General features: G+C 37.0%; 108 protein-coding genes, 1 tRNA gene and 3 pseudogenes (1 of these 112 cut by a window edge). 57 read left to right on the top strand and 55 right to left on the bottom strand.

All coding sequences use genetic code 11. The features are described from left to right. Positions 1-24: 24 nt before the first annotated feature. The 21 genes and pseudogenes from AB8M93_RS03920 to AB8M93_RS04020 form a co-directional block, all read right to left on the bottom strand. Positions 25-816 carry a cation efflux transmembrane domain-containing protein gene (locus AB8M93_RS03920; RefSeq protein ID WP_449405355.1) on the bottom strand — a complete coding sequence of 264 codons (792 nt, stop codon included), beginning with the start codon at positions 814-816 and terminating at the stop codon, positions 25-27. Positions 817-826: 10 nt separating this feature from the next. Then, positions 827-2,176: a Na+/H+ antiporter NhaA gene (gene nhaA / locus AB8M93_RS03925; RefSeq protein WP_249601870.1), complete on the bottom strand. Its 1,350-nt coding sequence runs from the start codon at positions 2,174-2,176 to the stop codon at positions 827-829. Between the two features lie 97 nt (positions 2,177-2,273). After that, on the bottom strand, positions 2,274-3,677 hold the full coding sequence (gene lpdA / locus AB8M93_RS03930) for a dihydrolipoyl dehydrogenase (protein ID WP_220114938.1): 1,404 nt from the start codon (positions 3,675-3,677) through the stop codon (positions 2,274-2,276). Between the two features lie 90 nt (positions 3,678-3,767). Then, entirely contained in the window at positions 3,768-4,196 is a 429-nt protein-coding gene (locus AB8M93_RS03935) for a Fur family transcriptional regulator (RefSeq protein ID WP_373056291.1), read from the bottom strand. 176 nt (positions 4,197-4,372) lie between these two features. Further along, positions 4,373-4,936: a DUF305 domain-containing protein gene (locus AB8M93_RS03940; protein WP_220114936.1), complete on the bottom strand. Its 564-nt coding sequence runs from the start codon at positions 4,934-4,936 to the stop codon at positions 4,373-4,375. A 217-nt stretch (positions 4,937-5,153) separates the two neighbouring features. Further along, on the bottom strand, positions 5,154-7,700 hold the full coding sequence (locus AB8M93_RS03945) for a heavy metal translocating P-type ATPase (RefSeq protein WP_220114935.1): 2,547 nt from the start codon (positions 7,698-7,700) through the stop codon (positions 5,154-5,156). Between the two features lie 12 nt (positions 7,701-7,712). Then, positions 7,713-7,796: pseudogene (locus AB8M93_RS03950) on the bottom strand (SpoIIAA family protein); the annotation flags it as partial. Between the two features lie 39 nt (positions 7,797-7,835). Beyond that, positions 7,836-7,967, bottom strand: a complete 132-nt coding sequence (locus AB8M93_RS03955; RefSeq protein WP_258539130.1) for a hypothetical protein — start codon at positions 7,965-7,967, stop codon at positions 7,836-7,838. 24 nt (positions 7,968-7,991) lie between these two features. Beyond that, entirely contained in the window at positions 7,992-8,666 is a 675-nt protein-coding gene (locus AB8M93_RS03960; RefSeq protein WP_373056292.1) for an AlbA family DNA-binding domain-containing protein, read from the bottom strand. Positions 8,667-8,811: 145 nt separating this feature from the next. Continuing rightward, on the bottom strand, positions 8,812-9,003 hold the full coding sequence (locus AB8M93_RS03965) for an SHOCT domain-containing protein (protein ID WP_041250021.1): 192 nt from the start codon (positions 9,001-9,003) through the stop codon (positions 8,812-8,814). A gap of 57 nt (positions 9,004-9,060) precedes the next feature. Continuing rightward, positions 9,061-9,282, bottom strand: a complete 222-nt coding sequence (locus AB8M93_RS03970; protein ID WP_013073459.1) for a SpoIIAA family protein — start codon at positions 9,280-9,282, stop codon at positions 9,061-9,063. A 210-nt stretch (positions 9,283-9,492) separates the two neighbouring features. Continuing rightward, positions 9,493-10,035, bottom strand: a complete 543-nt coding sequence (locus tag AB8M93_RS03975; protein ID WP_013073460.1) for a hypothetical protein — start codon at positions 10,033-10,035, stop codon at positions 9,493-9,495. Then, entirely contained in the window at positions 10,035-10,286 is a 252-nt protein-coding gene (locus tag AB8M93_RS03980) for an SHOCT domain-containing protein (RefSeq protein WP_013073461.1), read from the bottom strand. Before AB8M93_RS03980 ends, AB8M93_RS03975 begins: the two co-directional genes overlap by 1 nt. A 30-nt stretch (positions 10,287-10,316) precedes the next feature. Then, positions 10,317-10,676 (bottom strand): SpoIIAA family protein, encoded by a 360-nt coding sequence (locus tag AB8M93_RS03985; protein ID WP_128766681.1) that lies wholly within the window; start codon positions 10,674-10,676, stop codon positions 10,317-10,319. A gap of 26 nt (positions 10,677-10,702) precedes the next feature. After that, a complete protein-coding gene (locus tag AB8M93_RS03990) occupies positions 10,703-11,125 on the bottom strand; it encodes a Fur family transcriptional regulator (RefSeq protein ID WP_128766680.1) in 423 nt (140 codons plus the stop codon). A gap of 15 nt (positions 11,126-11,140) precedes the next feature. Beyond that, positions 11,141-11,479 carry a P-II family nitrogen regulator gene (locus tag AB8M93_RS03995; RefSeq protein WP_009778856.1) on the bottom strand — a complete coding sequence of 113 codons (339 nt, stop codon included), beginning with the start codon at positions 11,477-11,479 and terminating at the stop codon, positions 11,141-11,143. Between the two features lie 96 nt (positions 11,480-11,575). Continuing rightward, positions 11,576-12,826: an efflux RND transporter periplasmic adaptor subunit gene (locus tag AB8M93_RS04000; protein WP_190324899.1), complete on the bottom strand. Its 1,251-nt coding sequence runs from the start codon at positions 12,824-12,826 to the stop codon at positions 11,576-11,578. 22 nt (positions 12,827-12,848) lie between these two features. Continuing rightward, entirely contained in the window at positions 12,849-17,282 is a 4,434-nt protein-coding gene (locus tag AB8M93_RS04005; protein WP_220114934.1) for a CusA/CzcA family heavy metal efflux RND transporter, read from the bottom strand. A 137-nt stretch (positions 17,283-17,419) separates the two neighbouring features. Continuing rightward, positions 17,420-17,740, bottom strand: a complete 321-nt coding sequence (locus AB8M93_RS04010) for a DUF6660 family protein (RefSeq protein ID WP_220114942.1) — start codon at positions 17,738-17,740, stop codon at positions 17,420-17,422. Positions 17,741-17,918: 178 nt separating this feature from the next. Further along, positions 17,919-18,077 (bottom strand): YkvA family protein, encoded by a 159-nt coding sequence (locus tag AB8M93_RS04015; RefSeq protein ID WP_220114933.1) that lies wholly within the window; start codon positions 18,075-18,077, stop codon positions 17,919-17,921. A 1,223-nt stretch (positions 18,078-19,300) separates the two neighbouring features. Next, positions 19,301-21,631: an ABC transporter permease gene (locus tag AB8M93_RS04020; protein WP_373056293.1), complete on the bottom strand. Its 2,331-nt coding sequence runs from the start codon at positions 21,629-21,631 to the stop codon at positions 19,301-19,303. A 507-nt stretch (positions 21,632-22,138) separates the two neighbouring features. Between AB8M93_RS04020 and AB8M93_RS04025 the strand changes: the two genes are divergently transcribed. Continuing rightward, complete coding sequence (locus AB8M93_RS04025) at positions 22,139-24,541, top strand: ABC transporter permease (protein ID WP_373056294.1); 2,403 nt, start codon at positions 22,139-22,141, stop codon at positions 24,539-24,541. Positions 24,542-24,837: 296 nt separating this feature from the next. On the opposite strand, the gene AB8M93_RS04030 is transcribed toward AB8M93_RS04025, so the two are convergent. Continuing rightward, positions 24,838-25,644: a response regulator transcription factor gene (locus AB8M93_RS04030; RefSeq protein ID WP_373056295.1), complete on the bottom strand. Its 807-nt coding sequence runs from the start codon at positions 25,642-25,644 to the stop codon at positions 24,838-24,840. Positions 25,645-26,041: 397 nt separating this feature from the next. On the opposite strand from AB8M93_RS04030, the gene AB8M93_RS04035 reads away from it, so the two are divergent. Further along, positions 26,042-26,347 carry a DUF6787 family protein gene (locus AB8M93_RS04035; protein ID WP_373056296.1) on the top strand — a complete coding sequence of 102 codons (306 nt, stop codon included), beginning with the start codon at positions 26,042-26,044 and terminating at the stop codon, positions 26,345-26,347. Positions 26,348-26,387: 40 nt separating this feature from the next. Here the strand turns inward: AB8M93_RS04035 and AB8M93_RS04040 are convergent, their stop codons facing one another. Continuing rightward, the gene (locus AB8M93_RS04040; protein ID WP_373056297.1) at positions 26,388-26,519 is read right to left on the bottom strand and encodes a hypothetical protein; all 132 of its coding nucleotides are present in this window, start codon (positions 26,517-26,519) and stop codon (positions 26,388-26,390) included. Positions 26,520-26,724: 205 nt separating this feature from the next. On the opposite strand from AB8M93_RS04040, the pseudogene AB8M93_RS04045 reads away from it, so the two are divergent. After that, positions 26,725-28,957 (top strand): annotated as a pseudogene (locus tag AB8M93_RS04045) (TonB-dependent receptor). A 70-nt stretch (positions 28,958-29,027) separates the two neighbouring features. On the opposite strand, the gene AB8M93_RS04050 reads toward AB8M93_RS04045, so the two are convergent. Both AB8M93_RS04050 and msrA read right to left on the bottom strand, forming a co-directional pair. Continuing rightward, positions 29,028-29,333, bottom strand: coding sequence for a hypothetical protein (locus AB8M93_RS04050; protein WP_373056298.1), 306 nt, complete (start codon positions 29,331-29,333; stop codon positions 29,028-29,030). Between the two features lie 108 nt (positions 29,334-29,441). Then, the gene (msrA, locus tag AB8M93_RS04055) at positions 29,442-29,993 is read right to left on the bottom strand and encodes a peptide-methionine (S)-S-oxide reductase MsrA (RefSeq protein WP_373056299.1); all 552 of its coding nucleotides are present in this window, start codon (positions 29,991-29,993) and stop codon (positions 29,442-29,444) included. Positions 29,994-30,216: 223 nt separating this feature from the next. On the opposite strand from msrA, the gene AB8M93_RS04060 reads away from it, so the two are divergent. The 7 genes from AB8M93_RS04060 (at position 30,217) to AB8M93_RS04090 (ending at position 37,349) form a co-directional block, all read left to right on the top strand. Beyond that, positions 30,217-30,876, top strand: a complete 660-nt coding sequence (locus tag AB8M93_RS04060; protein ID WP_373056300.1) for an ABC transporter ATP-binding protein — start codon at positions 30,217-30,219, stop codon at positions 30,874-30,876. 20 nt (positions 30,877-30,896) lie between these two features. Continuing rightward, positions 30,897-31,658: a TIGR02757 family protein gene (locus AB8M93_RS04065; RefSeq protein ID WP_373056301.1), complete on the top strand. Its 762-nt coding sequence runs from the start codon at positions 30,897-30,899 to the stop codon at positions 31,656-31,658. A 273-nt stretch (positions 31,659-31,931) separates the two neighbouring features. Further along, positions 31,932-33,134 carry a sensor histidine kinase gene (locus AB8M93_RS04070; protein WP_373056302.1) on the top strand — a complete coding sequence of 401 codons (1,203 nt, stop codon included), beginning with the start codon at positions 31,932-31,934 and terminating at the stop codon, positions 33,132-33,134. Between the two features lie 47 nt (positions 33,135-33,181). Then, complete coding sequence (locus AB8M93_RS04075; RefSeq protein WP_373056303.1) at positions 33,182-35,107, top strand: BatA domain-containing protein; 1,926 nt, start codon at positions 33,182-33,184, stop codon at positions 35,105-35,107. Beyond that, positions 35,104-36,354: a dihydroorotase gene (locus tag AB8M93_RS04080; RefSeq protein WP_373056304.1), complete on the top strand. Its 1,251-nt coding sequence runs from the start codon at positions 35,104-35,106 to the stop codon at positions 36,352-36,354. The genes AB8M93_RS04075 and AB8M93_RS04080 overlap by 4 nt, the downstream gene beginning before the upstream one ends. 20 nt (positions 36,355-36,374) lie before the next feature. Then, positions 36,375-36,689, top strand: a complete 315-nt coding sequence (locus tag AB8M93_RS04085; RefSeq protein WP_373056305.1) for a magnetosome magnetite crystal formation protein family — start codon at positions 36,375-36,377, stop codon at positions 36,687-36,689. Then, on the top strand, positions 36,690-37,349 hold the full coding sequence (locus tag AB8M93_RS04090) for an alpha/beta hydrolase (RefSeq protein ID WP_373056306.1): 660 nt from the start codon (positions 36,690-36,692) through the stop codon (positions 37,347-37,349). Here the strand turns inward: AB8M93_RS04090 and AB8M93_RS04095 are convergent. Both AB8M93_RS04095 and AB8M93_RS04100 read right to left on the bottom strand, forming a co-directional pair. Next, positions 37,346-37,846: a hypothetical protein gene (locus AB8M93_RS04095; protein ID WP_373056307.1), complete on the bottom strand. Its 501-nt coding sequence runs from the start codon at positions 37,844-37,846 to the stop codon at positions 37,346-37,348. The two genes, AB8M93_RS04090 and AB8M93_RS04095, sit on opposite strands and share 4 nt — an antisense overlap. Position 37,847: 1 nt before the next feature. Then, the gene (locus AB8M93_RS04100) at positions 37,848-38,609 is read right to left on the bottom strand and encodes an MBL fold metallo-hydrolase (protein WP_373056308.1); all 762 of its coding nucleotides are present in this window, start codon (positions 38,607-38,609) and stop codon (positions 37,848-37,850) included. 102 nt (positions 38,610-38,711) lie between these two features. On the opposite strand from AB8M93_RS04100, the gene AB8M93_RS04105 reads away from it, so the two are divergent. Then, positions 38,712-40,187 carry a TonB-dependent receptor gene (locus AB8M93_RS04105; RefSeq protein ID WP_373056309.1) on the top strand — a complete coding sequence of 492 codons (1,476 nt, stop codon included), beginning with the start codon at positions 38,712-38,714 and terminating at the stop codon, positions 40,185-40,187. 107 nt (positions 40,188-40,294) lie between these two features. Here AB8M93_RS04105 and murA read toward each other — a convergent pair whose 3' ends face one another. The 3 genes from murA to AB8M93_RS04120 form a co-directional block, all read right to left on the bottom strand. After that, positions 40,295-41,611: a UDP-N-acetylglucosamine 1-carboxyvinyltransferase gene (gene murA, locus AB8M93_RS04110; RefSeq protein ID WP_373056310.1), complete on the bottom strand. Its 1,317-nt coding sequence runs from the start codon at positions 41,609-41,611 to the stop codon at positions 40,295-40,297. A gap of 16 nt (positions 41,612-41,627) precedes the next feature. After that, complete coding sequence (locus tag AB8M93_RS04115; RefSeq protein WP_373056311.1) at positions 41,628-42,260, bottom strand: DUF4290 domain-containing protein; 633 nt, start codon at positions 42,258-42,260, stop codon at positions 41,628-41,630. Between the two features lie 110 nt (positions 42,261-42,370). After that, positions 42,371-42,664, bottom strand: a complete 294-nt coding sequence (locus AB8M93_RS04120) for a DUF493 family protein (protein WP_373056312.1) — start codon at positions 42,662-42,664, stop codon at positions 42,371-42,373. Positions 42,665-42,745: 81 nt separating this feature from the next. On the opposite strand from AB8M93_RS04120, the gene AB8M93_RS04125 reads away from it, so the two are divergent. From AB8M93_RS04125 to AB8M93_RS04145, 5 genes are all read left to right on the top strand, one after another. Then, positions 42,746-43,285, top strand: coding sequence for an AAA family ATPase (locus AB8M93_RS04125; protein ID WP_373056313.1), 540 nt, complete (start codon positions 42,746-42,748; stop codon positions 43,283-43,285). Positions 43,286-43,288: 3 nt separating this feature from the next. Beyond that, positions 43,289-45,202: a RecQ family ATP-dependent DNA helicase gene (locus AB8M93_RS04130; RefSeq protein WP_373056314.1), complete on the top strand. Its 1,914-nt coding sequence runs from the start codon at positions 43,289-43,291 to the stop codon at positions 45,200-45,202. After that, the gene (gene fmt, locus AB8M93_RS04135) at positions 45,189-46,136 is read left to right on the top strand and encodes a methionyl-tRNA formyltransferase (RefSeq protein ID WP_373056315.1); all 948 of its coding nucleotides are present in this window, start codon (positions 45,189-45,191) and stop codon (positions 46,134-46,136) included. Before AB8M93_RS04130 ends, fmt begins: the two co-directional genes overlap by 14 nt. A gap of 186 nt (positions 46,137-46,322) precedes the next feature. Beyond that, the gene (locus AB8M93_RS04140) at positions 46,323-46,595 is read left to right on the top strand and encodes an HU family DNA-binding protein (protein ID WP_311503165.1); all 273 of its coding nucleotides are present in this window, start codon (positions 46,323-46,325) and stop codon (positions 46,593-46,595) included. Between the two features lie 121 nt (positions 46,596-46,716). Then, positions 46,717-47,277, top strand: coding sequence for a YqgE/AlgH family protein (locus AB8M93_RS04145; RefSeq protein ID WP_373056316.1), 561 nt, complete (start codon positions 46,717-46,719; stop codon positions 47,275-47,277). Here the strand turns inward: AB8M93_RS04145 and AB8M93_RS04150 are convergent. Then, positions 47,274-48,119: an aminotransferase class IV gene (locus AB8M93_RS04150; RefSeq protein ID WP_373056317.1), complete on the bottom strand. Its 846-nt coding sequence runs from the start codon at positions 48,117-48,119 to the stop codon at positions 47,274-47,276. The two genes, AB8M93_RS04145 and AB8M93_RS04150, sit on opposite strands and share 4 nt — an antisense overlap. Before the next feature lie 50 nt (positions 48,120-48,169). Then, a complete protein-coding gene (locus AB8M93_RS04155) occupies positions 48,170-48,556 on the bottom strand; it encodes an START-like domain-containing protein (RefSeq protein WP_373056318.1) in 387 nt (128 codons plus the stop codon). A gap of 181 nt (positions 48,557-48,737) precedes the next feature. Here AB8M93_RS04155 and AB8M93_RS04160 point away from each other — a divergent pair. The 11 genes from AB8M93_RS04160 (at position 48,738) to AB8M93_RS04210 (ending at position 54,763) form a co-directional block, all read left to right on the top strand. Continuing rightward, positions 48,738-48,811 (top strand) — tRNA-Met (locus AB8M93_RS04160). Positions 48,812-49,107: 296 nt separating this feature from the next. Then, a complete protein-coding gene (locus AB8M93_RS04165) occupies positions 49,108-49,479 on the top strand; it encodes an ArsR/SmtB family transcription factor (RefSeq protein WP_373056319.1) in 372 nt (123 codons plus the stop codon). After that, positions 49,480-50,100, top strand: a complete 621-nt coding sequence (gene merTP, locus AB8M93_RS04170) for a mercuric transport protein MerTP (RefSeq protein ID WP_373056320.1) — start codon at positions 49,480-49,482, stop codon at positions 50,098-50,100. Position 50,101: 1 nt separating this feature from the next. Further along, the gene (locus tag AB8M93_RS04175; RefSeq protein WP_373056321.1) at positions 50,102-51,448 is read left to right on the top strand and encodes a dihydrolipoyl dehydrogenase family protein; all 1,347 of its coding nucleotides are present in this window, start codon (positions 50,102-50,104) and stop codon (positions 51,446-51,448) included. A gap of 19 nt (positions 51,449-51,467) precedes the next feature. Continuing rightward, positions 51,468-51,674 (top strand): GDCCVxC domain-containing (seleno)protein, encoded by a 207-nt coding sequence (locus tag AB8M93_RS04180; protein WP_373056322.1) that lies wholly within the window; start codon positions 51,468-51,470, stop codon positions 51,672-51,674. Positions 51,675-51,745: 71 nt separating this feature from the next. Further along, the gene (locus tag AB8M93_RS04185; protein ID WP_373056323.1) at positions 51,746-52,114 is read left to right on the top strand and encodes a metal-sensitive transcriptional regulator; all 369 of its coding nucleotides are present in this window, start codon (positions 51,746-51,748) and stop codon (positions 52,112-52,114) included. Positions 52,115-52,251: 137 nt separating this feature from the next. Further along, entirely contained in the window at positions 52,252-52,521 is a 270-nt protein-coding gene (locus AB8M93_RS04190; protein WP_373056324.1) for a thioredoxin family protein, read from the top strand. 7 nt (positions 52,522-52,528) lie between these two features. Next, positions 52,529-52,927 (top strand): four-helix bundle copper-binding protein, encoded by a 399-nt coding sequence (locus AB8M93_RS04195; protein ID WP_373056325.1) that lies wholly within the window; start codon positions 52,529-52,531, stop codon positions 52,925-52,927. Between the two features lie 77 nt (positions 52,928-53,004). Beyond that, positions 53,005-53,403 (top strand): hypothetical protein, encoded by a 399-nt coding sequence (locus AB8M93_RS04200; protein WP_373056326.1) that lies wholly within the window; start codon positions 53,005-53,007, stop codon positions 53,401-53,403. A gap of 11 nt (positions 53,404-53,414) precedes the next feature. After that, positions 53,415-54,254 (top strand): hypothetical protein, encoded by an 840-nt coding sequence (locus tag AB8M93_RS04205; RefSeq protein ID WP_373056327.1) that lies wholly within the window; start codon positions 53,415-53,417, stop codon positions 54,252-54,254. 23 nt (positions 54,255-54,277) lie between these two features. Next, positions 54,278-54,763, top strand: coding sequence for a heavy-metal-associated domain-containing protein (locus AB8M93_RS04210; RefSeq protein ID WP_373056328.1), 486 nt, complete (start codon positions 54,278-54,280; stop codon positions 54,761-54,763). 77 nt (positions 54,764-54,840) lie between these two features. On the opposite strand, the gene AB8M93_RS04215 is transcribed toward AB8M93_RS04210, so the two are convergent. The 8 genes from AB8M93_RS04215 to AB8M93_RS04250 form a co-directional block, all read right to left on the bottom strand. Next, entirely contained in the window at positions 54,841-57,918 is a 3,078-nt protein-coding gene (locus AB8M93_RS04215; RefSeq protein ID WP_373056329.1) for an efflux RND transporter permease subunit, read from the bottom strand. Positions 57,919-57,936: 18 nt separating this feature from the next. Beyond that, the gene (locus AB8M93_RS04220) at positions 57,937-59,439 is read right to left on the bottom strand and encodes an efflux RND transporter periplasmic adaptor subunit (RefSeq protein ID WP_373056330.1); all 1,503 of its coding nucleotides are present in this window, start codon (positions 59,437-59,439) and stop codon (positions 57,937-57,939) included. Between the two features lie 15 nt (positions 59,440-59,454). Further along, positions 59,455-59,733, bottom strand: a complete 279-nt coding sequence (locus tag AB8M93_RS04225) for a hypothetical protein (protein WP_373056331.1) — start codon at positions 59,731-59,733, stop codon at positions 59,455-59,457. Between the two features lie 16 nt (positions 59,734-59,749). Beyond that, on the bottom strand, positions 59,750-60,934 hold the full coding sequence (locus AB8M93_RS04230) for a TolC family protein (protein ID WP_373056332.1): 1,185 nt from the start codon (positions 60,932-60,934) through the stop codon (positions 59,750-59,752). A 73-nt stretch (positions 60,935-61,007) separates the two neighbouring features. Further along, complete coding sequence (locus AB8M93_RS04235; RefSeq protein ID WP_373056333.1) at positions 61,008-61,445, bottom strand: DUF6769 family protein; 438 nt, start codon at positions 61,443-61,445, stop codon at positions 61,008-61,010. Between the two features lie 108 nt (positions 61,446-61,553). Then, the gene (locus AB8M93_RS04240) at positions 61,554-61,976 is read right to left on the bottom strand and encodes a DsrE family protein (protein WP_373056334.1); all 423 of its coding nucleotides are present in this window, start codon (positions 61,974-61,976) and stop codon (positions 61,554-61,556) included. Continuing rightward, complete coding sequence (locus AB8M93_RS04245; protein WP_373056335.1) at positions 61,973-62,380, bottom strand: DoxX family protein; 408 nt, start codon at positions 62,378-62,380, stop codon at positions 61,973-61,975. The genes AB8M93_RS04240 and AB8M93_RS04245 overlap by 4 nt, the downstream gene beginning before the upstream one ends. Positions 62,381-62,442: 62 nt before the next feature. Next, positions 62,443-62,805: a hypothetical protein gene (locus AB8M93_RS04250; RefSeq protein ID WP_373056336.1), complete on the bottom strand. Its 363-nt coding sequence runs from the start codon at positions 62,803-62,805 to the stop codon at positions 62,443-62,445. A 145-nt stretch (positions 62,806-62,950) separates the two neighbouring features. Between AB8M93_RS04250 and AB8M93_RS04255 the strand changes: the two genes are divergently transcribed. Then, entirely contained in the window at positions 62,951-63,334 is a 384-nt protein-coding gene (locus AB8M93_RS04255) for a DUF302 domain-containing protein (RefSeq protein WP_373056337.1), read from the top strand. A 411-nt stretch (positions 63,335-63,745) separates the two neighbouring features. Here AB8M93_RS04255 and AB8M93_RS04260 read toward each other — a convergent pair whose 3' ends face one another. From AB8M93_RS04260 to AB8M93_RS04280, 5 genes are all read right to left on the bottom strand, one after another. Next, positions 63,746-64,741: a potassium channel family protein gene (locus tag AB8M93_RS04260; protein ID WP_373056338.1), complete on the bottom strand. Its 996-nt coding sequence runs from the start codon at positions 64,739-64,741 to the stop codon at positions 63,746-63,748. 433 nt (positions 64,742-65,174) lie between these two features. Then, complete coding sequence (locus AB8M93_RS04265; protein ID WP_241551308.1) at positions 65,175-65,873, bottom strand: DUF2231 domain-containing protein; 699 nt, start codon at positions 65,871-65,873, stop codon at positions 65,175-65,177. 147 nt (positions 65,874-66,020) lie between these two features. Then, the gene (locus AB8M93_RS04270) at positions 66,021-68,411 is read right to left on the bottom strand and encodes a multicopper oxidase domain-containing protein (protein WP_373056339.1); all 2,391 of its coding nucleotides are present in this window, start codon (positions 68,409-68,411) and stop codon (positions 66,021-66,023) included. Positions 68,412-68,456: 45 nt separating this feature from the next. Beyond that, a complete protein-coding gene (locus tag AB8M93_RS04275) occupies positions 68,457-68,948 on the bottom strand; it encodes a DUF305 domain-containing protein (protein WP_241551310.1) in 492 nt (163 codons plus the stop codon). 30 nt (positions 68,949-68,978) lie between these two features. After that, on the bottom strand, positions 68,979-69,524 hold the full coding sequence (locus AB8M93_RS04280) for a DUF3347 domain-containing protein (RefSeq protein WP_373056340.1): 546 nt from the start codon (positions 69,522-69,524) through the stop codon (positions 68,979-68,981). A 383-nt stretch (positions 69,525-69,907) separates the two neighbouring features. On the opposite strand from AB8M93_RS04280, the pseudogene AB8M93_RS18755 reads away from it, so the two are divergent. Together AB8M93_RS18755 and AB8M93_RS04285 are read left to right on the top strand one after the other, a co-directional pair. Continuing rightward, positions 69,908-70,078 (top strand): annotated as a pseudogene (locus AB8M93_RS18755) (IS110 family transposase); the annotation flags it as partial. 246 nt (positions 70,079-70,324) lie between these two features. After that, positions 70,325-70,681, top strand: a complete 357-nt coding sequence (locus tag AB8M93_RS04285; protein ID WP_241551312.1) for a hypothetical protein — start codon at positions 70,325-70,327, stop codon at positions 70,679-70,681. A gap of 239 nt (positions 70,682-70,920) precedes the next feature. On the opposite strand, the gene AB8M93_RS04290 is transcribed toward AB8M93_RS04285, so the two are convergent. The 3 genes from AB8M93_RS04290 to AB8M93_RS04300 form a co-directional block, all read right to left on the bottom strand. Beyond that, positions 70,921-72,324 carry an alpha/beta hydrolase family protein gene (locus tag AB8M93_RS04290; protein ID WP_373056341.1) on the bottom strand — a complete coding sequence of 468 codons (1,404 nt, stop codon included), beginning with the start codon at positions 72,322-72,324 and terminating at the stop codon, positions 70,921-70,923. 78 nt (positions 72,325-72,402) lie between these two features. Continuing rightward, positions 72,403-72,996, bottom strand: a complete 594-nt coding sequence (locus AB8M93_RS04295) for a hypothetical protein (RefSeq protein WP_373056342.1) — start codon at positions 72,994-72,996, stop codon at positions 72,403-72,405. 6 nt (positions 72,997-73,002) lie between these two features. Beyond that, positions 73,003-73,491, bottom strand: coding sequence for an RNA polymerase sigma factor (locus AB8M93_RS04300; RefSeq protein WP_373056343.1), 489 nt, complete (start codon positions 73,489-73,491; stop codon positions 73,003-73,005). 315 nt (positions 73,492-73,806) lie between these two features. Here AB8M93_RS04300 and AB8M93_RS04305 point away from each other — a divergent pair, with 315 nt between their 5' ends. Next, a complete protein-coding gene (locus AB8M93_RS04305; RefSeq protein ID WP_373056344.1) occupies positions 73,807-74,877 on the top strand; it encodes a DNA methyltransferase in 1,071 nt (356 codons plus the stop codon). On the opposite strand, the gene AB8M93_RS04310 is transcribed toward AB8M93_RS04305, so the two are convergent. Both AB8M93_RS04310 and AB8M93_RS04315 read right to left on the bottom strand, forming a co-directional pair. After that, on the bottom strand, positions 74,863-75,759 hold the full coding sequence (locus tag AB8M93_RS04310; RefSeq protein ID WP_373056345.1) for a hypothetical protein: 897 nt from the start codon (positions 75,757-75,759) through the stop codon (positions 74,863-74,865). The two genes, AB8M93_RS04305 and AB8M93_RS04310, sit on opposite strands and share 15 nt — an antisense overlap. Positions 75,760-75,870: 111 nt before the next feature. Next, complete coding sequence (locus AB8M93_RS04315; RefSeq protein ID WP_373056346.1) at positions 75,871-76,131, bottom strand: helix-turn-helix domain-containing protein; 261 nt, start codon at positions 76,129-76,131, stop codon at positions 75,871-75,873. A 724-nt stretch (positions 76,132-76,855) separates the two neighbouring features. Between AB8M93_RS04315 and AB8M93_RS04320 the strand changes: the two genes are divergently transcribed. The 3 genes from AB8M93_RS04320 to AB8M93_RS04330 are packed head-to-tail and all read left to right on the top strand — an operon-like array spanning position 76,856 to position 84,078. Further along, positions 76,856-79,843, top strand: coding sequence for a SusC/RagA family TonB-linked outer membrane protein (locus AB8M93_RS04320; protein ID WP_373056347.1), 2,988 nt, complete (start codon positions 76,856-76,858; stop codon positions 79,841-79,843). 10 nt (positions 79,844-79,853) lie between these two features. Then, complete coding sequence (locus AB8M93_RS04325; protein ID WP_373056348.1) at positions 79,854-81,260, top strand: RagB/SusD family nutrient uptake outer membrane protein; 1,407 nt, start codon at positions 79,854-79,856, stop codon at positions 81,258-81,260. Further along, positions 81,247-84,078: a M16 family metallopeptidase gene (locus tag AB8M93_RS04330; RefSeq protein ID WP_241551321.1), complete on the top strand. Its 2,832-nt coding sequence runs from the start codon at positions 81,247-81,249 to the stop codon at positions 84,076-84,078. The genes AB8M93_RS04325 and AB8M93_RS04330 overlap by 14 nt, the downstream gene beginning before the upstream one ends. 66 nt (positions 84,079-84,144) lie before the next feature. Here AB8M93_RS04330 and AB8M93_RS04335 read toward each other — a convergent pair whose 3' ends face one another. The 3 genes from AB8M93_RS04335 to AB8M93_RS04345 all read right to left on the bottom strand — a co-directional run bounded on the left by AB8M93_RS04335 (position 84,145) and on the right by AB8M93_RS04345 (position 85,948). Continuing rightward, the gene (locus AB8M93_RS04335; RefSeq protein ID WP_241551322.1) at positions 84,145-84,432 is read right to left on the bottom strand and encodes a DUF6520 family protein; all 288 of its coding nucleotides are present in this window, start codon (positions 84,430-84,432) and stop codon (positions 84,145-84,147) included. Positions 84,433-84,570: 138 nt separating this feature from the next. Then, on the bottom strand, positions 84,571-85,491 hold the full coding sequence (locus AB8M93_RS04340; RefSeq protein ID WP_373056349.1) for a helix-turn-helix domain-containing protein: 921 nt from the start codon (positions 85,489-85,491) through the stop codon (positions 84,571-84,573). A gap of 19 nt (positions 85,492-85,510) precedes the next feature. Next, positions 85,511-85,948 carry a DUF7793 family protein gene (locus tag AB8M93_RS04345; RefSeq protein WP_373056350.1) on the bottom strand — a complete coding sequence of 146 codons (438 nt, stop codon included), beginning with the start codon at positions 85,946-85,948 and terminating at the stop codon, positions 85,511-85,513. A 159-nt stretch (positions 85,949-86,107) separates the two neighbouring features. Between AB8M93_RS04345 and AB8M93_RS04350 the strand changes: the two genes are divergently transcribed. The 10 genes from AB8M93_RS04350 (at position 86,108) to AB8M93_RS04395 (ending at position 97,599) form a co-directional block, all read left to right on the top strand. Then, positions 86,108-88,516: an aminotransferase class I/II-fold pyridoxal phosphate-dependent enzyme gene (locus tag AB8M93_RS04350; RefSeq protein ID WP_373056351.1), complete on the top strand. Its 2,409-nt coding sequence runs from the start codon at positions 86,108-86,110 to the stop codon at positions 88,514-88,516. 79 nt (positions 88,517-88,595) lie between these two features. Continuing rightward, positions 88,596-89,450: an RteC domain-containing protein gene (locus tag AB8M93_RS04355; protein ID WP_311534257.1), complete on the top strand. Its 855-nt coding sequence runs from the start codon at positions 88,596-88,598 to the stop codon at positions 89,448-89,450. A gap of 281 nt (positions 89,451-89,731) precedes the next feature. Continuing rightward, complete coding sequence (locus AB8M93_RS04360) at positions 89,732-90,016, top strand: helix-turn-helix domain-containing protein (RefSeq protein WP_373056352.1); 285 nt, start codon at positions 89,732-89,734, stop codon at positions 90,014-90,016. A 3-nt stretch (positions 90,017-90,019) separates the two neighbouring features. Beyond that, positions 90,020-90,772 (top strand): hypothetical protein, encoded by a 753-nt coding sequence (locus AB8M93_RS04365; RefSeq protein ID WP_241551328.1) that lies wholly within the window; start codon positions 90,020-90,022, stop codon positions 90,770-90,772. Next, positions 90,756-91,412 carry a P-loop NTPase family protein gene (locus AB8M93_RS04370; protein ID WP_373056353.1) on the top strand — a complete coding sequence of 219 codons (657 nt, stop codon included), beginning with the start codon at positions 90,756-90,758 and terminating at the stop codon, positions 91,410-91,412. The genes AB8M93_RS04365 and AB8M93_RS04370 overlap by 17 nt, the downstream gene beginning before the upstream one ends. Positions 91,413-91,570: 158 nt before the next feature. After that, on the top strand, positions 91,571-93,685 hold the full coding sequence (locus tag AB8M93_RS04375; protein ID WP_373056354.1) for an ATP-dependent nuclease: 2,115 nt from the start codon (positions 91,571-91,573) through the stop codon (positions 93,683-93,685). Next, a complete protein-coding gene (locus AB8M93_RS04380; protein ID WP_373056355.1) occupies positions 93,682-95,457 on the top strand; it encodes a UvrD-helicase domain-containing protein in 1,776 nt (591 codons plus the stop codon). The genes AB8M93_RS04375 and AB8M93_RS04380 overlap by 4 nt, the downstream gene beginning before the upstream one ends. A gap of 37 nt (positions 95,458-95,494) precedes the next feature. After that, complete coding sequence (locus AB8M93_RS04385) at positions 95,495-95,980, top strand: hypothetical protein (protein WP_373056356.1); 486 nt, start codon at positions 95,495-95,497, stop codon at positions 95,978-95,980. Positions 95,981-96,055: 75 nt separating this feature from the next. Further along, positions 96,056-97,204 (top strand): hypothetical protein, encoded by a 1,149-nt coding sequence (locus tag AB8M93_RS04390; protein ID WP_373056357.1) that lies wholly within the window; start codon positions 96,056-96,058, stop codon positions 97,202-97,204. Further along, positions 97,204-97,599 (top strand): hypothetical protein, encoded by a 396-nt coding sequence (locus AB8M93_RS04395; RefSeq protein WP_373056358.1) that lies wholly within the window; start codon positions 97,204-97,206, stop codon positions 97,597-97,599. Before AB8M93_RS04390 ends, AB8M93_RS04395 begins: the two co-directional genes overlap by 1 nt. A 54-nt stretch (positions 97,600-97,653) precedes the next feature. Here the strand turns inward: AB8M93_RS04395 and AB8M93_RS04400 are convergent, their stop codons facing one another. Next, a complete protein-coding gene (locus tag AB8M93_RS04400; RefSeq protein WP_373056359.1) occupies positions 97,654-98,301 on the bottom strand; it encodes an N-acetylmuramoyl-L-alanine amidase family protein in 648 nt (215 codons plus the stop codon). A 189-nt stretch (positions 98,302-98,490) separates the two neighbouring features. Between AB8M93_RS04400 and AB8M93_RS04405 the strand changes: the two genes are divergently transcribed. From AB8M93_RS04405 to AB8M93_RS04465, 13 genes are all read left to right on the top strand, one after another. After that, positions 98,491-98,778: a hypothetical protein gene (locus AB8M93_RS04405; protein ID WP_373056360.1), complete on the top strand. Its 288-nt coding sequence runs from the start codon at positions 98,491-98,493 to the stop codon at positions 98,776-98,778. A gap of 30 nt (positions 98,779-98,808) precedes the next feature. Further along, positions 98,809-99,093 (top strand): hypothetical protein, encoded by a 285-nt coding sequence (locus AB8M93_RS04410; protein ID WP_373056361.1) that lies wholly within the window; start codon positions 98,809-98,811, stop codon positions 99,091-99,093. After that, complete coding sequence (locus AB8M93_RS04415) at positions 99,080-101,482, top strand: TraG family conjugative transposon ATPase (protein WP_373056362.1); 2,403 nt, start codon at positions 99,080-99,082, stop codon at positions 101,480-101,482. The genes AB8M93_RS04410 and AB8M93_RS04415 overlap by 14 nt, the downstream gene beginning before the upstream one ends. A gap of 4 nt (positions 101,483-101,486) precedes the next feature. Then, a complete protein-coding gene (locus tag AB8M93_RS04420) occupies positions 101,487-102,068 on the top strand; it encodes a conjugal transfer protein (RefSeq protein WP_373056363.1) in 582 nt (193 codons plus the stop codon). Between the two features lie 9 nt (positions 102,069-102,077). Next, positions 102,078-102,914, top strand: coding sequence for a hypothetical protein (locus AB8M93_RS04425; RefSeq protein WP_373056364.1), 837 nt, complete (start codon positions 102,078-102,080; stop codon positions 102,912-102,914). A gap of 21 nt (positions 102,915-102,935) precedes the next feature. Continuing rightward, positions 102,936-103,550 carry a conjugal transfer protein TraK gene (locus AB8M93_RS04430; RefSeq protein WP_373056365.1) on the top strand — a complete coding sequence of 205 codons (615 nt, stop codon included), beginning with the start codon at positions 102,936-102,938 and terminating at the stop codon, positions 103,548-103,550. Continuing rightward, positions 103,540-104,469, top strand: coding sequence for a conjugative transposon protein TraM (gene traM, locus AB8M93_RS04435; RefSeq protein WP_373056366.1), 930 nt, complete (start codon positions 103,540-103,542; stop codon positions 104,467-104,469). The genes AB8M93_RS04430 and traM overlap by 11 nt, the downstream gene beginning before the upstream one ends. A gap of 11 nt (positions 104,470-104,480) precedes the next feature. Continuing rightward, the gene (locus tag AB8M93_RS04440) at positions 104,481-105,341 is read left to right on the top strand and encodes a DUF4138 domain-containing protein (RefSeq protein WP_373056367.1); all 861 of its coding nucleotides are present in this window, start codon (positions 104,481-104,483) and stop codon (positions 105,339-105,341) included. Between the two features lie 7 nt (positions 105,342-105,348). Then, positions 105,349-105,714 carry a nuclear transport factor 2 family protein gene (locus AB8M93_RS04445; RefSeq protein ID WP_373056368.1) on the top strand — a complete coding sequence of 122 codons (366 nt, stop codon included), beginning with the start codon at positions 105,349-105,351 and terminating at the stop codon, positions 105,712-105,714. Between the two features lie 124 nt (positions 105,715-105,838). Then, positions 105,839-107,902 carry a lipocalin family protein gene (locus AB8M93_RS04450; RefSeq protein ID WP_373056369.1) on the top strand — a complete coding sequence of 688 codons (2,064 nt, stop codon included), beginning with the start codon at positions 105,839-105,841 and terminating at the stop codon, positions 107,900-107,902. A gap of 340 nt (positions 107,903-108,242) precedes the next feature. Continuing rightward, the gene (locus tag AB8M93_RS04455; RefSeq protein ID WP_373056370.1) at positions 108,243-108,956 is read left to right on the top strand and encodes a hypothetical protein; all 714 of its coding nucleotides are present in this window, start codon (positions 108,243-108,245) and stop codon (positions 108,954-108,956) included. 244 nt (positions 108,957-109,200) lie between these two features. Further along, positions 109,201-112,728 carry a hypothetical protein gene (locus AB8M93_RS04460; RefSeq protein WP_373056371.1) on the top strand — a complete coding sequence of 1,176 codons (3,528 nt, stop codon included), beginning with the start codon at positions 109,201-109,203 and terminating at the stop codon, positions 112,726-112,728. Beyond that, a complete protein-coding gene (locus tag AB8M93_RS04465) occupies positions 112,709-114,739 on the top strand; it encodes a hypothetical protein (protein WP_373056372.1) in 2,031 nt (676 codons plus the stop codon). The genes AB8M93_RS04460 and AB8M93_RS04465 overlap by 20 nt, the downstream gene beginning before the upstream one ends. A 68-nt stretch (positions 114,740-114,807) precedes the next feature. Here the strand turns inward: AB8M93_RS04465 and AB8M93_RS04470 are convergent, their stop codons facing one another. Then, on the bottom strand, positions 114,808-115,343 hold the 3' portion of the coding sequence (locus tag AB8M93_RS04470) for a type IV secretory system conjugative DNA transfer family protein (RefSeq protein ID WP_373056373.1). The gene runs 1,051 nt beyond the window's last position; the window shows 536 of its 1,587 coding nt (coding positions 1,052-1,587); its start codon lies beyond the right edge, outside the window — the gene reads right to left on this strand; it ends in the stop codon at positions 114,808-114,810.

Genomic DNA, 115,343 nt, shown 5'->3' on the forward strand with positions numbered 1-115,343 from the left:
CGTCTTGTGCAACATATATTTGCATTATTTAGATAATTTTAAAATTCTTATGGCACCCCGCATTACAAACGTGAAAACGATGCCGCCAATTACCAAATCGGGCCATTTGCTATCCAGAAAATAGACCAGCACCCCGGCCAGTATCACCCCGCCGTTTACGATGATATCATTCGACGTAAAAATAGCACTGGCCTGCATATGCGCCTCCTTACTTTTGGCCTTATTTATCAACCAAAGCGAAATAAGGTTACCCAGAAGGGCGAAAATGGAAACAATGATCATCAATTGGAAAATTGGTGTTTCACTACTGGTAAAAAACCTTCTTAATACCTCTGCAAAACCAAGTGTTGCCAAGGCCATCTGAAAATATCCGCTGAATTTTGCCACCTTCTTTTTTCTGGAAATGGCACCACCTACTGCAAATAAACTTAGCGCATATACTATCGAATCTGCCAGCATATCCAACGAATCTGCAATAAGGCCCATAGAAGAAGAGATCCACCCCGTGGTCATTTCGATAATGAAAAAGCCGAAATTTATCCCAAAGACCCACCAAAGGATTGTTTTCTGTTTGGATTGGTCTTCTATTACGGGAGGATCGGCTTCTTCGGTCCCTTGGAAGGAATCCCCAAGGTTTAAACCGGCTATTGATATTTGTATATCTTCGATTCCATTCACATGATATACTTCCAATTTCCTGTTGGGAATATCAAAATCCAAATATTTCACTTGTGTATAAGCCTCCAACTTCATCCGGATCATCTGTTCTTCTGAAGGACAGTCCATTTGACTTACTATAAAAGTACTTTTGTTCATTTCTCCCATATCACTTAACTATATTTTTCTTTCCTTTATTGGAAGTTAATAAGAGAATTACCGCACCGCCAATAGCTGCAAGTAATGAAGCTATCAAAATGCTTATTTTCGAAATTTTAATCAATTCCTGATCATTAAATGCGAGATTGGTAATAAAAAGGGACATGGTAAAGCCAATTCCCGCAATCATACCAATTCCAATTATATGTTTCCAGTTTAGTGTAATATGTAATTCGGAAACTCCAAGTTTTTGCCCAATCAATGTAAAAATACCAATCCCTGTTACTTTGCCAATTGCTAATCCCAAAAGGATCCCCAGCCCTAAAGAACCGGAAACAACCTCAATTAAATTTACATCGAGCTTTACTCCCGCATTCGCGACTGCAAAAATTGGAATGATAAAGAAAGCATTGAAATCAACAAGGGAATTTTCCAGTTTGAGCAAAGGAGGCCTTGAATTCTCAGTATCTGTTTTAATGGCTTTTAAAATTATTTGTTGTTTTTTATCCTGAAGAGGATTTAATTTTTCCAGCTCTGTTTTCTCAAGATTAGTAACGTTTGTGGCAGTCCTTTCTTTTAATATTTTACTGTCTAATTTGGGCACTATTGGAATGGTAATGGCAAAAAGTACTCCCGCAATAGTTGGATGGATCCCCGAATTAAGGAAGCAATACCATAAGATGATCCCAATAATAATATACCAAATCAAATTTTTGATCCCAGTCCAATTCATTAATAATAATAACCCAAATGCCCCCATGCCCGATCCAAGGTATATCCAGCTCAACTCGTTGCTATAAAACAATGCTATCACCAATATGGCACCTATATCGTCAGCAATAGCGAGGGCTATTAAAAATGTTTTTAACTGCCTGGGGACATTTTTTCCCAGTAGGCCAATAATCCCTAGTGAATATGCGATATCGGTAGCCATAGGGATGCCCCAACCCTTTATATTTTCAGTGCCTAAATTTAGGCTAATAAAAATGAGGGCCGGAACTGCCATACCACCTAAAGCTGCCAACAAGGGGGCTGAGGCTTTTTTAATTGAAGATAATTCCCCCACCATAACCTCCCTCTTCAATTCAAGGCCGGCAACCAAAAAGAAAATTGCCATTAGGCCATCATTGATCCATTCTTCAATTGTTAGCCCAAAACTAAGATGCTCGGAAAATTCAAAAAGCAATTCATCGCCAAGAAAATGATGATAGGCACCTGCCCACTGTGAATTAGCTAAAAGAAGGGCAACTATAGTAGCAATTATTAAAAAAATCCCCCCAGCTGTTTCCCTGTCGAGGAACTTTGTTGCCGTTTCCCTGATATACCCAATAGTGGATTGATTTCGAACTGATTGCCCCATTTTATCTTATCTGTTTTTTGAGTTAATTACTTAAACCTTAATATTTCAAAAAGCTTAGTAGCGTCTTAATTTTTAAGAACTTACTGTTAGGTCAACTTTAAATATGCAACGCCCTGTCTTCGGTAGCTGCCAGACAGGCCTCCTTAAAGGTCTCGGAAAATGTGGGGTGACCGTGTGACATTCTTGCAATATCCTCGGCAGCTGCCCTAAATTCCATCGCTACCACCGCTTCGGTATAACTGTCTGCTATGCGTGGGCCTATCATATGAACCCCCAATATCTCATCGGTCTGTTTATCTGCGATTACCTTGATAAAACCGTCAGTGTCCATACTTATCTTTGCCCGTGCGTTTGCCTTAAAAGGGAAAGAGCCTGTTTTTATACTTTTATTGGCCTTTTTCAGTTCTTCTTCCGTCAAGCCTACACCGGCGACCTCAGGCTGGGTGTACACGATATTTGGGATAAGCGAATAATTGATATGGGGCTTTTGGCCAACAATCCGTTCGGCTACAAAAACGCCTTCTTCACTGGCTTTATGGGCAAGCATTGCCCCCCGGATTACATCCCCAATGGCATACACACCCTTGACGTTGGTTTCAAGGTTTTTATCTACCGTTATCTGTCCTTTCTCATTGGTTTCCACTCCTATATTTTCAAGCCCTAAACTGGCGGTATATGGCTTTCGGCCAATGGCCATAAGACAGTAATCGCTTTCTAAGCTCATTTCTTCTTTATCGGAAAGGTTTTCCGCTTTCAATTCTACTTTGCCATCAGTTGCCGTTGCATTGGTTACCTTATGTTCCAAATAAAAATCAATTCCCTGTTTTCTTAGGGAACGGTGCAATTGATGTCCCAGTGCGCCGTCCATAGTGGCGATAAGGCTATCAAAATATTCTACTATAGAAACCTTTGAACCCAGGCGGGCGAATACGGAACCAATTTCAACACCGATAACACCACCGCCAACGACCATTAAATGCTTGGGGATTTCCTGTAGGGCAAGGGCTTCGGTAGAAGAGATGATACGCTTTTTGTCTATTTTAATATTGGGCAATGAAGCGGGTTTGGACCCTGTGGCAATGATGATTTTATCGGTTGCTATGGTTTCCGTTTTATCTTCTCCCTTAATTTCAATCGTGTTTTTGTCCTTGATGGTGCCATGACCTTCATAAACGGTAACCTTGTTCTTTTTCATCAGATAATCAACGCCATTGATGATTTCCTGTACCACATCCTGAACCCTTTGGCTCATTTTCAGGATATCGACATTGGCCTCTTTAACATCAATCCCAAATTTTTCGAATTGATGCTTGAGTTTGTAATAATGCTCAGAGGCTTCCAACCAGGCTTTTGACGGGATACAGCCCACGTTTAGACAGGTGCCGCCCAGGGTGCTGTATCTTTCTACAATGGCTATTTTTAATCCTAATTGGGCGCAACGGATCGCACTTACATACCCGCCCGGGCCAGATCCTATTATAGTTACATCAAATTTTTCCATATTCATATTTTTTTTAAGTTAGTTACGGTGGAAAAAACCTTAAGCTTGACCATTGGGGGCTGGGATTCAGGCTTAAGGCGCTCCCACCTATTATTTTTTACTACAATTTTTACATATCCCTTTTAATACCAGGTTCACATCGTTCACCTCATACTGGTCTGGCAAACTCTCTTCCGATATTTTATTTGGTAAACAGATTGTTTTCTTACAATCGGTACAATGAAAGTGCATATGTAAATCTGTACTGTGTTTACCTTTGGCGTTTTCATCGGAAATCGCATATTTTGCAAAAGCAGTTCCATCGTCAATTTGGTGCACCATGCTTTTTTTCTCAAAGAGCTTTATCGCCCTGTAGAAAGTGGTCTTATTGGCTGTTTTGATATTTTTATTGATGAAGACTTTTTGCATTTCATTTAAACTTACTGCATAAGTTTTCCTTTTGAGGTATTTGTAAATTTTCAACCTCATTTCAGTGGGACGTATCCCTTTGAACAATAATGTTCTTTCCGTCTTTGTCATTGCAATTTTATCTTAAGTATACGAACCGTCTTCCAACATTGTGAGTATAACGGTTGCTTAGGACACGCATTATGGAACTGTCCTATACTTAGTGGACAGACACTATATAACGGTTAGTTACTCCATAAAATATTAAATACAATCGATTATAAATTTTCAAGCCTAGGGGGATCTTGTTATTCAGTCAGGTTTCGTGTTTCTTCTTCTATCTTACCTTCAAATTTGGGCAAGGGTCTGTTTGTCCTTTCCTTTTCTGTCTCTACTACACCATTTTCTCTGATATCGTTGATCAGCCATTGCATTTCCATAATTTCCTTACGTTGCGCCTCAATAATTTCATCAGCGAGTTTCCTTACCCGTACATCCTTAATCTGAGCACGCTCACTCGTTAAAATAGCAATTGAATGGTGAGGGATCATACCTTCCATGTAATCAACACCGGTGACAGTAACCTGACTTCTCACCAATCCTATACCACCGACAATCAATATAATACCCAACCCGATGATCGCTATGTTTGCTCCTCGTTTTTTATACATATATAGCATAAACAGTAGCATTATAATGATCATAGAACCGACCATGATCAGCGTCATAAAAAACCTTGTTTCACTAAACCAGAAGTGATCAATGATCTGGTAAGAGTTGGTGTACATTAAAAAGAACATTGCCACCATTGCGGTAGCAATCATTGCGAAAAATTTACCGTAGTTATTGGCGTTTTTTTGTTTTTTTTTCATCTTTTTGGTTTTATAAATTAATTGCTATATTCTTAAATAGTTTAAGATCAAAAATCTTATATAATTCCTACTCCCCCACACGGTCTGAATATTTATGGATACTAAGGCCTTTAAGAATGATATAATCCTATTTTTCATAATGACCAGTTTCTTAATTATATAAAAGCTGTTAATTCATTTACTCATAGTCAATAAAACTGTGATAACTTTTTTATATCTACTTTTTATAAGCCAAAAGCCTTAACGCATTAAAAACCACCAGAAGCGTCGAACCTTCATGGATTACTACCGCCACTCCAATATTTGCCAAGCCGAATATGGTTGAAGGTATAAGCAGGGCCACAATACCAAGGCTAACCCAAAGGTTTTGCCTGATAATCGCCTTTGCCTTCCTGCTTAAGCCTATGGCAAAGGGCAGGGTTTCCAACTTATCGGCCATTAGCGCAATATCCGCCGTTTCCAGGGCCACATCACTTCCCGCAGCACCCATAGCTATTCCTACAGTGCTGTTTGCCATGGCAGGGGCATCATTAACGCCATCGCCCACCATCGCCACCTTGGATTCCTTTTCTTTTAATTCCTTTATAGCATCCACTTTTTCTTCCGGCAACAGGCTCCCCCAGGCATCGGTCAATCCTATTTCTTCTGCTACTGCGTCTGCTACCTTCTGGTTATCACCAGTAAGCATGATCATTCGTTTAATTCCTATTTCCTTCAATTCAGAAAGGGTCTTTTTTGCTGCCTCCCGAGGGGTATCCATTAATGCAATGATGCCTATATATTCTTCATTTTTTCGTATAAGCATTGTTGTATTTCCACCACCTTCAAGACCACGCACTTTCGTAGCTATTTTTTCGGAAGGTGTACTCTCATCAAGCCCTTCGTACAGGTCGAGGTTACCTATATAGATTTTATCATTGCCAAATGATGCTTTAATCCCTTTACCCAGAACTGCCTCCAAATTAGAGGCATTTGGGATTTCCTCGCCTTCCAGACGCTCTTTTCCATCACGAACTACAGCTTTGGCCAGGGGGTGATCACTAAGACCTTCCACGGCTACTGCTATTTTGAGAAGTTCGTTTTCAGATATATTTCCAAGTGGCACCACTTGGGTAAGTTTTGGCTTTCCTTCCGTTAGAGTTCCGGTTTTATCGAAGGCGAGGGCGGTAATAACCCCCAGGTCCTCCAGAGGGCGCCCTCCTTTAATTAATACCCCGCCACGGGCGGCCCTGGCCACTCCACTCAATACAGCACTTGGGGTCGAGATTGCCAACGCACAGGGACTTGCAGCTACCAATACGGCCATCGCCCTGTAAAAGCTGGCGCTAAAGGGTTCGTCAATAACTAAAAAAGCGAACAAAAGAATCCCGACCAAAATAAGAACGGATGGCACAAAATATTTTTCGAATTTATCGGTGAGCAACTGGGTAGGCGATTTTTGAGTCTGAGCTTCGTTAACCAGTTTCACCAATCGGGAAAGCGTTGAATCTTTGGCTGCTTTGATCACTTTAATTTCCAAAGTATTATTCCCATTGATCGTTCCAGCAAAAACGCGGTTTTCATCCTTGATATCATCTACCTCTGAGTAATCCTTTTCGATATCTTTCACGGGAACTTTATCTACCGGTACACTCTCCCCGGTTATTGGAGCCTGGTTAACGCTACTCTGCCCATCTACCACTACGCCATCTGCAGATATTTTACTATTTGGTTTCACCACAATGATATCACCAATATTGAGTTTTTCGATACCAACTTCTTCCGTCTTACCATCTTTTTTGAGCAAGGCTGTTTTTGGCGCCAGTTCTGCCAATGCGGCTATAGATTTTCGTGCTTTGTTCATTGCATAATGCTCCAGGGCATGTCCCAGGCTAAAAAGAAATAATAACAAGGCACCTTCAGCCCATTCCCCTAAAATAGCCGCTCCAATCGCTGCGACCAACATGAGAAAATCAATTTCAAACCCGCCTTTGGCTACGGTTTCCACAGCTTCTTTAGCAGTATAAAATCCTCCAAAGAAATAGGCTCCAATATAAAGGGAAAGACTAACCCATTGCGGAACTGATTCTACAAAGGATAGTCCAAAACCTATCCCCAACAAAACCCCACAAATAATGGCAAAAATAAGCTCTGTATTTTTCCCAAAAATACCTCCGTGTGCGTGGGAATGTTCTTCGCCGGCGCCGTGGCTATCCGCTTCTTTAGGATTCTGTCCACCCTCATCTTCATGCTGGTGTCGCTGGCCCATCTTATTTTTTTTATTTAATTTATCAGAGGTTTTTTCCGAAGATTTAAAGCCGTTCTCATGGCCAGAGGCACTTTTCTTGACTTGTAGGTTTTCTTTTTCGAGCTTTGCAGTTATCTCATCAAAACTTGTTTCCCGTTTATCATATTCTAAACGGATCATTCCTCCGGCATTGGCGGAAGCTTCCAAAACGCCTTTGATATTCAGCAGACTCTTTTCTAAAGTCCTTGCATGCCGGGTATGCCTAATCCCCTCAACCTCTATAAGCAAATGTCCATATTTCGCGGTAATTTCAGCCCCGGTTCTTTCTGCCAATGATTGAATGCTGTCAATAGAAATTATATCCGGATCGTAATGAAAGCACAATTGTGGCACCGTATCTTCCTGATCGTCTTTTATATGCACTTTATCAAGACCTTCTTTGGCTTCTAATTCTTCAATGAGCCTTTGCACACAAGTGTCTTTTTCATTTGGCACCTGTGGAAGGATTACGGGAATTTTGATTTTTAGTTTTTTCATATCCTTAGTTATTTATATCCAGTTTTTTGCTTGTTCTTTATCCTGAAGGTCAAAATATTTGACTTCTGAACCAGTAAAGAAATCAGTAGCTTTAGCGACCCATTCCTGCTATTTTTTTCGCCTACAAATGCCATTTTACACCTTATGATATTTACCGATGATGTTGTGGATGAGCGGATGGATTTTTTCTATATCCTTCTTTGTGATTTTACCATTGACTTTAGCGGCAATCAAGTTTTCTTTTTCTATGTCCAATACCTGTATCATTTTTTCAATTTTATAGGGTCTATATTAATTTAAGTGTATCTCCAAATACTCCAGAGCCTCAGGCATATCCAACTCACGGGTACCATTCCCGGTTCTGATAAAGAAATGCGAACGGTCACTCAAATTCAAATACACAGGTTTTTGTGATTTATGAACCCTTACATAACAGATATCCTTTTCTTCAAATTGGTGAAAAGACACTTTAACCAAAGTGCAAAAATGGGTACCCAACTTGAGGGACACCAATTGCATTATATATTGCTCAAACCCGTCCTTGCCAGGTTTTTTTAAAGTACCATAATCCTGTTCCAGCCCCAGAATACTACCTTCATCATCAATTCCGATAATTAAATGCCCTCCTTGGGTGTTCATAAACCCGGCAATTGTTTTTGCTATTACGTCTTCCAAAGCCTTATTCGGTTTAAACTGCCTCAAATCCCATCTCAAGGTAGATTTAAATTCTACTTGCTGGTTTTCTCCTGCCGCAATCAGCTCTCTGATCTCCTCCAGCTTATCTCTTCTTCCGGTCAATTGAAATATTCTTTGCCTGACCATAAACATAAGCGACAAGGCAATGCCCAGCAGTCCAAATAGCAATTTGATTATGGCTTGATCCAAATCCCATACTCTAAATTCCTGCTGATATGAAGCAAGCAGGTATTTCCACCATTCGCCATTATCTCCCTGCATGTCATACATGTGGAGTGAAATAGCCAGGGGCTGTATTATAAATAAGCCAAGGGCTAATCCAATGAATATAAAAACAAATACTTTCCGTTTTTTTATTTTTACCTTCTTTTATATGCCATAGGTGCCATCGCCTTCGATACCTGTGGCCTTATAACTACTTCTTCTTATCCTGAAGGACTTTCTTCTTTTGTTCAAATTCCTCATCGCTTATCTCGTCCCGGGCGTATCGATCTCTCAGGGCTTCCATAGCCTTATCCTTCCGTCTGTTTTGTCCCGGGGTGGGATAAGGAATTAAGAATATCCAAAAGATAAGGATTATCCAAAGCCCCCACCATATCCAGTGCATTCCCCCAAAATATCAGTCGTCCATCATAATCTTTCTGTTTAAATTTATTTAACTTTTTTAATGATTTCCTTTCTCCATCCATTCCTTGGCCAAATCTTTTTCTTCAGGGCTAAAGAATTTAATATGTGCCCTTGTAAAGGGAATCAAAACTTCCGTAAACTGTTCCTTCCATTTTGTATTTCCCACCAATGCAACCTTTTTAACGCGTTCTTCGTTCGGAAGTTTCAGTTCAATGCTCTTCCAATACGCACTTGCGGTCCACCCCTCAAAATTTTCCATTATTAGTAATAAGCGAAAAATGATAAGACGGAAATATTTATATATCACATCTATGTCCCTAATTGCGGTACAAATTTTGTACGGCAGGAGGTTATTTTATTTACACTTATTACATCTCCCCAGCGCTATTTTAATAAGGCACTACTGGAAGAGGATGGGATTCTATTTATACTTTTTCATCTTTCTATGTTATTTTGAATTAAATGGCATTCACTCTTTCTTTAAAATAAGCTGGGCAAATTTTATTTCTATGGATCCTTCAAGTCCAGGAACCACTTGATTTAAGCTTGGGCTTATAGTTTTCTCTATAAATCCACCGGCACTTAAAAGACAGGAAAATGTAGGACCTTGGGGGATGTGGGTCAATGTCGCTTTAAAGTAGTTTTGCACTTCTTTATTAGGAAGCCTGATCGTTACCAACCAATTAAAATCAATTGGTTCATGTGGGCGCAAAAGGAAATCCTCAACCGGGACCTTCCCGGAAAATCTTATCCATATAGGTGCTTGAGTACTTTTAAGATAGGTGGCTAGCTGTGGATTATTTGTGTCTATAGTTCTCAAATCTATGGAACCCGTAATTTCTTTACTTGTGTAATCAAAAAACATGGAAAGTTGATGGCTTTCCGCCTTAAATGCATTGCCATCTATATTAGCTTTTATAAGGATATGCCCCTCCCGTGTACTGTATATAGTTTGGGTATGCAGGATAGGAGCCAGCATTAAAAAAAATATAGTTAGTTGTCCTTTTCCCATTATTTTTCCTGCCTAATTTTTTTCTGGTCCTTTGGTTCATTTTTATTTTGAAGTATATTTACCCGGTGTTTATATTCTTCCTCGCTTATTTCGCCCCGTGCAAAACGCTCCCTTAGAATTTCCATTGCTCCGTCTTTTTTCCGTTTTTGTCCCGGGGTGGGGTAAGGAATTAAAAATATCCAAAAGATAAGAATTATCCAAAGTCCCCACCATATCCAGTGCATTCCCCCAAAATTCCAGTTGTCCATCATAATCTTTCTGTTTAAATTTACTTAACTTTTTTAATGATTTCCTTTCTCCATCCATTCCTTGGCCAAATGTTTTTCTTCAGGGCTAAAGAATTTAATATGTGCCTTTGTAAAGGGTATCAAAACTTCGGTAAACTGTTCCTGCCATTTTGTAATTCCCACCAATGCAACCTTTTTAACGCGTTCTTCATTCGGAAGTTTCAGTTCAATGCCTTTCCAATACGCACTTGCAGTCCACCCCTCAAAATTTTCCATTTCAATATACCAGTATACTTTATGGTTTGCCTGTATATGGTTTTTTAATTGAGATATCAAATTGTCATAATCGGTAGCATCCAATCTATTTTGAGCTACCATATATACCTTGTTTTCTTTTTTATAAATTTTCATCATTGTTCCAATTTTTTAAATCAAAAAACTTAATCCAAGTCATTGCTACATTTCTCACAGACTCCCTTGGCCACCAGATTGATATCCTCTGCCACATAGCCGTCGGGCAGGTTTATCTGAGGGATTTTGTGCTCTGTAAGGCACACGGTTTCCCCGCAACTATTGCAATGAAAATGTAAGTGAAGGTCGTTTCCCACCTCACATTCACAATTGTCTTCGCACAGGGCATATTTAATGATGCCGGTGCCATCCTCAATTTGATGCACGATTCCTTTTTCTTCAAATGTCTTCATAGTACGGAAAAGCGTACTCCTTTCCGAGCTTTCGAAATCCTTTCCAAGGTCGCCTAAGCTAACGGCCACATTCAGTTGTGCCAGCCGTCTATAGGTCATCAAGCGCATTGCCGTAGGGCGGATGCCTTTGCTTTCCAACTTTTTTACTATTTTTTCCATTTGCTATAAAAGTATTTAGGGGTCGTAACGCTTTATGGATTCCCCGGTTTTTATCTGGAAGGCATCTTCAATATCGGAAAGATAAATTATTCCGTCACCGGGTTCAGTTGTTTTTGCATTCTCAAGGATAATATCTATTGCTGATTGTGCTTCTTCGTTTTGACATACCAGTTCTAACTTTACAACCGGACTGTCTGTTACACGGAAATCTAAAGAAGGTGATGCGCCTTTTGCTTTAAAAGCCCCCGTTCCTTCTCCCTGGGAAAGGGTCATACTTTTAAATCCGCTTTCACTAAGAGCTTCAATTACATTTTGAACTCGTTTCGGTTTTATAAATGCTTTTATTTCTTTCATTGCTGTAATATTAATTTTAGTATTAAGGATGAACCCTCTGGAATTTTAATTAAGACAAACATTTAACAGAGAGTCCATCCATCTAATTTTTTTAATTTAATGACCATGGGAAGTCTGGCTTTTCTGCATTTCAGAAACCAGATAATAGGCATTATTATAGGCAACCAACGTACCTTCAGGCAGAGGCTCCAGCAGTTTAATTTCAACCCAACCATCTTCATTTATTCCCGTTCTAACCTGCACTGGTTTCAATTCCCATTCGGTTTCACCATCTTCCTGGTGTTTTTGGGCCGTAAAGATGTAGGGATTTCCTTCTTCTTCAATTATTGCTTCTTCCGGTAAGGCAGGAACAGCTTCTTCACCGGTCCTGATTTTTCCGTTTATATACATCCCCGGAATTAGAAAATCTTCTTTATTATCGATTTCTGCATGCACATGTACCGCTTTGGGGTTTTGTTCAAATTGTTTCCCCACTGAATAAATTTCCCCGGTTAAATTACTGCCTGGAACCGATTCCAGTGTAAACGCAATCTTTTGGCCTTCTTTCACCTTATAAATATCTTTTTCAAAAACCATTAGATCGGCATGAACATGTTCATTATCAACTACCATAAACATACTGGTCTGAGGGTCTACATATTGTCCTACCTGTACCAGTACTTTTTCAATATAACCTCCAATTGGGCTTACTACCGGAATATATTCATATAATTCACCGTCTCTAACCTGGGAAGCATTTAGGTTTAACTGGCGCAATTGCGATTCGTACCCCCGCACTTCACCTTGTACAGACTGGTAATCTGATTGGGTTTGTTGAAAAGATTTTCCAGATCCTACCTCTGCTTCATATAAACGTTTCTGTCTTTCAAATTCCTTTTCCAAAAATTGCATCCTACTATATGCATTAATATAATCAGACTGCATTCTGGTTAAATTTGGGTGAGAAAGATAAGCCAACACCTGACCTTTATTTACCTTATCCCCCTCAATAACCTTTATAGAAGTTATATTACCGCCTAAAATTGCCGTAACGGTAGCTTCATATTGTGGCGGCACTTCTAACTGGCCATTGGCTTCCACAATACCCGACAAAGCTTTTTTAGGCAAGGTATCTACTTTAATCCCCAGACTATTGAATTTCATTTCTGAAAGATGTACCGAACGCATCCCACCTTCTTCTTCACCGTGTTCTTCATCTCCTTCCTCACCGTGATTTTCACCTTCTTCGGTATTAGTAGTTGCAGTTTCACTGGAAGCATCTTCCCCTGCCGCAGGATTTTCTTTACATCCAAAGAATATGCTGAGCGTTAAGGCAAGCATTAGAATATTTATTGATCTTGTATTCATATCGATTTTCTTATTTTAATTTTTAATTTGAATTCTTAAGGTAATATTCCAGTTGGTAGCGGCTGTCGAGATAATCGTTAAAAGCACTCCAGGCATTTACCTCGATTCTAATGGCATCTCTTATATTTTGGAGAAATGTCACATAATCGATAGCGCCTTCCTTAAAGGCCAGCACTGATCCACCTTGTTGCTCTTTGGCCAGCGGAAGTGCTTCATCCCTATAATAATTCCATGAGTTTCTCCATTTGATGTAGTCTTCACGCATATTTTTATAGGCGGTTTCCAGTTCGATTTTATCCTGATAAAAGTTTTGCTCTGCAATCTGTCTATTTACTTGTGCTTCCTGTGTACGGCCTAATTCCGGCCCAAAAAACAGCGGAATTTGAATTCCTATTTGATATTGGAAGAAACCCGATTGCCCGGCTATTTCCTGCCTACCGTACTGACCCTGAAATTTGGGCAAAAATTCAGATTTTCGTTCTCTGGTAACCGCTTTGGCAACATCTATCCTTTGTTCCGAAACCTGCAGCAACGGATGATTTTCAAGCGACTCTACCAGAAAGTTTAAAGGTTCGTCTAAAGTTTCAACAGGCAAATCTGGTACATCATAGATCGTATCACTAACAAACCATAAATTTAGACGCTGTAATGATTTCAGGTAATCTCTATAAGCTTGTTCTAACTGTATTTTCACCTCATTCCCCTGATTTGAAGTAGCAAGATACTCCAGTTTAGAGGTAGCTTCTGTTTCATACCTGATTCGTGCTGCTCTTTCAATGTCTTCAAAAATTGAATCCATTTTCTTATATACCCGATACCTCTTTTTACTTGTATAAACTGAAGCCCAGGCCCTGCTTACTTCACGTTCCACTTCTAAGGTATTTAGTTCTAAAGCATTTTCAGCAAGGGCCACCCTTTCTTTCTGTAATTTCAAACGGGGAGCTATTCCAAAAACATCTATGCCTTGTTGTTGAACACCAATTTGGGTATAGATCCCATCAGAGCCATTTCCTACCTCTTCTTTTCCTGTAAAGATTTGGGTATTCCCAAAATCATAGGCGGTTTTACGCAATACTTCCTCACTTTCAATTTCAAGTTGGGCAGCTTTTAATTGTGGAAAGTTTTGGATTGCCATTTCTTTAGCCTCTTCCAAACTAATAGTTTGTAAAGAATCCTGTATTGGATTTTCCGATGACATTTCATCAGATTGTGCATTTACGGAAAAGGTTCCGCCTAACATCAAGCCAATTATCAAAATTGTGGCTAAAGATCGTGAATTGGAAGAACCAAGCTTGTTCTGTTCCTTTTTCTCTCGTCTCTTCTCTACAAATGTATAAAGGACAGGAAGAACAACCAGCGTAAGTAAGGTAGCTGTAAGCATGCCACCAATAACAACCGTAGCAAGGGGTCGTTGTACTTCAGCTCCTGCTGACGATGAAAAAGCCATCGGCAGAAATCCAAAAATATCTGTTGTTGCTGTTAACATAATGGGACGTATTCGTTCTTTGGTTCCTGTAAAAATTCTATCTTTTATACTGGTTACCCCTTCTTCTTTTAAGGAATTAAACCTGTTAATAAGCACCAGCCCGTTTAAAACGGCAACCCCAAACAATACAATGAAGCCTACACCAGCTGAAATACTAAACGGCATATCTCTTAACCAAAGAGCAAATATTCCTCCAATAGCCGCCAGTGGAATGGCTATATAGATCATAATTGATTGGGAAAAAGATTGGAGTGCAAAGTACAGAAGCACGAATATCAGAAATAGAGCGATGGGCACTACTATTTGTAAACGCCCTTTTGCTCTTTGAAGGTTTTCAAACTCCCCACCATAAGTAATGTAATATCCTGGAGGTAAATCTAACTCTTCATCCAATTTTTGCTGGATGTCATTTACCACAGATTCCACATCCCTCCCGCGGGCATTAACTCCCACATAGGTTCTTCTAAAGGTGTTATCCCTGGAAATTTGCATAGGGCCCGGTACATAACTAATATCAGCTACTTCCTTAATCGGAACCTGAGTGCCATCCGGCAGATCTATATAGAGGGTACGTAAATCATCAATGCTTTGGCGGTGCGCCTCATCAAAACGTATTACCATATCAAACCGCTTTTCCCCTTCAAAGATCACTCCGGCCGTTCCTCCAGCAAAAGCTGCACTTATATAATCGTTAATCTTTTCAATGTCCAATCCATATTGCGCAATTTTTTTACGATTAAACCGCACCGTCATTTGTGGAAGACCAGATGTTCGTTCAGGGTTCACATCTCCTACGCCCGGTATAGTCTGTATTATTTCAGCCATTTTATCAGCTTTTTCAGCAAGAAGGTCTAAATCTTCACCATATAATTTTACCGCAACATCTTCCCTGACCCCGGTAAGCAGTTCATTAAAACGAAGCTCTACAGGCTGGCTAAAAACCAGGTTGACTCCCGTAAGTTCTTCATTAAGTTTCTCTTTGATCTTTTCTATCAATTCCTCTTTAGAACTTGCCGAAGTCCAATTATCCATATCCTTCTCTAATACAATAAACATATCGGCAATATCCATAGGCATTGGATCAGTAGGGATATCGGCAACCCCAATCCTCGCTACGGCGGTTTCTACTTCCGGGAAATTCTCAAGAAGGATATCTTCTATTTTTGTGGAAACATCAATTGCTTCACTCAAACCACTTCCAGGTCTTATTAAAGCCTGCATGGCGATATCCCCTTCATCAAGTTGAGGGACAAATTCCCCTCCCATTCTGGAAAAGATAAAACCGGCTACTATAAGTAAGACAACCGCAGACCCCAATACTATGAACTTCAATCTTAAAGCTCCTTTTAATAAAGGCATGTATCCTTTTTGAATCCCTCCAATAATTTTATCACTAACTTTTTCCAGCCAGCGTTCAAACTTTCCAAACCAGTTCTTTTTATTCTGAATTGGTTTCATAAATAAAGCAGACATCATAGGGACATAGGTAAGGCATAAGAAAATAGCACCTATCATGGCAAAACCAAAAGTAAATGCCATTGGCCGAAACATTTTCCCTTCTACCCCCGTTAGAAAAAGAATGGGCGCAAATACGATAAGAATGATAATTTGTCCAAAAAAGGCGGAACCCATCATCGTACTTCCGGCATCATAGGCTACTTCATCCATTTTAGCCTTATTAAATTTTATTTTGCCGGAACGCATCCGTTTTTGTATTTCATATACCGTACCCTCAATGATGATCACAGCACCGTCTATAATAATTCCAAAGTCAATAGCTCCCAAACTCATTAGATTGGCCCAGACATTGAATTGCTTCATCAATATAAAAGCAAAAAGAAGTGATAATGGAATGGTAGTAGCAGTTATAAGACCGCCTCTCAGACTACCTAATAATATTACTAAGGCAAAAATCACGATTAAAGCACCTTCCAGAAGATTCTGGGTCACGGTACTCGTAGTTCTTTCAATTAAAACACTTCTGTCAAGGAAGGGTTCTATTGATAAACCTTCAGGCAAAGATTGTTCTACCGTCTCCATACGATCCTGAACATTTGCAATTACTTTATTAGGATTTGCACCTTTCAACATGAGCACCATACCGCCAACAGCTTCACGGCCATCCTGGGTAAAAGCACCATAGCGTACCTGGCTACCAAACTGGACCTCTTCAGCTGCATCTCCAATTGTTACAGGCACTCCATTTTCATTCTTGATAACAATAGATTTTATATCATCTAGTGACCTGATTAAACCCTCACCACGGATAAAATTGGCCATATTATTTTTTTCTATATATGCACCGCCTGTATTAACATTATTTTTTTGCAGGGCATCGAAGACTTGGGAAATAGAAACGTTTAACGCATTCAGTTTTTCGGGATTAATGGCAATTTCATATTGTTTTATAGAGCCCCCAAATGAATTTACCTCTACTACACCTTCGACGAGGGTCATTTGACGCTTTACGATCCAATCCTGGATGGTACGCAATTCCGTAGGGGAATAAACGGTGTCATACTCTTTTTGGGGCTTTATCGTATATTGATAAATCTCACCCAAACCTGTAGTAATGGGTCCCATAGCGGGACTTCCAAATTTTTCAGGTATTTGGTCCCTGACTTCGTTTAGTTTTTCCTGAACCAGTTGACGGGGTTTGTAAATGCCCATATCGTCCTCAAAAACAATTGTAACCACGGAAAGGCCAAATCGGGAAACAGATCGTATTTCCGTAACCCCGGGCAGGTTCCCCATTGAGAGTTCTACAGGATAGGTTACAAATTGTTCAATATCTTCTGTTGCAAGATTAGGTGATTGGGTGATCACCTGAACCTGGTTGTTAGTAATATCCGGTACCGATCCCAGGTTGACGGTAGACATGGACCAAATACCCGTCCCTATCAGCGCTAAGGTAAGTAGTCCAATAATAAATTTATTATTAATGGAAAATGCGATTATCTTATTAATCATATAAATAAAAATTTAATTCAGTTAAAATTCTTGATAATAATTTTGTGCCTAACAAAACCTATCAATAGGACCAAGGATCTAGTATGAGAACCAGGATTTGGTCAAAAAAGGATATAATTATCCTTTAAAAAACTGAATTAAACTTTTGGGGGATCTAAAAAGGAAAGAATAGGTTCTTCCACTGAGCTGTCAAAATGGACAAAGGCTTTTGATGGAATTTCAATAATCAAAGCCTTGAAATTTGAAGAACCGAAATCTACTGTATGCACATGGCAGCAATGACAACTACAAAAAGGAGGGCATAAATCTGCTACTTTATCATGTGAATGGTCGATATCTAAATTCTGCGTAGCAACCACTGTTACTTCTGAATCAGAAATCACTTGTGAAGTATCACTATCATTACAGGCTAATAAGTTAAGCCCGAATATATATAGAGATAATATGACAGCGATCATTTTCACACTACAAAGATAAAAGAAAATCAATGCACAGATTGTGCAAAAATATAATGAGTACGTTGTTAAAGGATATTCATTTATTTCAAATCTTGAAATAATTGCGAAAATCTGTACAACAATGAACAGGCAAAATAGAATAATGATGGCCCCGATCACCCAATTGTTGGTAGTTCTTTTAATTTATCAAACACTTTACATCTTCAGGAATAAACCTTACGATGAAATAAATTCCAATCGGTAGTAAGATTAGGCCGTCAAGATATCCAATTATCGGGATGAAATCAGGATTAACATCAATTGGACTTAACGCATAACCGATAATTATAAAAATCAAAAGTTCGGCTTATCAGGGAGTTCGCTTTTCTTTCGAAATCAAATGGAGCATCACTATTCGCTGCTTTAGGTTATTCCCCCAGGTTTTTAAATTTTTAATAATACATAGGCCTGTTCAAAATACTTAAGAATTGTTGCACAAAGGGGATGCCAAATAGAAATTGATTCTATTTATTGTCTTTTAGTTTAAGATAATCATATATCTTTGCATTTACGAATAAAATCGGTGCAAAGGTTACCTATCCGGTTACCTGATTTTATTGAAACAATGTAAGTGTCTGGTTATTAAAATATTGTCTAGTGGTAATTTAGTTCTGCCACCCCGACGAACCTTATCGAAAAGAGGACTAAAAACACTGTTAATCTATTGGTTTACAGTGTTTTTTTATTTTTATGGTATTAATTCATATCATATGAATTCATCCATTTCAGTGAATGATTCGGTGAATACTTTCTTTCCATGAATTTACTACTTTAGAAGAGCATTACGGTTGATTTGACTTTCGTCTTTACAAACTATTCTAATCATTTAAGATGCTTTAAATGCTTTATCCTATTAACTTTTCCGCTCTCTTTTTTACCCTGAATTAAATGAGAAGAAAGACAAGTTATCAATTTACGCCCGTATTGGGGTCCATGGAAAGTGATAAGAATTGAGTCTAAATGAAAGATAAGTTGGACGCTTCAAAATTTAGGCTTAAAATTTACAACACATCCGAAAAATTAATGATTATCTGGACCAGGTATCTTCCAAATTTTTGGGACTAACAAAAGCTTTTGGATAAAGATTTGCCAGGTTACTGCACAGATAGCTAAATCTTCTTATTCAGTACTGGATGAGGATCATAAAACCCTGAATGAAATTCTTTTTTATCATAATCAGGAGATGAAAGGATCTCTCAGATGGTCATTTCCAATCAAGAAATAGTTAACTACTTAAGATTTGATGGAAGGCGATGATGTGAGAAGCAATTTAGCTTTTATTCTGCTCTCCCTAATTGTGTATGAGTTATATTTGTTAAACGGAGTTCTTATTGAAAAAGTCTCAGGAATGTTGGCCATTCAAAACCCTTTACTACTCAAATTTATGCTAGAGTATTAGAAAAACTTAGTTAAGATAGTAGCGAATTAGATTTAATAATTGGAGAAAATCGAAGGATTAATAGTAGTTACATTTAATTGAGGAGAATTGTAGCAGAACGAAAAACTGACTTGTTTTACTTTTTATTCTGCCTTTAATACTTTTACAGGTTCAATTTGCCCTGCTCGAATGGTTTGTGATAGTACTGTGAGTAATCCGAATAGTGCAACCAAACCAAAGCCGAGGCTTATATTTGCAAAACTCACATCTATATGACTGCCCATATCCTCTCTCAATAAATTACCGCCAAATAAGCCAGCTGGAACACCAATAAGACCAGAGAGTAAGATAAGAATGCCAAAACTCCTGGTAACCATCCATACCAATTTTGTACGGCTTGCTCCCAATACTTTTTTTATACCCAGCTCTTTAGTACGCGTTTCTACAGCGTAACTTGATATTCCTAATATCCCCAAAGCAGAGATTACCATAACTATAAGGGCAAAGGATCCAAAAAAACCTATTCTTTCTCTGCTGCCTTCACCTGAAAAGCCATCTTTTAAATTATATATATTGGCTGTTTTCTCAGGAAAATTGTTTTTCCATAAAGATTGAATTTCTTTAATTACTTCAAGCTCTGTATTTGGATTTATTTTAATCGTTAAGTTAGTAACTTCGTTTGGCAAATATCGGTACATTAAAGGAGATGATTCACTAATAATATCATTGGGCATGATGCCAATAACTTGTACATAAGAAGAGTCCAGTAGTAAATTTTGTCCTAATAAATTACCATATTTAGATTCTAATAATTTTCCCGCAGCTTCATTCAACAATACATACTGCTCAGTAGTTTTGGGTATATCTTCTGGAAAGTTTCGCCCGGATTTTAAGCCAATACCTTCTGTTTCAATTATTTTTGGGTCTATACTTACATAATTTATTTCCAGCAAATTATCATCTAATTTAATAGAAGATTTTTCCAATTTAATCGGTTTGTAATACCAGTTTGTAGCTAAAGTCATTTCTACTTGACTCAGTCGATTTATTTCATTTCGCAAGTTTTCATATTTTTCACCTTTTAGATCAAGAACTAGAACATTCGAGGGCACAATTGAATTAATATTAGCATTTTTTTCCCTTTCATAATCGGCAAGTATTACAACCAATATCATAAGCATGATGGTTACAGACAGTTGTATAACGATCAAAGTTTTGTAAATAGCAATACCCTTGAATAATTTTATATTTTTCATTTTACGCAAAACCTGTATAGGCGGAAAGGCTGATAATAACCAAGCTGGGAATGCACCGGCTACTAAGCCTGTGATAATTGCGTAGGCAAAAAAGCCTAGGATTAAGGTTAAATCCCAGGAGAAGGCCACATTCATGTCGGGTATTATATTTCTTAGAATATTAACGCATGGCAGTGTAAACAACAAAGCAATTATGGCAACAAGTATGGATTCTGTTAGAAATTGACCTATAATTTGTTCTCTTGTTGCACCTATGGTTTTACGAACACCTACTTCTTGTGCTCGAGAAAAAGAACGCGCCAGTGCCAAACTAATATAATTAAAAGCAGATAAAAGAGTTAAGGATAAAATCAACAACAACTGCGTTTTTATGCCTGTCCAGTCTACCCCTGCATTAGGATCATTTTTAATGTTGTTGTTTCGAGGCGTAATATCTTCTATAGGCTGGGCAGCAAATTGGAGATTGCTTTTATTTAATTTGCGATGATAGTTTTGAAGCATGTTATTTAGGACCTTTAAATCATCATCTGACCGTAAAAGTGCGTAAATTGCTGAATTCTTGTATTCTCCCCAATTATGTGAAATATCACTGATGGCCCCTTGTTTTTCCAGTATTTCTGCTGAATTTATAGATAACATTACCTCAATGGGCAGATGCGTTTCTAAAGGCGGGTCTTGTATAATGCCTTCAACGGTATAAGTACCTAAATTTTCGAATTGAACAGTTTGCCCAAAAGGATTAGTTTCACCAAAGATTTTTTTTGCTGTTTTTTCAGTTATAAAAGCCGCAGTGGTATTATCCATAAGGCTTTGGGCATTTCCCAAAAGCAATTTAAATCCGAAAACATCAAAAAAAGAAGGCTCAGAAAACTTTATATCAACAGGAATATCACCTTTAGTAGTTTGCAAATTATGTTTTCCTGCCAGACGTACTTTTACAGTTTTTTCTACAGAAGTAACATTTTCGATTAGGTTTGCCAATTGTAAAGGAGCAGTTGCCCATTTGGTCTGTTCCCCCTCCTGTATTTCCAGAGTAAGAATCCGCACTATTTGATTTAATTGTGGATGAAAATGGTCTGTATCGTGATTAGCTTTAACAAATGTAAAGAGTATAACTCCAACCGCCATGCTCAAAGAAAGGCTCAGTATATTCACTAATGCAAACATTTTGTTCTTCCACAGTAACCGCAAAGTGATCTTTAAGTTATTTTTTATCATGCCTTAAATTGATGATTTTGAGATGAGAGTTGGCTAATTGTTGATAGTAACCTCTTCTAAAATTCAATTTCAAGGTCTATGCCATGAGGTTATTTCATTAAATTTCAACACTTTGCAAGGATGTTCTGGGGACTCATGTTCGATTTTAGTACACTATTTGTATCACTTTGATACAGTTTCGAGGTGTTATAATTATTTCTTATGTGGAAGTTTTTCACCCCAAAAAGACATTTTGCAAAGAGACCCGGACTTGTTAGCTTAGTTCGGAAAAATACGTTTAATCCGATTAAAAAGAAAAGCAATAATTCCGGTTGACTTGCTTCTACAATTTTTCTAAAGGTGAATATTTATAGCCCATTTAAAAAGTTCCAAAACTGTATTACAACTGAACATCAAGTGTTCGAAAATGGACAACTCTGTGGAAAATTAAATAGTAAAACATTATTAATCAGTTAATTAAACTAATGGCATAATTCACGCTTTAGGGGATATTAAAAATTATGGGTAATGTTCAATTTCTTTTTTAAACAGATTATTCGCAACCTTTGGAAGCACAAAAGTTTTACAATAATTAATTTATCAGGTCTAACAATAGGTCTTACTGTCTGCCTCATCATCGGCCTTTTTGTGCGCGATGAAATGCAGTTTGATAAATTTATTCCAGATGGTAACAGGATTTATCGTGCGTATTACCATGTAACCGCAGATGAAGGCATGAGTACTGTTGCTTCTACACCTCCAATTTTCTCAAACATTTTGAAAGATCGGTTTCCAGAGGTAGAACAGACCTTAAAAGTGCTGAATATTTCGAGTAAGCCTCTATTTGAAAACAAAGAAATTAAAATGTACGAAGAGGGCGGAATTTTCGCCGATACAAACTTTTTTGAGTTTTTCTCCCTTGAGTTCAAATTTGGGACAGCCAAAGAAGCTTTAAAAGATCTATCCTCCATTGTGATTTCAGAACGAATGGCTCAAAAGTATTATGGCAAAAAAAATCCGGTAGGAAAAGAAATTAGTATAGGTAAAAAGCTTTACCGTGTTTCGGGGGAATTCAAAAATAACTCCAAATTCCATTTACAAGTTAATTATGTTCTACCACTTTCAGCAGCAGGTATTCCAAAGGAGCAAATGCAAAATTGGGGTTGGTATGGTTTTCATAATTATGTTAAATTAAAAGAAGGAGCAGATTTAGAAGCTTTGCAAACAAAATTTCAAGAATATTCTGAACCTTTCCTAAAAGATAAGGGTACCACAAAATTCCTTCCCCTTTTTCAACCGTTACATGATATACATCTATACTCTACAAATTTTAAGTATGATATAGCAAAGCGAGGTGACATTACTTATGTTAATGCGCTTATTATTATTGCACTTTTTATTTTAATTATTGCCTGTTTTAATTTTGTAAACCTCGCTACCGCTAAATCGTTACAAAGAGCTAAAGAAGTCGCGGTGCGTAAGACTATTGGTGCAAGCAGAAAGCATCTATTGATTCAATTTCTGTTGGAAACCGTTTGCCTTACCCTAATCAGCATATTTATCTCCTGCATCCTTGTTTTGGCTTTACTCCCTTTCATCAATCATTTCACTGGAAAACAAATTCAATTCGATTTAATAGCTAACCCTCTAAACCTCTTTATTTTACTTTTTTTTGCAGTAATTGTGGGGATAATGGCCGGTTCTTATCCAGCAATGGTATTATCGTCCTATACACCTGTAGAAACTCTTAAAGGTTACCATCCCAGGGATAGCAGGTCTGGCAAAGTTCCCTGGCTGCGGCATGGTATCGTAATTATCCAATTTTCCTTAACGGTGCTCTTGATTATTTGTGCCCTTTTGGTACGCAAGCAGGTAACGTATCTTCACGATAAAGATTTAGGTTTTGAAAAAGACCAGATTATATTTTTTCCAATTAGGGGAGAAACAATGAATAATAATTATAAAACCTTTAAGCAAGAATTACTTCAGTCTCCCTTTGTTACAGAGGTTTCCATAGGTTACGGTTTCCCAGGCGATATGGTTGGGGATGGTTTTATAACTGTAGATGGGAAACCAGAATCTAAAAAAGTAACTCAACTCATGGTGGATCATGATTATATAAAAACTTTAGGATTGCATCTGGTTGCGGGTAGGGATTTCTCCAGGGAAATGCCAACTGATAGTGACCATGCCTTCATATTAAATGAAACCGCGGTTCTTGAATTAGGCTTGGGCAGCCCTGAAGAAGCTTTAGGAAAAACAATTCTATGGCCAACCTGGAGAAATCCAGACACAATAAAGCGGGGAAAAATTATTGGTGTAGTAAAGGATTTTAATTATAAAAGTTTATACGAGAAGGTAGAGCCGGCCGTCCTTCAAATTTATCCTGACGCTTATTCGAAAGTAGCTGTTAAAATTAAAGCAGATAATGTTGAAGATGCTCTGACTCAACTTAAGACAGTATGGAATAATTTTTCCCCTGAATATCCGCTAGAGTATAACTTTTTAGACGAAAGTTTCGAAACAATGTACCAAGCGGAGGACAAATTAAAGTCATTGCTTTGGATTTTCACTGCAATGGCTATTTTTGTAGGATGTTTGGGTTTATTTGGTTTGGCTGCCTATGATACTGAAAGGCGAACTAAAGAAATTGGTATTAGAAAAATTCTTGGTGCAAGTGTAGAAAATATTGTACTGCTTCTATCCAAAGATTTTGCGAAGCTAATTTTTATAGCTCTAATAATTGCCTCGCCTATTGCATGGTATTTTATGAAGAGATGGCTTCAGGATTTTGCTTACAGAATCAATATAGGCTGGGCGGTTTTTGCAATTGCCGGACTCCTGGCTATTACAATCGCCCTTATTACTGTAGGCTTCCATGCCATAAAAGCAGCCTGTAGCAATCCTATTAATAATATAAGAACCGAATAAGTGATAAAATGTAAATTTTAATTTTTGGAGGACATCAAAAAAGATCAACAAAATGAATCGTGTTGTTCTTCTAAGTTAGGTGAATGAATCAGTAAAAAGCTCCACTCGATAAAAATAAAGTGGCTGGTAGTGAGTTTTTTGAAAAGCCTCCTGGTTTCCTGCCTCCCGGACCACGACCATTATCAAATAGCAATAAATCTTTTACAACAATTTGATTTTCGGTGTTTTATTTTTACCTATACGAGTATAATGAGTATTTTTCTTTTTTACCTGTCCTACAAAGTATTTTAGCTCATTCAATTCAGGCCTGGAGAAATTATTCCGTTGGTAAGGCATTTTGCTACTAATTCTGTAGTGTTGGTACAACCGCTTTTTCGAAGCACGTTTCTTCTATGGGTTTTAATGGTATGTGGAGATACATTCAACCTCTCCGCGATCTCTTCGGCATTGCATCCCCGGGATAACTGAATTACAATCTGCCTTTCCCTTTCTGTCAATAATTCTGAAAAATCATTTTCATCTTTATTATGGGGATCAAACATGCCTTTGGAAATATCTATATTAAAATAACATTTTCCACCATTCATATGAATAAATGAAACAGTACTTGTACTGTTTACCTGAAGATGCGAAACATCGGTTTGTATACACATAACATGCTCTGGTGTTCCATCTTCCACTACGTTTAACGGGAATGCCTGATATAACATGCTTCTAATTTGTCCGCCCGCATCTTTCATCTTATAGGAAAACAAATTTTTATAAGCCAGCACCTGCTCTTTATCAAGATAAGAGGTATAAAAATCGCTTATCACTTTACTCTTAAGGCTAAGAATTTCTAATTCTTCCGGGATTACGGTCTCCAGAAGATCTTTCAGTTCTAGCTCTTCCACCTCCTTATTTATAAAATTTTTTACTGAATCTGAAACATATTCCAACTTAAAATTATGAAGATTTACAATGTAAAAATACGAGTTCCCAGGGGCAAAGACTGAGGCAAATTTTTTAAAGTCTTCAGATACTTTAAAAGGGCGGTATTCCTTTACCTGGCGGGAATAGGTCTCCTGCCAGTATTCAGAAATCTTCCTAAAATCCTTTTGCATAAAAAATGGATATTTTGGGAGCATAAATATAGGAATTATAGGATATCCTGAAAGCCTAATATTTTAAAAAAGAAAAAAGCCTCCAGGAACTTCCCAAAGGCTGTTTGTCAAAAATTGACAGGCATTGCTAATTCTGATTCACATTAATGTTTTCCCCCAACATACACTATGAAAATAAGTCCCTACACAAATTTCCATCTAAATCATTATCAATAATCCATCAATTTGACAATGCTAAGATAAGTTTGAAAAATAAGGTGTGAAATACCACTTTATAGGTAGTTTTTAGATCTTTTCTTTAATAAGCTTTGAATTTCCATTTTATGAAAACCTTATTTTTTATTTCCTTTTCATTGCTTAACCTTCAATTTTTCAGAGGATTTGATATCTTTGCAGCATGAAGAAACTCAAAGCTCGTTGGGGAATTACTTCAAACTGGCAGGTACTGGTTATATTCGTGGTTTTTGCACTTACCGGTTCCACCGCTGCCAAACTCGCAGGCCCAGTGGTAGCGTTTATAGGCCTGGATCGTGAAGCTGCTCACTGGCTGCTATACTGGAGCCTTAGAGTATTTATCATTTTCCCCATTTATCAGGTGCTCCTGGTATGTTTTGGATGGATCTTTGGCCAATTTAGCTTCTTCTGGGCTTTCGAGAAAAAGATGCTCACGAGGATGGGAATGGGGAAATTATTACGCTTATAATTTGAAGCAAATTAAAAACATATTCATAGTAACTTCAACGTTACTGATATTGTTGCCATGCACAGCAAATTTCCTCCATATTTTTATGGGCCATGATCATGGTTTGTGCGATCATTATGCAGAAAGCCACTACCACGCCAAACCTCTGGATTGCAAACTTTTCAAATTTCATAAAACTCCAGGTCTTCAACTGGAATTTCTTTGTTTTAAGCCGGTAGATATACAGGCTGAGGAGAAAAATGTATTCAATTATTATCAGTTTTTAAGTGATTATCAAAGGCTGAATTTCGAGCTGCGGGGGCCTCCCTTTCATGTTTAAATACAAGCCACTTCTTTTCTAAGAAGAAGATTTATACATAATCATTTAAAAACATTATATGAAATTAAAATTTTTAGTGGTGCTGCTCCTGGCAGTCACACAATATTTGCATGCTCAAAATCAATTTTCAGGAACTGTAACAGATTCAGAAACAGGGGCACCGGTATTTAGTGCAACTATATACTTTCCTCAACTGGAAAAAGGCACTGTAAGCGATCTTGACGGGCATTTTAGCTTTAATAAGCTGCCGGAAGGTACCTACAGGTTAATGGTATCTTCTATTGGTTATACCTCTTTCTCTCAAAACATCAGCATCCCTTCCGGGGAGATGAATTTGCAACTTTCCCCTTCTGCGATAGAGATGGAGGAAGTAATTGTTTCTACTCCTTTCCACCAGCTTCAAAGTGAAAATGTTATGAGGGTTGAACGGGAAAGCGTATCCGAATTAAACCGGAAAGGAGCAGTAACCCTGGCCGATGGAATTACGCAAATGCCAGGAGTGGAAAGCCTTACCACAGGCGTTGGTATTGGCAAACCGGTAATAAGGGGATTAAGCTCTAACCGGGTGTTGGTCTACACCCAGGGCGTGAGGCTGGAGAACCAACAGTTTGGGGATGAACATGGGCTGGGAATTAGTTCTAAAGGTATTGGCAGCGTTGAAGTTATAAAAGGGCCTGCTTCCCTTCTCTACGGGAGCGATGCGATTGGCGGGGTATTGTATCTTAACCCTGAATCTTATGCCTCTCCTAGTAAAACACAAGCAGAAGTTAGCGGCGATTATTTTACCAACACCCTTGGCTATCAGGGCAGTTTGATGGCAAAAACTTCTGGGGATAAACTTAAATTCCTGGTACGGGGGAGCACTGCCTATCATAGTGATTACCAAACCGGGGATGAAATAAGAGTAACTAACACCCGCTTTAATGAAAAAGACCTCAAAGCTGGTTTTGGATATCAGGATTCCAGGTACAAAGCAGACCTGCGCTACAATTATAACCGTTCTAATATTGGTATTCCTGAAGAAATTGGAGTTCAAAATACTGGCAAAGATCTAATGCTGCCTTATCAGAAAATAGATAATCACGTGGTAAGCCTGGATAACCGGCTTCTTTTATCAAATTCCAGCCTGGACTTAAAAATTGGGTACCAGTTTAACAACAGGAAAGAATTTGAAGAGCATCACGGGGAAAATGAACACAACGAAAATCCGGAAGAACATCCCGCTCTGGAAATGCATTTGGAAACGCTGAGTTATAATTTAAAGTATAACCTCCCAGAAACGGGAAATTTTGAGACCATTATTGGAGTTCAGGGAATGCAACAGACGAATTCAAATTTTGGAGAGGAAATCCTTATTCCAGATGCGGAGACGGTTGACGCCGGCATTTTTGCGACCAGCCACTATCATCTTGAAAAATGGGACTTCCTGGGAGGGCTTCGCTATGATAAGCGCCACATTTCCAGTGAAGCTTTTGAAGCACAGGAAGGAATGGTACCCGCAGTTGATGAAAATTACAACAGCATAAACGGTGCTTTCGGGATAAAATATGAACCCATAAGGCAATTTGCGGCACGTCTTAATCTCGCAAGCGGTTTCCGGGCCCCAAACCTTTCAGAATTAACCTCTAATGGTTCTCATAATGGTGCTAATCGCTATGAAGTTGGAGATCCCAATTTAACCCATGAACAAAACTTCCAGGCAGACCTATCCCTGGAATGGAGAAACCGGCATTTTGAAGCCTTTGCAAATGCCTTTCATAATACAGTGGCCGATTATATTTTCATAAGTCCTTCCGGAGAGGTGATTAATAATGAACAGGTGTTTTATTACACCCAGCACAATGCAAGGCCTTTACGGAGGCGAAATAGGTTTTCACCTCCACCCCCACCCTTTGGACTGGCTGCATTTTGAAAGTAGTTTTGAAACCGTTACAGGAAAGCTTTCTACAGATGAATATTTACCCCTTATCCCGGCAAATTCTTTCACTAATACGCTCAGAGTAGAACTGGAAGATGATCAAATCCTGGATAGTAAATATGCTTTTATAAGGCTGAAAAGCGTGATGGATAAAACAAATGTAAGTTATTTTGAAACAGAAACCGAAGGATACAATCTTCTTGGAGCGGGTTTAGGCGGAAGACTGGCTTTGGGGAAAAATACTGTTGAAGTTAACTTAAGCGGAAATAACCTTCTAAACAAAAACTATATTTCGCACCTTTCAAGGTTAAAAACAGATGGAATTGCCAATATTGGTCGTAATATTGTCCTGTCTTTAATCTGGAATATTTAAGAATATAAAAAGCTGCCTGAAGACATTGCAGGCAGCTTTTCAAACTAACTAATTAAATTAACCTTTAATTTTAATAACTTTCCACTTCAATAATTCTGGGTTGTGAAGCCTTGCTTTGCTTCCATATATAGGTATAAATATACATCAGGGTGAAAGTAGGTATAACATCTGTTCCCGGCAATATCTCTTCCAGGAATACCAGGATTGAAGCTATTTTACCTTTTTTCCCGGGATACATCTGGCTCATTTTACCAGCGGCATAAGGAGCCCAAAGAAAATCCAGGAATGGCCCGATTAAAGGAATAGCCACGCTAAGCATGCCCAGGCCATCATACATAAGGCTTTTTAATAAAATTTTCTTCTTGGGAATTTTCATTTCCTTTTTTCTTAGTTTAAGCAAATAAAGTGCCAGATTTCTCTATAGGGAAAATCATCATGTTATTCCTATTCGCGTGGGAAAGCTTTCCGTTTGATCTATAATTTCTTATGAAGGATTTTTAAGTTTTTCAGAAAACAGCTTTTTCAGTTTGGTGATTTTTGGATCTATAATAAACTGGCAATATGGCTGTTGCCGGTGCTGATTATAAAAATCCTGATGTTCCACTTCCGCAGTATAAAATGGAGAAGCTTTAGTAACTTCGGTAACAATAGGATCTTTAAATACACCCTCCTGTTCCAGCGTACTAATAACCTTTTCAGCGGTTTCTCTCTGTTCTTCTGAAGTATAAAAGACAGCGCTTCTGTACTGGGTTCCCACATCGTTTTGCTGCCTGTTCAAGGTAGTGGGATCATGAGTGCCAAAAAAGACCAGCAGCAATTCTTCATAGCTGATTTGTTGAGGATCAAATTTTATTTCTATAGATTCCGCATGGCCTGTTCTTCCGGTGATAATTTCCCGGTAAGCCGGATTTTTAATTGTTCCGCCAGTAAAACCGGAGATCACTTTTTCTACGCCTTCCAATCGTTGGAATACGGCTTCTGTACACCAAAAACATCCTCCAGCCAGGATTGCGGTTTCTAACTTTTTCTCTTCCATAGGTATAAATTCAATTTATTCATTTCAAAACTAACCGAATATTATTAAGCTTTGAGGGTTTAATGATTAATAAAATCAATGTGGTCATTGAAAATAAAATCCGGGTAAACAGCAGGACGGTTTCTCATCCTTTAGTTTTAATATAATTCGGGTTGCAACTTTAAGTAGTTAATATTGCCGGTTCCTTACAATTTGGGTATTTTTCGGGCCACAAACATATTTAATGATTTCAGCTGAAAATATTCATAAGTACTACGGGGAGCTTCATGTGCTAAAAGGAGTTAACCTTCATATTCAAAAAGGAGAAATAGTTTCTATAGTGGGAGCTTCCGGCGCAGGGAAAACCACGCTACTTCAAATTCTTGGAACTCTGGACCGTCCTGAAAAAGATAAAGGTTCAGAATTAACCATTAATGAGACCAGGATTGAGCAATTATCTTCCAGGGAACTGTCACGTTTCCGCAATCAGCATATAGGATTTATTTTTCAGTTTCACCAGCTTTTACCGGAGTTTACTGCCCTGGAGAATATTTGCATTCCCGCCTATATCCAAAATAAAACGAAGGCCGAAGCAGAAACCCGTGCCCATGAATTGCTGGCTTTTTTAGGACTTGCACACAGGGCCGCTCACAAACCGGGGGAACTCAGTGGTGGGGAGCAGCAAAGAATTGCCGTAGCCAGATCCTTAATTAATAATCCCGCCGTTATTTTTGCAGATGAACCTTCAGGAAATCTTGATAGCGAATCGGCTGAAAATTTGCACAAATTGTTCTTCCGGCTTAGGGATGAATTTAACCAGACCTTTGTAATTGTAACCCATAATGAAGAACTTGCAAATATGGCCGACCGTAAACTCACTATGGTAGACGGTGAAATTGTTTAATTGAATAAGAAACATTTTTTTTGAAAAAGAGCGAAGTAAAATCTTTCCTGGACTTTAAAGCAGCACAGTACAACTCCCCACAATTTATTGAAACAGATCCCGTAATGATTCCCCATCAATTCAGCAAAAAGGAAGATATAGAGATTGCCGGATTTTTAACTGCTACAATAGCCTGGGGAAACCGCAAAAGCATCCTTAATAATGCTGATAAACTCATGGAGCTTCTGGACAGGAATCCGCATGAATTTATTCTGAATCATTCACGGGAAGAACTGGAAAAACTATCCACATTTGTACATCGTACCTTTAACGGCCACGATGCCAGGTATTTTATTAAGGCCCTTCAGAATATTTATTTAAATCATGGCGGCCTGGAAGCTGTCTTTACCAGATATGCTGAAAAAGAAAGCCTGCAGCCGGCGATACATCAATTCAAAAAAATATTTTTTGAGCTGCCTCATCTTTCCCGTACAGAGAAGCATGTAAGTGATCCTTTTAAGAATTCTGCAGCAAAACGAATAAATATGTTTTTAAGATGGATGGTTCGGGATAACGGCAGTGTAGACTTTGGATTATGGAAGGATATTGCTCCTGCACAACTCTCCTGCCCTCTGGATATCCACTCCGGCAAAGTGGCCAGAAAATTAAAACTGCTCAAACGAAAAGCAAACGATGCAAGGGCACTTCAAGAGCTGGATGCAGCATTAAGATCTTTGGATCCTGTTGATCCTGTGAAGTATGATTTTGCCCTTTTTGGATTGGGAGTGTTTGAAAATTATTAAAATTACCACAAAAATTGAAGCGGAAATAGCACAAAATTTCCTGCTAAAAGCTTTTTTAATGCACAAAAAGCCGTTGAAATTGTAACTATCGCAAAAAAGTGTTAAATTAATATCAAATTTCTTATGAGTTTTAGTTAAACTGAAAATTGACTGCGAAAAAGAAAGTATTTTTACAATTAAAGAATGATTTGAAATTTTAAATTATGGCTTAAATTTTCACAATAAAATTGGCTATTATTTAAAAAATATTCAAATAAACCGTATTCAAATAGCATGAATTTTGAAGTTTATCCAACTAACGAGAAGTTGCGTCTCGCTGCTCTATCTGAGTATGATATTATCCATACACAGGCAGATAAGGATTATGATGAACTTACTTATCTCGCAGCAGAAATCTGCGAAGTTTCGATTGCTCAAATATGTATTATAGACCGCCATAAAATCTGGTTTAAGTCAATATATGGCAGCGATCTGGAAGAGATTCCCAGAGAAAATTCGCTTTGCCAGTTAACCATACTTCAACAAAAAGAACAATTTATAACCTCTAAAGAGGACGCTGCAGCACAATTTGAAGAGGCACAAAGCCATTATGGAAAAGATCTTCAATTTTATGCAGGCATTCCATTGGTTAACAAGAGGGGCCATGCCATTGCCGTTTTTAGTATCCTGGATACCGTACCAAGGCAATTAACTCCATTTCAGCTAAGGGCGTTGCATGCGTTGGCTAATCAAACCATGAACCTGCTGGAGTTTCGAAAGCAAAACAACCGGCTTTATGCTGTCCAGAGAAAATTGAAATCTAAATATCAGGAACTGGAAAGGTTTACCAGTGTGGTCTCCCACGACATCAAATCACCGCTGGCGAATATTATATCGCTTGCAGAACTTTTAAAAGATGAAAATGTGGGGAAATTTGATGAAGATACCGAAAAATACCTGCAATTTCTGGTGGAATCTTCTTATTCTCTTAGAAATTACGTAGACGGGATTTTAAGTTACTACCGAAGCGATCATATAATAACCCGGGACCTCGAGGATGTAAGCCTGGAAGATTTACTTAAAAAAGTAGCAGATTTATACCAGGTTTCCGATGACGTGGAAATAACCTATCCTGAAAATGTCCTGCTCCATGGTGTAAATAAGGCGGCATTAACCCAGGTTTTTATGAACCTTATTAGTAACGCTTTAAAATACAACGAGAAGGAAGAACGCAAAGTAGCAATAGGTTTCAGAAAAACAGAGGTATATTATTGTTTTACCATTACAGATAATGGAAACGGAATTTCAGAGGAAAACCTTCATAAAATTTTTGATCTTTTTACTACTCTTGAAGTGAATGACCGGGAAGGTAATCCTGGCAGCGGTATAGGCCTTGCCACCGTAAAAAAACTGGTAGAAAATATGCATGGGGAAATAAATGTGACTTCCCAGCCAGGAAAAGGCAGCACCTTTGAATTTAAGATAAAACGGCTCTAGAGGAAATAGTTTTCATTTCCTATATTTGACAAACTTTCACGCCGAGAATGTATTTTAAGTATCCGGAACTTCTGTATGCCCTCTTCTTATTGATCATCCCTTTTATTGTTCACCTTTTTCAGCTTAGGCGTTTTCAAAAAGAGGAATTTACTAACGTGGAATTCCTGAAGAAAATAAGCAGGCAAACACGTAAAAGTTCAAAGCTCAAAAAGTGGTTAATCCTGTTACTTCGTTTACTTGCGCTTGGTTGTATTATTTTGGCCTTTGCTCAACCCTACCTTCCTGCTTCCAAAAAAGCAAACCAGTCGAGAAGTAATTTGATTTATCTGGACAATTCCTTTAGCATGCAATATCCCGGGGCTAATGGTGAGCTGCTGCAGGCAGCAGTGCAAAGTTTGATGAAAAACCTACCTCAGGAAGGGCCGGTTCATCTAATATCCAATAATAAAGAGTATTATAATATAACCCCTTCAAACCTTCAAAACACCTTACAGGAAATAGATTATAGCGCCACTCCTGTAAATTTTAAAAATCTAAAGCTAAGGGCTTCCCGTTTTTTTAAAGAGTATCCTGCAGCTAATCAGAATTTTATTCTCATTTCAGATTTTCAGCAAAATCTGGAAATCCCGAATGATTTGGCAGAAGATGAAACCATTAGGCTTATTTCACTCCAGCCGGAAAATGTACAAAATATAAGTTTAGACAGTGCGTATATTTTGGAACGTACCTCAGATAAATTAGCACTGAAAGTCCTCCTTTCTGCTACCGGTAACATTAATGATCAAATTGCAGTTTCGGTTTTAGACGGTAAAACATTACTGGGAAAATCGGCTGTTAATTTTGTCGAAAAAGATACTGCCAGCATAACTTTCAGCCTTTTGGGAAACGTTATTACCAACGGGAAGATAGCTGTTGAAGATAATGGCCTGCAATATGATAACAGCCTTTTTTTTAGTATCTCCTCTTCCCCTCCCATTCAAACACTTCTGCTATCTGAAAATGAAGATTCATTTTTAAACAGAATCTATACCGCGCCGGAATTTGAATTGAACCATTTTTCCATTTCCGGTATAGATTATAATTCTCTGTCCCGTGCGCAGCTTATTATTCTTGAAGAACCGGAAGAAATACCTGTTTCCCTTTCCGAAATACTGAGAAAAAAGATGGAAGAAGGTGCTATAGTAATTCTAATCCCTTCTATGAATGCCGATTTGAAATCTTACAATACCTTTTTGGCAGCTAACAATGCACCGCGGCTAACAACCCAGGTACAGCAGGAAAGGCTTATTACCGGCATTCAGTTTTCGCACCCGGTGTACCAATCGGTCTTTGAAGAAGAGGTTGTTAATTTTCAATATCCCAATGTTGCTTCCTACTACGGGCTTGGCTACAACGGGAACGCTGCTTTGCTGTACCAAAATAAAGATGCATTTCTTACCCAGCAAGATCATCTTTTTCTTTTTAGCGCGGCATTAAATACAGAAAATTCCAACTTCAGGAATTCCCCTTTAGTGGTTCCTACTTTCTATAGTATTGGCAAATCTGCACTTCAGCAATCAAAATTATATTATCAGTTAAATAAAAGAAATATCATTGATATTCCTTTTTCTTCAGCTAAAGATGAAGTTTTAACACTTACTTCTGAAGAAGGAAATTTTATTCCGCAGCAACAGTCCTATTCAGAAAAAGTACAGGTTACTACTGAAGATCTACCGGAAACCGCCGGGAACTATAACCTTAAATATAGGAAGGAAGTGATTGGGCAGTTAAGCTATAACTATGGCCGAAGTGAAAGCGAATTGCAGTATACAAACCTGGAGAACCTGAAAAACGCTGAAGTAATAAAGAACATTCCCGCCTATTTCCAAAATGAAAATGCCCTTAATGAAATAAACGCCCTTTGGAAAAGCTTTATTATTTTTGCACTGGTATTTTTACTGTTGGAAATGCTCCTTTTAAAATTTTATAAATGAAGCTACTCGTTAAATCGGCTCATATTATTGATCCGCAATCAGAATTTCACAATAAACAAGTAGATATTTTAATTGAAGATGGTATTCTTAAAAAAATTGGCCCATCCCTAAAAGTTAAAGCAGAAAAAGAAATTAAAAAGGAGCGCCTTCATGTTTCCAGGGGCTGGTTTGACAGCAGTGTGAGCTTTGGGGAACCCGGATTTGAAGAGCGGGAAACCCTGCAAAACGGGCTGGATACAGCAGCCAAATGCGGATTTACGGATATTTGCCTGAATCCTGACAGCCTTCCGGTTACCGATAGCCGCAGCGCGGTAGGTTCTTTAATAGCTGCAGCCCAGGGCCAGCCAGTAAACCTTAAGCCTACCGGAGCTTTGACCGTAAAAAGTGAAGGGGTGGACCTCGCGGAGTTATTTGATATGCAAAACGCCGGGGCCGCCTCTTTTGGAGATTATAAAAAGGCGGTTAAAAATCCAAATCTTCTAAAGATTGCGTTGCAGTATGCCCAAAATTTTGGAGGGCTTATCCAATCTTTTCCACAGGAAGATAAAATTGCCGGCAAGGGCCAGGTAAATGAGCATTATTACAGTACTTCTTTAGGTCTAAAGGGAATTCCAAACCTAGCTGAAGAATTGCAGATTACCAGGGATCTCTATATCCTGGAATATACAGGAGGAAAGCTGCATATTCCCACTATTTCTACTAAAAAAGCGGTGCAGCTCATTAAAGAAGCAAAAAAGAAAGGCCTTGATGTTACCTGCAGTGTGGCAATTCATAACCTGTTTTTTACAGATGAACGCCTGCAGGAATTCGACACCAATGCAAAGGTACTGCCACCTTTAAGAATTGATGAGGACCTAAAAGCACTGCGCAAAGGTTTAAAAGATGGGGTAATAGATATGGTGACCAGTGATCACCGCCCCATGGATATTGAACATAAAAAAGTGGAATTCGAAAATGCCAGTTATGGCACAATAGGCCTGGAATCTGCCTTTGGTGCATTAGCCGGAATATTTTCTACAGAAGATACCGTTAAGTTTCTAACTTCGGGGAAAGACAGGTTTAAAATCAAAAATCCTGCTATTATGGAGGGTGAAGAAGCCAAAATAAGCCTTTTTATCCCAGGTGAAAAATACACTTTTTCATCTAAAGATATTTTATCCACTTCTCATAACAGCATTTTCCTTGACCATTCACTAAGCGGAAAAACTTTGGGAATAATTGCCGGTAATAATCTTAATATTAAATAGCTTCCAAAAAGTTCTTAGAAATGAAAGAAGGGAAAACTGCCGCAATAATTGCTTATATCACCATTGTAGGAACTATTATTGCCTACTTTATGAACCTGGACGAAAAGCATAAAACGGCCAGTTTTCATATAAGGCAGGCCCTTGGAATCCATATCCTTTTTTATCTCATGGGAATTCTTGCATCAATGTTTACCGGATATATGATTCCAACAGCTTTTTACATCTTTGTGCTGGTATTATGGATTTTTGGACTGGTAACAGCTATACAGGGAGAGCAAAAGGAAATTCCTCTTTTAGGCAGTTTTTTTCAAAAAATTTTCAAAAGTATTACTTAAATGAAAACTTCAAATTTATCTTTATATCACCTTATAAAAGAACCTGTTAAAAATAAAGAAAGAGCTCCTTTGCTTATTATGCTGCATGGTTATGGCAGCAATGAAGAAGATCTTTTTTCCTTCGCCGGCGAACTTCCGGAAGAGCTTTTTGTAATTTCTGTTAGAGCCCCTTATCCTATGCCGCCATACGGGAATGCGTGGTATGCCATTCACTGGGACAACCTTCAGGGAAAATTTAGTGATGATAATCAGGCCAGGGATTCCCGTGAGAAAATTTCAGCATTTATAGATGAAGCCGTAGCGGCCTATCCAGTAGATCCTGAGAATATTACCCTGGTGGGCTTTAGCCAGGGCAGTATTTTAAGTTATGCAGTGAGTTTGTCTTATCCGGAAAAGGTGAAAAACATAATCGCTTTAAGCGGTTATGTAAATAAAGATATTATTAAAGAGGGCTACGAGAACAACGATTTTTCCCACCTGTCTTTTTACTGCTCACATGGATCACAGGACCAGGTAATTCCTGTAGAATGGGCTCGCAAAACAAAGCCGTTCCTTGATAAACTGAATATTAAAAATACATATTCTGAATTTCCGGTTGGGCACGGCGTGGCACCGCAAAACTTTTTTGAGCTTAAAAAATGGCTGAAAGAGAGAATTTAATCTACAGGGTATAGAAATGATTTTTCTGGAGTGAGAGTAATTTCCCCATCCTCTTCAATAAAGTAGCTGAAAAAGATTTCTCCCCAGTAAGTGCCGTCGGTAAAATCGGCTAAAACCCATCTATGGTTAAGGATCTTGATTTTATTGATCCTCATCTGCCCTTCCATTCCTTCGTAGGGAACATAAGGGTTATCTTCTGTAGAAGCGTTTGCACTGATAAGTTTATCCTGAATGGCTGCAGTAATTTTTTCCGCAGAAAATCCGTGAGCCTCAAGATAGGTAAGTGCGCTTTCATTCCCCTGCAGGCTGAAGTATTCCTGATTATTATTCTTGATCCTGTTAAGCGAATCCAGTTCCTGCTGAACCTGCTCCAGCTGATTTTCAAGACTGGTGATATCCGCTGTTTTAGCATCCAGGATTTTCTTATCATTTACATAAATAAAAATGGCAAATAAAAGAGCGAAAATAAACAAATACATGAGGATCCTGCCGCGCATACTAAATCTCAATTTTTAAATTGTCATAAGCCAGAAATACATTTTCCGGCAGTTCCCTTTGCACTTCCTCATGAAAACCCAGGAGATGGCTTATATGAGTTAAATATGCCCTTTCAGGATTAATTTCTTTAATAAATTCCAGAGCTTCCTCCAGGTTAAAGTGGGAATGGTGGGGTTCCCTTCGCAAGGCATTTATTACCAGCACCTTTACACCCTGCAGTTTTTTTGCCTCTTTTTCTTCAATCGTCTTTAAATCGGTGAGGTAGGCAAATTTTTCCATCCGGAACCCAAACACCTGCAGCCGGTTATGCCAGAAGCTTACAGGCACAACCTGTAAGCCTTCAAATTCGAAAGGTTTATTTTCAATTTCAAATTCCTTTACCCCCGGCGCGCCGGGATACTTATTTTCTGTAGTAAAAATATAATCAAACCGGCTTCTAAGGGCCTTTAAAACCCTCTTATGGGCAAAAACAGGAATATCTCCCTGTCTAAAGAAAAACGGGCGGATATCGTCGAGCCCTGCGGTATGATCGTTATGTTCGTGGGTGTAAAAAATAGCGTCCAGCTTTTTGACATTATTCGCCAGCATCTGAGCCCTGAAATCTGGCCCGCAATCAATAAGAATAGTATGCCCGCACCACTCCACTAATACAGAAACCCGCAGTCTTTTATCTTTTGGATTATCACTTAAACAAACGGGGTGATTACTGCCAATAATGGGGATTCCCTGGGACGTTCCGGTGCCTAAAAATGTAACTTTCAATAAGTGTTTAATTTATCACAAAAGTAATTATATTTTTTTGTTTAGCTGGGTGTTTTAGTACCTTTGATGACGCAAAAATGAAATTCATTTAAAAGAAAAATTATGCCAATTACCATAATGGGCGACAAGGAATTTGAAAATGTTCCTTCTATTAAAAGCAAAGCGCTGCGCATTAATTTAAATGCGAATATCTACGGAACTTTTTCGGAAATTGGCGCCGGGCAGGAAACGGTAAGGAATTTTTTTCGTGCCGGGGGTGGCTCCGGGACCATAGCAAAAGCTATGAGTGCCTACGATAAAGACTTTAGTGATGCGATATATGGTGTTGAAGATGACCGCAGGTATGTTACTGAAGCACGGCTTAAAAGAATGCTTAGCCACGAAATAAACCTTATAGAACAAAGGATTTCCCGCGAAAAACACCCTGATAAACTCTTCTTTACTTACGCGAATACCGTTGCCACCATAGATTTTGCAAAAAAATATAAAGGCCATGGCTGGGTAGGAATAAAATACCAAGTGAAACCAGATGAAGATTACAACGAGATAAGCCTTCACGTAAGGTTCCATGAAAATGATGCGAGACACCAGCAAAACACTCTGGGAATACTTGGTGTTAACCTTATTTACGGAGCCTATTACAAATACGATAATCCAAAAAAACTACTTCGCTACCTTTACGATCACATAGATAAGGACCAGATTGAAATTGATACCATCAATTTTTCTGGCCCTCGTTTTGAAAATGTAGACAACAGGCTTATGAGTCTGCAGCTCGTTAAAAACGGAATGACCGATGCCGTTATGTTTGCGCCAGATGGTCACAATGTGTTGCCCGCAAAGATCCTTTACAAAAAGAATATTCTCGCTCTTAGAGGAAGCTTTCGTCCCGTAACTAAAGTAAATATGGACATGTATGAGCGTTCCCTCGAATTATTTCTGAAAGAGAATAAAGTTGATAAAGACAGTACCGAGGTGATTTTTGAAATTACGCTTTCTAACCTTCGGGCAGAAGGCGAAATAGATGAACGGGATTTTATGGATCGTGCTGAACTGCTATGCTCTCTTGGACAAACAGTTATGATCTCTAACTTCCAGGAATACTATAAGGTTGTGGAATACTTCTCCAGATATTCCAAGCAGCGCATGGGACTTGCCATGGGAGTGAATAACCTTGTAGACGTTTTTGATGAGAAATACTACAGGCATCTTAGTGGCGGAATCCTGGAAGCATTCGGGAAATTATTCTTTAAAGACCTTAAAGTTTATCTTTATCCGCTTAAAGACCCTGAAACGGGAGAAATCACCACCAGTGATAACCTGAAGGTTCATCCAAGGATGAAGGAGTTGTACAAGTTCTTTAAATACAACGGCCGGGTTGAAGATATTGAAAATTACAATCCTGAAATACTTGACATCTATTCACGTGAAGTGCTGCAAATGATTAGCGAAGGTAAAGATGGCTGGGAAGATATGCTTCCGGAAAAAACCACAGCCATGATAAAAGACCTCAATCTTTTCCATTATCAGGAAAACAAGAAAAAAGCAGAGACAGAAAAGGCAGAAGTCAAACATTAAGTTTAAAGCATTTATAAAAAAAGGTCCTGAGATTTTTATCAGGACCTTTTTTATGCATTTCAGTTTCTTCTCCTATTTATATTATCTAAGAAAATTATTACTTCTCACTACTCCACTCTTTCAATTTTAGCTCCTATAGCTTTCAGGCGCTTGTCAATATCTTCATATCCCCTATCAATCTGCTCGATGTTATGGATAACTGAAGTTCCTTTTGCAGACAATGCCGCGATAAGCAGCGATATTCCTGCCCTTATATCCGGAGAACTCATGGTAGTTGCTTTTAGCGTAGATTTAAAATCATGTCCTATTACCGTTGCACGGTGAGGATCGCAAAGGATGATTTTAGCCCCCATATCTATGAGTTTATCTACAAAGAACAAACGGCTCTCGAACATTTTTTGATGCACCAGGATGCTTCCTCTTGCCTGGGTGGCCACTACTAGGATAATGCTCAGTAAATCTGGAGTGAACCCCGGCCATGGCGCATCACTAATGCTCATTATGGAACCGTCAATAAAATTTTGAACCTCATAGCCATTTTTATGTGCGGGAATATGAATATTGTCCCCGCTTTTTTCAACCGTAATCCCCAGTTTTCTGAAGGTATTCGGGATTAGTCCCAGCATATCCCAATTTACATTCTTAATGGTAATCTCACTTCGCGTCATTGCGGCGAGGCCAATCCAGGAGCCAATTTCAACCATATCAGGTAAAATCTGGTGATCACAACCATGTAATTCCTTAACCCCTTCTATAATAAGAAGGTTAGAGCCCACTCCGCTTATTTTAGCTCCCATGCAGTTAAGCATTTTGCACAATTGCTGCAGGTAAGGTTCACAGGCCGCGTTATATATGGTAGTGGTTCCTTTTGCCAAAACAGCAGCCATAACAATATTGGCTGTTCCGGTAACCGAAGCTTCTTCCAGCAACATATAATTGCCTTTTAAACCCTCTGCAGGAGCCTCTACACCGTAAAAACGTTCTTCTTTGTTATACCGGAATTTAGCGCCTAACTTAATAAACCCCTCAAAATGAGTATCCAGGCGGCGGCGGCCTATTTTATCGCCCCCTGGCCTTGGAATATATCCTTTTCCAAACCTTGCCAGCAAAGGTCCTACTATCATTATTGAACCACGCAGCCCGCTACCGTCAGTTTTAAATTGTTCACTGCTTAAATAATCCAGGTCCAGAGAATCACTTTGGAAAGTATAACTACCTTTTCCTTTTTGATCGACTTTCACCCCTAGATTCTTTAGAAGCCTTATGAGCTTGTTTACATCAAGAATATCAGGAATGTTGGTTATTTGTACTTTTTCTGAAGTTAAAAGTACGGCACAAAGTATTTGAAGGGCTTCATTTTTCGCTCCCTGCGGCTGAATTTCCCCACTTAAGCGGTGCCCTCCCTCTATTTGGAAAGTTCCCATAAAGTAACTTTAAATTTTAATGACGCTTACGGCTTTTCCTGCCGGATTTTTTTGGATTGCTTTTGGTATGTTTTTTACGGCCCCTGAGAAGGTTGGAAGAATCGCTAAGATCTTCATCAGAATTTTTAAGATTTAATTCCCCGTTACTAAGCTCTTTTAAATGGTCAAAAATTACATTATCATCTACGGTGTCCCTGTTCCAGTTAAGGAAAGATTTTTTCATGTGATTGGCGATAGTGTAAACCAGCGCTTCTTTTAAAGGCCCTTCATCATATTCTTTTGCCTCATCAATCATTCGTTTAATATTGTTTCCGTAGAAGCGGTATTTTGGAAAATTCTGAGGATAAGCCAGGGGCTCTGGATGCTCTTCCAACTGTTCCCTGGATGGTTTGGGAAAAGGAGATTCCACATCCAGTTTAAAATCGCTGATAATAAATAACTGGTCCCATAATTTATGCTGAAAATCTGGCACATCCCTAAGATGCGGATTCATATTACCCATTACTGCAATAATAGAACGTGCTACTTTATTGCGCTCTTTTTCATCTTCAATAGCAACAGCATGTTCTACCATTTTTTGAAGATGCCTTCCATATTCAGGAATAATTAACTGGGTCCTTTCAGAATTATATTCTAATGCGTTTGTCAAATTTAAAATTTATAAGGTGATACTTAGTGTAGAAGTTTAATAATGCTGCAAAATAGCAAATATAATCTAAGAATTAGAAGATTACACCGATTTAATTCCGTACAATGGGTTTAGAGGGAAATTACTCCTTTTACTTCTTTTCCTATTTTCTTGTATTTTTCTATTACCGCGTCTGGATTTTTCATCCTTACATTAATAGAAACACTGGTATATTTGCCATTTTTAGATTGCTTGGTGTTAATCACAGCACCCATGTTATCAAAGATTTTTTCTATCTGCCCGATCTCTTTTTCACTGGTGGGAACAATAAATTTATATAGATATTCTGAAGGCCAGAGGGTGGTGTCCTGTAATTGCTTTTTTAATTTTTGGTAAAATTCATCTTTGTTTTCCGCTTCACTCATAACTTTTATTCCTTTTATAATGCAAAGATACAAGGATTGCTTTCATTTTTATAATCAAATTCAAATCACGAAATTTGCCGCGTGAAAAAGAACAAAATAGTAATTACCGGCGGCCCCGGTACGGGAAAATCTTCTATTGTACATCAACTGGAAGAAAAAGGCCATAGCTGCCTTCATGAAGTATCACGAGAAGTAATACGGGAAGCACGACTTTCAGGGATAGATCAGTTATTTCTGGAAGACCCGGTATTATTCAGCAGAAAATTGCTGGAAGGCAGGCGTAAACAATTTTTGGAGGCTGAAGCATTTCCTTCAGACCATATTTTTATTGATCGCGGAATACCGGACGTAGTGGCTTATATGGATTACTTTAATACCAGTTATAGTGAAGAATTTACTGTTCCCTGTGAAAATTACCGGTATAACTTTATTTTCATTCTACCCCCCTGGGAAGCAATTTATAAAAGTGATAACGAGCGTTACGAATCTTTTCAAGAAGCCAGTAAAATTTCTAAATACCTCCAAAAAACTTATCAAACCTATGGCTATGAACCCATAAAAGTTCCCGAGGCAAGTGTGGAAGAAAGAGCTAACTTTATACTCCACAGGATTGGGTTTTAAAATTTGCAAAAAGCACTACAAATATTACAGCGTTTTTGGGGCCATGAAGAATTCAGGCCCCGGCAATGGCCCATTATAGAAGCGCTTCTTGAGCAAAAAGATGTAATTGCCCTCCTGCCAACAGGAGGTGGTAAATCTGTATGTTTTCAAATTCCCGCATTACTTCAGGAAGGGATATGCATAGTAGTATCTCCTTTAATAGCATTAATGAATGACCAGGTGCAGGCACTTCAGCAAAAAAATATCAAAGCCATGGCACTTACCGGCGGGATCCGGTATAAAGACCTGGACAAGCTCTTGGATAATTGCATTTACGGGAATTATAAGTTTCTTTACCTCTCTCCGGAACGCCTGCAGCAGGAACTTGTACAGGAACGTATACGGCAAATGAACGTTAATTTAATTGCCATAGACGAGGCACATTGTATTTCGCAGTGGGGCCACGATTTTCGTCCGGCCTATCGTAATATCTCCGTGCTCCGGGAAATAAAACCTAACGTTCCATTTGTAGCATTAACAGCTACCGCTACTTCTGAAGTGGTGAAAGACATGAGAGTAGAACTCAAAATGCACGAAGCGCTGTTTATAAAACGTTCTTTTGAAAGGGAAAATATTGCTTACAGGGTTTTATCTGCGGAAGACAAACAATACCGTTTATTGCAACTGCTTAAGCATAAAAGGCAAAGTGCCATTATCTATGTAAGAAGCAGAAATGCTACTATAGAGATTACTGCTTTTTTGAGGAAAAATGGCCATAGTGCCGAAGCATTCCACGGCGGACTTAAAAATGAGGAAAAAGCTGAAAAGCTTGAAAATTGGCTTCAGGGTAAGTTTAATTTAATGGTTGCCACCACAGCTTTTGGAATGGGTATAGACAAAGCGGAAGTACGCCAGGTGATTCATCTAAATCTTCCAGAAAGCCTGGAGAGCTATTTTCAGGAAGCGGGCCGCGCGGGTAGAGATGGTAAGTTTGCCGTTTCTACAATTATTACCAATCCCGGAGATATCCCAATGTTAAAAAACCAGTTTTTACTAAATCTTCCAGATGTTGAAGATGTGAAGCTGGTTTATAGAAAGCTAAACTCCTTTTTTAGGATAGCCTACGGGGAAGGAGAAAATGAAAATTATGATTTTAATTTTGCAGGATTTTGCAACCAGTATGAGTTGAATTCCAATAAAACTTATAATGCATTGCAAATGCTGGACCGCTGCAGTATTATTAGACTGTCTCAGCAATTTCAAAGAAAGGCAGAGCTGCAGTTCATAATTACAGACAGGCAGCTATCTTATTATTTGCGGGAGCATTCTGCCAGTGATGTGCTAGTAAAAGCCATTTTAAGAACTTATGGAGGAATCTTTGAAAATAAAATAAACATCAACCTGGAAGCGGTATGCAGGAAAGCTGCCGTTCGGGAAGAAGAAGCCCTCGAAATTCTTAAAAAACTGGAAAGGGACCAGGTTATTGAGTTTACCTATTCCCGGCATGATGCATCGGTAACTTTTCTGGTCCCACGGGAAGATGAAGCTACCATTAACCCGGTGGCGGCTTTTATAAAATTACATAAGCAGAATAAAAGGGATAAAATTGAAGCAGTTTTAGAATACATAAAAAACAATACTCTTTGCCGAAGTGTGCAACTATTGAAATACTTTGGGGAAGAACCAGGAAAAACCTGCGGAATATGCTCTGTATGTATGCAAAATAAAATTCCGCTGAATAGAAAAACAATGAATACCATTTACCAGGAGATCGCGGTACTTCTAAAAGGCAAAGAAATGTCTTCACGGGAATTGTTGGAAAATATAGATTTTCCTGAAGAGCATGTTATAAAGGTACTGCAGTTGTTAATTGAAAAAGAAATCATTGTGCGCACAGCAACCAATGAATACAAATTATATAAAAATGAGAGATCTTAGAATAGTATTTATGGGCACTCCAGAGTTTGCCGTTCAAAGCCTTAAGGCAATTCTGGAAGCCGGATATACGGTTATAGGAGTGATTACCGCCCCAGATAAACCTGCCGGAAGAGGAAGAAAACTACAGCAAAGCGAGGTAAAAAAATATGCGCTGGAACAAAATTTAAAAGTTCTTCAACCTTTAAATTTAAAATCTGAAGCATTTCAAAAAGAACTGGCAGCTTTAGCACCCAATGTACAAATAGTGGTAGCTTTTAGGATGTTACCTAAAAATGTATGGGCTTTACCGGAATACGGTACTTTTAACCTGCACGCTTCTCTCCTTCCCCAGTATCGAGGTGCAGCTCCAATTAACTGGAGTATTATAAACGGTGAGACAGAAACAGGAGTTTCCACATTTTTTATAGATGAAAAAATAGATACCGGAGCCATGATCCTTCAGGAGAAGGTAATAATAGGAGAAGATGAAACCGTGGGCCAGCTTCATGACAAATTAATGCTAACCGGGTCCAGACTGGTGGTAAAAACCCTGGAACTTATTCAAATGGATAATGTGGAGCCTACCATACAGGAAGAAAATGAAAACTTAAAAGCTGCTCCAAAGCTTGACCGGGAAAATACAAGAATCCATTGGAAAAAATCTGTTGATGATATTCATAATCTTATTAGAGGGCTAAACCCCTACCCTGCAGCCTGGTGCTTTTTTAGGAACGGTTCTGAAGAAAAAAAGGTGAAAATTTTTGGGTCCCAAAAGCAACAATCCATTCATGATTTAGAAACTGGACAAATTGTTATCGAGGATAAAAAAATGCTTGTGGCCGCAAAGGAAGGTTTTATTGTAGTTGAAGAAATCCAATTGCCTGGAAAACGTAAAATGAAAGTAAAGGATCTTTTGAATGGTTATGCTATTAATTCTGAAGCAAAAATGCGCTGAGGCCTTATGGCTGCTGAAATCATAAAAAGTCAACCTTTACAAGCCTTCTTTATTAACAAAAAGTTAAAGTTATTAACAATAACCCGCTTTTCCCTTGATATTACTTGCGTGGCCGGGAAATCCATATAAATTTGTAAAGCAATGTAACAGAATGTTTAACCAACAACTTAATTTAAAATTCAAATTATGAACAAAACTGATTTAATTGATGCAATGGCTGAAAATGCAGGTATTTCTAAAGCTGCCGCAAAAAAAGCCCTGGAGTCTTTTCTTGAAAATATAGAGACTTCCCTTAAAAAAGGAGATAGAGTTTCTCTTGTAGGATTTGGATCCTGGTCTGTATCTAAAAGAGCCGCACGCGAAGGTAGAAACCCTCAAACCGGAAAAACTATTAAAATCGCCGCTAAAAATGTAGTAAAATTTAAAGCTGGAGCAGATTTGCAAAAAGCTGTTAACTAATCTACTACATTAGTAAAAAATCTTTAAGCCTCCTCTTATGGAGGCTTTTATTTTTAAAAAAATTAGGAGAATGATTTGATTTTTTTAAATTAATAAGTAGATTAGTTAAAAAGAACCCACTATGATTGCTTTAAAACCAGCCAAAGGGCATCTGTTAGTTGCAGAGCCTACAATTATCGGGGACGTGGCATTTAACCGTTCGGTGGTGCTGTTAGCTAATCATTCGGAAACCGGATCTGTAGGTTTCATTCTTAACAAAGTTCTCGATTTCACCCTTAAAGACCTTATTCCTGAACTGCAGGTAACTTTTAAAATATACAATGGCGGTCCTGTAGAACAGGACAACTTATATTTTATTCATAAAGTACCGGAACTTATCCCGGATAGTATAGAAATTGCCAGCGGCATATACTGGGGCGGAAATTTTGAAGCCGTCAAAGAACTTATTGCGAAAGACCTGCTTCATGAAAACCAGATAAAATTTTTCCTGGGTTATTCCGGTTGGGATGCCAACCAGTTAAATGCTGAGCTGGATTCCCACTCCTGGATAGTTACGACTAATGAAGACCATACCAATCTCATTGAAAGGCCCTATAATTCTTTTTGGAAGGATAAAATGCTTCAGCTAGGGGGGGAATATTTATTATGGTGTAATGCCCCTGAAAATCCAAGCTATAATTAAACCAGTCTTGCCTGTACATTAAGTTTAGAAAGTAAAAGGGCGGCGCTTTTGCTGCCAAAACTTTTTTTCCGATAGCGGCTTACAGGTTGTATTCCTACGGCAATATTGGTAATAAACAATTCGTCTGCCTTCTGTAATTCAAAAGGAGAAATAGATGTTTCTTCCAGCTTAAGGTCTGGTAATTTTTTAATTATTCCTGTGAGTTGTTTCCTGATTATCCCATTTAGGGCCCCGTCACTTAAAGGAGGGGTTTTTATAGTATCCCCTTTTACCAGGAAAATATTTCCGTTAAGAGCCTCCACAACATTTTTCTTCTCGTTAAGAATCAGGCAGTTATTATACCCGTTTTCTTTGGCAAAAATACTTCCCAAAACATTTACCGCACGGTTAGTAGATTTTATGGTGGATAGGATCCCGCTGTTGATGTAATGGTCTTTAAACAACTCTATTTCATAAGGCTCTTCATTTAAAAGGTAGAATGGACTTTCTATTTTAAAGCAGGTAAGTGTATAGCCAACATTTCTTGTGGAGGGCGTATAAAACCCTCCCTCTTTTCTAAAAACCGTAAAACGTATCCTGGCGGGAGAATCTTTTAGGCCATTTACTTTTAGGAGCTCCAGGATTTCTTCCTCAAGAAATTCGGGCGAAAAAGAATTAGGAATTTCCATTCGCATAATGCGCATAGAAGCCATCAACCTGAAGTAATGATCTTCCCAGAAAATTATTTTTCCATTTATAATTCTAATGGTTTCAAAAACCGCATCTCCATATTTAAAGCCCCGGTTAAAAACCGAAAGACTGGCATCCTTATCTTCTAATAAATTTCCGTTAATGTTAATCATAAAAAAACCCCGGTTTTAGCGGGGCTAAGGTAATATTTATATTAGGAATATTAAACTGATCCAAGTACCTGTTTTAAATCTGAAATCATATTTTCCCATAACATCTTACTTTCTTCAACTTCTGATTCTTCCGCAAAATCTGTAACCATAATAGAAACATCTTTGGTAATATCATCAACCTGAATTCTGATTTCAAAATAATATGAAGTATCCTCTTCTTCTATCCATCTGAATTTAATACGCTCATCACTTTTCTTACTGACCAATTTGGCTTTTTCTTCACTGCCTTCCCAGATAAAGGTGAATATTTCCCCACGGGAATTCACATTATCAGCATACCATTCACTAAGACCGGAGGGAGTGGAGATGTATTGATACAGCAAAGAAGGAGAAGCGTGAATAGGAAACTCCATTTCGTACTTAATCTTTTCTTCCATTTCTTGATTTATTGATTTGCGCCAATATAGATATTAATTGGAAAGATAAAAAAGAAAAGATTTAAATATTTCGGAAATTAATGTTTGTACCAATTCAAATTGTTTTTATATTTGCACCCGCATTTACAGAGAGCTGTTAAAGCTTGGTAAGGCAAGGGTGTAAACAGTTTATAGAAAATTTGGCGAGGTAGCTCAGTTGGTTAGAGCGTCGGATTCATAACCCGGAGGTCCCGAGTTCAAATCTCGGTCTCGCTACAATAAAAACAAGGCTTTCGAGAAATCGGAAGCCTTTTATTTTTAGACCTAGTACAGAATAAGTACAGAATGGGGATTTTTCTTCTGGAAACATGAAGCATATATTTATTTAATATCATTTGAGATTAAATAATCTTTCTGGTTAAAATTTTGCTTTCATAATTATAGTTCTCACTTGAAATTTAGTACTACCACCTACCTCCTACTCTTTTTAAAGTACATCTATCCTAACACTTATATTTAATAATTTGCTTAAATAAGCATATTTATATATATTTGTATAATAATTAAATTCTATGAAATTGGAAATTACCTGTACCAGAGCACAAGCTGATCACAAACAGCTTCTTAATTGCAAAGCGACTTTAGACAAGATGGACGATAATTTTAAAGAAATAACCAAACTCCTTTCTATTGCCGGAAATGGGGTTCGTTTAAAAATTCTGTTCCTTTTAAATATGGAGAATGAATTATGTCCCTGTGACATAGCTGATATTTTAGAAATGAGTGTTCCTGCAATCTCCCAGCATATTCGTAAAATTAAAGATGCGGGGTTTATAAAATCCAGAAGAGAAGGACAAACACTATACTATTCTTTAGTTGGAGAGAAAACCACATTATTGCACAATGTTTTTACTTCCATAAGGACTTCAAAAAAAATAGCTTAAATGAAATCTTCTAGCAAATCGAATAATTCAGCCTTCGCAAGTGTACTTACCGCAATTACCGCATCTTTATGCTGCATAACTCCACTTATTGCTATTCTGGCGGGAAGTAGTGGAATTGCCACCATGTTTTCCTGGTTAGAACCTTTCCGACCTTATTTGATTGGGCTTACCATAGGAATTCTTGTATTCGCCTGGTACCTCAAATTGAAGCCTAAAACACAAAAGGAAATAGAATGCGCATGTGACGAAGATGAAAAAATCTCTTTCTGGCAATCAAAGAGTTTTCTGTTTATTATTACTGTTTTTACGGCCCTGATGCTCACCTTCCCCTACTATTCAAGGTTATTCTATAATACTTCTGAAAAAGAAATTCTTGTAGTGGCTGAAAATAATATTGAGAAAAAAATTATTGAAATAGAAGGAATGACATGTGCAGGATGTGAAGCCCATGTGGAAAATGAAGTAAATAAGCTTCCGGGAATTATCTCTGTAAAAGCAAGTTATGATAATTCAAATGCCATTGTACAATTTGATAAATCGAAAGTAACGGAAACTGAAATCTTTAAGGCTATCAATAAGACTGGATATAAAGCTATTACTGCGGAGAAAAAAATTAGATGAAATGAAAAAATATGATGTATTTGTAATTGGTTCCGGGATGTCCGGAATGACCGCTGCTAACAAATGTGCTTCAAAAGGGTTTAAAGTTGGGATTACTGATGAATTGCCATACGGGGGTAATTGTGCCTTGCGGGGATGTGATCCTAAAAAGGTGATTATAGGAGCTACTGAGGTTCGCGATTTTGCCCAAAGGCTTAATGGAAATGGAATAGATAATGTACCCAGAGTTAATTGGGAGGATATCATGGCATTTAAACAGTCTTTTGTGGATGCCATGCCTCCTAAAATTGAAAAAGGATATAAAAATAAAGATATAGATACTTACCATACTTCAGCTAAATTTCTAAGTGGCAATACGCTGCAGGTAGGCGATGAAGTTATTGAAGCAGATAAAATAGTTATTGCTACAGGGGCAAAACCAAGAATACTGGAATTTGAAGGCGGGGAATATGCGCTATCGAGTACTGATTTTCTTAACTTGAAAGAACTACCTCAGTCCCTGATATTTGTAGGAGGAGGTTATATTGCTTTTGAATTTGCTCATATTGCTGCTCGCGCAGGAGCAAAAGTCGCTATAGTTCATCGCAGTAAAAAGCCATTGGAAAACTTTGAACAGGATATTGTAGAGCATCTTGTTAATGCTACTGAAGAATTAGGGATTAAATTGATTCTGGAAACTGAAGTCACCGGTATAGAAAAAACCGAAGAAGGTTACAATGTGAAAGGAAATAAAGATGGTAAAATTAAAACTTTTACAGCCGAAGCAGTTTTTAATTCAGCTGGCAGGCCTCCTGCCATTTTTGATCTTGATCTTGAAAAAGCGAATATTTCGTATTCAAAAAAGGGGATTGCGATAAATGAATATTTACAAAGTACTTCTAATCCCAGAATTTATGCAGCCGGGGATGCAGCAGATACACGGGGACTACCTTTGACTCCTGTAGCGGTTCTGGAAGGACATACACTGGCTTCCAACATTATTAAAGGGAATAAAAAAGAAGTTAGTTATCCGCCAATGCCCACAGTTGTTTTTACCCTTCCCACAATGGCTTCAGTGGGATTGACCGAAAAACAGGCAAAAGAGAAAGGAATTCAATATAAAGTAAACTATAAATCTGCCGATGATTGGTTCAACGCCAAACGATTGAATGTTCCTGAATATGCATTCAAAACAATTATTGACAAAGAGACTGAAACAATCTTGGGAGCACATTTAATTGGACCCAATTCAGAGGAAGTCATTAATATTTTTGCCATGGCTATACGAACAAAAATGAAATTACAGGAGCTAAGAACTATGATTTTCACCTATCCCACTATGGCGTCAGATATACCCCATATGCTGTAGATAAAAAATAAAATTTATTATGAAAGTGCAATTAAAATCTGAGCTCACCTGCCCGAATTGTGGAAATAAAAAGCTAGAGATAATGCCTACAACTGCCTGCCAGTTTTTTTATGAATGTGAAAACTGCAAAAAAGTTTTAAAACCTAAAGAAGGGGACTGTTGTGTTTTTTGTTCTTATGGTTCGGTTGCCTGTCCGCCAATACAGGAAGGTTCTGCCTGTTGTTGAAGAAATTCTAAAATAATTTGGAGACCACCCCATAGTGGTAATTAACTTGCACGATCTAAAAAAGTAAGGAGATGATACCAAGAGATTTAAGTAAAGACATCAAGACTCGGTTACAAAGCATAAACGGTCAAATAAACGGACTCATAAAAATGCTGGATGAAGAAGTAGATCCCGATAAAATCCTGCTTCAGTTTAAGGCAGCTCAAAATGGACTGGATAAAGCACATTTTCTTTTGCTGGATGAAACCTACCGGAAAACTCTTGCCATAAAAATCTCTGAAACCGTGGAAGCCTGTCCCGGTGATTGTGGTAATGAAGATCGCATAGAATTTATACGAAAACAATTCCCGGATCTAGAGCTGGACACTTTAACCTCTCAAATGAAAGAAATTGATAAACTTAGAAAACGTATTAATGCCTCAGATATTGAAAAATCATGAGACACCCCTTATTTATATATATCCTAAAAAGGCTTAATGAAAATTAAGCCTTTTTTTATTTGGAGACCACCCAGGGGCGGGTAGTACTTTTGAAGTATTGAATTAAATAGAAATTAAAATTTTTAAAATAGAATGTTATGAAAAGACAAGTTGAAGTATTCACAGCAGGCTGTCCCGTTTGTGATCCGGTAGTAAATATGGTCAAAGAACTAGCTTGTGAAAATTGTGATGTTAAAATCTATGACCTCGTAAAGCAATGCGACGATAAAACCTGCCTTACCAAAATGGAGGAATACAATATCAAAAAGATTCCTGCTGTGGCGGTAAATGGAAAATTACTCTCCTGCTGCAAAAATGAAGGAGTTTCACGAGAAGCATTAATAGAAGCCGGAATAGGGCAAGCCTAATAGGATTATGGATACGGCCATTAATTTAACCAAACTTCCTGTTTCCGTATGGGCAGGAATACTTAAAACCAACATTATTATGAAACCATTAAGTCAAGAATTACAAAAATGTATTGATGATTGCAATGCCTGTATTACTTCGGCGAGAATTTGCCTGGATCAGCACTTGGGTGAACCCGATATGAAAAAGTGCCACCAGTTTTGTCTGGAATGCATAGCCCTTTGTACTGCCTGTGTCCAATTACTGGCAAGCCAATCTAATTACTCTAAACGTGTATGTGGTATTTGCGCTGACCTTTGTAAAGCCTGTGCAGATGAATGTGCCAAGTTCGATAGCGAAGTATGTCAGCAATGCGCAGAAAAATGTAGGGAATGTGCAGAAAGTTGCAAAAAAATGGCCGCTTAAAAAGAAAGTTTTATAGGGAATGGCCTAGCTGCTGTTCCTTTTTTTTAATATCAGTTTTCAATTTTAAAAAAACCAGAATGTTCACCAAGATAAAAGAAGATTTCGTAAGTATAGGCTCTTTGTTCACTTCAGTTTCTACCTTACTCTGTTGTGCATTACCTTCCTTACTAGTTGCCGTAGGAATGGGTGCCGTAGTAGCCGGGTTGGCTTCTGATATACCCTGGCTTTTTAGCCTTAGTAAATATAAAGGCTGGACATTTTTAGTGGCAGGCATCATGATCGGGTTTAATTTCTGGTTGTTCTACGGAAGAAAAAGGGAACAAGCTTGTGAAATTGATGAAAACGGCAATGAAACCGCCTGCGACACGGCCGCTCGATGGAGCAAGGGAATTCTTTGGTTTTCATTTGCACTTTATATGCTGGGTCTGTTTTCAGCCTATTTGCTTTTTCCCATCCAGAAGTTTTTCGGAATTTAATCTAGAAAATTATGTATAAATATATAGTATCAATTTTAATGGTGGTTTTCTCTGCCAATCTTATTTTTTCTCAGGGGCACGGTCCCTTGTACGGATTACCAACCCCAACGCTGGCAAAAGGGGGAATAAATTTGAATACCGCAGGAATGAGTTTAAGTACAGAGGACGAGACCTCATATATGTTACGTTATCTGTTTTCTTATGGAATTACCGAAGATTTACAGATCAACCTAACGACCCCCACTATGATTGAGCGGTTGGAAAATGCACCAAGAACACGAGGAAATAGTAATATGCCTGCCAATGGAGATATAGAAGCTTCCTTATGGTACAGGTTCTTTTCTAATGCCTTTGGAGTGGGAAAACGTTTTGAATCTACGGCAATTTTAGGAGTTTCAGCACCTACTGATGATGTCCGCGGGCAGGTAAATGTAGGTAATTCTATTCATGGTGCGATCTCTACAGGTTATGCATCACGAACATGGTACGCCTGGTTAGGTGCAGGATACCAGTATTATTTTGAAAGGAATAATGACCAACTGGGTGATTTGCCCTATGCAAGTGCCGTGGTGGGATACCGCCCCGATATTTTTATGGGTGACTACCCCAAGCCTGACTGGAGAATATTTATAGAATCAATGGCCGAATTTCCCGGGGACAATCGCTATTCGGGACAGCAGGACTTCAATGATGAGAGAAGCAAGAAAATATTGGTGGGGCCTTCCTTTTTGGGTTTGTACGGTGCCTGGGGAATTTCCATTGGAGCTATGTTCCCTGTGGTTCAGAATCTAACCCCCAGCGCAGTGAAGGAAAATTACAGGTTGGCGATTAATTTAAGTTACTGGTTATAATATAAATTTTAAAAATTAAAAAGATGAAAAATATCGTATTCATTATGATAATTGTGGTTTTAGGCACCTTTAGTTCCAACGCCCAAATCCAAAAAGTAGATCAGGAAGTTTTTGGAATGGACTGCGCACCTTGTGCATACGGTCTGGAACGTGGACTTAAAAAAATGGACGGATTGCAAACTGTAAAAGTGAGCCTTAATGATGGGAAAGCCTATCTGGAACTTTCGGAAAATAACAGCTTAAGCCTGAAACAAATTCAGGAAGAGGTAAAGAAAAACGGTTTTTCCGCTAAAAAAGCAGAAGTGGTCATCAAAGGAAAATTGATAAATAAAAATGGAGGTTTTGAACTTCAAACCGCTTCGGAAACCTATAGCATCGTTAACAGTGCTTCGGGCGATCTAAATTCTAAGTTGAAGCCCGGTTCTGTAAAGCTAAAGGGAATTGTAGAGGACGAAGAAGATGGAAATTTATCTGATAATTGGAAAATTAGAATTATTGAAATTCTTTAGGATGAGATTATTTACTATAAAAGAAAAGGGCCGATTAATATTTAAATCGACCCTTTTTTCATTATCAAAATTCTAAATTATTTTTCAGTTATCAAATCATACACACAAGGTATAACTAACACATTCAGAATAGTTGCTGAAAGTAAACCACCCAAAATAACAACCGCCATAGGGCTTTGGATCTCACTTCCTGGCTCCCCTCCTTTTAAGGCCAACGGTATAAGCGCTAATCCAGTAGTAAAGGCGGTCATCAAAATTGGATTCAGTCTATCCAAGGCACCGGTTTTAATAAGTTCATAACCTTTCCAACCTTCTTTTCTTAGATCTTCATATCTCGATACGAGTAAGATTCCATTTCGGGTTGCTATTCCAAAAAGACTTATAAATCCAATAGTAGAAGCTATACTTACAATTCCTGAGGTAAAGTAAACGATCAGGATTCCGCCAATAAGTGCCAATGGCAAATTGATAAGCACAACAAATGCCAGCTTTACATTATTGAACTCAAAATAAAGCAACAAAAAGATCACAAAAATGGCTATCACGGCAGTGATTAACAGCATTTGCGAAGCTCTCGACTCACTTTCGAACTGCCCGCCATACTGTACCCTGTAACCTTCCGGAATATTCACCGAAGAATTTACAGTTTCCCGAATCTCTTCTACCGCACTTCTCAAGTCACGGCCCTGCACATTAGCGGCAACGACAATTTTACGCTGCACATCTTCCCTGCTTATGGTATTAGGGCTGCTAACCGAAGAAACTTGTGCCAGCTGCTCCAGTGGTACCTGTGATCCATTTGGCAGGCCAATTAAAGCGGTTTTGATTTTCTCAATGCTATTTCTGAAACCTTCTTCATAACGTACCACCAGATCAAAATACTTCTGTCCTTCATAGATCTCCCCCACTTCGTGTCCTGCAAAAGCCACATCCACCTGCTCCATCAGCTGGCCAACTGTCATTCCGTAAGCGGAAAGGATCTGAAGTTTTGGAGTGATCTTGATCTGCGGTACCTCGATCTGCTGATCTACAGCTACATCAGCAAGTCCGTCGATAGGTTTTATATTTTCCTCCACGCTTTTACCTATTTCATATAACTGTTGCAGATCAGGGCCAAAAATTTTGATCGCGATATTGGCCCTGGTTCCTGAGAGCATATGATCTATACGGTGGGCAATAGGCTGTCCAAGGGTGATATTAGCACCAGGAACGATGCTGAGTTTATTTCTAACATCTTCAAAAAATTCCTCCTTGGACTTATCTTCCAGGGTAAACGGGACATCGATCTCGGCGGCATTCACCCCCTGGGCATGCTCGTCCAATTCTGCTCTTCCTGTTCTTCTGGTAACCACAGCAACTTCCGGCATCTCAAGCAACAATTGCTCTACCTGTTTCCCGGTCTTATTGCTTTCTTCCAGCGACATTCCCGGAGGACCAACCACACTAATTACCATAGAACCCTCATTAAATTCCGGAAGAAAACTTCTTCCTAATTGAGTAAAGAAGGCAATACTCAGTAAAAAAGCGATCACTGTGACCGTTATCACTGTTTTGGGAATCCTTAATGCTCTATTTAGAATATCAGCATAAGACTTCTGTAACCATCTTTCAACTTTAGTCCCTTCAGCCTGTTTCTTCAGCATCTTTTCCTTTTTCAGAAGATATGTGCATAAAACAGGAGTGACGGTTACTGCAACCACTAAAGAAGTCAGGACTGAAGTTATAAATGCTATTCCGAGAGGCTTCAGCAATCGCCCTTCCATTCCGCCAAGGAAAAATAGCGGTACAAAAGACACAATAATGATAAGTGTCGCAATAATGATCGAACTCCTAATTTCAACCGAAGCTTCTCTTACCACTGTAATAACCCCCTGCCTTTCAGCTTTTGGTTTTCGGATGTTCTCCCGCAGGCGTTTATAAACGTTCTCAACATCAATGATGGCATCATCTACCAAAGCTCCAATAGCAATAGCCATACCTCCTAAACTCATTGTATTGATGGTATACCCAAGCATCTTCAGAACAATTATGGACACCAATAATGAAATTGGAATTGCCAGCAGCGAAATTAGAGTAGTACGCCAGTTCATTAAAAAAATAAAAAGTACGATCACTACAAAAAATGCTCCTTCCAGCAGCGTCATATTAAGATTACTTATGGAAGCATCAATAAAATCGGCTTGCCGGAAGATCTGGCTTTTGATCTCTACGCTTTCAGGTAAACTGATTTCCAGTTCAGCGATGGCTTCATCAAGCCTTTCGGTAAGCTCCAGCGTATTTACATCGGGTTGCTTGGAAATGGTAAGGATAACCGCAGGTTCTGCATTCAGGGAACCATCACCAATCTTATCGGCAGCTCCTATCTGCACTTCAGCCACGTCTTTGATCTTGATGCTCTGGCCATTTACCTGCTTCACCACAGCTTCTTCCAAATCTTCTAAAGCATAAGCTCTTCCGTTTCCTTTAATGATATACTGGTTTCCATATTCATTCAGGAAGCCACCCGGGGCATTAGTATTCGCTTCACGGACTTTCTCGGTAAGCTCTTCGAGGCTCACGTCGTAATATTTCATTTTCCCGGGATTAGCAAAAACCTGGTATTGCTTATAATCGCCTCCAATCACCACTACGTTGGCAATCCCTCCTATAGCCTTAATACGCGGACGAATCTGCCAGTCAGATAATGTTCTTAACTCCATTGGTCTAAGACTGTCTGAAGTGACTCCCAGCAACATTACTTCTCCCATAATGGAAGAAATAGGTGCCATTGTGGGAGCGCCGATCCCACTGGGCAGGTTTTCACGAACCATGGGAATACGTTCACTTACGATCTGTCTGGCTTTATAAATATCGGTGCCCCAGTCGAATTCAACCCAAACGATAGAAATTCCTGCCGCAGAAGAAGAACGAATCCTTCTCACATTTGGCGAGCCATTCATCGCGGTCTCAAGCTGGTAGGTCACTAGTTTCTCTACTTCTTCCGACTCCATGCCGTGGGCTTCCGTAAGTATGGTCACAGTAGGTGCCGTAAGGTCCGGGAATACATCTACGTTCATGTTGCGCGCGAGGTAAAACCCGGTAATACTTAGTACCACTGCTGCCAGAAGAACCAGAAGCCTGTTCTGAAGCGAAATTGATAATATTTTATTTAACATCTATTTTCTTTTTCAGGATTAATGATCATGGCCGTGTGCAGGAGTTGTACCGGACATAGAAGCCATTTTGACCTGGTAAAAACCTGTGGTTACCACAACTTCTCCAGCTTCAAGTCCGCTAAGAACCTGCGCGTGTTTACCATTTCGCTTCCCGATCTTTACAGGTCTTCTTTCGAAACTCTCGCCACCAGTTTGTACGATCACAGAATAATTTCCATAATCTTCCAGTAAAGCTGCTTCAGGAACTACAATTCCATTTTCAGCTTCACCCAGAGCAATCTGGACTTCAGTAAAACTACCTTCAGGCATTTCAACTACATCATTTACTTTGACAAATACCGGGATCATAGGTTTACGGTCTTCCACTTCCTTGCCTACCGAAATTATTGAGCTATCTGAACCTTCCACTTCTTTCCAGTCCCCATTATCAGTCTTATACCAAACATTGGCAATGGATTCTTTAGTTGGATTGTGAGAGGCACTTAATTGAGTTCTCAGTAATCGTGATTTATCGGTTCCAATGGTGACTAGGTTCGCTCCCTGCTCTACATAATTTCCGTTAGAGGTACTGATGGATTTAATAAATCCGTCGAAGGGAGCTCTAATTTGCTTTCCGCCTGCGCCGTAATTGGAGCCAAGCGCCCGGTAATTCGCTTCGGATACGCGAAAATCGCTTTCCACCTTTTCGAATTCCGCCTTGGGAACGATCTTATCCTGGTAGAGTTCTTTCTTCCGTTCATATTCCGCTTTAGCCTGATCATACCTAGCTTTAGCCTGGGCGATCTCTGCCTGTACATTATTGGAAGAAAGTCCTTCACTGCTCAGGTTCATCAATAATTGTCCTCTTTTCACCTCGGTGCCTTCTGTAAGGTTTTCTGAAACAAAATTCACCATTCCATTAGCTCCTGCCGCCAGGGTCTTATAAGTTCCCGGGGCAGCTTGCCAAATTCCGGAAGTATGAACAACATCATACACTTCTCCCTGTGTGACAGGTTCCGTCTGAAAATCGATTTTCCAGGCCTGCTCCTTTAAAAAGCTGATGCCGCCTTCTTCTGCTTCCGCTACATTCTTTGAAGCTTCTTCTGCAGAAGCATAAACCTGTACATCTTCGATCACGATCCTATCTGAATACTCAGGAGTTTTCAGATCAAAGACCAGATCATAGGTTCCAGGCGCTTTCGGCTGTAAAGCGGGTGAAAAAATTCCTGGGGATGAAGGGGCATCCACCTTATGGCGAATTCCGCTTTCTCCCGTAATAAGGCTCACCGTTACTGAACCTTTACGAACAGGTTGATGTTTGTCCAACACCGTAAAATGAGCTGCAAATTTGCTGGTTCTACCTTCCACCAAAGCCGGAAATTCCACGAAAAGTTCTGTTTGGTCTGTCCAGATGGTTTTACTAATCGCAGGAACTTCAGAGCCTACATGGTTTCCTTCTGCATCATGCGCGTGTTCTGCTTCCTCGTTATTTCCGCAGGAAAAAAGAAAAAGTGCGATGCATGTTATATAAATATATTTCATGTTAAATTTCTATTTTTAATGATCTTCATGCTCGGTTCCATCATCATGCGTATGATGATCAGATTCTTCATGCATTTCCAATGAATCCTCACCTACTTTAAATTCTTCCTGCTCCAAATGATCTTCGTTCATGTGATTACCATCCTCATCATGAGCATGCCCATGCTCTTCCTCCGCTGCATGAGCTTCGGTGCCTTCTTCATGTTCATGACCGTGGTCTTCATTAGCGGTTTCTCTACAAGCTGAAAAACTGAATATTAACAGGGTTGCGAAAAATAAATTCTTGAAATTCATATTTTTAAATTTTTAATTATAATTGATGTTTTAATAGTGTTGCTTTTAGCTGGAGGAGTTCTTTCTCCATTTCCAGCTTCTTATTGTAAGCCTGCCTGTAGAATTCAACTTCCCGGTAATAATCCAGAAAGGAAAGTTCACCAAGCTCGTAGGCTTTAAATAAAAGTTCTTCGGAATTAAGATCCTTGAAAGTCTCCTCATATTCCTCAAATTTTCTTTTTAATAATTGATATTGCTGATAGTTCTCTTGGAAGCGGGTGTAAAGTTCCGCGGTTTCGACACCCGTATTGGCCTGGGTAAACTCCAGATTTGCTTTAGCTGCCTTCACTTTATTATTACTATTCCACAGAGGAATTGAGAGGCCGCCTAAGAACCCGGAATAATTACTGGAATTCACTCCCTGATAATTATAGCCTATGCTTAGGTCGGGAAGGATCTTATTCTTTTCCAGTTTTACCTGCTGCTCAGCCAAAGCTTCACGGGCAGTTAATTGCTGAACCACCGCGTCTGCGGAAAGTTTTTCTTCCCATAGCGTCTCCATAGGTGCTATTTCAGAATCTTCCATCAACTGGATCTGATCTATATTAACAGCATTTCCACCATTTAAGTTCTGCAGATCTAAAAGCGTATTCCTGATCTGGAATTCAATCTGGTCTATTTCAAACTGTTCCTGCAACCAGGCTATTTTAGATTTATTGAGTTCCAAAATACCGATCTGTTCCGCATCAAATAAACGCCGAATCTGATCATAAACCTGTTTGGCCTGCTCAACTCTCTCCTGCTCCAGCTTCTTTCGCTTCTGCAAAATTTGTAGCTCCAAAAGCTGTTTTTTAGCATTTAAAAGTATTTCCTGCCGCATGGCATTATACTCAAATTCAAGTAGTTCTTTCTGCCTTTCTATCCTTTTGCTCCTAGCACTGTAAACGCTGGGGAATTCAAAGCGCTGTGAAATTTGATACTCTGAATAATTACCGGTCTCATGCTCTCCAAACGGAAGGTAGAAGGCTGAAACCTCAGGATCCTGCAGGTTGTTATCTGTCTTGTTGCTAAGGGTCTGACTGGCCATGTATGACTCGTAAGCCTTGAGCTGCCTGTTATTCCGGCTTATTTCATTCAGAATACCTTTTACTCCGGGACTTTGAGCAAAAGAGCCAATAGAGATAAGGATTCCGCAAATAGCGGAAACTATATATCTGTACATAAATTTTGATTTTAGTTTAATCTATAAAACAAGGGGCTGCCTGCTGTTAAAAAACAACGGCACGACTTAGTGATTAAACTAATTGGGGCGGTCCCCGAAGCGAGAGTAACGATAAATAGGGATTGAAATAATGGTTGGGAGGTTGATAAATTTTTAACCTCTGTGATTCCTGATCGGTTAACACCCAATCCACATTATAAAATTCCTGATCGGTTTTCTGTTTAATTTCTGTCTTTTGAAATTTGAAATTTTCCGAATGTTCTTTTAGAACGAGAATCTCACTGGAAGTAGAGGTATGAGAGTGAATTGCTAATAGATAGGATAGAAAACCTCCTGATTTATTCTCTTCGTTCTTATCCTGGTGCTGATGATTTTCACCTGAATGATGATGCGCAATCTCCTCTTTCTTCTCCTCATGTTCGTGATGTGCATGAGGTATGACCTGATGAAAGGACATCAGCATAAAAATGCTGAGAAGAAATAAGGCTTTTATTTGATTTTTTATTTGCACAGATTACAAAAATAGCAATTTATAGCAGAGAATCGATAAATAATAAAATAAACCATAAGAACCTTGGCCCTTATGGTTTATACTTCAACTAATTAAATATTCTAACTATTAAAGCTCTATGCTCAAATAGCCTTTCTTTTGAAGTTGAAAATCATGCAAGATGCCATTGTCTACGACTTCAAGTTCTTCAGGAATATATTCTTTACTGACTTTGAATTTTTTCAGAGAAAACCCACACACCACAATTTTTACATGGGCTTTTTGAGCTTTTTCAATAAATTTTTTCATCATTTCCTTATCAGTGAGATCTTCAACAGTTTTTCCGCAGATGATCGCCTGAAAATCGCCAAAACTTTTTCCATCTTCTTCCGCCAGGGCTTCAGCCGTTAATATTATAGGCTGGAGTTGGGGGATTTTTTTAGTGAGCACCACATAATTATGTGAGTGGTGATCCTGTTTGGAGGTTTGCGCGTTTAATACATTTGTGAATGTTAGTGTAAGGATAAATAATCCTAAAATTAGCTTTTTCATAATTTTTCTTTTTTAAAAGTTTGAATATCGTTTAATATAAAAAACAGGAGACCTCCTACGATTGCTATATTTTTAAAAAGAGGTCCTAAAGTGTGAATCTGTCCAACCTGGACGGTTAATGTAATTGGTATAATAACAGCAGCCAGAGCTATCGCGGCCCAGCGGGTTTTAAAACCAATCAGAAGAAAAAACCCTGCAATCATCATTACTATTCCCGATATGATCACCAGGTACTCCGGATTCCCAAAAAAGTAGGCAATCCCTTTAAACCTTGCCTGATCAATTCGGTTTAATGTCTTTTCAAGATTTAATATATGGTTAAAGCTCGCTACTAAAAATATTCCGCTAAGTAATATGCGAAATAGCTGTACCGATCTATAGGATACAGAAATTTTTGCTTTCATTAATTTCAATAGTTTAGGTGTATAAATTGGTTTAGCATGACGTATATCTAAACCAGTTCTAGTCAAATCACTATTGAATATTTAGGAGGCGGGTATAATTTTTTAGAGTGGTCATTACTTTTTTGAAGTTTTCGATACTTGAATCGCTTATCTACAGAGTATGAAACTTCAGGAATATCTTTTCCTGCAGGCTGTTGATAATTATTAGAACAGATCCTGGCTAGTTTCAATACATGCACCTGGGAAGAAGCTTTAAATTGGTAGCCCAATTTCTTCATATCGTCACTTTTCTTCTCACAAATAGGATTTAATAGTACAATCTCATTAGTCTTAAGTATCAAACTAAATAATTCAGAATCTATGGTGATAAGTTTTCCGGAAAAAACCACCAGCATAGTTATCGCTATATATTGTTTTATTAGCATAAGAATTTCAAATATATAAGAAATGATATCTACGCCATGTAACCTTTGTTACATAAAAGAGATGTCTTCAGCTTATGTAACAATCGTTACTGAAGATCCTTTCATATAACCTTATCTTTATGGAAAATCATTAAAAATAAGAGTTATGAAATATTATTTTGATAAGACGATCACAGGAGAGTTTGAAGAAGTAATTCAAAAAGTAACCAACGAACTGGAAAAAGAAGGTTTTGGAGTTTTAACAGAAATAAACGTTACGGAAACCCTTAAGAAAAAACTAGATGTTGATTTTAAAAACTATCGTATCCTGGGAGCATGTAATGCCCCTTATGCTCACAAAGCTTTGCAGGCTGAAGATAAGATAGGTACTATGTTACCATGTAATGTAATAGTTCAGGAATTGGAAAAGGGAAAAAAAGTTGCCGCAGTAAATCCGATGGCATCGATGCAGGCTGTCCAAAACAACGATTTAGAAAAGATAGCTACAGAAATTGGAGATAAGCTAAAACAAGTGATAGACAGGGTTTAAACTTTTAATTATAAAAAAGCCAACCAAAAAAGAAATCCAGAACCAAAATTATTCGGAAAGTTAGAAACCAACCTATTGCATTAGCCAGCCTTATGGTTCCCAACCTTTTTCATAGATTTTAAAGAACGTATATTTTCTCAAAGAAAATTATGAAAATGCGCTTTATTAATCCTTATTCGAAAAACCTACAGTTTTTCTACCACCAAATTTTTATAATCCTACCTGACCTTAGTCATTCTTTTTCAAGCTATTCTGCAATAGGCTGGCTTTCTTTTAATAATTGATTATGTTATCAATTGTAAAATTTAGTCTCTAGAATTAGTTTATTAAACTATGTGTCACAATTTTATTATAGGTTTCGGTATCTATTCACCCACTCAAATACCAATTGGTGCAGTACAATTAAGAATTCTATGTAACTACCTGCTTCCAATCCCACCCGTCCTGATGAACGAGTGTTTTAAAAATTTTCCTATTCAGATTAATATCCTCAGAAAAGTCATAATTCTGTAAATCCAGTACTAGCTGTTTTTCAATAAGCTTATTTCTACCTGGTAATGGGGGCACAGATTTGCCAGTACTTATATGTGTGACTTCAGCAAGAACTTCAAAATAATTTTCGAAAGCAATTACCAAAGGCTTTAAATCATTTTCCTCTGGTTTGATTTCTTCTTTGACGTGAACTGATAGAATTGATAGTGCTTCGTATAACTTTGCCAATTGAAGAATAATTGCATTTTTCTCTTTTACATTATGAAAATAATGGATTACAGGATAGGCACGATGCTGCTGACTGTATTTAATAATTAAATCTGATATGTTGTCTATTTTACGAAGCAGGCAATTAAAATCCTTGCCATTCCAACCGTTAATCACTATTTCTTCTGGACTGCTGCCTAGAGTGCTTAGTTTAATTCCAAGTTTACGTTGATCTATAACCGCAGATAATACAGGAATGAAATAAGTTACAGACATGGTGAGAAGGATTAGTCCTGTGAATGAATATATACTGGTAATTATTCTCCATACATTTGTTGAAGGAACAAAATCACCCATTCCCAACGTAGATATTGTAAATCCACTATAGTAGACCTTCTGCCAAATATTAGTCGGCATTTGCGTAGTACTATCTAAAATAGATCCTGGATAAGCTGAAAGAATTAGAATCAGACTTGCCCATAAAATTAGTACCCAAATTAAAACAATAGATATTAGCAGAAAATATCCGGTGTGGGCCAGGACTTTTGATTTTCCGTTCCTGCCCGAAATCGCAAGAAAAAATTTCCAGAAATGATGTGAAAATTTGCTAGTAATCCAACCACCACCTTGCATAGATAAGGTGGTTTGTAGTATATCTAGAACTATTGCAAAGTATAGGATTACGCCTACAATAAAATAAAAATCCATATTTGGTAATATTTCTTTGATATATTAATAACAGACAGAAAAATTATCTTAATGGTAATTGAAAAATCTAAAGTATTTCTGTCCTTATAGGTCATATTCAAACTATTAAATTGGCCACCCCACCGGCACTCTCATAAGATTATTCAGTACTAAAAGGCCTCTTTTTATTGAGGATAGCTACTCTTTAATAAATAATCTCTTTTTGTATCTAATTAAGAAAAAAGTTTCTTGGAGTAAATGACATTGCTTTTTCCATTTAATTGGTAAATCTCCCATGGATTGGATAGTTCCGCAAAATATTATCGGAATTCTGTATGTAATCTATTATCCGGAACAAATAGATTGAAATTAATAAAAAATACCCGCCACATACCTGGTTTCCTAATGGGAAGCATCAAAAAACTTATAATTATATTCTTATCATACTTTTATTTTAATGAGAATGTCCTTCACTGGTTTCACCGGGCGCTGATTTTGATTCAAGAAATTTTCCCTGTGGTCCCACACCTTCAAGATAAACTAATTGTGCTCCGTAATGTCCCGCTTCAGATACAGAATAAGCCGAAAAAACCAGAACCAATGCCGTAACTATTTCGAAAATTCTATTCCTTTTTATAAGAAAAAGACTACCTAGCTTTAATATTGAAGCAAGGGCACTTGAATAAATCGTCCACTCTGCATAGATATCATGTTGCTCTAATACTTTCTTTGCTGTTTCTGTAAGATCATGAGCATGTGGATGGGCATATACTCCAGCGATGTAGGCTCCAATAAATCCAACTCCTGTACACAGCAAAATTACCCAGTCCAAATTTCGTTTAATCACAAACAACTGAATAAGCTGTAAAATTGCTCCTAATAGAAGTAGTACTATTGGAAAGTGTACGATTAGAGGATGTAGGTTAGGGAAAGAATCTAAACTAGCCTTTACTTCCTGGTCAAGACCCGAAAGCTCCGGGGTTATAGCTTCATCAGCCTCTCCATGTTGTTCAACCTGTGTTTCAGTCTCCTTTGAAATTGAAGAACTAGTTATACTGTCATAATCGTGTGCCGTATTTTCATCGTGACTATGCTGTGCAGAAATTAAGCTAATATTCAGCACTAATAGAATTAAAAAGATACGATTTTTCATATTAAGTATTTTTTAAAATTAAAGAGCAGGATCTTATTGAAACAAACATTCTATTTTTCAACCAATTAAATTAAATAATCAAAATACTGTCCTATTCCAAAAGACCCTGCAGGTTCATCATCAATAGATATTCCCCTGAAACTTTGGCTAAAACCGTAGAGATAATCCACCTCCGGCACCAAAACGATTATCATAGCTACCCATTAATGAAAAGTTTTTACTTAAGAAATACTCCAGGCCTGCGCTCCAGGTTTGCTCATTTTCAAAATCTTTCCCGGGTTCAAGTTCGTCTACCCAGCCAAAATCTGCCTGAAATTCATACTCCCCGAAAACGGCTAATCTTGGAAAGATCATAATCTCCCGGGCCAGGCTTATTTGTGGTCTTAATTTACTATCCAGTCTCACATCCATTTGAAACATATAGGGAGTAAAATATCTTATTCCTCCAATGGCAGTGGTACTAAGCTCGTCCATACTGTTCTCCATTTCATTCTCAACATTAATCCCTCCAAATAGTCGCACCCAGTCATTGATATAATATTCATAAGAAAATTCAGCCTCCAGGTTCTCATTCCAACCATATTCTGCCAATGCTGTAAATTGATTCCTAATATTAGAGCTTACCACATTCAACTCTGTCATATGTGACGCTGCATCCAGCATCCCCCAGGTATAGAATTTATTTGTTTCCCTTATCAAATTACTTACAGGGAAGGGTTTCATACGTTCATTCCTTTGGGTATCATAACTTACGATCCTGGCCATTCCGGCATCCATATGATAAAGAATATGACAATGAAAAAACCAGTCGCCGTATTCATTTCCATAAAATTCGATGGTAACCTCTTGCATTGGGGGCACATTTACCGTGTGCTTCAATGGAGAATACTCACCATTTTTATTGATCACCCTAAAGAAATGCCCGTGGAGATGCATTGGGTGGTGCATCATCGTAAGGTTATTAAATGTTATTCGCGTCACCTCATCCCCCTCTATTTTTATTTTATCGGCTTCGGAAAGCGGCACCCCGTTTAAACTCCAAATATATCGGTTCATATTTCCTGTAAGGTTCAATAATACATTCCTTACCGGTATACTATCATTGAAATCGGTTTTTTCAGTAGCTTTCAAATAATCATAATTATATTCTGAAAACATATCCATACCCTTCATGCCCTCCTTTTCCATTCCTGCCATTCTCATAGGTTCGTTCTCCTTTTTCATATTAGAATGATTCATTGAATGATCCATTTTTTTCATTGAAGAATCTTTCGCCATCTGCATTGTTGAATGATTCATCTTAGAGTCGTTCGTTTGCATCTTCTTAGTCTCATTTTCCATCTGCATTTCACTATGATTCATTCCCTCCATGTTCATATCATCCATCTGCATGCCCCATTTCTCCTTAAGTTCATATGGTTCGGGGTGATTAGGCCGGGATTGCAAAGCCGGAGCACCCATTTTCATCTTCATTTTTGCCATTTTCTGCATCATTCCAATCTTATCTGGCCGGGCGACTTCTGGCGCAGGCAATACTTCTCCCCGTCCAAGAAATGCTGAAGCGGTGCCTGAACCGTCCTGGGCCATTATTTTAAACTCCAGCTTTCTGTCTTCAGGAATCTCCACAATAAAATCATAGGTTTCGGCAACCCCTATAAAGGTTTTATTGCGTTTCACCGGAACTACATTTTTTCCATCAGCAGAAACCAATGTCGGCGTCTCGCCTCCAAATGTCATCCAGAACGAAGTAGAGGCTGAACCATCAATAATTCGCAACCTTATTTTTTCTCCAGGTTTAAATTCAGGATATTCAATTTTTTCTTCTCCGTTAATCAGGAAGGCGGGATAATATATATCTGCAATGTCAGCGCCCTCCATACGTTGTCTCCAAAAATCTAATTGGGCACCAAAGGCTCCACGCTTTATTACCTGGTTGAGCGGGGTCGCAGTACCTTTTTTAATATTATACCATTCAGTTCCTCTTTTCAGAAATCTAAGAACATCCTTTGGCTTTTCATTGGTCCAGTCTGATAATACCAGTACCAGATCTTTATCATACTCCAGTTCTTTTTCCTTTGGATTAATTAAAAGAGACCCAAAAACACCGCTTTGTTCCTGCAACATTGTATGGGAGTGATACCAATAGGTTCCATTTTGCTTTATCTCAAATTCATACTTAAAAGTAGTGCCGGGCTTAATAGGCGGAGTAGTTAAATAAGGAACTCCATCAAAATAATTAGGGAGCAACATTCCATGCCAGTGAATAGATGTTTCCACATCCATTTTATTTTCAACATAGATCACAGCATATTCTCCCTCGGTAAATTCCAGGGTGGGCCCGGGGATCCCTCCATTCACCGTCATCCCCATGACTTCTTTACCCGCTTTATTTACTTTTTCCTGATTAATCGTTAAATGGTATTCTCGTACCGGAAGCTCATTCACATTTCCTTCCACCGAGGCCTCTAGCTCTCTCTGAGCTCGTGCCGTCATTCCTATTAAAACTATGAGTAAGAGTATATAATTCTTCATTTTCATTTTGCATATGATAAAAAAGAGAGGGAATCCCCTCTCTTCTATTTATTAGTCCTGATTTTCCAGACGATATATTATTTTCTTCATTTGAGCGATCTCCCTTTTCTGTGCTTCAATAATTTCTTCGGCCAGTTTTTTAGTCTCGGGATCTTTTAGATCAGCTCTTTTACTGGTTAAAACAGCAATGGAATGGTGTGGTATCATTGCCTTCATATACAGAACATCACCAATAATGGGTCTCTGCGCTCTTACCAGACCCAGGGCACTTATAAATAGTACAAGGCTTCCTATATAAATGGCGATATTCTTTTTCTTATTGTTGTACATGTTCAACATAAGGGATAGCATTATAACGGCCATAGCGGCAATCCCTAAACAGGTCATGTAAAAACGGGTTAGACTAAAGTAAACATGGTCAAATTCATAAGTATTCAAATACATTGTGATATACATAGCTACAAAGGATAATCCCAACATAAGAAAGAATTTGCCATAATTGTTTCCTTTCATGTTCTTATTATTGTTCTCTTCTGAATTCATTTTTTTGGTTATTGGTTAGTATGATAAAAACTACTTTTCAATGGTTTTTCTTACAGATCCACATTTCAGCATTTTTTCACCGAAATATGGGTTCTTAATCTCAGAAACATCGGCGTACCAGTAGGCACCCTGATTATTAAATGCCATAGGGCAGAACTTCTTATAAATGGTTCCACCTGAAAGCGCTTCTTCAAACATAGGCCCTGCTTTTTCAGTAAATTGTGAAAATAGCTCACGCTGTTTCTCAAGATCATCTGTACTAGCAATCTCTCCGACTAAAGATTTCATTTCTGCTCTTTCCTGAGTAAATGATTCTTCCATACTTTTAGCAACATCCTGAACCTGACCGGCATCGCTATTAGTCAATGCTATTTTCATTTCCAGATAATTATGCCATATTTTACCGGTCATACCATCAATAAAATCCTGGTCTGCGACATCTGCGGTTTCATTCTCGGCTTTTTTAACCTCTTCAGGGGTATTGATTTCTACTGACTGTTTCCCTTTATTATCTACACAAGAGATAAATAACAAAATTGCCAGAGGGATTAGCCCAATTTTAATTGAAAATTTCATAATATTAATTGATTGGTTTTAATTATAAACTATTTATTATTTCCCTTTTTTGTATCAAATAAAAAAGTTTACTGGTCCATCTGAAAAACTATTGAAATCTAATTTGATGTACTGCAAGTAGCTAAAACTAAAACCCTCGACATCTAACCATCCGAAAGATTTTTAGCATACTAAATTTAAATAATCTAAAATTTAACAGATCACAGGATAACAAAATTAAAGATTGGTGATCACAAATAGTTTTAATTTTACTGAAAAAACCTTTAAAAATTATATTAGATATTTCTTAATTATCTATTAATATAAATTTCGTTAAGAGGGGGAATTTTCATCCTCTTCGGTGTAAATACTTTTTGTGCTTTTTATATTTTTCCAAAAATTCTTGTAGCTTTTTTGCTTGTAAGTCTTATAGAGCTTATAGAGAGATCTATGAGCGAATCAAAGAGATAGGAAAGAGTAAGAAACTGGCACTAACACCCGTGGATAATAAACTATTGAAACAGGCATTTGCAATAGCTAAATCAGGAACTTATTACCAGGAAAATTATATGTAGAAATTAGCTTAAAAGTACTTGGATTTTACCTTAGTTCTTTGTTGTACAAATTGTATTTCTTTAGATCTAAATAATTCCAGATTAAAAATAATAATATTGTTTTATAATAAACGTTTTAGTTTAAAGCTTTAAATTTCTACTCATGTTAAAAATAATATTTTCAAATCAGCTTTTTTAATTCTATTTTCAACTTTACTTGCAATAAATATTAGTTGTAGTTCTGATGACGATAGTTCAACTCAATCCGTGGAATTAACTGTCAACGGAACAGTTCTTTTCGATGATGGAGATGATTTTTTTGGAGATGTTGATGGTGATTTTACTGGGAACGGTGGTAGTGCAACACGGACATTTTTTTGGCAAAATTCTCTAAACACAGCCGATTATAATGCTGATATTACTTCTTCAAGAAATGGATTATTTGAAATAGAGGTTAAAGATTCAAATGGCAATGTTGTTTTAGATAGATCTTTAAGCGGTGCGATGGAATCCGATTCTTTTTCGGGTGTAACATCTAGTGGAACTTCGGGAATCTGGTCAGTGAAAATAACTCTTTCTTCCTTTAATGGTGATGGAAGCTTTTCACTAAGTGAGGGTGATTAAACTATATAATGACAACCCAATTTACTATTAAATATCTTGCCGTTCACGGCTATCGCCAGTTGGCGGAATAAGGGACGTGGATTTGTCGGCTTAGTATTGGTTTGTTGGCCAAGTTAATTACTTTCTTTCTAACGCTGCCTTTCAATGGTAATGAACCTTTATCGGGTGTTGCATTTTTCAAATTGTTTGTTTGATATATAAAATGTATCTAATTTTCTAAAATTCTAATGTATGAATCATTAAATCTCTTCTAGAATCCAACCACTGATTTTTTCAAGAACCTTCGGACTTATAGTTTGTTCGATCTCTGGATATTCAGAAATTTGTCCTGTTTTACTTTCCTGAAACAAATGGTTTAAATTTTGCATCAAAACAACTTCGTAATTTTCAGAATTACTTTCTTCCAACGCTTCTTTAACTGCCTGCATATTATATTTTGGAGGTACCTGTGTATCATTACTTCCATATAAAGCCAAAGCAGGAATACCAATTTTTGCAATTTCTTCTGCTGGATCGTAGTTGTAAAAATATCGGATCCAGGGATTCGTTCTGCTTTTTACCAGGTTTTCAATAAATTCATCTTTATTTATATTTTGAGGTAAAATAGAATTTAAGACTTCAGAATCCTGATAAAAAGATTTTAATTCATTTTTTACTATGTTAATATCTTTATCAGAAGCCGCAATATCAATAGCTTTTACTATATAATCTCTGTATTTTTCTTCATCCTGTACAGGAAAATTCCTGTAATCTATAGCCTGTTGCAGAGAGACTTGTTTACCCAAAACTCCTGTTCCAGCTAACAAAACAATGAATGACACATTTTTTGAATTATTTGCAACCTTTGGTGCGATTATGGCGCCTTCGCTATGGCCTATTAAACCAATATTATGAGTGTCAATATCGGTTCTGTTTTTTAAAAATTCAATGATTTTCAATACATCATTAGAAAAGTCGGCGGTAGTTGCTTTTTCAAAATTTCCAGTGGATTCTCCGACTCCTCTATCATCATACCTTAAAACCGCTATTCCTTTTCGTGTTAGATAATCGGCAAGGACCAGAAAGGGTTTATGTCCCATATAAGATTCATCCCTATCTTGTGGACCACTACCAGAAATCAATATTACCACGGGCGTATGTTGGTTTGATGATTTGGGTAAGGTAAGTGTTCCTGCCAGACTATTATGATCTTCAGAATTATATATTTTCACCTCTTCTACCAGGTACGGATATGGTTTTGAAGGTTCCTGAGGCCTTTTCGGAGTTTCTACCTGGCCTGCTTTTATTTTTTTGATTAGAATTAAAGGAACGCTATTCAAGCCTTCCTGAAAGGTGCCTTTTATTTCGCCTGATTCTTCATTTAACATTCCATCGAATTTAAAACCCAGGTTAGAGGCGTTAATGATTAAGTTATTATCGAGGAACGTGGTGGAAGCTGGTTGGAGATTCATTAAACCCTGTCTGGGAATATCTAACTTGGTAAAATGACTTTTATTAGATTCAGAAATTTTGAATATAAATAGCATGATTTTTCCAGGCTGAACTTCAATTTTTCCCTCCCAGATTCCTTCAATGTTCTGTGCAAATAGATTATTTACAAAAATTGATAAAATAATTACTAGAGTGACCTTAAGTGTTTTCATAATAATGTTTAGTTTAAGGCATAGCTATCCTTCTGATGAAATTTCAGCTGATAGAAATGCGTGTATTGATTTAGGTTTTTAGTTGTTAATTTCAGAGAGTAATTTCTCCGTTGCTTCTAAAGATTTATTGTAGGATCTCAATACCCAAAATGCAAATCCTAAGAAAGCGATTATTGAAATTGGAAATGTAAGAATCCAGAAATGTTCGGTTTCACTAAGATCAACACCTTTTATTGCTGAAAGTACAGGAATGGCGACTAAAATTAAAAATAGTCCTAGTGAAACATTCAATTTTTGAAACTTTTGAAACCTGATCTTACGCCTCCCAAAATCATTTAAAGTGTCTAGATAGGTTTTTGAAGATATCTTTACTTTCTGCATTCCATTCAAACTGCTTAAAGAGATTATCGGTAATGTTAGGAGTAAACCAATGGCAATAACCGCAAAGATTTTTTCTGCCAATGGATCTATTTTCATAAAATTCATAATTAAATAGATAGCTCCCAGATAACAGATAATTGTTCCTATAATTTCAGAGTATTTGATCTTCTTTAGTTTTGAATGGTATTTTTCTTCAGTTACGTTCCCAATAAGATTTTTAGTAAGTCGCTCCTGTTTTTCGATTCTGTCGCTCATTCCTTCCCACAAATTTTTCATTTCTTCTAGTTCCATAATATTTTAATTTTTGTTCAGCCGAGATTTCAATTTTTCTTTGATCCTTGAAATCTTAGTTCCAACGTTACTTTTAGTTATTCCAATTATTTCTGCAATTTCATCGTGACTCTTTCCTTCCAGATAGAGTAGAATAATACCTTTCTCCAAAAGGTTTAATTTTTGAATTTGATCATTAAGCAGTTTTAGTTTTTCTTCTTCTGAATTATCCTTATGGACGGCAACTCTTTCCACAATGGGACCGAGAGTAATAGTGCCTATAGCTCTTTTCTTCTTTTTCAAATTATAGATTGCGGTATTCATTGCCACACGGTACATCCAGGTACTTAGTTTTGAAAATTCATTAAAGCTGTCGTAAGATTTCCAAAGTTGAAAAACAATCTCTTGATATAGATCTTCTCTGTCCTGAAGATTCTCTGTATAAAGCAGGGTCACTTTATAAATCAGGCCTTCATTCTCTGCAATTGCTCTTGTAAAATGCTCTTTTTTCTTCATTTAAAAATTAAACTTCTCCTTATTAGTGTATCAAGTTTTGAAAAAATCACACTTTGGAGGATTTTTTTTTAATCTAAAGACATTTTTGTAATTGCTGGCAACGGTTTTGGTTTGCTCAGTTGGCGGAGTAAGGGACGTAGATTTATCTGCTTAAGTTTAAATTCTTGGGTCCTGTTAATTATTTTCTTCCTAACGCTGCCACTAATTTTATTGATTATGAACTGATATTATATACCGTTACAGCAAAAATTTAATTTTTTATAAATTTTATTTTAATTAGCTTTGTGTATAATGATGTATAACCTTGTATAAGCTATGGATAAGTATTACACTGTCAGTGAAGTAGCCGATAAGTTCGGTGTTAATCCCACTACAATTCGAAGATGGGATAAAAATGGGAAATTTCCTAGTTCAAGACATCCTATAAATAATTATCGAGTTTATACAGAAGAACAAATTAAAGATCTAGTACAAGAAATAGATGGATCTATTGATTATGCTCAATCAGAAATCAAAATTTATTCTGAACCAATATTTGAGTCTAAAAATGGAAAGTTATTTAATGAGGATGTTTTAGACTTTTTTAAAAATATTGAAACAGGTTCAGTTGATTTAATTTTTGCAGATCCTCCCTATAACATTAAAAAAGCTGAATGGGATACATTTTCCTCTCAAAAAGAATATGTTGAATGGAGCATGGCTTGGATAAATGAAGCCTTTAGGGTATTATCAAATAAAGGTTCACTTTATATTTGTGGTTTTTCAGAAATATTGGCAGACATAAAATGGTCAGCTTCTCATTTATTTAAAGGATGTAAATGGTTAGTTTGGTTTTATAGAAATAAAGCCAATTTGGGTAATGACTGGGGAAGATCTCATGAAAGTATCTTGCACTTTAGGAAATCAAAAGATTATATTTTTAATATTGATGAGGCTAGAATACCTTATAATCAGCACACTTTAAAATATCCAAAAAGGACTCAATCTGAAAGTTCCCAATATTCAAATGGTTCTAAGAAGAAATACGTTTGGGAACCAAACCCCAAAGGAGCTAAACCGAAAGATGTGTTTGAAATTCCAACTTTATCTAACGGGTCTTGGGAGAGACATAAACATCCAACCCAAAAGCCAGTTGAATTGTTGAGGAAAATCATTCTTTCATCTTCTAATACTGATAGTACTATTCTAGATCCTTTTGGTGGTTCTGGAACTACATATGCCGTAGCAGAGGCTTATAAAAGAAAATGGATCGGTAATGATTTATCTTTAAAATACTGTAATTTGATTCAAAATCGAATTAGTGATAAGCAACATATAGAAAGAATTATTTCTGCTAAAGATGAACAACAATCAACTGAAAGAAGGAAAAAATTAAGGTCTAAATAATTCCCAAATTCCTGTGATCAAAAATTCGGAAAATGGTCGAATCATTTCACTGAAAGGTGGTTTGTTTTCTATTGTTGCCGGAGTATCTAAGTAATAAACACCTTCCATTTGTTCAATGTAATTAGAATAAACTATAAATTGACCAGGAACTATAGTAAAACTAGTCTTAGTAGTTTTATTTCTTTGAACATCATTAAGAAAAATTCCTACTACCTTAACATTATCTAATTTAAACATCTCTTTTAATAGTAGCTTATCCAAAAACATTTTTCCCATCCGATCTTTAGAAGTTGTTTTTATAGATACCACAATTTCATTTGGATCAAGCTTATTCGAAGTTGATTTAACTTCGCCTGAAGAGATTATAATATCTGTCTCGCTTTTATAGACTTGTTGTTTTCCTCCTGATTTATAAGGAACTTTAAATACCATTTTTCGATTCTTCAATCCTAATGCAGATACAATAACTCTTATTAATTCTTCAAATCTATTGCCTACATGTTTTCGGGCACTATTCGGAGTAAACTCTAGGTCTAATCCTATTCCAATAGATTGTTGAATTGTATAAAGAACACTATTTATAATATTGTGTTCCTGATCGTTAAATTCTCTTTTTCCATTTTTAATTTTTGAGATTATATTAATGAATTCATTATACTTCTTTTCAAAATCTTGAAGATCCCATATGAACAAATCAATCTTTACCGGACGTAGATATTTTTTTGTATTTCCTGAAATTGATTTTTGAATTCGGTATCCTCTATGATCTACAAATTCAGAAGAAATTGTATTGTTCCTATGGTATGCAATTCTAATTGTTAGGTTTTTGAATTCTTCTAAAGAATGATGTGATCTTTTAAGATCTTCGGAAAGTGTTGTCAAGAGTTTTTTTGTAAATATAGCAGAATTTTGAAAATGGCGTATAATTAGCTTTATCCATCCAAATATACATTTTTAATAGAAGATATTCCGGGATAAACCCAGTTTTACAGTTTACTCGTAATCAAATAATTCACGAAAAGTAACATCTAAAATTGATGCTAGGGCAATCAATGTTTCAAAGGTTGGATTAGCCTCTCCCCTCTCTATTTCTCCGATAGTCTTTTTTGATAATAATCCTTTTCTATCACTCAATTCTTGCTGTGAGATACTTCTATTTGGGTATTCGAAACTAACAATTTTTTCTCTGAGATTTTTTACATGGTTGCCAAATCTCATTTTTTGTTCGCTGAACTTCAAAGTATCTTTATTCATACTACAAAATTCTAGGTTACAGAAATAAATTATGGTAACACATAGGTTACCATTTAAATTATTTTACTATATTTGATTCATTATAATATATTTGCGAAACTTCTTAAAGTAAAATATTAGAAGCATTCGCTTTGAATCTCGAATCTAAAACTGGTAATTTTAAGCAACGAGGTGATAAGCAAGGATGCTCACGACCCGGGCGTGGGCTCTCTTATCGTTGCACGGTATACCAGTACCCAGATTCGTTAAGTTGAGCTTTCACGCCTTTTTTGTATTTAGGCCAAACCTGCTCTACTATATTTAAAGCATTTGTTTCTTCACTAAAAAGACGTCGCTAACAATTAACCCTACATTTTAAAAAGGTCAAAGCGGCCGGCATTCCCTATGGAGTGTTTTTATTAAGCTTGTTTACGGGAACGAGATAATTCCGCTAATAATCCCGTGGGTTGCTATTATTTGTATAAGTAATAGCATTTGGGTGGGCAATAGCCAGTTCTCATATAGAGGTGGCTAGGGTAAGGTAATTTTTTTTTGCTCCATTTTAATAGTTTGTTTAGCCACAAAAAAAAATGCGAATGAAAGCCCCCACTGGGCATTTAAAAAGAAAAAAGTGAACACTCGTTTTTACGGGTAAAAGCAAGAAAGCCTTCCCTTAAGATTGGCGTCTGGCGGGGAAGGCCTAAGCTTTAATAAAACAAATGTTTCATTTAACTAATGTAAAATTATGAAAAATTTTTACAAGAGGGGCATGCTTATTATCATGTTCCTTCTAGCCATGGCTTTATTAGTCATGTTGGCGATGGGTCAGGCTAAAGCCGCCAGCCTCTCTACTCCTTCCCTATTTTATCAGCAACCAATTACTGGTACAGTTACGGATATTAATGGAAAGTATTTACCTGGAGTTACACTTCTGGTAAAAAATAAGCAGTATGGTACAAACACAGACCTTTCAGGAAATTATAGTATAAATGCCAATGCACAGGATACCCTGGTTGTTACATCTATAGGGTTTAAAGACGTGGAAATAATGATTAATGGTCGATCTACTATTAATATAGTCCTGGAAGAAGATATCTCTTCACTTAAAGAAGTAGAGATCAATGCAGGTTACTACACTACCACCCAGCGGGAGCGTACAGGGAACATTTCCCGAGTTAAAGCGGAGGAAATAGAAAATCAGCCTGTGGTTAGTCCTATACAGGCTTTACAGGGAAGAATGGCCGGGGTAGAAATTGTTTCCGGAGGGGCTAATCCCGGTATGGCCTCTACCATAAAAATAAGGGGCACCAACAGTTTACGCCAAGATGGGAATTACCCGCTTTATATTATAGACGGTGTTCCAATTAGTTCGGTTCCGGTAGAAAGCAACTCTCTATTAAGTACATCAGGAATTGATCCTTTAAATAATCTGAACCCGGCTAACATCGAAAGTATTGAGGTGCTTAAAGATGCTGATGCTACTGCAATTTATGGCTCCCGGGGCTCCAATGGAGTCGTTTTAATTACTACGAAATCCGGCTATAAGTATGGAACAGGACTTGAGGCAAGGATATATACCGGTGTTTCTACAGTACCGGGAAGAATGGATTTATTAAATACCGAAGAGTATTTACAGGTAAGACGAGAAGCATTTCAAAATGATGGAGTTGAACCGGATGTGAACAATGCTTATGATCTCGTATTATGGAATCAGGATCGCTATACCGACTGGCAGGAGTATTTGTTAGGTGGAAAATCCGAAGTCACTAATGCTAATTTGTCATTTACCGGTGGAGATGAAAATACTTCTTTTAGACTAGGAGGATCCTATTTTACACAGGGTACCGTTTACCCCGGAGATTACGATTACAGAAAATGGACTGGTGATATCGCATTAAACCATTTATCAAAAAATAATAAATTTCGATTAAATCTAAAGATAAATTATGGAACAGATCGAAATAACCTGGTTGGCAATGGCAATCTGGATCCATCGATTATTCTATTGCCTCCGAATGCGCCTGCAATTTTCAATGAAGACACTACCCTTAACTGGGAAGAATGGGGAGCCGCAGGACTCACCAACCCCTTTGAAGGCTTCTTTAATACTACAAGTACACACACAAAGAACTTAACTTCAAACGTGCTACTTTCATATGAGATTTTTAATGGGTTTAAACTAAAATCCAGCCTTGGGTATGCTGATTATCAAAGTAACGAATTATGGAAGTTGCCCGCACGATCTTACAACCCTTCAAGCAACCCGGAAAATAATTCTTTTCATCTTAGTACAGGTCGAAGATCCTGGATCATAGAACCACAGCTAACCTATGATAAAAAGTTTGAAAAATTCCATACCGAATTTTTATTAGGAGGAACTTTCCAAACAAATAATTCAACCCTTAGCAGTTTTCAGGGAAGCGCATATGCATCTGAAGCGCTCATAGGTAATTTAAGTTCTGCTGAAAGTATCCTCAATGCCAAAAGCAGCGAAACGGAATATAAATACGCAGCGATCTTTTCCCGTATTGGACTAAACTGGGATAAGAAATATTTCCTGAATTTTACTGCTCGTAGAGATGGTTCTTCCCGCTTTGGACCTAATAATCGATTTGCCAATTTTGGCGCGATTGGGGCAGCCTGGATAATTAGTGAAGAAGAGTTTATTAAAAATAATCTCTCTATTCTCTCCTTTGCAAAGCTTCGCGGAAGCTACGGAAGTACAGGAAATGACCAAATTGGGGATTATGGTTATCTTGATTCATATCAGGCTACCAGAGGTATTAATGGTCTATACCCTACTTCATTAGCGAATCCTGATTATTCGTGGGAAGTAAATCGTAAACTTGAGGCAGCACTACAACTGGGGTTTTTTAATGACCGTGTTAATCTTGGATTAAGCTGGTATCGTAATAGGTCTTCTAACCAATTAGTGGGATATTCTCTGCCGTATATCACTGGCTTTACTTCAGTTCAGGCCAACCTACCGGCAACCGTTGAAAATAAGGGACTGGAGATCGAATTGGCAACCCTCAATTTAGATAAAAATAATTTTAGCTGGAGGTCAAATTTAAATGTTACTGTTCCAAAAAATAAATTAATCGACTATCCAGACCTGGAACAATCTTCTTATTCCAACACGTATCGAGAAGGATATCCTTTAAATATTGCTTTATTATATGATTATAACGGTCTTGACCCCGAAACTGCTTTATACACTGTAAAGGATATTAATAATGATGACAAGCTTGATTTTGAAGATCGAGTGATCATCAAGGATCTAAACAGACAATTCTTTGGTGGCATTAGTAATCATCTGAGTTATAGAAATTTCAACCTACAGTTCTTATTTCAATTTATAAAGCAGGAAGGAATCCAGACCAACTTTCAGGCGGGTATTAATAAAAATGTTTTAAGCTCTGTTTTGGATAACGACCGTTATCAAAGATATTCTGCCTCCTTTCTGGGAGGAAAGTCTTATCGCAATGTTCTGGAAAGTTCCTTTCCATACGAAGACGCGTCATTTTTGAGATTGAAAACGCTGTCACTAAGTTATGATTTATCCTCTAAGATACTGGATCGTGTCAATCTCAAAAAAGCCCAACTATTTCTACATGGACAAAATTTATGGACAATTACCCCCTACACCGGCCTCGATCCGGAATCCGCAACTTCAGATTTGTTATTGGGGAACTTAAGATCTATTACAGCTGGCTTACAGCTTAATCTTTAATTCAGATAATATGAGACTATTAAATTATACAAAACAATTACTAATTATTCTTTTAAGCATTTTTACGCTTTCATGCGAAGATATGGTGGAACTGGATCCCCCTTCAAACCAATTAATCCGCGAAGAAGTGTTTAATAATAAAGCAACAGTAAAAAGCGCCATGACCGGAATTTACAATGAGTTATTCCAGCTGGATTTTTCTAATGGGTACAGGAGCAGTATTACAACTCTTGCCGGACTGTCTGCTGATAATATCAGCAATATAAGTACCACTAATCTTTCCCGGATGGAGTTTGAACAAAATGAGATAAGCCCTGATAATCCTGACAACTTAAATATCTGGTCCAGTGCTTATAATATGATCTATATTACCAATTCATTTCTGGAAGGAATAAATAATTCACAAGAGCTTGATCAGGATTTCAAAAAGCAAATGGATGGACAAGCCAGATTTGTAAGGGCCTTTGCATACTTCTATCTGGTTAACTTATATGGAGATGTTCCACTTATTCTAAGTACCGATTATCGCGAAAACCAGTTGGCATTCAGAACCCCTAAAGCGGAAATCTACGACCAGATTCTTTCAGACTTGGAACAAGCGGAAGAAGAATTGGCTTTAGACTACGAAAATGGAGAACGAACAAGGGTTAATAAATATACCATAAGGGCTCTGATGGCACGGTTCTACTTGTATACTGAAAACTGGGCTAAGGCCGAAGAATTGAGCGGCCAGTTGATTGCCGAAAATGGAACCTACGAATTGCTGAATGATCTAAACGAAGTTTTTTTAGCGAATAGCAAGGAGGCGATTTGGCAGATTTCACCAATTGGAGGAAATGGTATCTCGACACAGACCAATGAAGGAAACTTTTTCATTATAGATCCAATATTTTCATTCTTTGCAGCAATACGCCTGGAGGAAGATTTTGTAGAGCAATTTGACACCGAAGATCTACGGTTACTCAACTGGATAGGTTACAATGAATCAAAGGATGCTCATTTTATTTTTAAATATAAAATCTGGAATAGCACCGAATATCCAATAAAGGAGTACTCCATGGTTTTGAGACTAGCTGAGCAGTATTTAATTCGTGCCGAGGCGAGAGCTATGCAAAATAATCTTACCGGGGCTATCTCAGATTTAGATATCATTAGGCAAAGAGCCGGCTTGGATTTATTGGCTGATTTAAATCCTACTATCGAACAGACTGAGTTACTTGACGAAATATACCTTCAGCGCAGAAAAGAGCTATTTGCAGAATGGGGACACCGCTGGTTAGATCTAAAACGGAGCGGTCGTTCATCAGAAGTGCTTGACGATGAAAACTCATTATGGGAAGATACTGATTTATTATATCCAATTCCTGAGACCGAACGAATAAAAAACCCAAATCTAACTCAAAATGAAGGTTATTAAAATGATACAACATACGTTAATCATATTATTTATTTTATTCGGTGGTTCTACGGCATTCTCGCAGAAAGCCATTAAGGAAAATCAAGAAAATTTAAAAATTCTAGACTCTACCGTAAGGTACGGAAAGTTAGATAATGGATTTACTTATTACCTAAAACATAATGAAAATCCGCCAGGAAGAATTGAGATGATATTATCGGTAAAAGCTGGATATTTTCAAGAATCTCAAAATCAAATAGAATACGCTCATCTAATAGAGCATATGGGATCTTTTTATACTGGTAAATTTCCAAATCTGACAAACTTTACAGATTCTATAGGAATATATAATCATGCCAGGACTGACTACGAAAAGACACATTATACATTAAGCTTTGCGGCGGGAAATCAGGTTAGATTGAATGCCGCCATGCAAATTCTTCACGAATGGTCAACTAATATGTTATTTAAGCCTGAAGATTTAGCTCTTCAAAGTGGTGCTGTTATAGCGGAAGGAAGACCTAAGGATTTTTATAATCACTGGCTACTTGATACTTTAAGCAATACGACACTCTCTAATACTAATTTTCATTTAATTAAGTATCCGAAAAAAGTTGAAAGCATGAAGCATGTCGACTTAAATGAGATTAGTAAATTCTATAAAGACTGGTATCGTCCTGATTTGCAAGCAGCAATAATTGTTGGAGATGTGAATGTAGATAGTCTGGAAACTATAATACGAAAAAAATTTACCGATCTAAAAGTGGCGAATAATCCCAAAGATCCCGAAATAATCAATAAGAAATTTGATTTACAGCTACCCGGTAAAAATCAATATGTTAGTATTCGTGATTCAATTAATAAAAAAAGAAGAATCATAATATTGAAGAAGAAAATCAATCATGATGATGATATTCTCCGGTCAAAAGAAGATTTGAAAAATATGATTTTGCAACGGCTTAGTATGAATATATTAACAAAATTGCATAGCCCACTTATGAAGCAATATGAACCGCCTTTTATAAGGTATACTAACAAGTTTGGAGCTAACGGCTTGGCAAACCGACAACTTCAGGTAAGCTTATGGGAAATTCCAGTACGAAAGGATGAAAATATTGAGGAGAAAATATTTAACTTTTTTAAAGCCGATCGAATTATAAAGGAACAAATCAATACCTCGCTGTTAAATAAGGAAAAATCCGAACTTCTGAATGAACTAATTATAAAGGCTAATAACTCACAAGATATAGCTTTGAAATTTCAGGATCATTTTATTTATAACAATAAGACCTGGCCATTAGATGAAAAGAAAGATATATTGAAGGATATAGGTGTATCGGAAATTTCAGATTATATAGCTGATCAATGGAATCTTAATATAGATACTGATTTTATATTTTTTAATGTGGATGATGAACAAATACCTGATCATGGACAAATAATGAAATGGTTGAAAAATTCTAGAGATTCCTCTTCACAGCCCGTTTTTAATTTTATACCTATTGATTCGCTACCGAATCAATTTTCTTCGATTAGTCAAAATAAAATTTATAAAGAAAATTATAAGGAGAATATAATAGGATTGACCAAGGTAAAATTGAATAACGGAATTAATTTGGTGTTTAAACCTAGTGCACCGGCATCTCCCCGCTATGACGATGTAGTTTCTATTCTGGGATATAAAAAAATTTCGGTAGCGACTTCAGATGTCAAAAATTATATTGCTACAACCGCGTCTCCAGATATGATCATATCAGGTGAGGCAGGGGGTTATTCGAAATTTCAGTTACAGGATTTTATGATTAATAAGCAAATTCGTCTACGATCTCAAACCACCGAAAATGAATTTAATATTGAAGGGGAATTTAGGGCAGAGGATGTCAAAAATTTCTTTAATCTATTATATCTATATATTACAGATCCAAATGAAAATTCTAAAGCTTTCCAATCCTGGAAATCCGATAAGCAGGAGTTGATGAGTGGCTATAAATATGGTTTAAATGATGTATTATTAAAAGATATCTCTAATGAACTTCAATATTCAAATTTGCCCAAACTCTCTAAAGATGAGCTTCGGGAAATTGATTATTCAACATATTTGAGAGCATATAAGAAAGGTTTTGGAAATCTAAGTGGTTATACTTTTATAATCACAGGAGACTTTGATACCGATAAGTTGCTCCCTCAAATAACTCACTATCTTTCTGAGTTTCCAACATTGACAAATCAATATTCTAAGACAGTAGAAAATTATCAATATAATTACAAACCGTTCGAAGAAACAGTTCACTTCAAAAACCTTAAACAGGCCGTTGTCGAATTATCATTTCCAGTAAGGGTTGCTAAAGATATTAAAACCCAGGTACAACTGGATTTGCTGGTCAAGAAATTAAATCAAATGATATTTGACAGACTACGCATTGATTGTTATACTCCGAGAGCATCTGGAAAATGGATGGATTATAAAAACGGTATATATGCATTCAAAATTAGTTTTGACAGTGAGGTCGGTAATGAACAGAGAATGATTCAATTTGCCTTAGAAGAGTTTCATTCTCTTAAAGAAAATGGGGTTACTATAGAGTGGCTTAACACGGCTATAGATCAGGAACGAAATAAATATGGACAAAATCTGGAAACATTCTGGATGCTTAATTTCTGGCCTGAATATCTAAAAAAATCGCTACAACATAATGAAGACCCAGAAGAGAAAGTCTTAAAATACGAATCGGTAATATCTCATTTTATAAATCTTGAGGAAATGAATAAGGCTGCCATGAAATATCTGTCTGTAGAAACCAGCCAGCAACTTATCATTTTACCAGAAATTGAGTTTTAATTCAATTGGAAAAGAATAGCGCCTTGAATTTTTCAAGGCGCTATTAACTAAGATTAATTATCCTAGTTATGGAGTAATTAATTTGGCATCTGGAGTCGGACTGATTTTCAACGAACTTAAGTCCATTTCATCATATACTCTGAATTCCTGGCCATTCTCTGTAAATTTAACCTTACAGTCATAGGAACCAGTATTACAATCCTGTTCAGATATAGATTGCCAGTTTCCATTTACACGTATATAGTCACTGGCAACAACTTCAGGCTGCTCTTCAATTTCACTTCCTTCGTTAGTAAAGGACATCCCAAATACAACGAGAAGTGCCATTATCGGAATTAAAAATAACTTTTTCATAATATAAAGATTTAAAATATACCTACTCTTTGAAGGATTTTCGGTTTCTCCTACTTTGTGCGCAGAAAGATTTTACAATAGTAAATTTCACTAAATACCTTCAAATAAAATGGTCGTAAAAGCCGTAAAACTATTCTCTTATGAAATTGAGCTTATATTTTTTATTCTATACTCCGAAGGTGTCTGTCCAAACTGGATTTTAAAATTTTTTGAAAAATGGGAGTGATCTTTAAAACCGCACTTTTGGGTAATCATAGAGATAGGCAATTCCGTATTCCGAATTAAAAGTGCTCCTTTTTCGAGCCTTTTCTCCATATGGAAACGATGGATGGTAGTACCATACATTTTCTTAAATCCTTCTTTAAGCTTAGTTTTATTGGTACGATGAATAAGTCCTAATTCTTTAAGGGAAGGCAGATCTGTATGCAAATTTCTGAGCACATAAAGACGTACTTTTTTCATAAGCATTTTTGTGGCGGCAGTTTCCTTTTTTTCTGGTTTTGATGATTCATTGGTATTTGTTGCATTCTTCGCCGATTCATTTCCATTTGAAAAACGAAAAGCTGTGATCACAGTAGCGCAGATGGATTCACCCACCATCCCCTGAATAATACAGGGAGATCTATACAGGCTTTTATTTTCAGACAGAAAGTCAACCGGAATAAATTCCTGATAAACTCTTTCCGTACCTGAATCAAGTTCATCTATCAGTGCTTTTTTTGAATTTTTTGAAAGAATTGTAGAAACCGGCCTGTCATACATATCCTGTTTCCATTTCAAAATGTCAGGAGTATTGGAAGAATAGGCTGTAATATGAAATTTTTTATCCAGGAATATCGAAAAATGTATTTCCGGTTGTTCTTCCTGTTTCTGTGCTTCGAAACAAAAATTATATATCTCTTCCGACATCATATTCAATAAAACACCAACGGTATCAATTGGATCTCTGCGACCGGATGGTTCCTGACGAAACATGAAATTCCCGCAGGCAATTTCTATTATTTGGTGGTACAAGGCATTGAACCTCATTTTCTCCTCATTGTTAATTGGTTTTTTCATAACTCCTGTATAAACGTTACTATTTATATTCCTGCAGGAACAACAGTGCCATCTGCTTATCTGTAAATACCCGGGTAGGATAATCAGGATTGCTTGTTTTTATATAAAGTTGGGTGATGGCCATGGCATGCTCGTCTTTCACCAGTAATGCAAGTGCCGTAGTCATATAGGACCCTTCAATAGCAAGATAATCCCTCGCCTCTTTATGAGCATTAGTAACGGCTCTTAGATCACAAAAAATGGGATACGAATTTTCATTCTGTAACTGTAAGCGTTGGCTTACGATCTCTTTGGCCATACTCCTATTGATCTCATAAATCTCTTTATAGACAAAGAACAGGATTCCTTCACTAATCCACATTTTTGCATAACTACCATCCACCACCATTCCGCTAAAGTTTTGGATATCACTAATATATACAATAATATAATTAAAAAGCATATCAGAACACCTCAAATGGATTTATATGCTATTTGTCAAAGTTATTTCCATAGCATTTACCAGCATTTGAATGAAAAGACGTATAACTGTTCTGAAAAGACTTTTAGTAATAACGGTTAGATTTATAAATAATATTTGTCATAGCTTGAAATATAATTTTTATAATAAAAAATCATGGCAAAGATCAGGCACAACAATTTTCTGGATACCGTAGATGAAGTAATCACCAATGCAACTAAAGCTGGAGTCCTACACTTACATGCGGAGGGATCAGGATTAAATGGACGTAAGATAACAGTTAATGGAATAGAATCCTTCCATTTTGGAACCACTGGTTATCTTGGTCTCGAACAAGATCAGCGGCTTAAGAACGCCGCCATAGAGGCTATACAAAAATACGGCACCCAGTTTCCTCTTTCCAAGACTTATATCTCGCATCCCTTATATGCGAAATTAGAGCAAAAAATAGAATCTATCTACAACAACCCGATCCTTATAACTAAAAACAGTACACTAGGTCATATAGCCGTTATACCAACTGCGGTAAGGGACGATGATGCGGTAATCTTAGACCACCAGGTACACTGGAGCGTTCAAAATGCCGCTCAATTGCTTAAAATAAGAGGCATCCCTGTAAGCTTGATTCGCCATAATTCGCTGGATATGCTGGAAGATCGTATCAAGAAAATATCCGGAAAGGTTAAAAAAATATGGTATATGGCTGATGGGGTGTATTCCATGTATGGAGACTATGCTCCCGTAGAAGATCTTATAGCACTTAGTCATAAATATCCTCAACTGCATTTATATTTTGACGATGTGCACGGAATGAGCTGGAAAGGACATAACGGTAGTGGTTATATAATGGAAGTCCTGAAAGAATTACCTGAAAACATCCTGTTATTTGGAACCTTGAGCAAAACCTTTGGAGCCTCTGGTGCCGTTTTAGTTTGCCCCGATAAAACCCTATTTCGAAAAATCAAAAACTTCGGGGGTCCCCTCACCTTCTCTGCTCAATTAGAACCCAGTGCAGTTGCTGCTGCAAACGCTTCAGCCGATATCCACCTTTCCACCGAGATTTATACATTACAAAATGCATTGCAACTACGAATTAATTATTTTAATGAACTGCTTGCACAAACCAACCTGCCTTTAATATCCAAAAACGACTCCCCGGTTTTTTATATAGGTACCGGCTTACCCGCCACCGGATATAATTTTGTCAAGCGAATGCTGGATGAAGGATTTTTTGTAAACCTGGGATTATTCCCGGCGGTTCCGGTGAAAAATACAGGGGTAAGAATTACCATTTCCTGTCACAATGAATTAGAAGATATTAAAGCTCTTGTGGATGCCTTGGAGTATCATTATGAAAAAGCACTAAAGGCCACAAATAATACTCTGGAGAGGGTTGGAAAAGCTTTTAATATTCCTGTCAATCAAAAAATTACTAAAAGAGAATTAGATTTCGATTTATCAGTGATTTTTGCAGATAGTATTGAAGACATCGATCCAGAATTATGGAATAAATTACTCGGAAATCACAATATGCTCAATGTGGAAGGCCTGCAATTTTTGGAAAAATGCTTTTCAAATAATGACCGGAAAGAGCATAACTGGACGTTCCACTATTTTATAATTTCAGATCACAAGGGGTATCCAATTTTAGCCACATTTTTAACCAGTGGTTTATGGAAGAATGATATGCTTGCACCTGATTCGGTGTCTAAAGCCATTGAGAAAGACAGGCAAGCAGATCCTTATGCGATGACCACCAAGGTTCTTTCCATGGGATGTCTCTTCGCTGAAGGAACTCATTTGTATGTAGACCGTAAGCATTCAAAATCTGACGAAGCTCTAAAAGAACTGTTATATAGAATCGAAGAGCTGGGAGAAAAACTAGGTGTCGGAATGTCTGTACTGCGCGATTTTAAAAAGTCAACTCCATTGGCAGAACTGTTTCAAAAGGAGGGTTATATTCCCATCGCTATGCCTGACTCCTGCGTGATTAAGGATTTGAATTGGAACAGCGAAGAAGAATTTATCGAAACCTTAAGTTCCAGGTCCCGAAAACATTTTAGAAAAGAGGTTCAGCCATTTGAAGAAAAATTCAAGATTGCAATTATAGACTTTCCTACTTCAGAAAGGATTGAGAAGTATCATGAACTCTATAAAAATGTGAAAGCAAAGAATTTTGGGTTAAATACCTTTATTTATCCAAAGAAAGTATTTCAGAATATGGCATCCCATCCGGCCTGGGAGTTTATCGAATTAAAGCTTAAGCCGGAAAACCAAATTGTAGGGGTTATGTTTTGTTATAAAAATCCACATGGGATTTATATTCCCATTTTAATCGGGATGGATTATGACTATTCCAGGGAATTTCAGGTCTATCGCCAGTTATTATACCAGACCATTAAGAGAGCTAAGAACTTAAACTATAAAAAAATAGATCTAGGATTTAGCGCTTCCTTTGAAAAACGAAAATTTGGAGCAAAAATAATTGAAAAGCAAGCTTTTATTCAGGCTTCAGATAATTTTCAGTTGGAACAACTGGATATGATGAGAAATGAATTTTCATAAGTGATATAATAATTGCCCCCTACTTAGTCTTTGTAAAAAACCAAGCAATTTGAAGATCCCGTTACCACACTATTTTTTAATGATTCAAGGTAAGAATAAGATGTTTGACGATGTAATACATGAATTTCACAACGAACTTAACGCTACCGTTGTTCCTATACCTACTCCCCTAAAAAAAGCGGATAAGGGTATTGATATAGCTAACGGAACCTTATCTAAACTAAAGGAAATAGTAGAAAAAGAAGATTTTGAAAGTACCCCGGATGAAATAACCTTTTTCAAAAAAATCAAACCCTGCCCGATGAGTTACCTGATCTACTTTTCGGAGGTTAGGTCATGTGAGGTACGTAAACCAAAAGCAGGGAAAAATTTCCAGTATACCTTCTTTGAAAAAGAACTGCAGAAAATCAACAAATTTTTCTATAAGAACAACGATTTTGTGCAGTACATGGAACAGGGGCATGAATACCTGGATCATCAGCTCTTTACTAGACACCACCGAAAGAACTTTCCGTTCACTCCCATGATCAATTATTACCAGTATCCGGAGTTCTCAAGTTCACACGATATGTTATGGGCTAAAATACAGGCGATGTACCGACTTATTCATTATGTTCGGGAAGCCATGGAAACTATTAAACCTGGAAAACAGGATGCTTTCCTTGACAAAAAGCATAAAATCATGTTATGGTCTGGCTCTAAAACAGCTCTAGTGGAACTTATCTATGCCGTCTATGCTAATGGGGATCTTAATCACGGAGCAGTAGATATTAGTACAGTTACTTCTTCCTTTGAAGACTTCTTTAATATCAAGCTGGAAAATATTTATAAAACCTACTCTGAAATCAAGTCCAGAAAAGGTTCCAGGGCAAAATATTTGCAAAATCTTATCATTCGTCTGGAAGCTAAGATGAACCAGGATGATGAAAACTGAACTTTTCGTAGTCACTCGTAACTACGAAAAGCAGCATCCCCTCTTTCTATTCCATTTTTTCTGACATGAAACACCTGTTAAATCCTTTTTCGAGACCAAAACGCTCCAAATTCCATCAATATTTATTAAACGTTAAATTTTCTCGTAACTACGAAACATATAGGGAAAAATAACCATCAAACAGTACCAATTTAGTAGAACGAAAGTCAAACTCAGATAGGGGCTATCAATTAAAAAGCTTAAACCATTTGATAGTCCCTTTCTATTAAAAATGTTCTATTATGCCAACAAGTATTATTACCACAGACGACCTTCGGGAATTCAAAATGGAATTGCTCGAAGAACTAAGAAGTATTCTTTCCAAACAATCTTCCGGGACACTTAAACGCTTTTTAAAATCTTCCGAAGTTATGGATCTATTAAAAATTAGTCCTGGCACTTTGCAAAATTTTCGGATTAATGGTACGCTGCCTTATACCAAGGTAGGCGGGATTATTTACTATGATATCCAGGAGATCCACCGGGTGATGGATGAAAATAGGGTACGAACCAATTTTGATTTATAAAAGATGAATTATATAAAGCTACTTAACGCGGCTTTTTCAACATTCTTTTTTGATGACCGCCTGAACCCGACACATATCAGCCTATATATGGCTTTATTCCAGGAATGGAACAGCAGCCGTTTTGCCGATAGATTTTTTGTAAACCGCAGAGAACTAATGCGTGTGGCCAAGATAGGCTCAAAATCTACCTATCATCGCTGTATCACCGATCTGGATTCATGGGATTATCTCTCTTATTTTCCTTCCAATAATCCTTATAAAGGAAGTGAAATTAAGATGTCCATTTTCGGGACAACTGATGAACCGGTTGCGGGAGACTACGATCCCATATTGGAACAGGTTGCGGAACAGTACTATCCCATACGGGAACCAGTGATGTACCAGCACCATCCTATGAATGGACAGGTTGTGGACCCGCAGCGTCCCGTCAGTGGACAAGCATTGGTACCTTATATAAACAATACTAAACAAATAAACATTAATAAAAAGCCAAAGGGCAGGCAGGCCGTTTTAATTTTTTTTGAAGTTAAAGGTTTTCCTGCTGATGAAGGAAAAAAATTCTTCGAACATTACCAGGCTAATGACTGGAAAACAAGTGACGGAAACCAGGTACGGGACTGGCGGGCCTTAGCAATCCACTGGATGGAAAAAACCGAATTATTCAACGAGAAACAAAAGGAAACCAAAAAGAAAGCGTCCCATATTCGGGACAACCTGCGAACCACTAAACTCAAAGATTATGGACAACCCCTCTAAAATTGCCGAAGGAGGCATGGAATATTCTTTAGGGAAATTTGATGGAAAATCTGTGCAATATGATTTTCCTAAAATCCTGGTGTATCTAAATGCCAAAGGAAAACTCCTCTTTGGAGAAAAATTTAAAATCTACAAAAAGGATAAAGAAATTTTACTAAAGCTTTGCTCCTACTTTATTAAGGACAAAGAGAATTGCAGAAAATTTGGTATTGATGTAAATAAAGGAATCTTGCTTTCCGGACCCGTGGGATGTGGCAAAACGAGCCTTATGAAACTCTTACATTTCTTAGTGCCTCACCAGCGAAAATATGTAGTCATGCCCTGCCGTAATATAGTTTTTGCTTTTAATCATCTGGGTTACAAAACCATAGAAGACTATGGAGAAAGTAGTTTTTTCTGTTTTGATGATATGGGGGTAGAACCCATAGGACGCCACTACGGAAAGGATTGTAATGTAATCGGGGAAATCCTGCTCTCACGTTATGACCTTTTTCTTGAGACCAACCTAAAAACCCACGCCACTACCAATCTTAACGCCGAAGAACTGGAAGACCGCTACGGCAACCGGGTACGTAGCCGGATGAGGGAATTGTTTAATTTGATTGCTTTTGATACGCGGGCTGGGGATAAGAGAGTATAATCTGCTAAGATGCAAAACAAAATATGAGAATCCATAAGATTTATAATTAACACTTTATTATATTTATGGTGAATAAATAAGAGAATTGATTTTAGTTGAGAGCTAATGAATTATCATTAGCTTTTTTATTGCTTCAAAGCTATTGAAAGATATTTAAAATGTATATACGTTCACTATCCATAAGAAATTTTAGAAATTTCTATAAGTCAAAATTCATCTTCAAGAAGGGGATAAATACTATCATTGGAGAGAATGGCTCTGGTAAAACAAATTTGTTTTTTGCCTTACGGGTCCTAATTGACGATAAACTTCCAAGGTATATCAGGTTTCATAAATCTGACTTTAATAGAGGCCTAGGAAAATGGGCTGGTCATTGGATGATTCTATCAGTAACTTTTGAAGAACTGGATGCAAGTGAAGAAGCCCAAGTGCTTGCTGTTCAATCTTCAGGGAATATGGACGGAAGTAAAAAAACTGGAAGTTATGCGGTCTATTTTAGACCGAAATATCAATTTAGGAAAGAACTTTATGATTACTCGCAAACACCTGATAAGAGTGTAGAAGGACTTCAACTTTATCTCGATAAGCTTACCATCGATGATTATGAAACATCATATCTATGCAGGGGTACTGGAGATTTTAGCGACGACGACATTTACAAAAAATATGTTGGCGATTTTGAAGCTGTTGAATTTCCCAATCCAGATGATAAGGAAGAATTGATTTTTGGAACGTTTCTACCAAGAGAAATTAGCGTGCACAATGAAGTTTCCTGTACGTTTATCAAGGCACTTCGTGATGTTGAAAGCGACTTACGTTCTTATTCCACTAATCCTTTAATAAACTTGCTAAGAGGAAAAGAAAAAACGGTCGAGGTATCTAAACAAACCGATATAATTGAAAGCATCGACAAACTCAATGACCAGATTAGCTCTCTTAAAGAAGTGAAAGAGGTTAAAGACGGAATTGATAAAAGTATTAAGGAGGCTGTGGGCACAACGTATGGGCCAAATATCGATGTAAAATCTGAACTTCCTAATGATATGGAAAAGCTACTACAGTCCCTAAAGTTATGGGTTGGCGACCCAGACGAAGAAGGCTATATGGGCAAAATATGGGAGCTTAGTCTAGGTGGTGCAAATATGATTTACCTATCACTTAAATTATTAGAATATGAAAAAATTAGGACTGATAGAATCGCAAATTTTCTGCTAATAGAAGAACCTGAAGCGCATATTCATACACACATTCAAAAAACATTATTTGATAATGTGCAAACAAACAAAACCCAAGTTATTATTTCAACACACTCTACGCATATTTCATCTGTTAGCCGTATAAGTTCAGTAAATATTCTAAGTAGAGGGAATAAGCAAACATTGGTATATCAACCATCAAACAATCTCGATGATGAGTTTATTGAAAGAGCTGAGAGATACCTAGATGCCATTAGAAGCAACTTGCTTTTTGCAAAAGGGGTTGTGCTCGTTGAAGGCGATGCGGAACAAATTCTCATACCTCAAATGTTCAAAAAGGCCTTTGGGATTTCGCTAGATGAAATTGGTGTTAGTCTTGTAAATATTGGAAGTACCGGTTTTAAAAATGTAGCAAGACTTTTTCACAAGGATAGAATTCAAAAAAACTGTGCTATTCTCACCGACCTAGATGCGAGCATAGTTGATTTACCTGTCAACCAAGACGATGATTCTACATATCAAAAACATTGCAGGGCCTCTCAGGCTAGTGGGGCAGAAAGAAAGGTAAAGCTGGATAAGTTTTGCAAGAACAACGATTTTTTGAATCCCTTCTACTCAGATTATACATTTGAGGTTGATTTTCTTATGAATGGCAATAGTCACGAATTCATAGAATCGCTTGATGAAATTTTCAAGCAGCAAGCAGCTAAAGATTCATCAAAGAAAAAATTGAAAGATAAATCAGTTTCAGTTGCTGGCGTAGAGGTCTTAAGATTGGCCGATAAAAAAGGTAAGGGATGGCTGGCTCTGGTGGTTGCTGACAATTTAGTGTATAACACCTATATTCCTGATTACATCCTCAGAGCAGTAGCATTTGCTTCTTCCCATTTAAACAATGCATCGAAGGCTAAAACTGCCAAATACAGATTACATGAAATTAGCCGTAGTAAATCCAATAAGTATTATGATACTGCAAAAAAAGCAAGTTTTAAAGGCAAGGAAGACCAAGAGATTATCGATGAATTTGCAACCCTATTTTCCGATGACCAATTTACCAAATTCTTATCGTATTTATGATTTTAGATACTCTAAGCGACCAGCAAAAGGATGCCGTTGTTAAGGATGGTAATGTACTTCTAACTGCTTGCCCAGGGAGTGGAAAAACCCGCGTAATTATACATAAACTCGCCTATGCTTTAGAAAGCATTGATGAAGACAGTAAACAAAGAATAGTTGCGCTTACTTTTACCGTAAGGGCTTCTGAAGAAATATATCGCAGATTAAATGCAATGGGTATCAATAGTAAACGAGTTTGGTCTGGCACTTTGCATTCGTTTTGCCTTGAGTGGATTATCAAACCTTATTCCTGCTATTTGCCAGAACTTGAAAACGGATTTTTAATAGCAGACGAAACTTATGCCTCTGAAATCATAAGTGAACTTAAGGAAAAGCACAAATTAAAACCTATTGACCCAATTAATTTCAGATTTAATAGAGACGGCACATTTGCAGAGCCAAAAATAATTCAGAAAAGAGTTCTTAAAGATTACCATGAAAGATTGCAAGCGGAGAAATTAATTGATTTTGAACTTCTACTGTATTACTCTTACAAGCTCTTAACCAATCATCCGAAAATAAAAAAAACGCTATCAAATATTTTCAGCCTTATATGTGTTGACGAATATCAGGATACACAGGATTTGCTTTACGCAATTATTTCTTCTATCGTAACGACCGGAGAAGGCAGTACACACCTTTTTTTAGTGGGAGATACAGACCAAGCTATCTATGCTTCTTTGGGTGGCGTTGCCAAGAGTCTAGAAGAAATACAGAATGAGTTGAATAATTTGCCTATTGAACAGCTTACACTTTCTGGAAACTATAGGTCAACTCAAAAAATTATTGATTTTTATTCTATTTTTCAAACAAACCCAATTAAAATTGAAGCAATCGGTGCCAACAAAGACGCTGATGGCTTAATAACTTACAACGATACCGTTGACAAAGGACATTTGGTTGATGAGATAGCACGACTTATAAAACATAGCTTGGATAATGCAATTCCAGAGGATGAAATTTGCGTATTGGTACCGCAATGGTGGTTAATTACCACAATAACAAAACAGCTTAGGGCAAAACTAACAGATGTAAACTTTGATGCTTCTGGTTTAGCACCAATGTCAAAAAACCGAAACAACATCTGGTATAAATTATCAAGGTTGTTCTTAACACAACCAAAGCCAAAAATATATTCATTGCGATACAAATGGTGTACTGAAATTATCGAAAATTTTAAAGAACATACCAACACAGAGTTCAATGAACAATATCAGACAGAGAGAAATGTATTAAGACTGATTAATTCGATAACATCCGATGAAACGGAAGGCATCGATTATCTAAATGATTGCTTTGACCAATTTCTTGATGCTGTTGGTATTGACCAAAATATTCACGAGCAACTTCTTATAAATCGCAAGACTTTTTTTGATGTCATAAAAAGCCGTCTAGAAGACCCAACCTTTCAAGTACCAAGTGATATAGAATCTTTTATGAGTTTTTACAGGGAAATGTCAGGCGTGGTCATTAACACTTGTGTCGGTGTAAAAGGAGAAGAGTTTGAAACTGTTATTGCTTATGGCCTGTTGAAAGGTTATGTTCCTCATTGGAATGACATTTTTAATGCAGACCCTGTGGCAGCTTCCAAAAAACTACTTTATGTCATCTGTTCAAGAGCCAAGACCAATTTACATTTAATATCAGAAACAGGCAGACAAACTAGAGCTGGAAATCCACTAGAGATTACACCAGAATTACAGGGATTAGATTTTGAATTTGATGAAATTTAAAATGCCCAATTATTTTAAAAAATAGTGATATACAGTAATGAAGCATATTGACGTCAAACAGAAATCACTAGAAATTCAAAAAATAATATCTAGATATAAGAAAGAGAGTTTCGTGTGCTTTTTTGCTGATTTTATAAGACATCATCCGGAAAGAGGAAATATTGGTTTTTCGGAAAAATTCAAATCCAAGCTAAAGGATTCTTTATATCTTATAATGTTAAGGTTATCAAACTCAATTGAAGGTAATGAAGAACTTTATTATTCTAAGGAAAATGATTTAGTTCTTCAAAGAGTGGCAGATATTCTCTTGGAGATAGTTAGTTTCTATCTATCTGAAAACTATTCTGAAGACATATTTAAGGATATTTCTGATAAGAGGCAACAACTACTTGTGCACGAAATGGCATTCAAAAATTACTTTCAAAATGGCATACTAAACTATAGTGAACAGGAAATAAATAAGATAATAAGGTTATTCAAGCCTTATCAAGACAAAATCCAGGAAAGATTAAAAATAGACTAAAAGACGCTAATTGATTTATGCAATCATTCAGAATTACTCTACCGTGAAAAATCCATTAAGTCTAAATCATTTATATTGGATAAAAATTTTGATAAACTGGCTAGACTTTCTGCTAATGGGCTTTTGGAAGAGAATGAATTTACAGAAAGATTGTCAAAACTATCAGATGACACCCAAGAGAGTTTTTTAAGTTTTTGTGAAAAGCCTCACCAATGCTTACTTTTCACAAAACAAGACTATTCCTCTAATTTCAAGATAAACCATATTGACATCTTCTGTAAACTATTTTCGATTGATATTAAAGATATACACAACAACTTATTTTATTCACAGCAAAACCCTTTGGAGCGAAGACCTATCATAAGGCTTAAAAATGACAATTATTTACACGTTTGTCAAAAACAACTGCCTTCTGCTTTATATGACTTGCTTTATGAGACTCTTACCAAGTCGAAAAAAGAAAAAGAACAACTAAATCTTAGAAGAGGGAAGGTTGTTTTGGAAAGCCATACCTTAATTATATTCAAAAAATTCTTCAAGAAGTCAAAAAGGGTGAAAATCTTCACTAACTATTACCTAAATAACCTACCTGAAGAAAAAGACATACTAATTTTGGTCGATGGTAACACCTATATCATTGAGTGTAAATCCTCTAGGTACAGAGAACCAAGACGAGATACTGAACAGGCATACAAAAGAATCAAATCAGATTTTAAGGAATGTATCCAGAAAGGTTATGGCCAATGTTATCAAGTAGAGCAGGAATTATTGAATAACAAAACTGTTACCGTAAGCTATAAGAATGAGCACGAAGTACTTGAGACTAATAATATTAGTGAGATTTTTTCAATTGTAGTTACTTCAGAGAGGTTTGCTTCTATACAAACCGATTTAGGCTTATTGCTGAAAAAAGAAAACGATGAAGACCCGTATCCGTGGTCCATATATTTAGATGATTTAGAAACTTTTTTGAAAACACTTTACATAAACTCAAATAATCCCTCTAGAAAGTTTTTTGAATTTTTGGAACACAGAGAGCTATTGCACGGAAGATTAATAACCAATGACGAGTTAGATTTGTGTGCAATGTTTTTGAAAAACCCAAAACAATTCAAAGAAATCTGTAAAAGTGAATACGTTGTATTTACAGATCCAACATTACAGGATTATTTTGACAAGCTATATTTTAACAAAAAACTAAAATTTAAAGCAGAAGATTTGTAATGAATGTAAATGATGGTATTTCAGGAATAATCAATCATAATGGAGAAGTTATTCAAATTAAATTGGATATTAATTATCCTAAAATTAGTGGTTTTATCAAAAACCTTAAAAATCTAGTTTTCGAAATTGATTATGCTGAATTTGGAAACGTATTGAGAATTTATTTAATAAAGGTCTATACAAAAGAAAATGAGGAATTAGGAACAAAAGCAATAGCTTATTTTGAAGATTGGGGTCGTAAAGCTGGATTTAAAAAAATTGTAGGCGAATTAGTAGATTGTAGAGATTCCTCAAACCCTGTCAAATTAAAAAATTTCTATTTAAAGAATCAATACTGTATTGAAGATACAGATGATGATTATATTTATGCTAACATCTCCAAGTCATTAATTTAAATAATTCTCTAGTAATTACGATGATAATTTTGGCAATTTCAATAAACAACTCCTTCATAATGCTTTATATAAATAGGTGTTTAATCTCATTAAAATGGTCAGTGCTATTTTTTTAATATTTTTAAGTGCTAAAATATAATCTGATTCATCGATGTTGCTCAAAAAACCCAACTCTATTAGCACAGAATTACAATAGTCCAACGTTTCCCGAAGCACCTGAAAATTCGAAAACTTCACTCCCCTACTCTCAAAACCCAAACTCTTATTTAGTTCATCTTGAATTAGAAACGCAAGCCAGGTAGCCTCATCTGAATACTTAGCTTTAGAATTAGCTACATAAACTTCAATCCCTCGCGCATTTGGATTATCCGAATGATTGCAATGCAAGGACACAAATAAATCGGCTTTTAGGACCTTGGGCTGTTTCGACCTATCCGATAAAGAAATGAGCGTATCCTTGTATCTGGTCAGATAAATGTCCAGGGGTTCATTTAATTCTTTATTTAACCTCAAAATTTCATTTGCAATATTCAACACCACATCCTTTTCCTGAATACCATTTATTCCAACGGCACCGGAATCTTTTCCGCCGTGTCCCGGATCAATAACTATTATTTTTTGATCTGGTCTTCCCTGCCCGAAAATGAGACATATTTTCAAGAGTAAAATCACAAAACTGACGTTTTTAAGGGCGTTTTTCATTTTCAGTTTTCGGGTTATCAACAACTTACTTATTGAAATTCATAGAATTTGATGTCAAATAGCAGTATCGGAATTCAAACTAAACTAATTAATATTTTATTCACAAATAACTGATTTGCAGGTATTTAAAGCCAAATATATGTAATTTTCCTTGAACGAAAACAACACAAAAATCTAAACTGTTCCGTTATGAAAAAATCAATTTATTTGGCAACTTTTGTTTCACTGCTCACAACATCCCTTTTTGCCCAGATCGGAGGAATCGAAGACTCCGTTAATGATGTTTCCGATACTGTTAGAACCATCTTCCCTATTATCCTTGGGGTTATTTTCCTTATTGGATTTCTTTTTAATGCCGGACATTTCTTTGGCGAAAATTCCGATCTCAAAAAAGGGATTACCCGTGTGCTGGTCTTTGTACTCATTGCGGGAGCGGTAGTCGGCATCTTTACCTATCTAATCACCATTGTTGTGTAAGCCCCTAAGATGCTTTTAAAACTATGCTTTATGAAAAAATTCGAGGTTTACAGAAATATGAGAAAAACGGCGATCATTTTTGGATTGCCTTTGTCCCTGTTTGCAATGATGATGGTTTCCATAGTGGCTTCACTCCTGGTCATTATCTTCTCCTTCAGCTTTGGTATTATCATAGGAGTCTTAAGCTTCAATTCTGCCTTTTATATCGTTTTAACGAGGATAACAAACAATCCCCAACTCTTCCAACTGGAAGGTTCCTTCCCTAACATCGTCAGTAACCGAAAAAATTCAGGCTTATATTATGAAAAGGATTAACCTATCAACATACCGGCCTATCGCGGATGTGCAGGATAATATCATTTTTGCCAACAATGGCAATGTGGTCCTGTGCTATGAAGTGGTACTGCCTGAAATATATTCCCTATCCGAAAAAGATTTTGAGGATATCCATAGCGCCTGGTTTCAGGCGTTGAAATCGCTTCCAGTTGGCACGGTCGTTCACAAGCAGGACATCTATATAAAGAAAAAGTATTCTTCGGATAAATTGTCGAATCAAACTTTTTTGGAAAAGGCTACCCATGATCATTTTAAAGGAAGGGAATATATGCAGCATCGTTGTTTCTTATTCTTTATCCTAACCAAAAACAAGGCTCTTAATAATCCAAAATATGTCAATCCGTTTCGCAATATCTCAAAGGCGGTTGTCAGGGAACTTGATGATAGCGTAAACAGTTTTATCGGTGCCGTTAGCGATTCTGTTTCCTTTATCAATAACAGTCGTAAAACAGAACTTGTTTCGCTTAAAGCAGAGGAAATAGAGAACCTGACCAACGGCTATTTCAATGGCTTTAATGAAGGCTTTGATACCGATATCTTACTGGACAAAAAGAATGTGAATATAGGAGAAAACTATTTTGATGCACTGGCCATTAACAGTGAACTCTGCTTTGGTGAAAGCGTACAAAGTAGCAAGACCAATGAGAAATTTACTTCAGACGATTTTGTGTTTCACCAGGGCTTTATTGATGGATTAGGGCTTACCCTGAATGAAAACCATATCGTCAACCAGATTTTATACCTGGATGATAAACATAAGTGGCGCAAGCTGCTGGATAAAAAGGTCGAAGAGTTAAAAAAGAGTTCCAATTTTGGTTCGCAGAACAAAGTGGTGCTTGGCAAAATCCAGCATATCCTGGATCAGATTAATGCCGATGACAACGCTCGCATAATACGTGGTCATTTAAACATTATCTATTGGGATCGTGAAGCTAAAAATCTGGACAGGATTGCTTCAAAGATTAAAACCGAATTCAAAGAACTGGATATCCTGCCCTACTATCCCAGAGGTGAGGAACGTAAAAATTATATACTTAACAGTTACTGCTGCTTTTCCTCCAACTTTTCCAACGAAGATTTATATGTAACCGATTTAAAACATGCTCTATGCCTGTTTATTAATAATACGAATTATAAGTCCGATGCTACCGGTATCATTTTTAATGATCGGGAACATAATATCCCCGTTCTCAAAGATGTCTGGGACGAGAAAAAGAAACGGATCAAGGCACGAAATTTTGCCATTTTTGCCCCAACCGGTGAAGGCAAATCTTTTTTGGCCAATAACATCCTGCGACAATATTTTGAAAGTGGTGTCCGCCTGGTCATTATTGACTTAGGAGGTTCCTACACCAAATTCGCTAAACTATATCCCGGAAAATATACCGTGCTACGTTACGAAAGCGGTAAAAATTTAGGTATCAACCCCTTTTATATTAGCAACCATAATGATCTAAGCCCGGAACGTCTGGAAGATTTATCGGTGTTCCTGTTTGAATTGTTCGCTTCAGATTTGACGGTAACCAAGGCACAATCGGTTTCTATCAAAAAGATATTACGCCACTATTATGAATCCACTCCTGGGAACCATTCTTTGGATGGCTTTTATCATTTCATCGAAAGCAATCAAAAAGACCTTCTTAGTAAACTTAAAATCCATCCCGACTACTTCAATATTACTAACTTCCTGCACATAATGTCGGAGTATGTTGGCGATGGTCTATATAGCTTCCTTTTTGAGGTCAGCGAAGACCAGACCTATAAAATCGAGGACAAACGCCTAATCGTTTTTGAACTGGATGAAGTAAAGGATAACAAAGAAATCCTTTCGGTAATGTTGAAGCTAATCAAGTCGGCTATTCAAAGAACGATATGGAAAAACCGTTCGGAAAAAGGCATCATACTTTTTGATGAATTCGCTAAGCAACTAAAGTTCAAAAACGTTCTGGAAAGCGTTGAATTTTATTACCAGGCGATCCGTAAACAGAATGGTGCTATCGGAATTATTTTACAATCTATCAACCAGCTTCCGAACAATTCAACTTCAGCGAGTATCCTGGAGAACACACAGGTCATCTACAGTCTTCATAATGAAAAAGGATATGAGGAGCTGGTGAGACGATTAAACCTCTCCAAACATGATCTCAACCAGTTAAAGTCTATTAAGAACAATCTTACCGGACCCAGAAAATACACCGAGATTTTTATAAAGATCGGCAAGCAAAGCAATGTGTTTCGACTGGAAGTACCACAAGAAGTATATGCAGCTTACTTGACTGATGGACAAGAAAATGACACCATAATGAAGCTTTATGACAAACATAAATCTATGGAACAAGCAATAATTGAATTCACCTCTAAAACTTAAAACTATGCAAAACAACATCAGAATTTTAGTAATGGCAATAGCTTTTGCCCTATTAATGCCTGGCCGTGCTACGGCACAGGGGATGCCGGTTTATGACAACACCAATTTTATTAGCCTGGCCAAGTCACTAATCGAATCGGCGAAACAAACCTCCCAACTACTTAAAACGGTTGAATTCCTCAAACAGCAAAAAGAGAATCTGGAAAAAGTAAATAACGTGGTCAAGCAACTGAAAGCGGTTCGGGAAATTGCGGCCAACAATGAGCGACTTTTTGATGTAGTACGCGATGACTTAAGAGAAATCCTGAATTCCCCATATATCAAACCCGAGGAGGTAACTCGTATTTCAGATTCTTTTAATGCCATTATAGAAAATTCCCTGGACGATCTGGACTTTATAGAGCAGATCTTATCCAGCGATTACCTGAAAATGACCGATGCAGAACGGGCTGCTATTTTAAAAGAAAAAGAGCTTCAATCCAAAGAAATGGTTTCAGAAATCCAACTGAAAACCCAGCGCTACCGTGACATCATTTCTTTTAGGGAAATGCAGGACAAGATCAATAACCGGGAAACAGACTATTAAATAAAGGTTATGGGCATTTTTTTAGGAATAGGATTGGAATATGTAGATGCTGTTTTTCAGGTTATAAAAGACAGTGACTTTTCGCAGTACACCATTGCCGGAATGAAAACACTGGCCGTGCTTTTCTTCCTGATCAATATTCTAAAAAAATATAATGAAGGGATTGCGGATAAGGAAGGCTATACATGGGGGCTCAGCCCGGGGGAATTGGCTAAGAATTTTGCGGTGGTATTGTTGGTCATATTTTCAACGCAGGTACTTGGCTTTTTTGATAGTATCCTGGTGGCCATAGAATCCCAGTACAAGGATACGGCACCCGCCCTTATTCCGCTTCAGCTTCAGGATATTGATTTGGAAACCGATGTGGGTGCCTGGGATGCTGCGACCAAAGCAATGTCCTTGCTTTATGATGCACTGGTAACCCCCTTGTATCCGGTAAAGGTAATTTCTTTTGTGATCGGTTTGTTCCTATGGGTATTGGACCTTTTCATTTATCCGCTCTTTTTAGCTGAACGTTATTTTTTGCTCGGGATCATGCAGGCGTTTTTTCCACTGGTAATTAGCCTGGCGGTATTTGAAAAATTCAGGGAGATGGCCTATAATTTTTTTAAGCTTTATGCTGCGGTTTATATGCTGGTCCCCGCCTTCTTTTTAGTCAACATCTTTGTGAATAATCTTTATGCGGAAATCAATACAAATTTCTGGTCAAATCTATTAGGAAACTCTACCGATAATAACATCATTAAAATCATTGTGGAGGCAGGATCTATCGGTTTCATCGTTTTTCTGAAATTCAAGCTCTATCGCCGTGCTACATCATTCACATTTAAACTTTTCACTTCTTAATTCAGAAAAAATATAACAAATATGAGAACAGCTTACAGAAATATCTATTCAGTCCTAAAAATCAATCGGTTTATAGTAATGATGGTTGTACTTCTTGCCCTGGGATCAAGTGGCTTCTCGGGATTGATGGTGTATGACATATACCGAAAATCCATGAACAATGCATTCGCCATCAATACTGATGGATCGGTGATTCCCCTTAAATGGGTCGCCCAACAGGAGAATTTAGAAGTTGAAGCCCTTGCCCATCTGGAACTCTTTCATACCTACTTCTATAATATAGATGCCAGCAATTATGAAAAGAACTTGGAAAAAGCATTATGGCTGGGCAATAGCTCAGTGGATAACCTCTATCGGCAAAAGAAAGCCGACGGGGTCTATAACCGGTTGATACAATATTCCCTTGTTCAAAAAGTGCGGAGTATTGAATCTGAACTTGACTTATCAAGCGAACCCTATCAATTCAGGACCCGCACTATTTTTGAAATCAACAGGGGTACTATAACAGATACCTACGAACTGGTATCTACCGGAAACTTACTAGTTGTAGATCGCAATTTTCCAAATAATACACACGGACTTCTTATCACGAATTATTTTGAAAACTCCCTTAAAAAACTCAATAATGAAAATTGAAAAAAATAAAATCGTATTTGCTTCGGTACTAGCCGTAGTGATCCTATTTATTGTGGCATATTCATTTACAATAATGTCTGACGATGATAATGAAAATGATAACCTAAGACAAACTACCATTCCTGAAATAGGCAATGAGCAGGAAGAATATTTTTCAAAACTGGATGCTATCAATGCCTTAAAAGAAGTGAAGGAAACCAATGCGCCCAGCATCTATGATGAAAGCTTGATAGACTCCGCCGGCTTTTACGATCCAGACTTGATAGATAAAGAAAAACAGCGCATTGTTGATAGTATATACAATTCCGGGCGCATCAGTTATTCAGACAATCCTTATCGGAGTGCAGCTTCAGTAATCATTAAAAAAGAAAAATCTGAAATAGATTCCACTTTACCTAAAGCGCCTACGGTAATTTCTGTTAAAGAAATAGGTTTGGAACACCAGCTCTTTTTTAGTTCAAACCCCTCAGAAAATCCGGGACAGACTCCATCAAATATAGATAACATGATCTACGCTGAAGTTGATGGAACACAGGTGGTTAAACAAAATTACAGGTTACGTATGAGGTTGAGTGAAGATGCCAGAATTAATGGGATACTTATCCCAAAAAACACACCCGTTTTTGGTTTTATAAGCTTTCAGCCAAACAGGGCCTTGATAGACATTGAGAATATCAACCACAAACCGGTAAAACTCAAGGCATATGATCTTCAGGATGGTAGCGAAGGGATCTATGTGGAAAACAGTTTAAGAGCCGATGCTACCCGGGAAGTTCTAGATGACCTTGTACAGGACATTAATATTACCGGGGTACCACAAGTAAGCGGTATCAAAAAAGTATTTCAACGTGATAACCGGAACATCAAGGTGACGGTAACCAATACTTATAAACTCATTTTAAAAGCCCCAGGGCATTAATTCAAAATATTATGAAAAATCTAATCATTGCTTTAAGCATACTGAGTGCTGTTCCTTTCGGAAATCTGAATGCTCAGGAGGAATTATCAAGGCTTCCTAAAACCCTTATTTTGGATACAATCTATGCCAACGACACAAAGAATGTCGCCCTGTTTTTTCCTGATCCTATTAAACAGGGAATAACCGGTTCAGAAAATTTTGTATTTACCTATAATAGAGAGAAGGAACAGTATTTTGGATTATTGCAGGCCACACCGGGAGAAGATAGTAATTTACTCATAATCAATACAAATGGTGCTGTATTTTCGTATATTGTAAGGTATAAAGAGCAACTAACTAAACTAAATTATTTCGTTTCTAATACAGAAAATATAGGGAATGAAAAGCCTCTTGTAATAGTTCCTGAACTGAATGACAGTTTAGACACTAACATTGATAGTAGCGAACTATATTATAATAGGTTTAGTGAATTTCTTATTGACAGAAATCAGAAGATTGTCAGGATAAAAAAACGTGTTAATGGAATTGTCTTAAGTGTAGAAAATATAGTATTTGATAGGTCAGCACTGTATTTCGTTATTGAAATCGAGAATACCTCTTCCCTGGATTATGATCTTAATTTTCTAAAATTTTTTACAGAAACAAAGAAACAAGGGAAAAGAAAATCAATTCAAAAATTGGAAAAACAGCCAGTTTATACACATCAGGTACCATTCAAAGTTTCAGAAAATGAAACGAGAAGAATGGTGTTTGTACTTCCCAAGTTTTCTTTGGGAGATGATAAAAAATTAGTAGTTGAACTCAATGAACAAAACGGAGAACGAAGTTTAAAATTAAATGTAAAATCAAAATTTATTAATAATCCTAATTAGTATAGTTATGAAAAAACTAATCTGTCTTTTGATCCTTATATCTGGGATTTCCTGTTCCGAAGGTGATCAAATGTCCCACACTGAAACAGCTAAGTTGGTTTCGGAAAGCTTTATAAATAAGGATAATGGCACTTTGGAAAAATACACTACTCCACAACGTTATCGGTCTCTGGTCTCGGTTCAGGACATGGTTACTTCCACATATTCAGGCAATACAAATTTTAAGGTAGTTCGGGATACGGTGTATAACGATACGGCCTGGATAAAATTTACGACTTCACACGAACAAAAACCCGAGACTTTTAAATTGATAAAAGAAGGCGGCCAATGGAAAGTAACAGAAACCGGTTTACGGGAAAAAAGTCCGTTCTAAAAGTTATTTTACGGAATGAATATTTTAATATATTTAGAAGGTTTTTCTTTATTTGATTACTGATAAAACAATCGACGATTTTACACTGCTATATTAACTTGAAAATCTTATGTGATTTCCGCCCATGAATAAATCATACCTAATCCTGTCTTTATTATTCCTCTTTATTTATTCCGGTTGTTCAAAAGATGATGATCTTCCAGAGAGTAATAAGGACGGTTTTTATTCCAATACGTTAGTAAACGCTAATCCATCTCTTTTATCTGGAACCTGGTCTATATTTCAAGGTTCTTATGAAGGTAATCTCGTAGATATTCCGGCTACCTATCAGGAATGCGGCAGGGATTTTTTTCAGTTTATTGAAAATGGTCTGTATAAAGAGTATATTTTAACTACCAGTTATGAATGTCAAAGACAGATCACTGATTTTCAGTGGGATCTAAATGATGGGATTATTTCAATTTCAAATGCTGTGGGCCAGAGTGATGAAATGGTAATTACTGAATTAACTTCTGAAAAATTAACCTTCAAAATAAAGATTGATATTGATGACGACGGCGAACTGGATATTCTTACTCTTCTGGCAAAGCGGTATGCCCCGCCAAATGATATAGATTTATACTCTTATACTTTTCAGCCTGCCCCAGTCGATTCCAGCGACGATAAAATTAAATTCACCTGGCAACCTTATTCCGGTTTCTATGAATTTGAAAAATATGAAGTTTATCGTAGTATAAATGGCTGTACTAAAACCAGTGCTGAATTATTAGCTACTATTCATGATGTTTCCACCAATTTCTTTATCGATGAAGATCCTTTAGCCCAGGATAATATTTGTTATTTTTTGAAAATATACAATGAAAAAGGGCTTTTGGGAGAAAGTCAAGTTATTGAATTTTTTACTGAATATTTAAGACCAACTAAAGTTGGGTTTTCAACCGTAAATCCTTCCAATACTGAAATCGATTTGCACTGGCAGCCATATCAGGGGAACTACTTTTCTCATTATGAGATCACTGTAAGGAATTATACAGGGGGCACCGGGTCTGGATATCAGGAATATCCGGTAAAAATTATCAATGATATAGAAACAACCAGTTATGTGGATAAAGATCCTCCGTATTTAATGGATCCGGTTTATGCGATCTATTCCTACGATATTTTCGGGAATAGAAGTTCTGAACCCTATACCAATGAAAATGTATGGGAACTTGACTGGTCACGTCCTGAAGTCCTTAAATTTAGCAGTATAGATTTGATAAGCATAGATAAAGATCAACCTGAAATTTATTTGTACGGAAAAGAAAAGAATGGTAATTATAATCTAATCAAGTTCAACTATCAGAACCAGCAAATATCTGCTACTGCCAATAAAGTACCTGATTTAATGAACAGTATCAATATGCGTGTTTATGAAACAGGGAATGGAAAGGAATTGTTTTTTCCGCAGGGTAATGGATTAGCAGTTTATGATGCCACCAATCTATCGTTTAAATATAAAATTGTTCCTCAAAGGTCTTTGGGATTCTATGATTTTGTATATCTGGGTGACAATCTCTTTGCCTTTACAGATAGTGATATTATATATACCTATAAGCGGTTCAATGGAAATCTCGAATATATAGACCAGAAAAATCATTTTTCAACTCATTTTGGATCGTATAATTATCATTTGATAGCTCTTAAAGATAAACAGTTGCTTGTTGGACATTTCTATGAACCTAATAGTTATAAATTTTCAATTTCTGAAACCGGAAAAATTTCTGAAGCTGAAATAGTGAATATTCCTATTAAGTCTCATTATGTAAAAAATACTTTTTATAGTGCAGAAAGGAATTATATTATTAACCTTTTGGAAAACAAATTATATTCAACACAAACTTTTAATTTAAAGGATTCATTTGAAAAGCCTTATTTTCCATCGGGTATTAGCAGGAATGGAAACCTGATATTCGGCTCTAACAATGACCCGGAATGGTATCCGGAAAATGAAACTATTCATGAAAAGAAAGCGCGGATTTATAATCTTACTACCGGGCAGTTAAATACTATTGAAACAAAAGGCTACCCACTTATGCTATTTGAAAATAGTACTGGACAGATTATTAGTATTTCATCAGGATTTAAGCGTCCAGGACTCGACCAGTCCATGCCCAAGCCGGATATTTTTGTAGAAGTGGTAAGATGATTTTAATTGAGAATATATCTTTATACCTTATAACTTCTTACTATATTTTGACACCGTCATTTTAGTATTTATCCGTTAAGTATACCGAAAAAAGGTATAAAATTAGAATAAATACTATATTTTGATTAGAATAATTATAAAAGCATTCCTTTTTATGCATGAAAATATGCAATAACCTATGGGTTTTTCATCTAAATACATATTTTCAAATTCACACTTTGGACTTCTCTTTTTATACTAGTGCTCAAAATTTCTAAAGCAAAAAAGTGTTCTAAAATTTTCACGTTCTATTTTAAAAATTTTAGTAAAAAATCTTTTCTTACTGGTAAAAATTAACTTCATGACAAGAACTTACACGAAAACAATTGAACGAAGACAAATTGAAAAATTTATATCTAACAAAAGTCATGGAATAGACTTCATTTTGCTTGAAGAATATGAAACTCCCGATTTTATCGCTAAAACATTGGATACAAAAATTTCTATTGAACATACGAGATATATTGATGAGAAAAACAAAATGATAGAAAGATATCGACAACAAATTATAGATGCTGCCCGTGAGAGATTTGAGAGAGAGGTCGGAGTTAATCTACAAGTTTCATTTCGATATTCACACAATCCAATGGACAAAGAGCATAAAAAACAGTTTTATATTGATATGTTATTTGATATGGTAAATAAAATTTACCAAGTCAACAAAGAGTATAAGTTTCGAGTTTCAACCTCTAAAATGAAAGTTGAAAACAAATACATTGACAGCTTAACTGTTCAGTCAGAAACTACTTGGAGTAACTGGCAATCCACAGGAGCCTTTCTTGTTAAACCAGCCGATTATAAACAAGTTCAAAAATATATAGATAAAAAGTCCGCTTTGATCTGCAATTACCCTATCGACATAGATGAAAAATGGCTTGTAATAATAGCTGGCATAGGTTACAGATCGTCAGGTTTCCGTTTTGATTTATTGGACTGCAGTAACCTTTCCAGAAAAAAGTTCAACCGAGTATTTTTTTTTGATGAACGAACTGAAAAAATTATTGAGCTTTTGTAGAAATATAAATGATTTTTATTAAGGGATTAAACGAAAAAGAATTGTTTATCATTTTTAGAAAATGGATCTATTTCTAATTAAATTTTTAATACTTCTTCAGTGGTTTCAAACCATTTTATTTCAAAATTTAGTATTATTGTTAGCCAGATTTTTCAGCAATCTCATTTGCATTACCTATAAAATTTAGGCTTCGTGAGGAAGCTTCTTTATCGACTACTCTGTACTAAAATATTCCGTCATAAATATGATTAAAATACTCGAAAACCATTGCAATGCAGAAAACGGTTTGCTTTTGTTCGACCCACCTACCGGTTCAGGTAAAACGTATAACGTTTTAAAATGGATTTTTGAAAATTATAAGACACATTGTAAAGAAGGTCGCAAAATTTTCTTCATTACTAACTTAAAGAAAAACCTTCCTTTAGATGATTTAAGGAACGACCATTTTGCGAAAAACAACAAAGTCGACGATTTTAATAAACACGTCCTTTTTCTTGACTCTAATATGGGTTTCGTATTGAAAAATTTTGACGAAATCAAAGATAATATTCCTGAATATTTCGGTAAACTACAGGCCTTTAAAAGCCTACGGAATCAAGTGCGCTTGGTCAACAATTTAAAATCTTCAAACAAATTCAAGGATGTTTTAAATGCTGCTGAAAATGAACTTAGAAACAAATATGAGCCTGAATTTAGAAGAAGAATAGAGCTGTATTTAAAAGAAAATTATCCCAATAAAAAAGAACGTTTAAAGGCCATAAAAACTGAGCCCAATTTAAAGTGGGTAGGCACATTGTATCCATCGGTTTTTTCTTCTGAACGTAAGATTTTCTTTTTGAGCATAAGTAAATTTTATGCTCAAAACAGCACCCTTGTAGAACCTTCTTACCACTTTATTAACCACGATATTACTAAAGATGCTATCATTTTTATAGACGAAATTGACGCTACGAAAGACAGCATACTATCTAACATTATTGATAAAGGCAAACGCCAGCGAATAGATTACATTCATTTGTTCAATGAAATCTTTTGGGCACTTTCAAACAATACACTTCCTGTGGATTTTTTGGAACATTCAAAAAATAGACAACAGCAAATTGATAAAGGCTACAACTACAAAGATTTAAAAGACATTGAAAATGTTCTAAAGGCGATGGCTGCTGAAATTGTAGAGAAATACAATGTAATGTATAGTTTCAAGACAACAATGGCACCCAATGTTTCAAGAGAACGCAACCTATTGTTTCACGACTTTCAGTACCACGCAGTTTACCGCAACAATAATAAATACATTGAAATTGATACTGATTTTGGAAAGCGAATGAACCTATTGCAGTTTACCAATGAGAAACCTGTAGATAACTCATTAAACATCATTACGCTGCTCAATCAAATAAAGGGCTATGTTAGGTATTTTCAGGGTGCGGTAAAGAGTTTGGCACAAAATTATCAAGAAACCATAAATGAGCGCCGTATCGCATCCACATCACAAGAATCTGAATATGCTTATGATTTAGCGTTAAGCACCGTACTTGAAGAATTTAGGCTGGAAGGCAAGTACAAAGCATTTATTATGGACAGCATTCTTTCGGAAAGAGAAAATGCAAATCAATCTGACAAAAACAAACCGCAAATACGTTATGATTTTAGTGTATATGAAAACGGCTTTAGATACTTCGACTTTATTGACGATGAGCAGCACGAAACAATTACCAAAACCTTTATCTATGATTTTAATAGTACCCCAGAGAAGTTTTTGTTAAAACTTGCTGAGAGGGCTAAAGTTATAGGTATTTCTGCCACTGCCAATATTGAAACCGTAACAGGTAATTATGACATAAGTTATTTAAAGAAACAATTGGGCTCTTCCTTCTTTGAGCTCAATAGTGATGAAAAAGAACATCTTAAAAGTTTTATTGAAAAACAGAACGAAAATTACAAGGACGTAACCATACATCCTATCTGGATAAAAAATTACAGTACCGAAGCCGAAGTAGCAGAAGGTTTTTTAAAATTGATTGAAGACAAAGAATTGGTGCGTCATATTATAGGTAAAATAGATAATCCAAACCCATTTATTCAAAATAGATACCTACGAATTGCTCAGGCATTTGATAAGTTCCTCTTATATCAGGATATCAAGGCAATGCTTTGTTTGTTGAACAAAGAGCCTAAAAAATGGGATGATAAACTACGTATTTCTACACTCGAAGAGATTTTCGATATTCTTATTGAAAAACACAATACCAAAGATATCTTCACTCAGAAAGATGATGACAGCGATGAATTGGTGTACAGCGTTAAAAATTCGTACAGAATTATTAATAGTGCAGATTTCGATTTGAAAAAAGAAGATTTTACAGACCGATTGCATCGTGGCCAAAAGCTATTTTTAATATCAATGTACCAAACCGTGGGTGCTGGTCAAAATCTTCAGTATGTTTCGCCTGACACCGCAGAACTTGTAGATGTGCGCAGTAGTGAACTTCCAAAATACAATTTGGATAAAACCGACATCAATGCTATCTATCTGGACAAGCCCACGCATCTTATTCAGCTTATTAATAAACAGCTTGATGAAGAAGGCTTTATTAGATATCTATTTCAATTGGAATTTTTACTGGAAGCAGGTAGAATCTCAATGGCAACGCTAAAAAGTGAGGTTACCAGAGCATTTGAAAACTTAATGGCATCACTTAATTCCAATGGAATTCCCAAACGTAGTAAAGCTTCACTTTATGATGACTACAATATAAAGCAGCATTATTCCAAATTTATAATTCAAGCCATTGGGCGGATTTGCCGAACCAACTTGAAAGCAAAGAATATCTATATCTTGGCAGATGATGAACTACAAAATCATATTGCATCCTTTGATATTGAAAACAATGTAGTTCTTAAGGAATTTAAAGCCTTGGTCTCTTCTTGTCGAAAGCATACAACGGAAATAGAAACTGACGAAGTTTTTGTGAATAAAGCCATAATGGCCAATAGAAAAACCCTATCCAGAATATTGCGTTTTATCCGCAGAGATTGGGAATGGCGTGATAAAGATATTAAGGAATGGCAGCAGTTAAGAGAACTCTGTCTCATCTATCCAACAATGACCAAGGAATGTTCAAAAAACTTGATTAGAGTTCTGGATGTCTATGTAGAATTACCATCAATGGGCAACAGTTACAGTTATGAAGAAGAAAACGATTTTCAATCCATCACAATTGATTTCAATAACAAATTGCCAGCGAAGGTTTCCGAAACATCAGCGCGATTACAGTCTATGCTATCCATCCCAGGTTTAAAACAACATTTTGAAGGAAAGCAATACGCGACGGAATTTAATAATGGATCTTTTATGTTGAGCCCAGTCTTATTTCATAATATCTACAAAGGTGCTTTGGGTGAGGAAGCCGGACGTTTCATCTTTGAGAACGAACTACAAATTCCACTTGAAGAAATGCCAAAAGAACACTTTGAATTGTTTGATTTCAGGATTAGAGAAACGGATATCTATGTAGATTTTAAACATTGGCAGGAATACACCGAGTTTGATGCTACAAAAATTCAAGATAAAATATTGAGCAAATTAAGTAGAGTTAATGGGTCCAGAGCACTAATAGTAAACGTTCTTGCCGTAAATAATTACAGGACCATTACTGGTATAGATGGTAAGATTGTGGAAATAGGCAATTTATATGAAGAAGAGAACAAAAGTTACAACACTCAAGCCATCAAGAAAATTTTAGAAATCTATGGAAAAAGTAAAGATTAACATTATAAACCCAAAGCTAAACTATCTCAATATTGATAAAGTTTTCAGTATTGTTCGGTTTACCACGTCCGAAAAATATATTCCATTTGGGGCACAATTTATAGATGTATTCTCACAAAATATTAAGGCCAAAAGTGTGGTTTTTGAAAATGGCCGCTCTCTTTATACGCTTTTCGCGAAAGCGGAATTAGAAAACATCAATCTTAGAGCGGAAATTGATAAAATAGAAGGTGCAGAAGTCTTGACTTTTTCGGTTTTAAAAAACAGCGAAATCCAGCAGATTCCAGTACATCTATTAGTTCAACTATTAGTAAATTCTTTGAGCTCGCCAGAGAACAATCGCCTTCGGTTCAACAATTTAACAGGTAAATTATTTCTTTATAATGAATCACTTTTTGAACGTAGAAAGTTTAAAGATGATAGACTGATAACTAAAATTCCGGCAATTGAATTTAAGGTACATTGTGATTTGAACTTAGAATTGCGCACTACAACTTTTACAAGCCTTTTATTAAAAACAAAACTTGACTTTTCCAGAAAGTCTTTGCATAAATACGCTAAATATACCTACTCGCACGCCACCAAATCAATGCGTAGAATTATAGATGGTGAGAACTTTGATGCCAAAGATGTTTTTATAATCAAGCAAGAGCCCAGAAAGAAAACAATCATTCCATTCTTGGATTTTAATGAATTGGATTCCTTTCAGGAAAGTAAAATGGGTTTTATGTCCGAAACCCTGGAAAAAATTGAAGACAAGCTAAGTGAGTATTTGCAATTAGCTTTCAATGAAACGTCCGTCAAAGATACCTTTAGAACTGCTGACCAAAACCAACAGGATATCAATTCAATAATATCACAGACAAAAAAAACCGTACATATCATAAATGCAGTTGGCGAAACGGCAGACGATTACATTGAAGTTTTTCAGGATACATTAAAGTCAATTTTACCCACAATTAAAGCAACAATCTCTGACAACCATAAAAAACAGGCCTTGAACATTCGCTTGTTGCACAACAAGCACTACTACGACAAAAACGGAATACAAGATAAGTATGACGCCTCATTGATAAACACACAGCACCTCACAATAGAAGATTTTAAATATAATAATACGAATGCTGTAAAGGCGATTTTAAAAGAGCTGTTAATTAAGAATGATATAGAGAAAAAGCAAGTGTCTATTTTAGATTGGGCTCAATACAATTTTACAGATGATTTTGTGTTCGGCATCAAAGATGACGAGCAGTTTATCTTTTTAAAAATAACTTCATCTGGAAAGATGCAGTTTGAGATTAAGGAACAGACATTATTCAACCAGTCTGAATTTGATGACTTAATTTCAATTTTTGATGAAGATTCCACGGTTGAAGGCGTTGTTAAAAATCATTTAGAACACATCAATGTTATCAAAAGGACGGGCTTATATACGCTTCCAAATTTCAAAGAAATCTATGGTCAGCTCAAAGCCGAAAATAAAAACGAAAACTTCAAAATGTCTGATGTTAAGCAATGGCTTTCAGAAACTGATTTAGAAGAAAAACATAAAGATTATTACCAGTCACTTTTTAATAATTGGACCGAAGAATTCATTTCAAAATCAAACCTTTTACAGATAATAGACCATCGTTCGGTAAAGAAAAGACTATCAAAACACATTCAGGATAATACCGGAATCGTAGTTAAGTCTTATATGCGAGATAAGACAAAATATGACTTAATGGATAGCAACCTTGATATTCATTCATATTACGAAGACGGTAAGTTGTTCTATTACGTGGGAACCATAGGTGATGGGATGCGTACAAAAATTGGCCGAGCATCAATTATTCGCGAAATATCAGGATTTTCAGATGCGCCAGTCTTTTTTGATGAGATGTTACCCTTAATGAATGTAGATTTTGTAAGATATGGCGACTTAACGGTAATACCTTTTCCATTTAAATATATAAGAGAATGGGTACTTTTAAATAAAAAAAAGTCTCCTTCTAAAAGAAAGAATAGTTGAAGAACCAGTAAAATCAGGTCATTTTTATTAAAATCATTCTAATCTTAACAGGTGCGAACTTCAATAATTTACCCAAATATCGACCTCGCCTCCTCGTAAATCCTCTCAAAATTAGCCTCTATTTCAGCTTGTGTATAAAACATGGAATCATCCGGTAAATTACGTTCAATCTTCGGGATTTTAAACTGTACTTTTTTATCCTTTCCATCGGCATATGTGATAAATTCGCCTTGTTTTAAACGAAAGAAGGAATCGGCCCTTACTTTTGCCATTTCCCGCTCTCCTATAGATATTTTAGTATCAAAATCCAGTCCTTCTCCCCTCATTACCGTCCTGGTTTCCCCTTTTACAATTTCGAAAAATCGTTCATAATATTTAGCTGTGTCCGGGTCGTTCACCTTTCCGAAAAACTGATAGGACAGATTGGCCAGAATAGCTTTGCTGGCTTTATCGCCGTACATCATATCATTCTGGATCTTATCCTGCATTACATAAACCGTAGCGATATCATAGCTTCTTAATGTAGCCGGGATTCTGTGCATATTAAGCAATCTAATCGTGGAAGCCTCTTCCATTAAAAGGAAAGAAGAATTAGAGTTTCGAA

The organism is Autumnicola aciditolerans (assembly GCF_041679265.1).
In the GTDB taxonomy this organism is placed as follows: Bacteria; Bacteroidota; Bacteroidia; order Flavobacteriales; family Flavobacteriaceae; genus Autumnicola.

What these genes read in the sequence shown, in the direction of transcription:
- AB8M93_RS04205 (WP_373056327.1), top strand. Translation starts at nt 53,415, where the DNA reads ATGTATAAATATATAGTATCAATTTTAATGGTGGTTTTCTCTGCCAAT.
- AB8M93_RS04370 (WP_373056353.1), top strand. Translation starts at nt 90,756, where the DNA reads ATGGACAACCCCTCTAAAATTGCCGAAGGAGGCATGGAATATTCTTTA.
- AB8M93_RS04380 (WP_373056355.1), top strand. Translation starts at nt 93,682, where the DNA reads ATGATTTTAGATACTCTAAGCGACCAGCAAAAGGATGCCGTTGTTAAG.
- AB8M93_RS04395 (WP_373056358.1), top strand. Translation starts at nt 97,204, where the DNA reads ATGAATGTAAATGATGGTATTTCAGGAATAATCAATCATAATGGAGAA.
- AB8M93_RS04335 (WP_241551322.1), bottom strand. Translation starts at nt 84,432, where the DNA reads ATGAAAAAGTTATTTTTAATTCCGATAATGGCACTTCTCGTTGTATTT.
- AB8M93_RS04465 (WP_373056372.1), top strand. Translation starts at nt 112,709, where the DNA reads ATGGAAAAAGTAAAGATTAACATTATAAACCCAAAGCTAAACTATCTC.
- AB8M93_RS04315 (WP_373056346.1), bottom strand. Translation starts at nt 76,131, where the DNA reads ATGAATAAAGATACTTTGAAGTTCAGCGAACAAAAAATGAGATTTGGC.
- AB8M93_RS03990 (WP_128766680.1), bottom strand. Translation starts at nt 11,125, where the DNA reads ATGGAAAAAATAGTAAAAAAGTTGGAAAGCAAAGGCATCCGCCCTACG.
- AB8M93_RS04450 (WP_373056369.1), top strand. Translation starts at nt 105,839, where the DNA reads ATGAATAAATCATACCTAATCCTGTCTTTATTATTCCTCTTTATTTAT.
- AB8M93_RS04405 (WP_373056360.1), top strand. Translation starts at nt 98,491, where the DNA reads ATGAAAAAATCAATTTATTTGGCAACTTTTGTTTCACTGCTCACAACA.
- AB8M93_RS04460 (WP_373056371.1), top strand. Translation starts at nt 109,201, where the DNA reads ATGATTAAAATACTCGAAAACCATTGCAATGCAGAAAACGGTTTGCTT.
- AB8M93_RS04070 (WP_373056302.1), top strand. Translation starts at nt 31,932, where the DNA reads ATGAATTTTGAAGTTTATCCAACTAACGAGAAGTTGCGTCTCGCTGCT.
- AB8M93_RS04040 (WP_373056297.1), bottom strand. Translation starts at nt 26,519, where the DNA reads ATGAAATTTGAAAAGTTTGCAATCCAGAGGTTTGGCGTGGTAGTGGCT.
- AB8M93_RS04455 (WP_373056370.1), top strand. Translation starts at nt 108,243, where the DNA reads ATGACAAGAACTTACACGAAAACAATTGAACGAAGACAAATTGAAAAA.
- AB8M93_RS04325 (WP_373056348.1), top strand. Translation starts at nt 79,854, where the DNA reads ATGAGACTATTAAATTATACAAAACAATTACTAATTATTCTTTTAAGC.
- AB8M93_RS04415 (WP_373056362.1), top strand. Translation starts at nt 99,080, where the DNA reads ATGAAAAGGATTAACCTATCAACATACCGGCCTATCGCGGATGTGCAG.
- AB8M93_RS04165 (WP_373056319.1), top strand. Translation starts at nt 49,108, where the DNA reads ATGAAATTGGAAATTACCTGTACCAGAGCACAAGCTGATCACAAACAG.
- AB8M93_RS04260 (WP_373056338.1), bottom strand. Translation starts at nt 64,741, where the DNA reads ATGGATTTTTATTTTATTGTAGGCGTAATCCTATACTTTGCAATAGTT.
- AB8M93_RS04025 (WP_373056294.1), top strand. Translation starts at nt 22,139, where the DNA reads ATGTTCAATTTCTTTTTTAAACAGATTATTCGCAACCTTTGGAAGCAC.
- AB8M93_RS03940 (WP_220114936.1), bottom strand. Translation starts at nt 4,936, where the DNA reads ATGAAAAAAAAACAAAAAAACGCCAATAACTACGGTAAATTTTTCGCA.
- AB8M93_RS04340 (WP_373056349.1), bottom strand. Translation starts at nt 85,491, where the DNA reads ATGAAAAAACCAATTAACAATGAGGAGAAAATGAGGTTCAATGCCTTG.
- AB8M93_RS04060 (WP_373056300.1), top strand. Translation starts at nt 30,217, where the DNA reads ATGATTTCAGCTGAAAATATTCATAAGTACTACGGGGAGCTTCATGTG.
- AB8M93_RS04295 (WP_373056342.1), bottom strand. Translation starts at nt 72,996, where the DNA reads ATGGAACTAGAAGAAATGAAAAATTTGTGGGAAGGAATGAGCGACAGA.
- AB8M93_RS04425 (WP_373056364.1), top strand. Translation starts at nt 102,078, where the DNA reads ATGGGCATTTTTTTAGGAATAGGATTGGAATATGTAGATGCTGTTTTT.
- AB8M93_RS04250 (WP_373056336.1), bottom strand. Translation starts at nt 62,805, where the DNA reads ATGCTAATAAAACAATATATAGCGATAACTATGCTGGTGGTTTTTTCC.
- AB8M93_RS04265 (WP_241551308.1), bottom strand. Translation starts at nt 65,873, where the DNA reads ATGAAAAATCGTATCTTTTTAATTCTATTAGTGCTGAATATTAGCTTA.
- AB8M93_RS04320 (WP_373056347.1), top strand. Translation starts at nt 76,856, where the DNA reads ATGAAAAATTTTTACAAGAGGGGCATGCTTATTATCATGTTCCTTCTA.
- AB8M93_RS04225 (WP_373056331.1), bottom strand. Translation starts at nt 59,733, where the DNA reads ATGAATTTCAAGAATTTATTTTTCGCAACCCTGTTAATATTCAGTTTT.
- AB8M93_RS04190 (WP_373056324.1), top strand. Translation starts at nt 52,252, where the DNA reads ATGAAAAGACAAGTTGAAGTATTCACAGCAGGCTGTCCCGTTTGTGAT.
- AB8M93_RS04280 (WP_373056340.1), bottom strand. Translation starts at nt 69,524, where the DNA reads ATGAAATTTTCAATTAAAATTGGGCTAATCCCTCTGGCAATTTTGTTA.
- AB8M93_RS04440 (WP_373056367.1), top strand. Translation starts at nt 104,481, where the DNA reads ATGAAAAATCTAATCATTGCTTTAAGCATACTGAGTGCTGTTCCTTTC.
- AB8M93_RS04240 (WP_373056334.1), bottom strand. Translation starts at nt 61,976, where the DNA reads ATGAAAAAGCTAATTTTAGGATTATTTATCCTTACACTAACATTCACA.
- msrA (WP_373056299.1), bottom strand. Translation starts at nt 29,993, where the DNA reads ATGGAAGAGAAAAAGTTAGAAACCGCAATCCTGGCTGGAGGATGTTTT.
- AB8M93_RS03985 (WP_128766681.1), bottom strand. Translation starts at nt 10,676, where the DNA reads ATGATGAAAATTTATAAAAAAGAAAACAAGGTATATATGGTAGCTCAA.
- AB8M93_RS03970 (WP_013073459.1), bottom strand. Translation starts at nt 9,282, where the DNA reads ATGGAAAATTTTGAGGGGTGGACCGCAAGTGCGTATTGGAAGAGCATT.
- merTP (WP_373056320.1), top strand. Translation starts at nt 49,480, where the DNA reads ATGAAATCTTCTAGCAAATCGAATAATTCAGCCTTCGCAAGTGTACTT.
- AB8M93_RS04230 (WP_373056332.1), bottom strand. Translation starts at nt 60,934, where the DNA reads ATGTACAGATATATAGTTTCCGCTATTTGCGGAATCCTTATCTCTATT.
- AB8M93_RS03955 (WP_258539130.1), bottom strand. Translation starts at nt 7,967, where the DNA reads ATGATACAGGTATTGGACATAGAAAAAGAAAACTTGATTGCCGCTAAA.
- AB8M93_RS04330 (WP_241551321.1), top strand. Translation starts at nt 81,247, where the DNA reads ATGAAGGTTATTAAAATGATACAACATACGTTAATCATATTATTTATT.
- AB8M93_RS04275 (WP_241551310.1), bottom strand. Translation starts at nt 68,948, where the DNA reads ATGAATTCAGAAGAGAACAATAATAAGAACATGAAAGGAAACAATTAT.
- AB8M93_RS03995 (WP_009778856.1), bottom strand. Translation starts at nt 11,479, where the DNA reads ATGAAAGAAATAAAAGCATTTATAAAACCGAAACGAGTTCAAAATGTA.
- AB8M93_RS04290 (WP_373056341.1), bottom strand. Translation starts at nt 72,324, where the DNA reads ATGAAAACACTTAAGGTCACTCTAGTAATTATTTTATCAATTTTTGTA.
- AB8M93_RS04430 (WP_373056365.1), top strand. Translation starts at nt 102,936, where the DNA reads ATGAGAACAGCTTACAGAAATATCTATTCAGTCCTAAAAATCAATCGG.
- AB8M93_RS04050 (WP_373056298.1), bottom strand. Translation starts at nt 29,333, where the DNA reads ATGAAAATTCCCAAGAAGAAAATTTTATTAAAAAGCCTTATGTATGAT.
- AB8M93_RS04080 (WP_373056304.1), top strand. Translation starts at nt 35,104, where the DNA reads ATGAAGCTACTCGTTAAATCGGCTCATATTATTGATCCGCAATCAGAA.
- AB8M93_RS04145 (WP_373056316.1), top strand. Translation starts at nt 46,717, where the DNA reads ATGATTGCTTTAAAACCAGCCAAAGGGCATCTGTTAGTTGCAGAGCCT.
- AB8M93_RS04005 (WP_220114934.1), bottom strand. Translation starts at nt 17,282, where the DNA reads ATGATTAATAAGATAATCGCATTTTCCATTAATAATAAATTTATTATT.
- AB8M93_RS04085 (WP_373056305.1), top strand. Translation starts at nt 36,375, where the DNA reads ATGAAAGAAGGGAAAACTGCCGCAATAATTGCTTATATCACCATTGTA.
- AB8M93_RS04000 (WP_190324899.1), bottom strand. Translation starts at nt 12,826, where the DNA reads ATGAATACAAGATCAATAAATATTCTAATGCTTGCCTTAACGCTCAGC.
- nhaA (WP_249601870.1), bottom strand. Translation starts at nt 2,176, where the DNA reads ATGGGGCAATCAGTTCGAAATCAATCCACTATTGGGTATATCAGGGAA.
- AB8M93_RS04185 (WP_373056323.1), top strand. Translation starts at nt 51,746, where the DNA reads ATGATACCAAGAGATTTAAGTAAAGACATCAAGACTCGGTTACAAAGC.
- murA (WP_373056310.1), bottom strand. Translation starts at nt 41,611, where the DNA reads ATGGGAACTTTCCAAATAGAGGGAGGGCACCGCTTAAGTGGGGAAATT.
- AB8M93_RS03965 (WP_041250021.1), bottom strand. Translation starts at nt 9,003, where the DNA reads ATGCACTGGATATGGTGGGGGCTTTGGATAATCCTTATCTTTTGGATA.
- AB8M93_RS04095 (WP_373056307.1), bottom strand. Translation starts at nt 37,846, where the DNA reads ATGCGCGGCAGGATCCTCATGTATTTGTTTATTTTCGCTCTTTTATTT.
- AB8M93_RS04420 (WP_373056363.1), top strand. Translation starts at nt 101,487, where the DNA reads ATGCAAAACAACATCAGAATTTTAGTAATGGCAATAGCTTTTGCCCTA.
- AB8M93_RS03960 (WP_373056292.1), bottom strand. Translation starts at nt 8,666, where the DNA reads ATGTATGACATGCAGGGAGATAATGGCGAATGGTGGAAATACCTGCTT.
- AB8M93_RS04195 (WP_373056325.1), top strand. Translation starts at nt 52,529, where the DNA reads ATGGATACGGCCATTAATTTAACCAAACTTCCTGTTTCCGTATGGGCA.
- AB8M93_RS04105 (WP_373056309.1), top strand. Translation starts at nt 38,712, where the DNA reads ATGCCAATTACCATAATGGGCGACAAGGAATTTGAAAATGTTCCTTCT.
- AB8M93_RS04035 (WP_373056296.1), top strand. Translation starts at nt 26,042, where the DNA reads ATGAAGAAACTCAAAGCTCGTTGGGGAATTACTTCAAACTGGCAGGTA.
- AB8M93_RS03945 (WP_220114935.1), bottom strand. Translation starts at nt 7,700, where the DNA reads ATGAAAAAACTAAAAATCAAAATTCCCGTAATCCTTCCACAGGTGCCA.
- AB8M93_RS04020 (WP_373056293.1), bottom strand. Translation starts at nt 21,631, where the DNA reads ATGATAAAAAATAACTTAAAGATCACTTTGCGGTTACTGTGGAAGAAC.
- AB8M93_RS04365 (WP_241551328.1), top strand. Translation starts at nt 90,020, where the DNA reads ATGAATTATATAAAGCTACTTAACGCGGCTTTTTCAACATTCTTTTTT.
- AB8M93_RS04350 (WP_373056351.1), top strand. Translation starts at nt 86,108, where the DNA reads ATGGCAAAGATCAGGCACAACAATTTTCTGGATACCGTAGATGAAGTA.
- AB8M93_RS03935 (WP_373056291.1), bottom strand. Translation starts at nt 4,196, where the DNA reads ATGACAAAGACGGAAAGAACATTATTGTTCAAAGGGATACGTCCCACT.
- AB8M93_RS04400 (WP_373056359.1), bottom strand. Translation starts at nt 98,301, where the DNA reads ATGAAAAACGCCCTTAAAAACGTCAGTTTTGTGATTTTACTCTTGAAA.
- AB8M93_RS04030 (WP_373056295.1), bottom strand. Translation starts at nt 25,644, where the DNA reads ATGCAAAAGGATTTTAGGAAGATTTCTGAATACTGGCAGGAGACCTAT.
- AB8M93_RS04200 (WP_373056326.1), top strand. Translation starts at nt 53,005, where the DNA reads ATGTTCACCAAGATAAAAGAAGATTTCGTAAGTATAGGCTCTTTGTTC.
- AB8M93_RS04150 (WP_373056317.1), bottom strand. Translation starts at nt 48,119, where the DNA reads ATGATTAACATTAACGGAAATTTATTAGAAGATAAGGATGCCAGTCTT.
- AB8M93_RS04300 (WP_373056343.1), bottom strand. Translation starts at nt 73,491, where the DNA reads ATGAAGAAAAAAGAGCATTTTACAAGAGCAATTGCAGAGAATGAAGGC.
- AB8M93_RS04255 (WP_373056337.1), top strand. Translation starts at nt 62,951, where the DNA reads ATGAAATATTATTTTGATAAGACGATCACAGGAGAGTTTGAAGAAGTA.
- AB8M93_RS04180 (WP_373056322.1), top strand. Translation starts at nt 51,468, where the DNA reads ATGAAAGTGCAATTAAAATCTGAGCTCACCTGCCCGAATTGTGGAAAT.
- AB8M93_RS03975 (WP_013073460.1), bottom strand. Translation starts at nt 10,035, where the DNA reads ATGGGAAAAGGACAACTAACTATATTTTTTTTAATGCTGGCTCCTATC.
- AB8M93_RS04175 (WP_373056321.1), top strand. Translation starts at nt 50,102, where the DNA reads ATGAAAAAATATGATGTATTTGTAATTGGTTCCGGGATGTCCGGAATG.
- AB8M93_RS04355 (WP_311534257.1), top strand. Translation starts at nt 88,596, where the DNA reads ATGATTCAAGGTAAGAATAAGATGTTTGACGATGTAATACATGAATTT.
- AB8M93_RS04010 (WP_220114942.1), bottom strand. Translation starts at nt 17,740, where the DNA reads ATGATCGCTGTCATATTATCTCTATATATATTCGGGCTTAACTTATTA.
- AB8M93_RS04210 (WP_373056328.1), top strand. Translation starts at nt 54,278, where the DNA reads ATGAAAAATATCGTATTCATTATGATAATTGTGGTTTTAGGCACCTTT.
- AB8M93_RS04090 (WP_373056306.1), top strand. Translation starts at nt 36,690, where the DNA reads ATGAAAACTTCAAATTTATCTTTATATCACCTTATAAAAGAACCTGTT.
- fmt (WP_373056315.1), top strand. Translation starts at nt 45,189, where the DNA reads ATGAGAGATCTTAGAATAGTATTTATGGGCACTCCAGAGTTTGCCGTT.
- AB8M93_RS04215 (WP_373056329.1), bottom strand. Translation starts at nt 57,918, where the DNA reads ATGTTAAATAAAATATTATCAATTTCGCTTCAGAACAGGCTTCTGGTT.
- AB8M93_RS04410 (WP_373056361.1), top strand. Translation starts at nt 98,809, where the DNA reads ATGAAAAAATTCGAGGTTTACAGAAATATGAGAAAAACGGCGATCATT.
- AB8M93_RS04155 (WP_373056318.1), bottom strand. Translation starts at nt 48,556, where the DNA reads ATGGAAGAAAAGATTAAGTACGAAATGGAGTTTCCTATTCACGCTTCT.
- AB8M93_RS04220 (WP_373056330.1), bottom strand. Translation starts at nt 59,439, where the DNA reads ATGAAATATATTTATATAACATGCATCGCACTTTTTCTTTTTTCCTGC.
- AB8M93_RS04375 (WP_373056354.1), top strand. Translation starts at nt 91,571, where the DNA reads ATGTATATACGTTCACTATCCATAAGAAATTTTAGAAATTTCTATAAG.
- traM (WP_373056366.1), top strand. Translation starts at nt 103,540, where the DNA reads ATGAAAATTGAAAAAAATAAAATCGTATTTGCTTCGGTACTAGCCGTA.
- AB8M93_RS04305 (WP_373056344.1), top strand. Translation starts at nt 73,807, where the DNA reads ATGGATAAGTATTACACTGTCAGTGAAGTAGCCGATAAGTTCGGTGTT.
- AB8M93_RS04075 (WP_373056303.1), top strand. Translation starts at nt 33,182, where the DNA reads ATGTATTTTAAGTATCCGGAACTTCTGTATGCCCTCTTCTTATTGATC.
- AB8M93_RS04120 (WP_373056312.1), bottom strand. Translation starts at nt 42,664, where the DNA reads ATGAGTGAAGCGGAAAACAAAGATGAATTTTACCAAAAATTAAAAAAG.
- AB8M93_RS04360 (WP_373056352.1), top strand. Translation starts at nt 89,732, where the DNA reads ATGCCAACAAGTATTATTACCACAGACGACCTTCGGGAATTCAAAATG.
- AB8M93_RS03920 (WP_449405355.1), bottom strand. Translation starts at nt 816, where the DNA reads ATGAACAAAAGTACTTTTATAGTAAGTCAAATGGACTGTCCTTCAGAA.
- AB8M93_RS04245 (WP_373056335.1), bottom strand. Translation starts at nt 62,380, where the DNA reads ATGAAAGCAAAAATTTCTGTATCCTATAGATCGGTACAGCTATTTCGC.
- AB8M93_RS04270 (WP_373056339.1), bottom strand. Translation starts at nt 68,411, where the DNA reads ATGAAAATGAAGAATTATATACTCTTACTCATAGTTTTAATAGGAATG.
- AB8M93_RS04140 (WP_311503165.1), top strand. Translation starts at nt 46,323, where the DNA reads ATGAACAAAACTGATTTAATTGATGCAATGGCTGAAAATGCAGGTATT.
- AB8M93_RS04385 (WP_373056356.1), top strand. Translation starts at nt 95,495, where the DNA reads ATGAAGCATATTGACGTCAAACAGAAATCACTAGAAATTCAAAAAATA.
- AB8M93_RS03980 (WP_013073461.1), bottom strand. Translation starts at nt 10,286, where the DNA reads ATGATGGACAACTGGAATTTTGGGGGAATGCACTGGATATGGTGGGGA.
- AB8M93_RS04445 (WP_373056368.1), top strand. Translation starts at nt 105,349, where the DNA reads ATGAAAAAACTAATCTGTCTTTTGATCCTTATATCTGGGATTTCCTGT.
- lpdA (WP_220114938.1), bottom strand. Translation starts at nt 3,677, where the DNA reads ATGGAAAAATTTGATGTAACTATAATAGGATCTGGCCCGGGCGGGTAT.